This window comes from Streptomyces sp. MUM 203J (assembly GCF_022414595.1).
Taxonomy (GTDB): domain Bacteria; phylum Actinomycetota; class Actinomycetes; order Streptomycetales; family Streptomycetaceae; genus Streptomyces.
In genome coordinates this window covers 1-111370 of the sequence record NZ_JADWYO010000012.1, presented here as the reverse complement: position 1 = coordinate 111370, position 111370 = coordinate 1, and the positions used below count along the sequence as shown (strand labels likewise).

At 72.9% G+C, this 111370-nt stretch carries 112 protein-coding genes, 1 tRNA gene and 1 pseudogene (1 of these 114 cut by a window edge); 59 read left to right on the top strand and 55 right to left on the bottom strand.

The window, feature by feature from the left end; genetic code table 11:
- The 3 genes from I3F58_RS09910 to I3F58_RS09900 form a co-directional block, all read right to left on the bottom strand.
- Window positions 1-225 carry the 5' end (the start) of a deoxyribodipyrimidine photo-lyase gene (locus I3F58_RS09910; protein ID WP_240107912.1) on the bottom strand. It extends 1149 nt beyond the left edge of the window, so the window shows 225 of its 1374 coding nt (coding positions 1-225); it begins with the start codon at window positions 223-225; its stop codon lies off the left edge, out of view.
- A 283-nt stretch (window positions 226-508) separates the two neighbouring features.
- Entirely contained in the window at window positions 509-1222 is a 714-nt protein-coding gene (locus I3F58_RS29610; protein WP_240107911.1) for a class F sortase, read from the bottom strand.
- Window positions 1215-2036 (bottom strand): DUF4397 domain-containing protein, encoded by an 822-nt coding sequence (locus tag I3F58_RS09900; protein WP_240107910.1) that lies wholly within the window; start codon window positions 2034-2036, stop codon window positions 1215-1217. Before I3F58_RS09900 ends, I3F58_RS29610 begins: the two co-directional genes overlap by 8 nt.
- 226 nt (window positions 2037-2262) lie before the next feature.
- On the opposite strand from I3F58_RS09900, the gene I3F58_RS09895 reads away from it, so the two are divergent.
- Together I3F58_RS09895 and I3F58_RS09890 are read left to right on the top strand one after the other, a co-directional pair.
- Window positions 2263-2916, top strand: coding sequence for a sigma-70 family RNA polymerase sigma factor (locus I3F58_RS09895; protein WP_240107909.1), 654 nt, complete (start codon window positions 2263-2265; stop codon window positions 2914-2916).
- Window positions 2917-3333: 417 nt separating this feature from the next.
- Entirely contained in the window at window positions 3334-4119 is a 786-nt protein-coding gene (locus tag I3F58_RS09890) for an aminotransferase class IV family protein (RefSeq protein WP_374207936.1), read from the top strand.
- A gap of 39 nt (window positions 4120-4158) precedes the next feature.
- Here the strand turns inward: I3F58_RS09890 and I3F58_RS09885 are convergent, their stop codons facing one another.
- Complete coding sequence (locus I3F58_RS09885) at window positions 4159-5079, bottom strand: hypothetical protein (protein ID WP_240107908.1); 921 nt, start codon at window positions 5077-5079, stop codon at window positions 4159-4161.
- 189 nt (window positions 5080-5268) lie between these two features.
- On the opposite strand from I3F58_RS09885, the gene I3F58_RS09880 reads away from it, so the two are divergent.
- On the top strand, window positions 5269-5640 hold the full coding sequence (locus I3F58_RS09880; protein WP_374207935.1) for a multidrug efflux SMR transporter: 372 nt from the start codon (window positions 5269-5271) through the stop codon (window positions 5638-5640).
- On the top strand, window positions 5637-6215 hold the full coding sequence (locus tag I3F58_RS09875) for a TetR/AcrR family transcriptional regulator (RefSeq protein WP_240107907.1): 579 nt from the start codon (window positions 5637-5639) through the stop codon (window positions 6213-6215). Before I3F58_RS09880 ends, I3F58_RS09875 begins: the two co-directional genes overlap by 4 nt.
- A 184-nt stretch (window positions 6216-6399) precedes the next feature.
- On the opposite strand, the gene I3F58_RS09870 is transcribed toward I3F58_RS09875, so the two are convergent.
- From I3F58_RS09870 to I3F58_RS09850, 5 genes are read right to left on the bottom strand one after another with little or no spacing between them, the layout of a single operon-like run.
- Window positions 6400-7935: an HAD-IA family hydrolase gene (locus I3F58_RS09870; RefSeq protein ID WP_308354973.1), complete on the bottom strand. Its 1536-nt coding sequence runs from the start codon at window positions 7933-7935 to the stop codon at window positions 6400-6402.
- Between the two features lie 44 nt (window positions 7936-7979).
- The gene (locus tag I3F58_RS09865) at window positions 7980-9068 is read right to left on the bottom strand and encodes an ABC transporter ATP-binding protein (RefSeq protein WP_240107925.1); all 1089 of its coding nucleotides are present in this window, start codon (window positions 9066-9068) and stop codon (window positions 7980-7982) included.
- Window positions 9069-9082: 14 nt separating this feature from the next.
- A complete protein-coding gene (locus tag I3F58_RS09860; protein ID WP_240107906.1) occupies window positions 9083-9925 on the bottom strand; it encodes an ABC transporter permease in 843 nt (280 codons plus the stop codon).
- On the bottom strand, window positions 9913-10911 hold the full coding sequence (locus tag I3F58_RS09855; RefSeq protein ID WP_240107905.1) for an ABC transporter permease subunit: 999 nt from the start codon (window positions 10909-10911) through the stop codon (window positions 9913-9915). Before I3F58_RS09855 ends, I3F58_RS09860 begins: the two co-directional genes overlap by 13 nt.
- A gap of 7 nt (window positions 10912-10918) precedes the next feature.
- Complete coding sequence (locus tag I3F58_RS09850; RefSeq protein ID WP_374207934.1) at window positions 10919-12100, bottom strand: ABC transporter substrate-binding protein; 1182 nt, start codon at window positions 12098-12100, stop codon at window positions 10919-10921.
- A 227-nt stretch (window positions 12101-12327) separates the two neighbouring features.
- On the opposite strand from I3F58_RS09850, the gene I3F58_RS09845 reads away from it, so the two are divergent.
- The gene (locus I3F58_RS09845) at window positions 12328-13113 is read left to right on the top strand and encodes a GntR family transcriptional regulator (RefSeq protein ID WP_240107904.1); all 786 of its coding nucleotides are present in this window, start codon (window positions 12328-12330) and stop codon (window positions 13111-13113) included.
- A gap of 19 nt (window positions 13114-13132) precedes the next feature.
- The gene (locus tag I3F58_RS09840) at window positions 13133-13501 is read left to right on the top strand and encodes a hypothetical protein (protein ID WP_240107903.1); all 369 of its coding nucleotides are present in this window, start codon (window positions 13133-13135) and stop codon (window positions 13499-13501) included.
- 358 nt (window positions 13502-13859) lie between these two features.
- On the opposite strand, the gene I3F58_RS09835 is transcribed toward I3F58_RS09840, so the two are convergent.
- The gene (locus I3F58_RS09835; protein WP_240107902.1) at window positions 13860-14273 is read right to left on the bottom strand and encodes a TIGR03618 family F420-dependent PPOX class oxidoreductase; all 414 of its coding nucleotides are present in this window, start codon (window positions 14271-14273) and stop codon (window positions 13860-13862) included.
- A gap of 95 nt (window positions 14274-14368) precedes the next feature.
- On the opposite strand from I3F58_RS09835, the gene clpB reads away from it, so the two are divergent.
- Window positions 14369-16957, top strand: a complete 2589-nt coding sequence (gene clpB / locus I3F58_RS09830) for an ATP-dependent chaperone ClpB (protein ID WP_240107901.1) — start codon at window positions 14369-14371, stop codon at window positions 16955-16957.
- A gap of 285 nt (window positions 16958-17242) precedes the next feature.
- Here the strand turns inward: clpB and I3F58_RS09825 are convergent, their stop codons facing one another.
- A complete protein-coding gene (locus I3F58_RS09825; RefSeq protein WP_240107900.1) occupies window positions 17243-17449 on the bottom strand; it encodes a hypothetical protein in 207 nt (68 codons plus the stop codon).
- A 125-nt stretch (window positions 17450-17574) separates the two neighbouring features.
- On the opposite strand from I3F58_RS09825, the gene I3F58_RS09820 reads away from it, so the two are divergent.
- The gene (locus I3F58_RS09820; protein ID WP_240107899.1) at window positions 17575-18120 is read left to right on the top strand and encodes a YbjN domain-containing protein; all 546 of its coding nucleotides are present in this window, start codon (window positions 17575-17577) and stop codon (window positions 18118-18120) included.
- Between the two features lie 82 nt (window positions 18121-18202).
- On the opposite strand, the pseudogene I3F58_RS09815 reads toward I3F58_RS09820, so the two are convergent.
- Window positions 18203-18634 (bottom strand): annotated as a pseudogene (locus I3F58_RS09815) (aminotransferase class I/II-fold pyridoxal phosphate-dependent enzyme); the annotation flags it as partial.
- 133 nt (window positions 18635-18767) lie between these two features.
- Between I3F58_RS09815 and I3F58_RS09810 the strand changes: the two are divergent.
- The 3 genes from I3F58_RS09810 (at window position 18768) to I3F58_RS09800 (ending at window position 21818) form a co-directional block, all read left to right on the top strand.
- A complete protein-coding gene (locus tag I3F58_RS09810; RefSeq protein WP_240107898.1) occupies window positions 18768-19253 on the top strand; it encodes a prevent-host-death family protein in 486 nt (161 codons plus the stop codon).
- 101 nt (window positions 19254-19354) lie between these two features.
- Window positions 19355-19600: a hypothetical protein gene (locus tag I3F58_RS09805; protein ID WP_240107897.1), complete on the top strand. Its 246-nt coding sequence runs from the start codon at window positions 19355-19357 to the stop codon at window positions 19598-19600.
- Between the two features lie 130 nt (window positions 19601-19730).
- The gene (locus I3F58_RS09800; RefSeq protein WP_240107896.1) at window positions 19731-21818 is read left to right on the top strand and encodes a hypothetical protein; all 2088 of its coding nucleotides are present in this window, start codon (window positions 19731-19733) and stop codon (window positions 21816-21818) included.
- Between the two features lie 116 nt (window positions 21819-21934).
- Here I3F58_RS09800 and I3F58_RS09795 read toward each other — a convergent pair whose 3' ends face one another.
- Window positions 21935-23122 carry a pyridoxal phosphate-dependent aminotransferase gene (locus tag I3F58_RS09795; protein ID WP_240107895.1) on the bottom strand — a complete coding sequence of 396 codons (1188 nt, stop codon included), beginning with the start codon at window positions 23120-23122 and terminating at the stop codon, window positions 21935-21937.
- Between the two features lie 121 nt (window positions 23123-23243).
- Here I3F58_RS09795 and I3F58_RS09790 point away from each other — a divergent pair, with 121 nt between their 5' ends.
- The 17 genes from I3F58_RS09790 (at window position 23244) to I3F58_RS09710 (ending at window position 39619) form a co-directional block, all read left to right on the top strand.
- The gene (locus I3F58_RS09790) at window positions 23244-23687 is read left to right on the top strand and encodes a hypothetical protein (RefSeq protein ID WP_240107894.1); all 444 of its coding nucleotides are present in this window, start codon (window positions 23244-23246) and stop codon (window positions 23685-23687) included.
- A 76-nt stretch (window positions 23688-23763) separates the two neighbouring features.
- Window positions 23764-23973, top strand: coding sequence for a hypothetical protein (locus I3F58_RS09785; RefSeq protein ID WP_240107893.1), 210 nt, complete (start codon window positions 23764-23766; stop codon window positions 23971-23973).
- A gap of 323 nt (window positions 23974-24296) precedes the next feature.
- Window positions 24297-24899: a DUF2617 family protein gene (locus I3F58_RS09780; RefSeq protein WP_240107892.1), complete on the top strand. Its 603-nt coding sequence runs from the start codon at window positions 24297-24299 to the stop codon at window positions 24897-24899.
- A 25-nt stretch (window positions 24900-24924) separates the two neighbouring features.
- Window positions 24925-26700 carry a spermidine synthase gene (locus tag I3F58_RS09775; protein WP_240107891.1) on the top strand — a complete coding sequence of 592 codons (1776 nt, stop codon included), beginning with the start codon at window positions 24925-24927 and terminating at the stop codon, window positions 26698-26700.
- Between the two features lie 86 nt (window positions 26701-26786).
- Complete coding sequence (locus I3F58_RS09770; RefSeq protein ID WP_240107890.1) at window positions 26787-27608, top strand: SRPBCC domain-containing protein; 822 nt, start codon at window positions 26787-26789, stop codon at window positions 27606-27608.
- Between the two features lie 79 nt (window positions 27609-27687).
- A complete protein-coding gene (locus I3F58_RS09765) occupies window positions 27688-28485 on the top strand; it encodes an aldose 1-epimerase (protein WP_240107923.1) in 798 nt (265 codons plus the stop codon).
- 67 nt (window positions 28486-28552) lie between these two features.
- On the top strand, window positions 28553-29110 hold the full coding sequence (pyrE, locus tag I3F58_RS09760; protein WP_240107889.1) for an orotate phosphoribosyltransferase: 558 nt from the start codon (window positions 28553-28555) through the stop codon (window positions 29108-29110).
- Between the two features lie 194 nt (window positions 29111-29304).
- The gene (fbaA, locus tag I3F58_RS09755) at window positions 29305-30327 is read left to right on the top strand and encodes a class II fructose-bisphosphate aldolase (RefSeq protein WP_240107888.1); all 1023 of its coding nucleotides are present in this window, start codon (window positions 29305-29307) and stop codon (window positions 30325-30327) included.
- A gap of 98 nt (window positions 30328-30425) precedes the next feature.
- Complete coding sequence (locus I3F58_RS09750) at window positions 30426-31583, top strand: MalY/PatB family protein (RefSeq protein WP_240107887.1); 1158 nt, start codon at window positions 30426-30428, stop codon at window positions 31581-31583.
- 26 nt (window positions 31584-31609) lie between these two features.
- Window positions 31610-32023, top strand: coding sequence for a DUF3151 domain-containing protein (locus I3F58_RS09745; RefSeq protein ID WP_240107886.1), 414 nt, complete (start codon window positions 31610-31612; stop codon window positions 32021-32023).
- Between the two features lie 163 nt (window positions 32024-32186).
- Window positions 32187-33113: a DUF3152 domain-containing protein gene (locus tag I3F58_RS09740; RefSeq protein WP_240107885.1), complete on the top strand. Its 927-nt coding sequence runs from the start codon at window positions 32187-32189 to the stop codon at window positions 33111-33113.
- Between the two features lie 128 nt (window positions 33114-33241).
- Window positions 33242-34090 (top strand): tryptophan 2,3-dioxygenase family protein, encoded by an 849-nt coding sequence (locus tag I3F58_RS09735; protein WP_240107884.1) that lies wholly within the window; start codon window positions 33242-33244, stop codon window positions 34088-34090.
- Window positions 34083-35312 (top strand): kynureninase, encoded by a 1230-nt coding sequence (gene kynU / locus I3F58_RS09730; RefSeq protein ID WP_374207933.1) that lies wholly within the window; start codon window positions 34083-34085, stop codon window positions 35310-35312. The genes I3F58_RS09735 and kynU overlap by 8 nt, the downstream gene beginning before the upstream one ends.
- Window positions 35313-35423: 111 nt before the next feature.
- Window positions 35424-36302, top strand: a complete 879-nt coding sequence (locus I3F58_RS09725) for an alpha/beta hydrolase (protein WP_240107883.1) — start codon at window positions 35424-35426, stop codon at window positions 36300-36302.
- Between the two features lie 184 nt (window positions 36303-36486).
- Window positions 36487-37725 carry a sensor histidine kinase gene (locus I3F58_RS09720; RefSeq protein WP_240107921.1) on the top strand — a complete coding sequence of 413 codons (1239 nt, stop codon included), beginning with the start codon at window positions 36487-36489 and terminating at the stop codon, window positions 37723-37725.
- The gene (locus I3F58_RS09715; protein ID WP_308354972.1) at window positions 37722-38387 is read left to right on the top strand and encodes a response regulator transcription factor; all 666 of its coding nucleotides are present in this window, start codon (window positions 37722-37724) and stop codon (window positions 38385-38387) included. Before I3F58_RS09720 ends, I3F58_RS09715 begins: the two co-directional genes overlap by 4 nt.
- Window positions 38388-38413: 26 nt before the next feature.
- Window positions 38414-39619: a cytochrome P450 gene (locus I3F58_RS09710; protein ID WP_240107882.1), complete on the top strand. Its 1206-nt coding sequence runs from the start codon at window positions 38414-38416 to the stop codon at window positions 39617-39619.
- On the opposite strand, the gene I3F58_RS09705 is transcribed toward I3F58_RS09710, so the two are convergent.
- Both I3F58_RS09705 and I3F58_RS09700 read right to left on the bottom strand, forming a co-directional pair.
- Window positions 39609-41216, bottom strand: a complete 1608-nt coding sequence (locus I3F58_RS09705; RefSeq protein WP_240107881.1) for an ABC transporter permease — start codon at window positions 41214-41216, stop codon at window positions 39609-39611. The two genes, I3F58_RS09710 and I3F58_RS09705, sit on opposite strands and share 11 nt — an antisense overlap.
- On the bottom strand, window positions 41213-42112 hold the full coding sequence (locus I3F58_RS09700; protein WP_240107880.1) for an ABC transporter ATP-binding protein: 900 nt from the start codon (window positions 42110-42112) through the stop codon (window positions 41213-41215). Before I3F58_RS09700 ends, I3F58_RS09705 begins: the two co-directional genes overlap by 4 nt.
- A gap of 103 nt (window positions 42113-42215) precedes the next feature.
- Between I3F58_RS09700 and I3F58_RS09695 the strand changes: the two genes are divergently transcribed.
- Both I3F58_RS09695 and I3F58_RS09690 read left to right on the top strand, forming a co-directional pair.
- The gene (locus I3F58_RS09695; protein WP_240107879.1) at window positions 42216-42710 is read left to right on the top strand and encodes a GbsR/MarR family transcriptional regulator; all 495 of its coding nucleotides are present in this window, start codon (window positions 42216-42218) and stop codon (window positions 42708-42710) included.
- Between the two features lie 22 nt (window positions 42711-42732).
- On the top strand, window positions 42733-42924 hold the full coding sequence (locus tag I3F58_RS09690) for a hypothetical protein (protein WP_240107878.1): 192 nt from the start codon (window positions 42733-42735) through the stop codon (window positions 42922-42924).
- 273 nt (window positions 42925-43197) lie between these two features.
- On the opposite strand, the gene I3F58_RS09685 is transcribed toward I3F58_RS09690, so the two are convergent.
- On the bottom strand, window positions 43198-44013 hold the full coding sequence (locus tag I3F58_RS09685) for a diacylglycerol kinase (protein WP_240107877.1): 816 nt from the start codon (window positions 44011-44013) through the stop codon (window positions 43198-43200).
- 174 nt (window positions 44014-44187) lie between these two features.
- Between I3F58_RS09685 and I3F58_RS09680 the strand changes: the two genes are divergently transcribed.
- A complete protein-coding gene (locus I3F58_RS09680; protein WP_240107876.1) occupies window positions 44188-45471 on the top strand; it encodes an adenylosuccinate synthase in 1284 nt (427 codons plus the stop codon).
- Between the two features lie 150 nt (window positions 45472-45621).
- On the opposite strand, the gene I3F58_RS09675 is transcribed toward I3F58_RS09680, so the two are convergent.
- Complete coding sequence (locus I3F58_RS09675) at window positions 45622-45822, bottom strand: hypothetical protein (RefSeq protein WP_240107875.1); 201 nt, start codon at window positions 45820-45822, stop codon at window positions 45622-45624.
- Between the two features lie 116 nt (window positions 45823-45938).
- Here I3F58_RS09675 and I3F58_RS09670 point away from each other — a divergent pair, with 116 nt between their 5' ends.
- Both I3F58_RS09670 and I3F58_RS09665 read left to right on the top strand, forming a co-directional pair.
- Window positions 45939-46826 (top strand): glycoside hydrolase family 19 protein, encoded by an 888-nt coding sequence (locus tag I3F58_RS09670; protein ID WP_240107874.1) that lies wholly within the window; start codon window positions 45939-45941, stop codon window positions 46824-46826.
- Between the two features lie 288 nt (window positions 46827-47114).
- Window positions 47115-48047 (top strand): hypothetical protein, encoded by a 933-nt coding sequence (locus I3F58_RS09665; protein WP_240107873.1) that lies wholly within the window; start codon window positions 47115-47117, stop codon window positions 48045-48047.
- 112 nt (window positions 48048-48159) lie between these two features.
- Here I3F58_RS09665 and I3F58_RS09660 read toward each other — a convergent pair whose 3' ends face one another.
- Window positions 48160-49044 carry an alpha/beta fold hydrolase gene (locus I3F58_RS09660; RefSeq protein WP_240107872.1) on the bottom strand — a complete coding sequence of 295 codons (885 nt, stop codon included), beginning with the start codon at window positions 49042-49044 and terminating at the stop codon, window positions 48160-48162.
- Window positions 49045-49199: 155 nt separating this feature from the next.
- Window positions 49200-49496, bottom strand: coding sequence for a hypothetical protein (locus I3F58_RS09655; protein ID WP_240107871.1), 297 nt, complete (start codon window positions 49494-49496; stop codon window positions 49200-49202).
- Between the two features lie 342 nt (window positions 49497-49838).
- On the opposite strand from I3F58_RS09655, the gene I3F58_RS09650 reads away from it, so the two are divergent.
- A complete protein-coding gene (locus I3F58_RS09650) occupies window positions 49839-50900 on the top strand; it encodes a hypothetical protein (protein WP_240107870.1) in 1062 nt (353 codons plus the stop codon).
- A 2-nt stretch (window positions 50901-50902) separates the two neighbouring features.
- Here the strand turns inward: I3F58_RS09650 and I3F58_RS09645 are convergent, their stop codons facing one another.
- From I3F58_RS09645 to I3F58_RS09610, 7 genes are all read right to left on the bottom strand, one after another.
- Entirely contained in the window at window positions 50903-51097 is a 195-nt protein-coding gene (locus I3F58_RS09645; RefSeq protein WP_240107919.1) for a hypothetical protein, read from the bottom strand.
- 50 nt (window positions 51098-51147) lie between these two features.
- Window positions 51148-51378, bottom strand: a complete 231-nt coding sequence (locus I3F58_RS09640) for a hypothetical protein (RefSeq protein ID WP_240107869.1) — start codon at window positions 51376-51378, stop codon at window positions 51148-51150.
- Entirely contained in the window at window positions 51375-51617 is a 243-nt protein-coding gene (locus I3F58_RS09635) for a DUF397 domain-containing protein (RefSeq protein ID WP_240107868.1), read from the bottom strand. The genes I3F58_RS09640 and I3F58_RS09635 overlap by 4 nt, the downstream gene beginning before the upstream one ends.
- Window positions 51618-51830: 213 nt before the next feature.
- Window positions 51831-52265 (bottom strand): hypothetical protein, encoded by a 435-nt coding sequence (locus I3F58_RS09625; RefSeq protein WP_240107867.1) that lies wholly within the window; start codon window positions 52263-52265, stop codon window positions 51831-51833.
- Window positions 52262-52645 (bottom strand): roadblock/LC7 domain-containing protein, encoded by a 384-nt coding sequence (locus I3F58_RS09620; protein WP_240107866.1) that lies wholly within the window; start codon window positions 52643-52645, stop codon window positions 52262-52264. The genes I3F58_RS09625 and I3F58_RS09620 overlap by 4 nt, the downstream gene beginning before the upstream one ends.
- Entirely contained in the window at window positions 52646-53608 is a 963-nt protein-coding gene (locus tag I3F58_RS09615; protein WP_240107865.1) for a MarR family transcriptional regulator, read from the bottom strand.
- 298 nt (window positions 53609-53906) lie between these two features.
- Entirely contained in the window at window positions 53907-54725 is an 819-nt protein-coding gene (locus I3F58_RS09610) for a putative protein N(5)-glutamine methyltransferase (RefSeq protein WP_240107864.1), read from the bottom strand.
- 346 nt (window positions 54726-55071) lie between these two features.
- On the opposite strand from I3F58_RS09610, the gene I3F58_RS09605 reads away from it, so the two are divergent.
- From I3F58_RS09605 to I3F58_RS09595, 3 genes are all read left to right on the top strand, one after another.
- Window positions 55072-56439 (top strand): aspartate aminotransferase family protein, encoded by a 1368-nt coding sequence (locus I3F58_RS09605; RefSeq protein ID WP_240107863.1) that lies wholly within the window; start codon window positions 55072-55074, stop codon window positions 56437-56439.
- A gap of 148 nt (window positions 56440-56587) precedes the next feature.
- Window positions 56588-57334 (top strand): GntR family transcriptional regulator, encoded by a 747-nt coding sequence (locus tag I3F58_RS09600; protein WP_240107862.1) that lies wholly within the window; start codon window positions 56588-56590, stop codon window positions 57332-57334.
- A gap of 32 nt (window positions 57335-57366) precedes the next feature.
- Window positions 57367-57849: a hypothetical protein gene (locus I3F58_RS09595; protein ID WP_240107861.1), complete on the top strand. Its 483-nt coding sequence runs from the start codon at window positions 57367-57369 to the stop codon at window positions 57847-57849.
- 243 nt (window positions 57850-58092) lie between these two features.
- Here the strand turns inward: I3F58_RS09595 and I3F58_RS09590 are convergent, their stop codons facing one another.
- The 6 genes from I3F58_RS09590 to I3F58_RS09565 all read right to left on the bottom strand — a co-directional run bounded on the left by I3F58_RS09590 (window position 58093) and on the right by I3F58_RS09565 (window position 63428).
- Window positions 58093-58914, bottom strand: coding sequence for a methyltransferase domain-containing protein (locus tag I3F58_RS09590; protein ID WP_240107918.1), 822 nt, complete (start codon window positions 58912-58914; stop codon window positions 58093-58095).
- A gap of 221 nt (window positions 58915-59135) precedes the next feature.
- Window positions 59136-59789, bottom strand: coding sequence for a DUF2064 domain-containing protein (locus I3F58_RS09585; protein WP_240107860.1), 654 nt, complete (start codon window positions 59787-59789; stop codon window positions 59136-59138).
- Window positions 59789-60484, bottom strand: a complete 696-nt coding sequence (locus tag I3F58_RS09580) for a glycosyltransferase family 2 protein (protein WP_374207932.1) — start codon at window positions 60482-60484, stop codon at window positions 59789-59791. The genes I3F58_RS09585 and I3F58_RS09580 overlap by 1 nt, the downstream gene beginning before the upstream one ends.
- Window positions 60485-60531: 47 nt before the next feature.
- Complete coding sequence (locus I3F58_RS09575) at window positions 60532-61596, bottom strand: NAD(P)-dependent oxidoreductase (protein ID WP_240107858.1); 1065 nt, start codon at window positions 61594-61596, stop codon at window positions 60532-60534.
- Between the two features lie 129 nt (window positions 61597-61725).
- The gene (locus I3F58_RS09570) at window positions 61726-62253 is read right to left on the bottom strand and encodes a hypothetical protein (RefSeq protein WP_240107857.1); all 528 of its coding nucleotides are present in this window, start codon (window positions 62251-62253) and stop codon (window positions 61726-61728) included.
- Window positions 62250-63428 carry a molybdopterin-dependent oxidoreductase gene (locus tag I3F58_RS09565; protein ID WP_240107856.1) on the bottom strand — a complete coding sequence of 393 codons (1179 nt, stop codon included), beginning with the start codon at window positions 63426-63428 and terminating at the stop codon, window positions 62250-62252. Before I3F58_RS09565 ends, I3F58_RS09570 begins: the two co-directional genes overlap by 4 nt.
- 113 nt (window positions 63429-63541) lie before the next feature.
- Between I3F58_RS09565 and I3F58_RS09560 the strand changes: the two genes are divergently transcribed.
- The gene (locus tag I3F58_RS09560) at window positions 63542-64969 is read left to right on the top strand and encodes a glycosyltransferase 87 family protein (RefSeq protein ID WP_240107855.1); all 1428 of its coding nucleotides are present in this window, start codon (window positions 63542-63544) and stop codon (window positions 64967-64969) included.
- A gap of 70 nt (window positions 64970-65039) precedes the next feature.
- Here I3F58_RS09560 and I3F58_RS09555 read toward each other — a convergent pair whose 3' ends face one another.
- Window positions 65040-65624, bottom strand: coding sequence for a 1,4-alpha-glucan branching protein (locus I3F58_RS09555; protein WP_240107854.1), 585 nt, complete (start codon window positions 65622-65624; stop codon window positions 65040-65042).
- A gap of 205 nt (window positions 65625-65829) precedes the next feature.
- Between I3F58_RS09555 and I3F58_RS09550 the strand changes: the two genes are divergently transcribed.
- Window positions 65830-66480, top strand: a complete 651-nt coding sequence (locus tag I3F58_RS09550) for a hypothetical protein (protein WP_240107853.1) — start codon at window positions 65830-65832, stop codon at window positions 66478-66480.
- A 60-nt stretch (window positions 66481-66540) separates the two neighbouring features.
- Here the strand turns inward: I3F58_RS09550 and I3F58_RS09545 are convergent, their stop codons facing one another.
- A complete protein-coding gene (locus I3F58_RS09545) occupies window positions 66541-67263 on the bottom strand; it encodes an SLATT domain-containing protein (RefSeq protein WP_374207931.1) in 723 nt (240 codons plus the stop codon).
- Window positions 67264-67594: 331 nt separating this feature from the next.
- On the opposite strand from I3F58_RS09545, the gene I3F58_RS09540 reads away from it, so the two are divergent.
- From I3F58_RS09540 to I3F58_RS09510, 7 genes are all read left to right on the top strand, one after another.
- Entirely contained in the window at window positions 67595-67936 is a 342-nt protein-coding gene (locus I3F58_RS09540) for a YbaB/EbfC family nucleoid-associated protein (protein ID WP_240107852.1), read from the top strand.
- A 111-nt stretch (window positions 67937-68047) separates the two neighbouring features.
- Window positions 68048-68647: a recombination mediator RecR gene (gene recR, locus I3F58_RS09535; RefSeq protein ID WP_240107851.1), complete on the top strand. Its 600-nt coding sequence runs from the start codon at window positions 68048-68050 to the stop codon at window positions 68645-68647.
- The gene (locus tag I3F58_RS09530) at window positions 68640-69305 is read left to right on the top strand and encodes a DUF5063 domain-containing protein (protein WP_240107850.1); all 666 of its coding nucleotides are present in this window, start codon (window positions 68640-68642) and stop codon (window positions 69303-69305) included. The genes recR and I3F58_RS09530 overlap by 8 nt, the downstream gene beginning before the upstream one ends.
- A 248-nt stretch (window positions 69306-69553) precedes the next feature.
- Entirely contained in the window at window positions 69554-70825 is a 1272-nt protein-coding gene (locus tag I3F58_RS09525) for an aspartate kinase (protein ID WP_240107849.1), read from the top strand.
- 30 nt (window positions 70826-70855) lie between these two features.
- Window positions 70856-72100, top strand: coding sequence for an aspartate-semialdehyde dehydrogenase (locus I3F58_RS09520; RefSeq protein WP_240107916.1), 1245 nt, complete (start codon window positions 70856-70858; stop codon window positions 72098-72100).
- 197 nt (window positions 72101-72297) lie between these two features.
- Window positions 72298-72981 (top strand): SigE family RNA polymerase sigma factor, encoded by a 684-nt coding sequence (locus I3F58_RS09515; RefSeq protein WP_240107848.1) that lies wholly within the window; start codon window positions 72298-72300, stop codon window positions 72979-72981.
- 56 nt (window positions 72982-73037) lie between these two features.
- Window positions 73038-74192, top strand: coding sequence for a hypothetical protein (locus I3F58_RS09510; RefSeq protein WP_240107847.1), 1155 nt, complete (start codon window positions 73038-73040; stop codon window positions 74190-74192).
- A 273-nt stretch (window positions 74193-74465) separates the two neighbouring features.
- Here I3F58_RS09510 and I3F58_RS09505 read toward each other — a convergent pair whose 3' ends face one another.
- The 7 genes from I3F58_RS09505 to I3F58_RS09475 all read right to left on the bottom strand — a co-directional run bounded on the left by I3F58_RS09505 (window position 74466) and on the right by I3F58_RS09475 (window position 86610).
- A complete protein-coding gene (locus I3F58_RS09505; protein WP_240107846.1) occupies window positions 74466-75224 on the bottom strand; it encodes an SURF1 family protein in 759 nt (252 codons plus the stop codon).
- Between the two features lie 22 nt (window positions 75225-75246).
- A complete protein-coding gene (locus I3F58_RS09500; RefSeq protein ID WP_240107845.1) occupies window positions 75247-77169 on the bottom strand; it encodes a prolyl oligopeptidase family serine peptidase in 1923 nt (640 codons plus the stop codon).
- Between the two features lie 72 nt (window positions 77170-77241).
- Window positions 77242-77862 carry a LysE family translocator gene (locus I3F58_RS09495; RefSeq protein ID WP_240107844.1) on the bottom strand — a complete coding sequence of 207 codons (621 nt, stop codon included), beginning with the start codon at window positions 77860-77862 and terminating at the stop codon, window positions 77242-77244.
- Between the two features lie 239 nt (window positions 77863-78101).
- A complete protein-coding gene (locus I3F58_RS09490) occupies window positions 78102-83000 on the bottom strand; it encodes a DNA repair ATPase (RefSeq protein ID WP_240107843.1) in 4899 nt (1632 codons plus the stop codon).
- A gap of 88 nt (window positions 83001-83088) precedes the next feature.
- Window positions 83089-85176, bottom strand: coding sequence for a flotillin family protein (locus tag I3F58_RS09485; protein ID WP_240107842.1), 2088 nt, complete (start codon window positions 85174-85176; stop codon window positions 83089-83091).
- 96 nt (window positions 85177-85272) lie between these two features.
- A complete protein-coding gene (locus I3F58_RS09480) occupies window positions 85273-85872 on the bottom strand; it encodes a hypothetical protein (RefSeq protein WP_240107841.1) in 600 nt (199 codons plus the stop codon).
- Between the two features lie 267 nt (window positions 85873-86139).
- A complete protein-coding gene (locus I3F58_RS09475; RefSeq protein ID WP_374207930.1) occupies window positions 86140-86610 on the bottom strand; it encodes a hypothetical protein in 471 nt (156 codons plus the stop codon).
- A gap of 374 nt (window positions 86611-86984) precedes the next feature.
- Between I3F58_RS09475 and I3F58_RS29325 the strand changes: the two genes are divergently transcribed.
- Window positions 86985-87119 (top strand): hypothetical protein, encoded by a 135-nt coding sequence (locus tag I3F58_RS29325; protein WP_275678341.1) that lies wholly within the window; start codon window positions 86985-86987, stop codon window positions 87117-87119.
- On the opposite strand, the gene I3F58_RS09470 is transcribed toward I3F58_RS29325, so the two are convergent.
- A complete protein-coding gene (locus I3F58_RS09470; RefSeq protein ID WP_240107840.1) occupies window positions 87116-87487 on the bottom strand; it encodes a hypothetical protein in 372 nt (123 codons plus the stop codon). The two genes, I3F58_RS29325 and I3F58_RS09470, sit on opposite strands and share 4 nt — an antisense overlap.
- A gap of 32 nt (window positions 87488-87519) precedes the next feature.
- Window positions 87520-88032 carry a hypothetical protein gene (locus tag I3F58_RS09465; protein ID WP_240107839.1) on the bottom strand — a complete coding sequence of 171 codons (513 nt, stop codon included), beginning with the start codon at window positions 88030-88032 and terminating at the stop codon, window positions 87520-87522.
- A gap of 151 nt (window positions 88033-88183) precedes the next feature.
- Between I3F58_RS09465 and I3F58_RS09460 the strand changes: the two genes are divergently transcribed.
- Window positions 88184-88987: a hypothetical protein gene (locus I3F58_RS09460; RefSeq protein WP_240107838.1), complete on the top strand. Its 804-nt coding sequence runs from the start codon at window positions 88184-88186 to the stop codon at window positions 88985-88987.
- A 106-nt stretch (window positions 88988-89093) separates the two neighbouring features.
- Here the strand turns inward: I3F58_RS09460 and I3F58_RS29320 are convergent, their stop codons facing one another.
- Window positions 89094-89288: an SDR family oxidoreductase gene (locus tag I3F58_RS29320; RefSeq protein WP_275678349.1), complete on the bottom strand. Its 195-nt coding sequence runs from the start codon at window positions 89286-89288 to the stop codon at window positions 89094-89096.
- Between the two features lie 330 nt (window positions 89289-89618).
- Here I3F58_RS29320 and I3F58_RS09450 point away from each other — a divergent pair, with 330 nt between their 5' ends.
- Window positions 89619-89849 (top strand): hypothetical protein, encoded by a 231-nt coding sequence (locus tag I3F58_RS09450; RefSeq protein ID WP_240107837.1) that lies wholly within the window; start codon window positions 89619-89621, stop codon window positions 89847-89849.
- Between the two features lie 101 nt (window positions 89850-89950).
- Here the strand turns inward: I3F58_RS09450 and I3F58_RS09445 are convergent, their stop codons facing one another.
- The 3 genes from I3F58_RS09445 to I3F58_RS09435 all read right to left on the bottom strand — a co-directional run bounded on the left by I3F58_RS09445 (window position 89951) and on the right by I3F58_RS09435 (window position 92670).
- Entirely contained in the window at window positions 89951-91279 is a 1329-nt protein-coding gene (locus tag I3F58_RS09445; RefSeq protein ID WP_240107836.1) for an MGMT family protein, read from the bottom strand.
- A 308-nt stretch (window positions 91280-91587) separates the two neighbouring features.
- Window positions 91588-91661: transfer RNA gene (locus tag I3F58_RS09440), tRNA-Pro, on the bottom strand.
- Window positions 91662-91740: 79 nt separating this feature from the next.
- A complete protein-coding gene (locus I3F58_RS09435; protein WP_240107835.1) occupies window positions 91741-92670 on the bottom strand; it encodes a metallophosphoesterase in 930 nt (309 codons plus the stop codon).
- Window positions 92671-92816: 146 nt separating this feature from the next.
- Here I3F58_RS09435 and I3F58_RS09430 point away from each other — a divergent pair, with 146 nt between their 5' ends.
- Window positions 92817-93284, top strand: a complete 468-nt coding sequence (locus I3F58_RS09430; protein ID WP_240107834.1) for a GatB/YqeY domain-containing protein — start codon at window positions 92817-92819, stop codon at window positions 93282-93284.
- A gap of 65 nt (window positions 93285-93349) precedes the next feature.
- Here the strand turns inward: I3F58_RS09430 and I3F58_RS09425 are convergent, their stop codons facing one another.
- Window positions 93350-95671, bottom strand: a complete 2322-nt coding sequence (locus tag I3F58_RS09425; protein WP_240107833.1) for a transglycosylase domain-containing protein — start codon at window positions 95669-95671, stop codon at window positions 93350-93352.
- 470 nt (window positions 95672-96141) lie between these two features.
- Between I3F58_RS09425 and I3F58_RS09420 the strand changes: the two genes are divergently transcribed.
- Window positions 96142-96486, top strand: a complete 345-nt coding sequence (locus I3F58_RS09420; RefSeq protein ID WP_240107832.1) for a WhiB family transcriptional regulator — start codon at window positions 96142-96144, stop codon at window positions 96484-96486.
- Window positions 96487-96658: 172 nt separating this feature from the next.
- On the opposite strand, the gene I3F58_RS09415 is transcribed toward I3F58_RS09420, so the two are convergent.
- Entirely contained in the window at window positions 96659-97996 is a 1338-nt protein-coding gene (locus I3F58_RS09415; protein ID WP_240107831.1) for an ArsA family ATPase, read from the bottom strand.
- Window positions 97993-98958 (bottom strand): ArsA-related P-loop ATPase, encoded by a 966-nt coding sequence (locus I3F58_RS09410; protein WP_240107830.1) that lies wholly within the window; start codon window positions 98956-98958, stop codon window positions 97993-97995. The genes I3F58_RS09415 and I3F58_RS09410 overlap by 4 nt, the downstream gene beginning before the upstream one ends.
- 120 nt (window positions 98959-99078) lie before the next feature.
- Between I3F58_RS09410 and I3F58_RS09405 the strand changes: the two genes are divergently transcribed.
- The 5 genes from I3F58_RS09405 to I3F58_RS09385 all read left to right on the top strand — a co-directional run bounded on the left by I3F58_RS09405 (window position 99079) and on the right by I3F58_RS09385 (window position 102755).
- Window positions 99079-99237 (top strand): DUF4177 domain-containing protein, encoded by a 159-nt coding sequence (locus I3F58_RS09405; protein WP_003991873.1) that lies wholly within the window; start codon window positions 99079-99081, stop codon window positions 99235-99237.
- A complete protein-coding gene (locus I3F58_RS09400) occupies window positions 99234-99707 on the top strand; it encodes a RidA family protein (protein WP_240107829.1) in 474 nt (157 codons plus the stop codon). Before I3F58_RS09405 ends, I3F58_RS09400 begins: the two co-directional genes overlap by 4 nt.
- A gap of 88 nt (window positions 99708-99795) precedes the next feature.
- Window positions 99796-100755 (top strand): NUDIX hydrolase, encoded by a 960-nt coding sequence (locus I3F58_RS09395; protein ID WP_240107828.1) that lies wholly within the window; start codon window positions 99796-99798, stop codon window positions 100753-100755.
- The gene (locus tag I3F58_RS09390) at window positions 100752-101582 is read left to right on the top strand and encodes an MBL fold metallo-hydrolase (protein WP_240107827.1); all 831 of its coding nucleotides are present in this window, start codon (window positions 100752-100754) and stop codon (window positions 101580-101582) included. Before I3F58_RS09395 ends, I3F58_RS09390 begins: the two co-directional genes overlap by 4 nt.
- Before the next feature lie 288 nt (window positions 101583-101870).
- Entirely contained in the window at window positions 101871-102755 is an 885-nt protein-coding gene (locus I3F58_RS09385) for a prohibitin family protein (RefSeq protein ID WP_240107826.1), read from the top strand.
- Between the two features lie 101 nt (window positions 102756-102856).
- Here the strand turns inward: I3F58_RS09385 and I3F58_RS09380 are convergent, their stop codons facing one another.
- Window positions 102857-103531 (bottom strand): Crp/Fnr family transcriptional regulator, encoded by a 675-nt coding sequence (locus I3F58_RS09380; RefSeq protein ID WP_240107825.1) that lies wholly within the window; start codon window positions 103529-103531, stop codon window positions 102857-102859.
- A 503-nt stretch (window positions 103532-104034) separates the two neighbouring features.
- Between I3F58_RS09380 and nth the strand changes: the two genes are divergently transcribed.
- From nth to I3F58_RS09365, 3 genes are all read left to right on the top strand, one after another.
- Window positions 104035-105072, top strand: a complete 1038-nt coding sequence (gene nth, locus I3F58_RS09375) for an endonuclease III (protein WP_240107824.1) — start codon at window positions 104035-104037, stop codon at window positions 105070-105072.
- Window positions 105073-105376: 304 nt separating this feature from the next.
- Window positions 105377-106081: a CoA pyrophosphatase gene (locus I3F58_RS09370; RefSeq protein ID WP_240107823.1), complete on the top strand. Its 705-nt coding sequence runs from the start codon at window positions 105377-105379 to the stop codon at window positions 106079-106081.
- 131 nt (window positions 106082-106212) lie between these two features.
- Window positions 106213-107412, top strand: a complete 1200-nt coding sequence (locus tag I3F58_RS09365; protein ID WP_240107822.1) for a MarP family serine protease — start codon at window positions 106213-106215, stop codon at window positions 107410-107412.
- 74 nt (window positions 107413-107486) lie between these two features.
- On the opposite strand, the gene I3F58_RS09360 is transcribed toward I3F58_RS09365, so the two are convergent.
- From I3F58_RS09360 to nhaA, 4 genes are all read right to left on the bottom strand, one after another.
- Window positions 107487-107669, bottom strand: a complete 183-nt coding sequence (locus I3F58_RS09360; RefSeq protein ID WP_240107821.1) for a hypothetical protein — start codon at window positions 107667-107669, stop codon at window positions 107487-107489.
- 166 nt (window positions 107670-107835) lie between these two features.
- On the bottom strand, window positions 107836-108783 hold the full coding sequence (locus I3F58_RS09355) for an alpha/beta fold hydrolase (protein WP_240107820.1): 948 nt from the start codon (window positions 108781-108783) through the stop codon (window positions 107836-107838).
- Window positions 108780-109328 carry a phage holin family protein gene (locus tag I3F58_RS09350; protein ID WP_240107819.1) on the bottom strand — a complete coding sequence of 183 codons (549 nt, stop codon included), beginning with the start codon at window positions 109326-109328 and terminating at the stop codon, window positions 108780-108782. The genes I3F58_RS09355 and I3F58_RS09350 overlap by 4 nt, the downstream gene beginning before the upstream one ends.
- 278 nt (window positions 109329-109606) lie before the next feature.
- The gene (gene nhaA, locus I3F58_RS09345) at window positions 109607-111061 is read right to left on the bottom strand and encodes a Na+/H+ antiporter NhaA (RefSeq protein ID WP_240107818.1); all 1455 of its coding nucleotides are present in this window, start codon (window positions 111059-111061) and stop codon (window positions 109607-109609) included.
- Window positions 111062-111370 lie beyond the last annotated feature (309 nt).

Here is a 111370-nt window from a genome sequence, read left to right as displayed (position 1 = left end):
GCGCAGGACGAGCCTGCCCCCGCGATCACGCAGCGCCTTGTCGAGGTCGGCGAGGCAGTCGGCGAGGAAGGCCAGCCTGTTGGGCGCCGCGAAACCGGCCCGGTCCACCGCGGGATCGCGGACGAACAGCGGCACCACCTCGTGGGCGCCCTGCAGCGCGGCCCGCAGGGGCGGATGGTCGTGCACGCGGAGGTCGGCGGTGAACAGGACGACGGACACGCTCATGGTGACACTCCCGGTGAACCGGCCGTCGGATCCGCCACGGGCCCCGACGGCGGACGACTGCGCTGCTACGCCGGACTCTTCCGCGCCGACCCGTCCGGTGGATGCGGCGTACCGATGTGCGGCCGTCCCCGCCGCCGGAGCCGACACGACCGCCGCGCACGGGCTCCGCGCGGGGCCGCGCCGCCGGCTCGTGCGGCCGGACCCTCCGACGTGCGTCCGGGGCGGGCCCTCCGACACCGGAGGGAGCGCCGGCCGGCCGGCACGGACGACGAACGCGCACCGATCACTCGGCGGGCCGCGCGGGCTCCGCCGTCACGACGAGGTTGCGCTGGTAGCCCCCGACGGCGTCGTATGGCGGCGCGCAGGTGACCAAGGTGAGAACCGGATCGCCGGTCCGGGCGAAGACGGAGCCGGGGAGCCGGTCCTTGTCGACGGTGACGCGCGCGGTGATCCGGTAGGACAGCGGCGGGGCATCGGCTCGTTCGACGACCACCGTGTCCCCGGGGCGAGCCCCGAACAGCGCCGCGAACTCGCCAAGTTCCCCGCTGCGGGAATCGACGTGCCCCATGAGGACGGCGGATCCCGAGGGGTCCCCCGGGACCGGGCCGAAGCGATACCAGCCGGCCTGCGCGGGGTCCTCGGGGACCTCCGCGGTGCCGTCCTCACGCACCCCGACCGGCACGACCGCGGCGTCGAGTCCGAGGCGTTCGATCTCGACACGGACGGGGAGCAGGCCGGCCTCCTCGTCGGACGCCGGCAGGCGGCTCCCGGCGTCCCGGGCCGGGTGGACCGTCACCCCGCCGTCCGCCGCGGGCGGCGACGGTCCGGGCGTCACGATCGACGTCGGGCGCGCGAGATCCGGGGCCTCGGGGTGCCGTTGATCGAGGGAGACGCCGAAGGCGAACGACGCGATCCCGGCGGCCGCCACCGCGGAGACCGCGGTGGCGTCGCGGAGGAACCTCCCGGACCGGCCGGTGCTCCTACCTCCCTCAGGCACGATCGCGTGCCCTCAGGTGCCTGACGGTGAGCGCTCCCGCGAGAGCGAGCAGACCGAAGCCGGCGGAGTAGGCGATCCACGCGTCGGAGTCGTTCGTGCCCGCCCCGAATCCGGCGTTCACCGCGGAGGGCGTCCCGTGCGAGGCGGCCAGTGTCTGCACCTTCAGGGCGAGGTTGTCGTCGGTGGCGCTGCCCCAGGCGTAGACGACGGTGCTGGTGCCCTCCTTCAGGTCGAGGTCGGCGGGACCGAGGACGACGTCGTCGGTCCCGGCGAGGACGACGTCGGCCGAGATCGTTCCGGCCGACACCTCGGTGGTGTCCTCGTCAGGGTTCTCCAGTCCCTTGAAGACGGGCTGGTCGCCTGCCCGGACGTCCACCGCCGGCGCCGCGGCGACGTGACGTACCGTCAGGCGGGCTTCTCCGGCGGGCACCTGGGACACATCGTTCACATAGGCGTCCAACCGGGGTGTTCCGTCGGCCGACAGGTGGGCGACGACGGTCGCGTCGGCTCCCGCGGGCGCCTCGACCGTCTTCTGGATCGCTGGGGTGCCGCTCGGATCGGCACCGGCCGGGAAGATCTCGATGTCGTAGGAGCCGGCCGGAAGCGCCTGCGGCTCGGTGAGAGTGCCCGGCTCGAAGCCCGCGAGCAGCTCGTCCCCGTTGGCGTACACGTCGACGGTCAGGCCGGGAACGGCATGGAAGACGGAGACCATGGCCTCGTCGTCCTGCGCGGCGGAGGCGGGCCCCGCGGCTCCGACCGCGAGTGCGCACATCCCGATAGAGGCGGCTACTGCGACGCTGGTGCGGAGTTTCATCGTTCCGTGTCCTTTCGGGGGACGCGCTCTGGGTGAGAGCGCGTACCTGTTCTTCACCGCCGGACGGCCGAAGGGATGCAGTCCTTTCGGGAAGCGGGTTCGCGACGCTCTCCGGGCCTCGGGGCAGGGTGCGCCGGACCAATGCACAATCGATGCGAATTGAATGCCGTGCCGCATCGGCGGATCTTCGCCAGGGACGAGGTCGCGTCGGACTGAGGAGCGCGCCATGACGGCCCTTCGCACGACATCTCCGAGCATCGGTCGAGGAGAGCGCCTCGGGCTGCCCGACCGGTCGCCGGCCGACGAGGGGACACGCGTCCCCCGCCGGGCCGATCCCCGGCTCGACGCCGCCCTCGCGGCACGATTCACCGCGGGCGACGAGGACGCCCTGGCCCTCGCCTACCAGCGCTGGTCGCCCCTGGTCTACACCATGGCCCGGCGCTCCCTGGGAAACCCGCAGGACGCGGAGGACGTCACCCAGCAGGTGTTCCTGGCCGCCTGGCGGGGACGGGCGGGCTTCCGCCCGGAGCGGGGCGCCCTGGCCGGCTGGATCGTCGGCATCACTCGCCATGCCATAGTCGACGCCCTCGCCGCTCGCACCCGCAGAGCGGACACGGTGCGCGCCGTCGCCGAACGGAACGGCGAAGCCGTGCGGCAGCACAGTGGTGACGAGAGCGACGTGGCCCTCGACCGGGTGCTCGTCGCCCAGAACCTCCGGTGCCTCTCCCCCGTGCAACGGCGGCTGCTGGCCATGGCCGTCTACGGTGACATGACGCAGAGACAGATCGCGGAGCGAACCGGCCTTCCGCTCGGCACCGTGAAGAGTCACATCCGCAGGGCCATGATCGTCCTGCGTCGGCTGATGGGGCCGTCTCGCTGACCCGCTCGCACGCCCCCGCCCGGTCGGCCGAAGCCCCGTCCGCCACGGAAGGCCCGTCGGGACAGCGTGCGGCCCCGCTCCTCCCGGACCGCCCCGCTCTGCCCGCCCGTCGGCGCCCCGAACAGGGCGGCCCCGGCGACGGCGGCGACGAGACCGGCGAGGACGGCGGACAGGGACGCGTCCGCCCGGAGCCCGCGGTGGGTCCGGCGGGGCGTGCGGCGGGGCGTGCGGCGGGAGCGGCCGGTTCGGCGGTCGCCTCTCCGGGGGTGTCCGTCCCGCCGGTGCCGGTGCTCGACGGTTCTTCCCTCGGCGGCTCGGCCCCGCAGGGAGGCCTGACCGCGCCTCCCGGTCCGGCGTCACCCCTATGGGGCGACCGGTGCCGTCGGGCTCGCCTCGTGCCGCTGCCACACTGTCCCCGTGATGGAACTGAACGGGCGGCCTGTGGAGAGGGAGGCGCTCAGGGCCATGGCCCTGACCAACTACGGGCACTTCACGACCCTGCGCGTCGACGACGGGCGGGTACGGGGCCTCGGGCTGCACCTCGCGCGGCTCGCGCGGGACTGCCGGGCGGTGTTCGGCGCCGAACTCGACACGGACCGCGTCCGCGCGTACGCCAGGCGGGCCGTGGCCGGGCCGGGCGGCGGCTCCCGCGCGGTCGTCCGGGTCAGCGTCTTCGACCCGGACCTGGACATCGGACGCCCGGCCGCGCCCGCCACGCCGCACGTCCTGGTGACCCGCAGGCCCGTGGGCGCGCTGCCGCTGCCGCCGCTGCGGGTGAAGACGGTCCCGTACGTACGTGACCTGCCCGCAGTCAAGCACCTGGGCCTGTTCGGCGCCCTGCACGCCCGGCGGGCCGCGCAGCTCGACGGCTACGACGACGCGCTGTTCCACGGCCCGGACGGGCACGTCTCGGAGGGCGGTACGTGGAACGTGGGTTTCGTACGGGCGGACGGCACCGTCGTCTGGCCCCGGGCCGACGTGCTGCCCGGCGTCACGATGGCCCTGCTGCAGCAGGCGCACGCCCACACCACGGAGCCGGTCACCCTGGCCGAGGCGCCCGGCATGCGGGCCGCCTTCGCCACGAACGCGAACGTCGGTGTCCGCGCGATCGCGGCGCTCGACGACACGGCCCTGGACCCCGGCCATCCCGTGACGGCCGCCCTGCGGGCCCGCTACCTCGCCCTGCCGGGGGATGAGCTGTGAGGGGCCCGGCTCTCTGCTGAGGGCCGGGCGGTGCCGTGGCTACCGGTCGGTGAAGATCTCTTCGGCGGTGGCGGCGGTGAGGGCGCGGGCGAGCCAGGTGCGCGTGATCTCCGGGTCGGCGCTGCGGGTGATGCGTTCGCGGATGCCGTCGGGGACCGTGATGCCCCGCTGTTCGAGAACGAACAGGACGTCCTCGGCGGCGCGTTTGGCTTCACCCTGTTCAAGGCCCTGCTCCAGGCCCTGCTCCAGGCCCTGCTCGCGTCCCTGTTCGCGGATCTCTTCGGAGATGTCCGAGGTGTAGAAGGAAAGGTCCACGGCCACCAGGTTCCTCCAGATGTGCTTGGCCGGGTGCTTGCCCAGGCCCTGTGCGACGAATTCGACAACGGGGTTGACGACGTTCTGCGGCTGGTTCCGCAGCGCGGTGGACAGTGCCTTCAGTATCACACCGACCTCCGGGTCGGACACGTGCGTGATCGCGGAAAGCGTGGCCAGGGCCAGGTCGTCGGCGGCTTCGACGGGGTCGGTGATCACGGGCATGTTGTGCGGCCCGGCCACCAGCGGGTACAGGCTGTACGTCGTCCAGGCGCCGTGCCCGAAGTGAAAGGGCTCCGCCGCCCACTCCGCCGTGGCCCGGTCCTGGCAGACGACCAGCAGGAGCGGGAACAGCCCGTACTTCTCGTGCACGTGCGTGCAGTAGTAGGCCCAGCTTCCGGGCTTCGCCGGGTCCTTCCTGCCCTGGGCCTCGATCGCGACGAGAAAGGCTTCGCCCTTCCCGGTCTCGAAGCGCAGCAGGGTGTCCACGCGGCGTTCGACGGGCCGGGTCTCGGTCAGGTCGGTGGGCATGACCGAGACGGAGGTGGGCTGAGGAAGATCGACGCCGAGCACCTTGGAGACCTTGGAGAAGAGCCCCGGGTGCTCCTGGAAGATGCGGTGCATGGCTTCATGAGGTGAGTTGACCATGTGGCTCCTGTCCGGTCACATGCCCTCGGAATATGTCCCGGCAACCATAGGATGCCCAACCGGCCCCATTGCCAGTCCAATTGGGTGTATTCACCCGAGCGAGTGAGCCGGCCCTGCGGAGGCCGTGTGCGGGGTGCGGCCGGCCCCGTCTTGACCCGTGCCCGGCGCTCGGAGGAGAATCCTGAACTGATGTTCCAGTTTCTGGTCTCGTCGTTCGGGTGCCGTCGGGAGCGTGGCATGGTGTGGGTGCTGTTGGCGGGGGCGATCACCGCGGAGGTGAGCGCGACGCTGGCGCTGCGCTGGGCGGACGGCTTCAGCCGGATCGGCCCGTCGCTGCTGGTCGTGGCCGGGTACGCGCTGTCCTTCTACCTGTTGTCGAAGGTGCTGGGGCGGGGGCTGCCGCTGGGCGTGGCGTACGGGATCTGGTCGGGGGTCGGGGTGACGCTGGTGGCCGTGCTGGGGGCGGCGCTGTTCGGTGACCGGCTGTCGTGGGCGCAGGTCGGGGGGATCGCGCTGGTCGCCGCCGGGGTGTTCGTACTGGAGACGGGGAGCGCCCATTGACCCCCGGATCACCCCCCGTCGTGACGGACGGGCGGCTGCGCAAGGGTGAGGCCCGGCGGCGGGCGCTGCTGGAGGCCGCGCTGCGGGTCGTCGCGCGGGACGGGGTGGCCGGGGTGACGCACCGGTCGGTCGCCAAGGAGGCGGGGCTGCCCGCCTCCTCGGCCGCGTACTACTTCGGCAGCGTCGACGACCTGCTCGTCGCCGCGCTCGTGTGGGCGGCCGACGCGTACTCGGCGCTGCTGCGCGAGGCCGCCGCCGCGCCGGACCCGGTCGCCGCCCTGGCGGCTGCCCTGGCAGATGAACTGGCCGAGGAGCGGAGGCCGTTGGTCGCAGCCGAGTACGAGCTGTACCTGCTCGCCGCCCGCCGCCCGGCCCTGCGGCCCGTGGCGGCGCGCTGCGTGGACGACCTCGCGGCGCTGGCCCGGGGGTGCGTCGGCGACGCACCGGGGGTGGTGACGGCGTTCTGCGCCGGGGTGGACGGCCTGATGGTGCAGGCGCTCGTCACGGGGGCGACGCCGGGCGGGCCGGAGATCGAGGCGGTGCTGCGGCGGCTGCTGGCGCGAACCGCGGGGTGAGCGCCGCGACGCCCGGCGCGCCTGTGCCGGTGGCCGCACGGGCGGGAGTGCCGGACGGCGAACGGGCCCGGGGAGCGGAACCCGGCCGGGTGCGAGCCGTGCCCGCCCCGCACCCGGCGGCCCGTCGGTGCGGGCCTCGTCACCGGGGCCGGTCCCGCGACGGGCCGCGCGGCCCGTCCGCCGCCTACCGCAGGGTGAACGTCGTGATCACCGCCGCGTGGTCCGACGGCCAGTCGTTCGTCTTCACCCGCGGCCACGGCCGGACGTCTCCGGCCGCGTACGTCTCCGAGCCGAGGACCCGCAGCCGCGCGCCCGCGTACAGCACGTAGTCGATGCGGTCCTGGGGCTCGGGGCGGCCCGAACCGTCCTCGTGCTCGTCGTGCACCGGCGACCAGGTGAAGCCCGGCGCCCGGCGCGGGTCCGGGTGGGCCACCCGGTACGAGTCGAGCAGCCCCGCCTCCTCCGCCAGCCGCGTGACCGGCCAGGGCACCGGGCCGTGACCACCGTGCAGCGGCGCCGTGTCGGGCGTCCAGTCCAGGTGCGACGGCACGTTGAGGTCGCCCGTCAGGACGACCGGCGCCCCGTCCTGCGCCGCCGCCAGGTCCTCGCCCATCGCCGCCAGGACGCCCCGCATCCGGCCGAGCCGCCCCGAAGCCTCCTCGTGGTCCAGCAGTTCCGGCACGGGCAACCGGTCGAAGCACGCCTCGTACGGGCCGTACGGCGTGTGGTCGAGGTGCGCGGTCCACACCGACACCTCCCGCCCCTCCTCCAGCCGCACCCGCACGCCGAGCCCGCCGTAGAACCCGAGCCCCGGCGCCTCCGCCCGCGCGACGACCGGGTGACGGCTGAGCACCGCGAGACCCGTACCGGCCTGGTGGTGCTCCCAGCCCAGCGCCTCCGCCAGCTCGCGCGCCGCGACCGCGTCGGTCTCCTGGAGGCCCACCACGTCGACGTCCGCCGCCAGCAGGGCCTTGACCTGCTTGGCGCGCGCGTCGTCGACGTACCTCCCGCCGTGCCACAGGTTCCAGCTCATCACCCGCAGCCTGCGTGACCCACCGGCCAGCGACCGCAGGAACGGCACGTCCACCCCCTCCAGGCTGTCCCGCACCGTCCGCCCCGCCGCCGGGCCGATCGGCGCCATGGACGGAACGGCCAGCACCCTGCAGCCCGCCGCCTCGGCGGAGGCGACACCCGTGGGCGTGTCCTCCACCGCCACGCACGCCCCGGGCGTCACGCCCAGCGCACGCGCGGCGGCGAGGTACGGGTCCGGCGCGGGCTTGGTGCGCTCGGTGTCGTCGGCCGTGACCGTGACGGCGAAGCCGACCGCCTCGCCCAGCGCGGCCAGCACAGCGTCCACGACCGACCGCGGCGAGGCCGTGACCAGTGCCGTCGGCACCCCGGCCGCCGCCAGCGAGGCCAGCAGCTCCAGCGCCCCCGGCCGGGGCACGACCCGGTCCCGCACCCGGTCCGTGAACTCCCTTTCCAGGGCCGCCGCGACCTCGTCCCGCCGCACGCCCTCCCCGTCCCCGCCGGTCATCCGCCACAGGTGCGCCGCGGTGTGCTCGACCGGGCGGCCCAGCACCTCCGGCAGGTCGGCGTCACCGATCTCGTACGCGAGCGTCGACGCGACGTACTCGACGGCCTGCCACCACAGGGTCTCGGTGTCGACGAGCGTGCCGTCCATGTCGAACAGGACGGCCTGCAAGGTGGGTTCGGGCACGTTGCCTCCTCTTGGCGGGTCCACAGGACCCGTCGGCCTGCGGGTTACGGAACGCGGGGTGCGACCAGGACCGGGCGGTCGGGCAGCGACACCGTCACCGCCGCCCCCGGGCCGAGCGCGGCGGCCTCGTGTGTGGGGACGTCCGCCTTCACGACCGTGCCGCCGTCCGCGCACTTCAGGGTCACCCGGGTCACGGCGCCCAGGAAGGCGGTGGCCAGGACCCGCGCCTCACCGGAAGGGTCGGCCTCCACCTGCACGGCTTCGGGGCGCACCAGTGCGTCGACCTCGGGCCCGGCGGGCGCGTCCCCGTCGACGTGCAGCCGGCGGCCCAGCACCTCCACCGTCCCCGGCCGGTCTGTCGTGAGCCGCCCCGGGATGCGGCTCATCGTGCCGACGAACTCCGCCACGAAGGCGGTCGCCGGGCGTCCGTACAGTTCGGCGGGCGCGGCGCACTGCTCCAGCCGGCCCTTGTTCATGACCGCCACACGGTCGGCCATGGACAGCGCCTCCTCCTGGTCGTGCGTGACGAACAGGGTGGTGATGCCCAGCTCCTGCTGGAGCCGCCGGATCTCCTCGCGCAGGCTGAGCCGGACCTTCGCGTCCAGCGCCGACAACGGCTCGTCCAGCAGCAGCACCCGGGGCCGCAGGGCCAGCGCGCGGGCGAGCGCGACGCGCTGCTGCTGGCCGCCGGAGAGCTGGTGCGGGTAGCGGGTGCCCTGCCGCGGCAGGCCGACCAGCTCCAGCAGTTCGGCGGCGCGGGCCCGGCGCGGTCCGGGGCGCTCGCCGCGCATCCGCAGCCCGAAGGCGACGTTGTCGAGGGCGTTCAGGTGCGGGAAGAGGCTGTACGACTGGAAGACCATCCCCGCGTCCCGGCGGTGCGCGGGGACGCGGGTGATGTCCTCGCCGTCGACGAGGACTTCGCCGGAGTCGGGGTGCTCGAACCCGGCCAGCATGCGCAACGCGGTGGTCTTGCCGCAGCCGGACGGGCCGAGCAGAGCGAGCAGCTCGCCGGGCTCCACGGCCAGGTCGAGTCCGTCGAGCGCGACCGTGCCGCCGAAGTCCCGGCGCAGGGAGCGGAACTCGACGGAGGCGGGGCCTGAGGGGCCTGCCGTCACGGGGGTGGTGTTCACCATGGTGTCTGCCACGGTCAGTCACTCCTGGGGGTGGTACGGGACGCGGGGCGGCGCCCGCCGAGGAAGGCCAGCGTCAGCAGCAGAGCCCAGGTGACGAGCAGGCTCATGACGGACACGGCGACGGACATCTGGGCCTGCGAGCCGGAGATGTTGACGATCCACACGGCGAACGGCCGGAAGCCCAGCAGCTGGGCGACGGTGAACTCGCCGAGCACCAGAGCCAGTGTCAGGAAGGAGGCGTTGAGCACAGCCGTCCGAAGGTTCGGCAGCAGCACGCCGACCAGCGCCCGGGGCCAGGAGGCGCCGCAACTGCGTGCCGCCTCCGTCAGAGTCCGCACGTCGACCGCCCGGAGCCCCGCGTCCAGCGCCCGGTACACGAACGGCAGCGCCATCACGGTGTAGGCGAGGACCAGCACGAACGGGAACTCGGGGTTCTGGATCGCGACGAACGTCTGGAAGAAGGGGGTGGCGGCCAGGTGGTCGGGCCCCCAGCGGAGCACCGTGCCGAGCCCGGCGACGAACGCGATCGGCGGCAGGACCAGCGGCATCGAGCACACCACCTCCACCACCGGGCGCAGCCGGGGCGCGCCGAGCCGCAGCGCGACCATGGCGGGCACCATCAGCAGCAGCACGACGGTGATGGTGGCGGCGGCCAGCTCCAGGGACAGCAGGAGGCTGGAGACGAATCCCTCCGTGGTCAGGATCCTCGCGTACGCGTCCAGGGTGAGGCCCCGGCCCGGCACATCGACGGTGAAGACCACCGAAGAGGCCATCGGCACCAGGAAGTACACGGAGGCGAGAGCGAGGACGAGCACCCGCCAGAGAGCCGTGCGGCGGGTCGTCGTCAGTCCAGCCATCGGGCGCTCCGTCGTTGCAGGGGGATGTACACGGCCATCACCAGGCCCGCGATCACCACCATGTCCAGGCTGAGCGCCAGGGCCACGTTCTCCTGGCCGACGAGGACGTTGCCGGAGATGGCGTCCGCGATCTGGAGGGTCACCAGGGGGACGGAGCTGCCGACGATGGCGGCGGCGGTGGCGTGCGCGGCGAAGGAGCTGCCGAAGAGCAGGACCAGCCCGCCGAGCAGCGACGGCGCGAGGACGGGAAGGGCGACGTGCCGCCAGTACTGGTACCCGGTCGCCCCGTTGTTCCGGGCCGCCTCGCGCCACTGCGTCCGCAGGCCGTCGAGTGCGGGGGTGATGGTGAGCACCATCAGCGGGATGAGGAAGTACAGATACGTGAGGGTCAGCCCCCAGAAGCTGTACAGGCTCCAGCCGTGCTCGGTGAGGCTCAGTCGGCGGGTGAGGACACCGGCGTTGCCGAGGGTGGCGACGAACGCGAAAGCGAGCGGTACACCACCGAAGTTGGCGAGGACACCGGACGCGGTGAACACCGCGTTCCGCAGGGTCCGGCTCCCGCTGGACACCACGGCCTGGGCGAGGACGAGCCCGAGGGCGGCGGCGATCACCGCGGCGGTGGCCGACAGCTCGACGCTGCCGGCGAGGGCGGTGAAGTAGGCGCCTTCCAGGGAGGCCGTGAGGTTGGCCGTGGTGTACGTGGTGGCCCCGGTGACCGGGTCCTTCACGGTGAACGCGCCGTTCAGGATGGCGATCGCGGGCACTCCGAAGCTGACGGCGACGAAGACGAGCAGCGGCAGGACGGCGAGTCCCCCGCGCCCCGTACGGCGTCGGCGTTTTCTCGGAGGCTCCGGCCTCCCCGCGGCCTGGACCGGCACGTGGACGTGGGCCGGAGCCGGGGCCGGGGCGGGCGCGCCCGGGCCCGCCGGGCACACGGGCCCGGGGGCCGGGGCGGCGCCCTTCGCTGTGGTGGTCGGGTCGGTCATGGCGTCGTCAGCCGGCGACCGCCGCGCCCCAGCCCTGGGCGAGGACCTTTTTCGCCTCGGCCTGCTGGGCCTCGGTCGGGAAGGACGGGGTGCCGTCCACCTTCGGCAGCTTGGCGGCCGCCTCCTTGTCGGCGGTGCCGTCCTGCACCATGGCAGGGAGCAGCGCGGGCCGCGCATACCCCTTCAGCCACAGGTTCTGGCCCTCGGCGCTGTACAGGTACTCCTGCCAGAGCCGGGCGGCGGCCGGGTGCGGGGCGTCCTTGTTGATCGCCTGGGAGTAGTACTGCGAGAACGTCCCGTCCTCGGGGACGCTGACCTGCCAGTCGACGCCCTTGCTCCGGAACTCGTCGGCGTAGCCGGCGTTCAGGTAGTCCCAGTCGATGGTGATGGGCGTCTCGCCCTTCTCGACGGTGGCCGGAGTGGCCTCGACCGGCGTGTAGTTGCCGTTCTTCTTCAGCTCCTCGAAGAAGTCCAGGCCGGGCTGGATGTCGTCGAAGGAGCCGCCGTTGGCGAGGGCCGCCGCGTACACCCCGGCGAAGGCCGAACCGGACTTGGTGGGGTTGCCGTTGAGCGAGACCTGCCCCTTGTAGACCGGCTTCAGCAGGTCCTTGAAGGTCTTGGGGCATTCCTTGACCCGCTTGGCGTCGCAGCCGATGGAGACGTAGCCGCCGTAGTCGTTGTACCAGCGGGCCTCCGTGTCCTTCTGCCCCTCCGGGATCCTGTCGTACGCCTCGACCCTGTACGGGGCCAGCAGGCCCTGCTGTGCGGCGCTGATCGCGAAGGACTGGCCGAGATCGAGCACGTCGGGGGCGCGGTCCTGGCCCTTGCGGGAGGTGACGGCGTTGATCTCGTCCTGGCTGCTGCCGTCCGGGTTCTCGACCTCGACCTTGATCCCGTACTTCTTGCTGAACCCGTCGATGACGGCGCCGTAGTTGGCCCAGTCACGGGGCAGGGCGATCGCGTTGAGCGTGCCCTCCTTCTTGGCGGCGGCGACCAGGGCGTCCATGCCGCCGAACTCCTTGGCGGAGGCGGCGGTGGCCGCGCTCCTGCCGTCGGCGCCGTCGGCGCCCGGGGTCTTCGCCTCGGGGGCGCTGCCGCAGGCGGTGAGGCCGAGGGCGGCGGCGGTGAGGCCGCTGAGGAGGAGGGCGGCTCTGGGGAGCGGCTTCTTGCGGGACGGGGACACGCTCACGATCTCTCCTGGGGGAAGGAAGACGGGAACTTGTTTGAACAAGTCGGCCCCAGTAGGCCCGCCGGGAATGGCGTGAAAGTGAACACGGGGAGAAGGCCTGAGCGCCATCTGCCAACGCTCGGACACCCGTGTGCCCGACAACAAAGGGTCCGGAGCCGACCCGTTTACGCTGCTGCCTCAGGCGCACATGCGCGCACAGCGGCAGGCTGGCGACAGAGGAGGGCCCAGTGGCGGGGGCGGCACGGCACGAACAGATCGCGGACGAGCTGCGGCGCGCGATCGACGCCCAGGAGTACCCGGTCGGCGCGCGGCTGCCGTCCGAGGCGGAACTGGCGTCCCGGTACGGGGTGTCGCGCGGCACCGTACGGCAGGCGGTGTCCGCGCTGACCGCCGAGGGGCTGATCGGCTCCCGCCAGGGAGCCCGCCGGGTGGTGCTCGCCAGCCGCCGCAGCCAGAGCTTCGCGGAGCTGCGCAGCTTCGCCCAGTGGGCCGGGGCGATGGGCCGGGCGGCGACCGGCGAGGTCGTCGCGGCCGAGCGCCGCCCGGCGACCGCCGAGGAGGCCGCCCGCCTCCACCTCCGCACGGGCGCGGACGTTCTGCACGTGCTGCGGGTGCGGGGGCTGGACGGGGAACGGGTGCTGGTGGAGCGGACGGTGTACGCGGACTGGATCGCGGACGCGGTGGAGCGCATAGCCCCCGACTGCCCCTCCGTCACCCGGCAGCTCTACCAGGACACCGGACTGGTCTTCGCCTACGGAGAGCACATCATCGACGCGGTCGCGGCGGGAACCCGGGACGCGGACCTCCTCGGGGTCCGCCGCGGCAGCCCGCTGCTCCGGGTCCGCCGGGTGACCACCACCCACGAGGGGCGCCCTGTCGAGTGCTCGGACGACCGCTACCGCGCGGACGCGGTGAGCTTCGCGATCCACAACTCGATCGGCTCGAACCCCCTGACCCGCCGCCATCGACCGGGCCGGACGGGCCCCGTATCGTGGCAGGCGACCGAGGCGTGACGGGGCAGGGGGGACAGTGATGCCGGGCTGGATCTGGGTGATCCTCATCCTCTTCTGGACGGGCGGCTTCGCCTGGGCGGCCGAAACCGGCCGCACGGCGCTGCGCAACCGCCACAAGCGGAAGCTGGAGCGGCTGGAGGCGGACAAGCAGCACCGCCTGGCCCTGGAGGCGGCGACCAGGCCCCCGGAGCCGATCTGCGGCTGCACCCACCACCTCGCCAAGCACGACAGGCAAGGCCGCTGCCACGAACGCGTGGAGATCCCCACGGCCTGGGACGAGAACAAGAAACCCCTGCGCTACGAGCCGGGCCAGTGCAACTGCCAGCAGTACGTAGGCCCCCAGCCCCTCTCCCAGGTCTACGCGGACGAACTCACGGACCTGGACTGAGCCCGCCCGCACGGTGCGCGGGCCCTGCCCGGCGCCGACGCCGGTGAGAGCGTCTCCCGTCCGAGAGGGAGGCGCTGGAGGGCCGCCCGCCGTCCCGTCGTACAGCCGGTCCGGCGAGTGCACGCGGGCCCAGGCTCCGTCATGGCGTTCGGGGGCCGGTTCCCCGCCCGGGGGCGGTCCCGCGCGTTCACCGAATTCACGGCCTGGAACCCGTCTCGGGTCCGTCAGGGGCCGTGCCCGCGGCCTGGTCGGCCTGCGCCCGGGCTGCGGTCCGTGCTCCGGAACCGTGCGAACGGGCACGGCGCCGGGTGCGGCGAGCGGCCCGCCCGGCCGGCCGGGAGGGAGCGCCCTCGCTCGGCTACGCCCGCCCCATGCCCCGCGTCAGCGTGATCTCGATGACCACCCGGTCCGGGTTGGGGGAGGGCGTCCGCCCGTACCGTTCCGCGTACCGCGCCACCGCGTCGGCCACGGCGTCGGCCTCCGCGCGGATCACCGCGCGGCCCTCCAGCGTCGCCCAGCGGCCGCCGTCGGCCTGGCAGACCGCGACCGGGGCGCCCCCGGGGCCCGCCGCCAGGACGTTCGCGACCTTGCGGCTGTGCTTGTTGGTGATGACCCGCGCGATCCCCTTCTCGCCGCCCTCGGGGTCGTACGTCACCCCCACCGCGACGACGTGCGGTGTGCCGTTCGGGCGAATCGTCGTCAGTGTGCACATGTGGCGCTCGCGCCAGAAGCTGACATAGGCGGCGTCGGGATGCCGGAGGTCTATGGCCATGGGCCGGAACCTACCCATAGTCACTGGCACCCACCACCTTGAGTGTCATAGACTCAAGTTTGTGGACGTTGGATGAGTCATAGGAAGGGATCCACGTGGACGCCGAGCTGACCAACAAGAGCCGGGAGGCGCTCAGCGCCGCCTCCAGCCGTGCCGTGTCCGCCGGACACGCGGACCTGACCCCGGCGCACCTCCTCCTGGCCCTGCTGTCCGGCCAGGACAACGAGAACCTGACCGACCTGCTCGCCGCCGTCGAGGCCGACCAGGCAGCCGTGCGGTCCGGGGCGGAGCGCCTGCTCGCCGCGCTGCCCAGCGTCACCGGCTCCACCGTCGCCCCGCCGCAGCCCAACCGCGAGCTGCTCGCGGTGATCGCGGACGCCCAGGCCCGGGCCCGCGAGCTGGGCGACGAGTACCTGTCGACCGAGCACCTCCTCATCGGCATCGCCGCCAAGGGCGGCCAGGCGGGCGAGCTGCTCACCCGGCAGGGCGCGAGCGCGAAGAAGCTGATGGAGGCCTTCGAGAAGTCCCGTGGCTCACGCCGGGTGACGACCCCGGACCCGGAGGGCCGGTACAAGGCGCTGGAGAAGTTCGGCACGGACCTCACCGCCGCCGCCCGCGAGGGACGCCTGGACCCGGTCATCGGCCGTGACCAGGAGATCCGGCGGGTCGTGCAGGTGCTGTCCCGGCGTACGAAGAACAACCCCGTGCTCATCGGCGAGCCCGGCGTCGGCAAGACCGCCGTCGTCGAGGGGCTCGCCCAGCGCGTGGTGAAGGGCGACGTCCCGGAGTCGCTGCGCGACAAGCGGCTCGTGTCGCTCGACCTCGGCGCCATGGTGGCCGGGGCGAAGTACCGGGGCGAGTTCGAGGAGCGGCTGAAGACCGTCCTGTCCGAGATCAAGGAGAGCGACGGCCAGGTCATCACCTTCATCGACGAGCTGCACACCGTCGTCGGTGCGGGCGCCGGCGGCGACTCCGCCATGGACGCGGGCAACATGCTCAAGCCGATGCTGGCCCGCGGCGAGCTGCGCATGGTCGGTGCCACGACGCTCGACGAGTACCGCGAGCGCATCGAGAAGGACCCCGCCCTGGAGCGCCGCTTCCAGCAGGTGCTGGTCGCGGAGCCGAGCGTCGAGGACACCATCGCGATCCTGCGCGGACTGAAGGGCCGGTACGAGGCCCACCACAAGGTCCAGATCGCGGACTCCGCGCTGGTCGCCGCCGCGACCCTCTCGGACCGGTACATCACGTCCCGCTTCCTCCCCGACAAGGCGATCGACCTCGTCGACGAGGCGGCGTCCCGCCTCCGGATGGAGATCGACTCCTCCCCGGTTGAGATCGACGAACTCCAGCGCGCCGTCGACCGGCTCCGCATGGAGGAGCTGGCCCTGAAGAACGAGACGGACCCCGGGTCCGTCCAGCGGCTGGAGAAGCTGCGCCGCGACCTCGCGGACCGGGAGGAGGAGCTGCGCGGGCTGACCGCCCGCTGGGAGAAGGAGAAGCAGGGCCTCAACCGGGTCGGTGAGCTGAAGGAGCAGCTCGACGACCTGCGCGGCCAGGCCGAACGGGCCCAGCGGGACGGCGACTTCGACACCGCGTCCAAGCTGTTGTACGGGGAGATCCCGGCGGTCGAGCGGGAGCTGGAGGCCGCGACGGAGGCCGAGCAGGAGGCCGCCGCGCGGGACACCATGGTCAAGGAGGAGGTCGGTCCGGACGACATCGCGGACGTGGTCGGCTCCTGGACAGGCATCCCGGCGGGACGCCTGATGGAGGGCGAGACGCAGAAGCTGCTCCGTATGGAGGAGGAGCTGGGGCGGCGGCTCATCGGCCAGCAGGAGGCCGTACGGGCGGTGTCGGACGCGGTGCGCCGCACCCGCGCGGGCATCTCCGACCCCGACCGGCCGACCGGCTCGTTCCTCTTCCTGGGGCCGACGGGTGTCGGCAAGACGGAGCTGGCGAAGGCGCTCGCGGACTTCCTCTTCGACGACGAGCGCGCGATGGTCCGCATCGACATGAGCGAGTACGGCGAGAAGCACAGCGTCGCCCGGCTGGTGGGCGCGCCCCCCGGGTACGTCGGCTACGAGGAGGGCGGCCAGCTGACGGAGGCGGTGCGCCGCCGCCCGTACAGCGTGATCCTCCTCGACGAGGTCGAGAAGGCCCACCCGGAGGTCTTCGACGTCCTGCTCCAGGTGCTGGACGACGGGCGGCTGACGGACGGCCAGGGCCGGACGGTCGACTTCCGCAACACCATCCTGGTGCTGACCTCGAACCTCGGCAGCCAGTTCCTGATGGAGCCGACGTCGACCGAGGCGCAGAAGCGGGAGCAGGTGCTGGAGGTGGTCCGGGCCTCCTTCAAGCCGGAGTTCCTGAACCGCCTGGACGACATCGTGGTCTTCTCCGCCCTGACGCGGGACGAGCTGGCGCGGATCGCCCGCCTGCAGATCGACCGGCTGTCCCGCCGCCTCGCGGAGCGCCGCCTGGCCCTGGACGTCACCCCGGAGGCCCTCGACTGGCTGGCCGAGGAGGGCAACGACCCCGCGTACGGCGCCCGGCCCCTGCGCCGCCTGGTCCAGACGGCCATCGGGGACCAGCTCGCCAGGGAGATCCTGGCGGGCGGGATCAAGGACGGCGACGTGGTCCGCGTGAGCCGTGTGGACGGGGGGCTCGCGGTGGGCACGGCCGAGTAGCGGGCCGGACACGTCCGGCGGCCGGGCCGGGCCGCGGTTGTCCCGGCCGGCCGCCGGTCCGCCCCGGCCCGGTTCAGGTCTCGTCCGGGTGGAGGCCGACGAGGGCCGTGTCCCCGCCCCCGTACGCCGCCGTCACCTCCGAGGCGACGGCCCCGCCCCTCGTGCCGGCCGCCGTACCGGACGTCCGCGCACAGGTCCTGTCCGCGGGATCCCGGTGGGCCGGCCTCGGGTGCCGGAACGAGGACTCCGGCCGTCCGGCGGCCTCGGAGCACGGCCTCCGGAACGTCACGTCGAAGGACGCGGCGTCTCCCGGGCGAAGGCCGCCTCCGCGCAGTCGTCGCCGGTGTTGTTCTCGGCCACGGTCATGGCCGCGTACCACCCGGAGCCGACGGCCGACCCGAACGCCCCGAAGAGCACCGGCACGCCCGGTACGGACCCGGGCACGGCCCACGACCAGGCCCGCCGTCCGGTTCCCGGCCGGACGGCGTTCACACCCGCGTGTCGTCCCCCATGGCGGGAGATCATGTCAGCCGGGAGCGGATCGCCGTCATGTGGGCTTGCCAGCCCCGGTCCGGCATGGGAGAGGATGGCGGCATCCGTATGAAGGGAAACACCCGGTGAGCATCGACCCGTCCTCGATTCCGAACTTCGGGGCCCAGCCGCAGCAGAACCAGCCCGCGGGGCCGCCTCCGGGCCCCGTCGTGCCCGACCAGGACCTGGTGAAGCAGCTCCTCGAGCAGATGGAGCTGAAGTACGTCGTCGACGACGAGGGTGACCTCGCGGCGCCGTGGGAGGACTTCCGCACCTACTTCATGTTCCGCGGCGAGGCGGAGCAGCAGGTGTTCTCCGTGCGCACCTTCTACGACCGGCCGCACCCGGTCGAGGACCGCACGAAGATCCTGGAGACCATCGACGACTGGAACCGCCGCACCCTGTGGCCGAAGGTCTACACCCACCTCCACGAGGACGAGCAGGGCGGCGCCACCGTCCGGCTCATCGGCGAGGCGCAGATGCTCATCGGTACGGGTGTCAGCCTGGAGCACTTCGTGTCGTCGACGGTGAGCTGGGTCCGCGCGTCGATCGAGTTCGACAAGTGGCTGCTGGAGCAGCTCGGCCTGTCGGAGTCCGAGAACGGCGAGGACAAGCCGGGCGACGAGGCCTGAGCCCCCGGAACACCGCCGGGGCGGTGACCCGATCGGGTCACCGCCCCGGCGGTGTCGTATCGCGGCCGGGCTGGCCCGCCGTTCAGAGCCGGGCCAGCCTGTCCGCTGCCTCGCGGAGCACGGCCTCCTTCTTGCAGAACGCGAATCGAACGAGCGTGCGGGCCATGTCGGCGTGGTCGTAGAAGACCTGGTTCGGCACGGCCACCACCCCGCACCGCTCGGGCAGCGCGCGGCAGAAGGCGACTCCGTCCTTCTCGCCGAGTCCGCCGATGTCCGCCGTGATGAAGTACGTGCCCCGCGGGTCGTAGACCTCGAATCCGGCCGTGCGGAGCCCCTCCGCCAGGATGTCCCGCTTGCCGCGCAGATCCGCGCGGAGCGTCTCGAAGTAGTCCCCGGGCAGCCGCAGCGCCTCCGCGATGGCGTACTGGAAGGGGCCCGACGCCACATAGGTCAGGAACTGCTTGGTCGTGCGCACGGCGGCCGTCAGTTCGGGCGTGGCCGTCAGCCAGGCCACTCCGCGTTCACGCACCTATTGGTCCCGGCTTCGTACCGGGCCGGGCCTGGCCGGGCCGAAAGGGTGGGGGCCTTCAGCTTCCATTCCACCTTGCGCGATAGAAATCAGAGCACAATCAGAGTACGGTCTGAGTATGAGCATCGCGCACCTGGCGTTCGAATCGGAATCTGTCTCGTTCACCGATCTGTCGCGGAACCCGAAGGCCGTCGCCGCCAGGGCCGCCGCTCTGGGATGCCTGCGTGTCACGCACCGGGACGCGCCCGACATGGTGCTGACCACGGCCATACACGCCGAGCGCACCGAGGAGAACCTGACCACCGCGTCCCGGCTGTTCCTTGCCCTGATGAAGCAGGACGACGGCGCCAAGTCGCTTCTGCTCGCGCTGCCCGAGGTGTTCCCGTGGGTGCGCCACCTGGACACCGAAGAAGTCCGGGAATTCACCGTCGAGCTCCTGGACGCGCTGTCCGACGCCGCCGAGTTGGGCGCCAGGGAGGCTGTGCACCGAGCGATCGTCTCGTGGCGGGCGACCGCCCGCATCAACGCCGACCCCGACCAGCTCGGGGAAGCACTCCGCCCGCTTGGTGACGTCGACCTCGGCCCCGTAGAGGTGCACGAGTGAGCCCGAAGAAAGGCGATCGGGTCAGTGTGCCTCCGCTGAGTGGCTGGAACGTCATTTTCGGGACAACAGAGGCTGCGAACGGGTGGGAGGAGCTTTGCCGGGTGGCGCTGCCGAACGCGCATCGCTGTCTGGAGACACTTCGTGCGGACCCGCTGTCGCGATCCAACTGGAACCGCCGGCACCAGCTCCGAGGCAGGCACGCCACCCGGGAATGGAAGGGCTCCGAGCTGGAGCAGTGGGAGTACGAGATCACCAGCGGCGGCCGGGTCCGCTACCTGGTCAGCACGGACACCTCGACCGTGATCCTGGTGTACGCCTCCCCGCGACACCCGAAGGACACGGAGTAGCGTCAGCGGCCAGGGAACCGGCCCCCTGAGGCCCCCGGGCCGTTCATCCTCGGCCGATCCGACGACAGGGTCAGGCGGTAGCGTGCCACCGTGAGGAGTGCTGCGGACAGGCGGGACGAGTGACGTGCGGATGAGGTTCGAGCCCGAGGCCGAGGAGGAGTTCGAGGCCGCGAGTGGGCTGCTGGTCGATCGGCTGTTCCGGTGGGCCGGGGACCAGGGGCTGCCGATGGACGGGTTCACGGCCGAGGCGGTACTGGGCTACCGGCACCGGGAGACGGCCGATGGCCGACTGGGGCTGTGGGAGCAGCGCCACGTGGAGGAGGTACTGCTCTCCTGGATCCCCCGGAACGTCACCGAGATCCCCGAGGAGGAACGCGTCGACGCCCCGGGCACCCTGCGCACGCTGCTGCGTTATCTGCACACCGAGCGGTTGGCGGACCCGCGTGGCCCTTCGCTTCAGGAGTCCCTCGCCGCGGTCGACAAGGTCGCGGAGCAGTACCCGGCGGCGATGGCTGATCGCACTCGTTGGGGTCTGGCGAAGTTCTGGACGATGACGGCCGCCGAGCAGGGAGTGGACATCCGGGACGGGGCTGCGCTGCAGCGCTTCGCGGACCGGGCGCGGCGTGGAGAGGCCGCTTATGACGAGCAGGTACTCGGCGCAATCATGGAACAGCGGCTGACCGGCCGCGCGGCCTCCGGCTCGGAGCGCGCTGAGCCGCAGCTGCCCGTCGCACTGCCCGCGGACGACGAGCTGCGCCGGCGGGCAGAGGCGTCGAAGACGGTGGAGCAGTTGCGCGGACTCACCGCGTGGGCGGGACAGGACGGCCGCCCCGTGACGGCGACGGGACGGCTGCGGATGGCCGATGCCCGAGAGCTGGTGGACGCACTCGGCACCGGGGACAGGACCGACGGGGTGCGCTCCTCGGCCGACCTGCCGCGGCTGGGGCTGCTGGTGGAGTGGGCGAAGAAGGCGCGGCTGGTCCGGGTGGTCAAAGGACGGCTGTACGCGGTGGCCAAGGCCCGGCCGGTACTGGCCGACCCACTCCAGTTGTGGCTGTGCGCCTTCGACGCGTGCTTCGAACTGAGGCAGCCCCTGCTCGGGGCGCGTAGCGGCTGGCACGTCGAGTCGATGCTCTTCGACGTCTACGAGGACGTGCTGGGAGACGTGCTGAACACGCTCTACAGCCTTCCGTACCCGATGCCCTGGCCACGGCTGCGCGACACGGTGCGTCTGGTCTATCGGACCTCCTTCCAGCTCGACGGCGGGTCGGATCTCCGGCACCGGACGTGGTTCGAGCACGCCGACCGGGACCTGCGCACGGTGTTCGACCTGCTGGACGGCATGGGCGCGATCGAGCGTAAGCGTGGGATGGCCGACCCGGTGTTCCTCGATGTCGACCTTGCCGACGCCGGACCTGAGCTGCCCGCTGGCATGCCGCCGGAGCTTGCGGAACTGCTGGGCGTCGCAGGGGCGACACCGGACCCGATGGCGCGGGAGCGGGCCGACCGGCGGCGGGAGGAGCTGACCGGCGGGCCGGTCGAGCTCATCCGGCTCACCGAACTCGGCACCCGGGCGGTACGGCAGCGGCTGCTGGCCGTCGGCCGCGACGCACCCCTGATCGGTGAACTGGCCCAGGCGTCGGCGGCCGGGCTGCTGGGCGTGCTGGCCGAGGAATACCCGCCGGACGCCGCCCAGGCGGAGTTGGCCGGCTGGATCGCGGCGCGCGGCGAGCGAGAGGCGGCACTGCGGCAACTGACCGACGCGGTAAGAGTCATGGCTTTCCGCACGCGTGCGCAGGCGATGCTCGGCGTACTGTCGGCGGCGCTGCCGGACGGCGAGGGTGAGCGGCTGCTGCGCATGCTGCGCCGCGATCCCCAGCTCGCGCCGCTGGCACTGAACACGCTGGCACAGCACGAGCTGCTGTCTCCGGAAGACATGACCGACACCGAGCATCTTCTGGTGCTCGCCGAGAACCTGCTCCAGCTCGTGGAGCTGGCGGGCGGCTCGGGCGGCGCCGAGGAGGCGCTGCGCGCCCAGGGCCCGGAGATCAGGGACGCGATCGCCGCCGTGCTGGACTCCGAGCACCCCGACCGGGCCGGTATGGAGGAGCTCGGGCGGTTGGCCGCCGAAGTGCTGCGCGCACCCGCCGCCCGTCCCGGCCGCGCCCACAAGCGGTCGCGTCCCGCCGGCAGAAGCGGCCGCAAACGGCGCCGCTGACCGACGACGGCATCGCCCGGAGCCGCCGGCGCCGGGGAGACCGGCACCGGCGAGGAGCCCGGACAACGGGTGAGCTCCGGCGTCGTATGTCCTTGGCCGGTCACGCCGCCCGGCGTTCAGGGCGCGAGGCGGCGAAGGCGGGTGGCGGCTTCGGTGAGGATGTCGTCCTTCTTGCAGAAGGCGAAGCGGACCTGGGTCCGGCCGGTGTCGGGGTCGTCGTAGAAGACGGAGTTGGGGATGGCGACGACGCCGCAGCGTTCGGGGAGGGTGCGGCAGAAGGCGTGGGCGTCCTTCTCGCCGAGGGGGGTGATGTCGGTGGTGATGAAGTAGGTGCCCTGGGGCTGGTAGACCTCGAATCCGGCGGCGCGCAGGCCGTCGCCGAGCAGGTCGCGTTTGCGTCGCAGGTCGGCGCGGAGGTCGTCGTAGTACGTGTCGGGGAGGCGGAGCGCCTCGGCGATGGCGTACTGGAAGGGGCCGGAGCTGACGTAGGTCAGGTACTGCTTGGTGGTCCGGACCGCGGAGACGAGATCCCGGGAGCCGGTAGCCCAGCCGACCTTCCAGCCGGTGAAGGAGAAGGTCTTCCCCGCGGAGGAGATGGTGATCGTGCGCTCCCGCATGCCCGGGAACGTCGCGACCGGGATGTGGGCGGCGCCGTCGAAGACCAGATGCTCGTACACCTCGTCGGTCACCACCAGCAGGTCCCGTTCGACCGCGAGCGCCGCCACGGCGGCCAGTTCGTCGCGGGTGAGCACCGTGCCGGTGGGGTTGTGCGGTGTGTTGAGGAGGATGAGGCGGGTGCGGTCGGTGACGGCGGCCCGCAGCTCGTCGAGGTCCAGGACGAAGCGTGCCTCCGCCGGGTCCGGGCGCAGGGTCACCGGGACGCGGGTGCCGCCCGCCATGGCGATGCAGGCCGCGTACGAGTCGTAGTACGGCTCCAGGGCGATCACCTCGTCGCCCGGCTCCACCAGGGCCAGCAGGGACGCGGCGATGGCCTCTGTCGCCCCGGCCGTGACGAGCACCTCCGTGTCCGGGTCGTACGCCAGTCCGTACCGCTGCCGCTGGTGCTCCGCGATCGCGGTGCGCAGCTCGGGGACGCCGGGGCCGGGCGGGTACTGGTTGCCGCGGCCCTCCCGCAGGGCCCGCACGGCCGCCTCCCTGATCTCCTCGGGGCCGTCGGTGTCGGGGAAGCCCTGGCCCAGGTTGATGGAGCCGGTGGCGGCGGCGAGGGCCGACATCTCCGCGAAGATCGTGGTGCCGAAACCGGCGAGGCGGCGGTTGAGCGGTGCTGGGGTCATGGGCGCCATCCTGGGGCGAACGGGGCGGTACCTCAAGGGTGCCGGGCGGGGGCGTGTCAGGGCCTCCCGGCGCGGCGGGGCGAACCTCTGGAGTTGCTCAAGTGCGCTTTGGCCGGGGCGGGGTGGGGGGATGCCCTTCGCAGGCACGTACGAGAGAGGGGTGGGGGACATGGGGTGGGAGCTGCGCGACGGCACGTGGGTCGACGAGAACGGCGAGGTGGTCGCGGAGAGCGGCGGGGGTGTGGACGGGGTCCCGTGGCTGGTCGACACGCTGTTCGTCGTGTTCCCTGTGGTGTTCCTCCTGGTGTTCGTCCTCGTGGTGGGCACGATCGTCTGGGCGGTCGTACGGGGAGGACGGCGGGCCCCGGTCCGCGCACCGGGCATCCGGGGACGGAGCCGCCGGACGGCGTCCGGCGGCTGGTGGGCGGGTTCGCCGCACCACGGCGGCGGGAGCGGCTGCGGCGGGGCGGGCGCGGGCTGCGGGGCGTCGTCCTGTTCCTCGTCCTCGTCCTCCTGCTCCTCCTCGTCGTCCAGCTCCTGCGGGGGCGGGTCGTCGTGCGGCTCGTCGAGCTGAAGCCCGCTGTACGGCTTGGCAGGCTCGAACGGGGGCATGCGCCTCCACAACGCACCTTCGGGGGAAGGAGATCGCCATGGAACCGTTGCTGTTCGTCGCCGGTGTGGTGGTGCTGGCGGTGATTGTGGGCCTTGTCGCCATGGGATCCGGTGGCGGTGGGGGAAGCGGCTCGTCCGGAGGGCGGCCCGGCGGGGGCGGCGGCTGCGGGGGCGGCGGCTCGTCCTGCGGCGGGGGTGGCGGCGGCTGCGGGGGCGGAGGCGGGGGCGGAGGCGGGGGCGGGGGCTGAGCTGCTCTGCCGGTCCGGGGCGCCCGGTGGGAGGAAACTCCCGCCGGGCGTGCCTCTGTTGACCGTTTGTGCGCTCTTTCATGTGGAATACGGTGAACAGTTGAACCGCCGTGCCCCCGTAGGTAGGTAAACCGCGCAAAGTTGGGTAAAGACGCTTTGAGCCTCCCGCGGTTCGTGATTCCCTCGCTGTCGAGAACGTCGAGCCCCGGCCTCGTGTGGACCCCGAGCCGGCACCCCGAGTTCCCCGGAACATCTCCCGGCGCACCGCCCGGGACGACGCCCGGTCCACCTGCCTTCTCTCACCGTGCTTGCGGAGCTGACTCATGCTCACGACTATCGAGACCGAGTACACCGACACGCGCGCTGCCGACCTGGCCTGGGCGCTGGGGCGCGAGCCACTGCCCGCGCTCGCCGTGCTCGACCTGGAACTGTGCGGCGCTCGCCTGCAGTTGAGACTGCTCGGCGCGTCCCATCAGGTCCTCCTGGACGAGGACCGGGGAAGCTGCTCGGAAACCGTGGCCTGTATGCCCGGCAGCAGCACGCCGCTCCCGCTGGGGGTGGCGAAGCGGATCGGCGGATGGGAATACGAGTTCGCCGCCCGTGTCGAGAACCTCTCGCAGGGCTCCTTCGCGGGCCGCGCGCAGGAGCTGCTGGCCCTGGTCGCGGACCATCCGCACGGGCTGGCAGGGACGTTCCCCGGGTCGCCGCACGCCTTCACGGCGATGCTGGCGCAGCGCCACGAGGGGCGGGTGCGATGGCGCACCTGGCACGCGTACCCGCAGGAGGGCCAGCTCGTCGTCACCCGGACCAGCGTCGGCTTCCTCGCCCAGCAGCAGGCCTCGCCCCAGGCGCAGGCCCGCCTCCAGGCCCGGCCGCACCCCCGGCGTGCCCACCGCAGCAGCACTCGTGTGGGTGACAAGGGGTGAGTGGAGCGGGCCGTAGCGTTAGCGCATGCTGGACGCGCCCGCCACCGCCGACCCCGGGCCCGCCGCGGCACCGCCCCCGCGGAAGGAACCGCGGGGACCTTTCCCGGGACCCTGGGCAGGCCCCCGTGTGGGACCCCGGGCGGGCCGCTTCCTGGTGCTCGCGACCGTCTTCGTCTGTGCCGCCTGCGGGCTGGTCTACGAGCTGGAACTGGTCGCCCTCGCCTCGTATCTGATCGGGGACTCGGTCACCCAGGCGTCCGTCGTGCTGTCCGTGATGGTCTTCGCGATGGGTGTCGGGTCGCTGCTCGCCAAACGGCTGCGCTGCCGGGCCGCTGTCGGCTTCGGCCTGCTGGAGGCCCTGCTGGCGCTCCTCGGCGGCTGCTCGGCCCTCGCCCTGTACGCCTGCTTCGCCTGGCTGGGTGGCGCGCGCTACGCGCTGGTCGCGTTCTCCCTGGGCGTGGGGGTGCTGATCGGCGCGGAGATACCGCTGCTGATGACCCTGATCCAGCGGGTGTCGAGCGGCGCGGTGGAGGAGCCGGAGGCGGCTCGGGCCCCGGGCCGGGCAGCTTCCGACCGGGCGGCCATGGACGGGTGCGCCGAGCACAGCGCGGAGCAGGATGCGGGAGGCACGGTCGCGGATCTGTTCGCCGCCGACTATGTGGGCGCGCTCGTCGGCGGGCTCGCGTTTCCGTTCCTGCTGCTGCCCTGGCTGGGGCAGCTCACCAGCGCGCTGCTCACCGGCGCCGTGAACGTGGCGGCGGGGGCCACACTGGTTCTGTGGTTGTTCGGGCGCGATCTGTCGGGCCGGCAGCGGCTGCTGGTCCTTGTCGTGAACGCGGCCGTGCTGGGGGTGCTGGCCACCGCCACCGCCCTCGTCGACGACTTCGAGCGCGCCGCCCGCCGGGCCGTGTACGGAGACGATGTGCGGGTCGCCGTACAGACGTCCTTCCAGGAGATCGTCCTCACCGGCCCCGCCGAAGGCCCTCCCGACCTGTTCCTCGACGGGCGGCTGCGCATCAGCGGCCATGACGAGCACCGCTACCACCAGGCGCTCGTCCACCCCGCGATGCGCGGTCCGCACGCACGTGTGCTCATCCTGGGCGGCGGCGACGGGCTCGCGGCGCGCGAGGTGCTGCGGTACGCGGACGTGGAGTCGGTGACCGTCGTGGAGGTCGACCCCGGAGTCGTGCGGCTCGCCCGTGCCGACCCCGCTCTGGCCCGGCTCAACGGGCACGCGTACAGGGACCCGCGCGTCCACGTCGTCCATGCCGACGCGTTCCGGTGGCTGCGGAGCGCGTTCCCGCGCGGCGCCTCGGCGCCGTACGACGTGGTGATCTCCGATCTGCCGAACCCCGGGATCACCGCCAGCACCAAGCTGTACTCGGAGGAGTTCTACGGCCTGGCCGCGCGGGGCCTCGCCCCCGGCGGGCGGCTCGCCGTCCACGCGGGCCCGCTGCGGGCGAGCCCGCGCACGTACTGGACCGTCGAGGCGACCCTGCGGGCGGCGGGGTACACGGCGCGCCCGTACGGGGTGACCGGATCGCCCACCGGTTTCGCGGGCGGCCCCGACCGCTCGGCGGGCGGCCCGGCGGGACCCGCCGGGCGCGCCCCGCACGACTGGGGCCTGATCCTGGCGGCCCGGGCCTCCGGTGCGCCGCCGGTGCTGGGGCTGTCCGTCGACGCGCCGGGTCAGGGGGTACCGACGGCCGCCGCGCTGCGGGCGGGCGCCCGGCGCGCCGAACGGTCGCGGCTCGCCGGGCTGCCGCCGTCCACACTGGTCCACCCGCGGTACGGGGGGTGAGGCGCGGCCTGCCCTTCGGGGACGGATCGGGGCGGGCCCGCGCGGAACGGGGACGGGAGGGCCGTAGGTGAGTAGGCTCGACTTCCATGGAGCATGAGGTGTTCGTTCCGGTGCCCGTCCAGACCCTCCGCGATCTGCTCGCCGACCCCGCCCGCGTCGCCCCCTGCGTCCCCGGGCTCCAGCAGGACGCCGAGGCGTCGGCCGAGCCGCTGTCGGGCCGCCTCAAGGTGCGGGTCGGGGGGCACACCATCACGTACCGCGGCGCGCTGCGGGTGGAGGCCCGGGGCGACGGGGCGTACGCGGTGGAGGGCGAGGGCACGGAGGCCCGGGGCACGGGCGGGGCCAAGCTCGCGCTCACCGTGCGGCTCGAACCCGCCGAGGGCGGTACGACCCTCGCGTTCAGCGGCGCGGTGACCGCGGACGGGCGGCTCGCGGACATCCCGGACGACGCGGCCGCCGCGGCGGCGCACCGCCTGCTGGACCGTTTCAGCGAGTCCCTCGCGGAGGAGGCGACGGCGGCCCCCCGGCCGGAGCCCGAGGAGCAGCCGGACGAGGTCGACGAAGGCGCCGTCACGCGGACCGAGGCGGAGGACGCCGTGGGCGAGCCCGCCGCGGGCGAAATCGGCACCCCCGCCCCGCCCGGCTCCCCCGACCCGTTCGCTGTCGACGGCTTCCCCCCGGACGACACCCTCTCCGCCGAGCCTCCCGCCGAGGCCGCCCACGCCCGCCGCACCATGATCGGCCGCAGCGCCGAGGAGGTCGACCACGCCCCGCCCCGGGGGCGTTACGCCCCCGTCCCGGGCCCCGCGGCAGCCGGCTCCGCCAACCCCCTCCGCTGGCTCGCCCCGGCGGCCCTGGCCATCGCCTCGGCGGTGGTCGTGGGGCGAGCCCTGCGCCGCCGCAGGTAGTCCCCCCACCCCGTAGGCCCATGGGCCCCGAGTCGTCTCCCTCCTGCCCCGGCGGCAAGTAGGGTCGGGCGTTGTGAAGATGCGTGCGGAGGAGATCCGGCTGGCCGCCGGGGACGTGGAGTTGGCCGTCACACCGGGGAACGGGTGCCGGATCGGCAGTCTTCGGATCGGCGGCACCGAGCTGCTGAGGCAGGGGGAGCCGTACGGGTGCTTCCCGATGGTTCCCTGGTGCGGGCGCACCGGGGGCGGCACGTTTCTGGACGGGGCCGTCCGGCACCGGCTGCCGCTCAATGCGCCGCCCCACGCGATGCACGGCACCGGGCGGGACACCGCATGGCGCGTCGCGCGCGCCGACAAGGCGGACGCGGCGTTCACCTACGAGCTGGGCGAGCCCTGGCCGTACCCCGGCAGGGTCACGCAGCTCGTCGAACTGACCGAGGACTCGCTGACGCTGCGGATGGGCGTCGAGACCTACGGGGACTCCTTCCCGGCGCAGGCGGGATGGCACCCCTGGTTCAACCGGACGCTCGACGGCGACCCCGCCACCTCGGCCCTGCTCGACTTCTCCCCCGCCTGGCAGGAGGAGCGCGGCGACGACCACCTGCCCACCGGACGGCGTATCGACCCGGAGCCGGGCCCCTGGGACGACTGCTTCGGCATGCCCGACGGCGTCGATGTCACCCTCACCTGGCCCGGACGTCTGGCGCTGAAGGTCGCCAGCCCCGAGCGCTGGGTCGTGGTGTACGACGAACAGGAGGCCGCCGTCTGCGTCGAGCCCCAGTCGGGCCCGCCCGACGGACTCAACACCGCCCCCCGCCTGGTCACCCCCATCGAGCCGCTGGAGACCGCGACGACCTGGACCTGGCGCCGCCTCTGAGTGTCCCGGCGCGTCTCCGCTGAGCCTGCGCCCTGCGCCGTTCCCCGCTCCGCTTAAGCTCGTCGGCATGACTGGCAAGACTGACTCCCGCGCCGATCTGCTCCAGCAGATCAAGGACAAGGCCGTGGTGCACGGCAAGGTGACCCTCTCCTCGGGTCTGGAGGCCGACTACTACGTCGACCTCCGCCGGATCACGCTGGACGGCGCCGCCGCGCCGCTCGTCGGCCAGGTCATGCTCGATCTGACCGACGGCCTCGACTTCGACGCGGTGGGCGGTCTGACCCTCGGCGCCGACCCGGTCGCCACCTCGATGCTGCACGCCGCCGCCGGACGCGGCCGTACCCTCGACGCCTTCGTCGTCCGCAAGGCCGCCAAGGCCCACGGCATGCAGCGCCGTGTCGAGGGTCCGGACATCAAGGGCCGCCGCGTCCTGGTGGTCGAGGACACCTCCACCACGGGTGGCTCCCCCCTCACCGCGGTCGAGGCCGCCCGTGAGGCCGGCGCCGAGGTCGTCGCCGTCGCGACCATCGTGGACCGGGCCACCGGCGCCGGCGAGAAGATCAGCGAGACCGCCGGAGTGCCCTACCTCTACGCCTTCGCGCTGGACGAGCTGGGCCTGGCCTGACCTGCGGACCGGCCGTTGGGCGGGGTCGGTGTTTCACGTGAAACAGTTTCACGTCAAACACCGACCCCTTCGGCCGTTCCCGTACGGGGGGTGGTGGCCTGGGGCCCGTCTGGAAAGATAGGGCGCGACGATGACGTCGCCCCCAGGTCAGGGATCAGAGACGCAACGCAACCGCAGATCACAAGGAGCGGACCATGCCCATCGCAACCCCCGAGGTCTACAACGAGATGCTGGACCGGGCGAAGGCAGGGAAGTTCGCCTACCCGGCCATCAACGTGACGTCGTCCCAGACGCTGCACGCCGCCCTGCGCGGCTTCGCGGAGGCCGAGAGCGACGGCATCATCCAGATCTCGACCGGTGGCGCTGAGTTCCTGGGCGGCCAGCACAGCAAGGACATGGTGACCGGCGCCGTCGCGCTCGCGGAGTTCGCGCACATCGTCGCCAAGAAGTACGACGTCAACATCGCCCTGCACACCGACCACTGCCCGAAGGACAAGCTGGACGGCTACGTCCGGCCGCTGCTCGCCGTCTCCGAGGAGCGCGTCGCCAAGGGCGGGAACCCGCTCTTCCAGTCCCACATGTGGGACGGTTCCGCCGAGACCCTGGCCGACAACCTCGCCATCGCGCAGGAGCTGCTGCCCCGCGCCGCCGCCGCCAAGATCATCCTTGAGGTGGAGATCACCCCGACCGGCGGTGAGGAGGACGGCGTCACCCACGAGATCAACGACGAGCTGTACACCACCGTCGAGGACGCCCTCCGCACCGCCGAGGCCCTCGGCCTGGGCGAGCAGGGCCGCTACCTGCTGGCCGCCTCCTTCGGCAACGTCCACGGCGTCTACAAGCCGGGCAACGTCGTGCTCCGCCCCGAGCTGCTGAAGGACCTCCAGGAGGGCGTCGGCGCCAAGTACGGCAGGACCAGCCCGTTCGACTTCGTCTTCCACGGCGGCTCCGGCTCCACCCGGGAGGAGATCGCCACCGCCCTGGAGAACGGCGTCGTCAAGATGAACCTCGACACCGACACCCAGTACGCCTTCACCCGCCCCGTCGCGGACCACATGTTCAAGAACTACGACGGTGTGCTGAAGGTCGACGGCGAGGTCGGCTCCAAGAAGACCTACGACCCGCGCACCTGGGGCAAGCTGGCCGAGGCGGGCATGGCCGAGCGCATCGTCGAGGCCTGCCAGGCGCTGCGCTCGGCGGGCACGAAGCTGAAGTAAGCGGCTGGGACAGGCGCACGGATGACCTGGGACGGGCCCGGTATCGCGGAAGCGATGCCGGGCCCGTTCCGTATGCGGACAGACGAGGAGGGCTCAGCGTGACGTACGACTTCGACACTCCGGTCCCGATAGGCGGCACCGGCTCCGTCCAGTGGGACGTGCTGCCCCAGCGGTACGGGGTGCCGGACCTGGTGCCGTTCACCATCTCCGACATGGATTTCCGGGCCGCGCCCGAGATTTTGGACGCCCTCCGGGAGCGGGTCGCCCACGGAGTCTTCGGCTACACCGACTGGCGCCACACCGGCCTCCCGGAGGCCGTACGGGACTGGTACGGGCAGCGGTACGGGGTCGAGGTCGACCCGGAGGCGCTGGTCTTCGCCCCGTCCGTGCTGAACCAGCTCTCCCGGCTGCTGCTCATGTGGACCGAGCCCGGGGACGGAGTGGTCGTCCACACCCCCACGTACGACGGGTTCACCAAGGCGCTGGACGGCCTCGGGCGCTCCCTGCGCGGCGTGCCCGTCGGGGACGCCGCGGCGCTGGAGCGGGAGCTGGCCCGCCCCGACGCGCGCGTGCTGCTGCTCTGCTCCCCGCACAATCCGACCGGCCGGGTGTGGACGGAGGGCGAACTGAGGGGCTTCGTACGGCTGGCGGAGACCCACGGAGTGGCGGTCATCAGCGACGAGATCCACGCGGACCTCACCCACGACGGGCACCGGCACATCCCCTGGCCCGCGGTGGCGCCGCCCGGCAGCCGCTGGGCGCTCATCACGTCCGCGTCCAAGGCGTTCAACTTCCCGTCCCTGAACGGGGCGTACGGGATCGTCGGAGAGCCGGAGCAGCGCGCCGAGTTCGTGCGTCGCACCGAGAACGGCGACGGACTGGCCTCCCCCGGGGCGCTGGGCCTGACCGCGCACGTCGCCGCGTACCGGCGGGGCGCGCCCTGGCTGGACGCGCTGCGCGGGTACGTGGCAGGCAACCTGCGGCTGCTCGCGGAGCGGCTGGAGGAGGCGTTCCCGGGCGCCGCGCTGTTCGCCCCGCCGCAGGCCGGATACCTGGCGTGGCTCGACCTGCGGCCCCTCGGCGTGGACGACGAGGTGCTGCACGACGAACTGGTCGCCAAGGAACGGATCGCGGTACGGGCGGGCGCGGTGTACGGCACGAAGGGCTTCGTCCGCGTCAACCTCGGCTGCCCGCGCGCCAAGGCCGGGCTGGGGGCGGACGCCCTCGCCAGGACGCTGGCCCGGCTGGCGGGGTAGTGGGGCACTCGTAGCAGACTGGGGGCATGGCCATCCACGAGAACCTTCTGGGGGGACCGCCCCCCACCCACCTGCCCGACGACCCCGAGCCCCGCGAACTGCTGGCGAGCGGGGCCGCGCCCGAGGAGGTCGCCGCGAAGTACCCGGCGTCCTCCCTGGCGTGGGCCCAGCTCGCGGACGCGGCGTACGAGGGCGGCCGGGTCGTCGAGTCGTACGCCTACGCCCGCACCGGTTACCACCGGGGCCTGGACTCCCTGCGCCGCAACGGCTGGAAGGGCCACGGCCCGGTGCCGTGGGACCACGAGCCGAACCGGGGCTTCCTGCGGGCGCTGCACGCGCTGGCGCGGGCGGCACGGGAGATCGGGGAACAGGAGGAGTACGAGCGCTGCGCGACGTTCCTGCGGGACTCTTCGCCGATGGCGGCGGACACGCTCGGCTGATCCCGGACCGAGTGGTGGGCGAGCGGCGGGTGCTCCCGGGAGGGGGCGCCCGCCGCTCGTGTACGGGCAACCCGGTGGGCCGCCGAGGGCGGGACGGGCGGTCGGTACGATTCGTACGGATCATCGAATCCGGGGCCGGGGGGCCAGGGGGAGGGGGAACGTCGTGGGGAAGCGTGCTGCCGCGCCGCAAAGGCGCCGCCGTGGCGGGAACAGCCGAGGCGGCGGTGGGGGACTGCTGGGGCCCCGCAACATGCTGGGCGGTGTCGCCCTGGGGGTCCTGTCGCTCGGTGGAGGCGCGGCCCTCGCGCACTTCCAGACCGCCGACGCACCGGTGAACGCGGCAGCCCAGGGCCGGCCGGGCCCCGAGGCGCAGCCGTCGCCGTCCGAGGAAGCGGCGCCGGGCGGTGAGGCGGCCCCCGGTGCTCCGAGGGCGGAGACGTCCCCGTCGCCCTCCCCGTCCAGGAAGGCGAGCCCCAGGACGAGCCCCGGCCCGTCGGGCACCCCCTCCTCCGTGCCGCATGCGGGCAAGGGCACCTTCACCGGAGCCGGGACGGCGGGTGAGAAGGTCGGCACAGGCCCGCTGCGCCGCTACCGCGTGCAGGTGGAGGACGGCGTCAGCGGTCTGTCCGCCACCGGGGCGGCCCGCGAGGTCGAGGAGATCCTCGCCCACCCGCAGGGCTGGGCCGCCCATGGCCGGGGCTCCTTCCAGCTGGTCCCCGAGACCGACGACACCGCCGACTTCACCGTCTTCATCGCCACCCCCAGGACCGCCGACAAGCTGTGCCTCGCGGAGGGACTCGACACCGGGGGCGAGCTGAACTGCGAGACCCGGCAGGGCGTCGTCGTGAACCTCAAGCGGTGGATGCTCGGCTCCCCGACCTTCTCCGGCACTCCCGCCGAGTACCGGCACCTGATCATCAACCACGAGGTCGGCCACGAGATCGGCATCCGCACACACATGGCCTGCCCGGGCCGCGGGCAGCTCGCGCCGGTGATGATGCAGCAGATCAAGGGACTGAAGGGGTGCGTCTCCAACGCCTGGCCGTACGACGAGGACGGCCGTTACATCACCGGGCCGATCGTGCCATGATGCGTCCGGGACCGCCCGTGCGGCGGCCCGAGGGGACCGGGGCTCCACGACCGTCGCGGAAGGAGCGGACCGCTACCCGGTAGCACGCACTGTTGGAGACAGCAATGTCGACACCGTCTACTTCCCCCATGCCTCCCGCGGCGGAGGCCACACCTCCCGCCGTGGAGGACTCCCCGAACCTGGACTTCGGGGGCACGACACCGTACGAGGACTATGTCCAGGCGGACGTCCTCACCCACCTCCAGCACCCTCTCTCGGACGACCCGGGCGAGATGGTCTTCCTGGTCACGACCCAGGTCATGGAGCTGTGGTTCACCGTCATCGTCCACGAGTGGGAGACCGCGTCCCGCGCCCTGCGCGGCGACGACCTGACCGTCGCGATGGACGCCCTCCAGCGGTCGGTGTACGAGCTGGAGTCGCTCAACGCCTCCTGGACGCCCCTGGCGCGGCTCACCCCCGCCCAGTTCAACGCGTACCGCGCCGCCCTCGGTGAGGGCTCCGGCTTCCAGTCTGCGATGTACCGGCGCATGGAGTTCCTGCTGGGCGAGAAGTCCGCGTCCATGCTCGTCCCGCACCGGGGCGCGCCCCGCGTGCACGCCGAGCTGGAGAAGGCGCTGCACGAGCCGAGCCTGTACGACGAGGTGCTGCGGCTGCTCGCGCGGCGCGGGCTGCCGGTGCCGGGCCAGGCGCTGGAGCGGGACCTGTCGCAGCGGTACGAGCCGTCGCCCGAGATCGAGGCGGTGTGGGCGGGCGTCTACGCCGACCGGGATCAGCACGGCGAGCTGGTGCGGCTCGCCGAGCTGCTGACCGACGTGGCGGAGCTGGTGTGGCGCTGGCGCAACGACCACCTGGTGGCGACCCGCCGCGCGATGGGCTCCAAGACCGGCACGGGCGGCTCCGCCGGAGTGGCCTGGCTGGAGAAGCGCGCCCGCAAGAACGTGTTCCCCGAGCTCTGGACGGCCCGCAGCCATGTCTGACGACCTGAACATGACGGACGCCCTTCGTACGAGGGCCGAGGAGCTGGACGCGGCAGACCCGCTGGCCAAGCGCCGCGAACTGTTCGCCCTGGACGACGGGGTCGTCTACCTGGACGGCAACTCGCTCGGCGCGCTGGCACGCCACGTACCCGCCCGGATGGCGGATGTCATCGCCCGGGAGTGGGGCGAGCTGCGCATCCGCTCCTGGGACGAGAGCGGCTGGTGGACCGCGCCCGAGCGGATCGGCGACCGGATAGCCCCGCTGGTCGGGGCGGCGCCCGGGCAGGTCGTGGTCGGCGACTCGACCAGCGTGAACGTCTTCAAGGCGCTGGTCGGAGCCGTACGGCTGGTCGACGACGCGGCGCGGGACGAGATCCTCGTCGACGCGACCACGTTCCCGACGGACGGCTATATCGCGGAGTCGGCCGCGCGGATGACGGGCCGCCGGATCGTGCCCGTCGAGCCCGGCGACGTGCCGTCGGCAGTGGGCCCGCGCACGGCTGCCGCGCTCGTCAACCACGTCGACTACCGGACCGGCCGCCTCCACGACCTGCCCGGCATCACCGCGGCCGTCCAGGGCGCGGGCGCCCTCGCGGTGTGGGACCTGTGCCACAGTGCGGGGGCCCTGCCCGTGGGCCTGGACGCCCACGGGGTGGACCTGGCGGTCGGCTGCACGTACAAGTACCTGAACGGCGGGCCCGGTTCGCCCGCGTACCTGTACGTCGCGGAGCGCCACCAGGCGCGCTTCGACTCGCCGCTCCCGGGCTGGAACTCGCACGCCGACCCGTTCGCGATGACCTCCGGGTACGCGGCGGCGGACGGGGTGCTGCGGGGCAGGGTCGGGACGCCCGACATCCTGTCCATGCTGGCCCTGGAGTCGGCGCTGGACGTCTGGGACGGGGTGGACCTCGCGGACGTGCGGGCCAAGAGCCTGGCGCTGACGGACTTCTTCCTGGAGTGCGTGGCGGCGTATGTGCCGTCCGGTGCGCTGCGCTCGCTGACCCCTGCGGCTCATGCCGAGCGCGGCAGCCAGGCCGCCCTGGCCTGCACGGAGGCACCGGCGGTGATGCGGGAGCTGATCGCGCGGGGCGTGGTGGGCGACCTGCGGCGGCCGGATGTGCTGCGGTTCGGCTTCACCCCGCTGTATGTGGGCTTCGCGGACGCGGAGCGGGCGGCGCGTGAGCTGTCCCGGGTGTACGGGGAGGTGACGCGGGCGGCGTAACGGGGCTGAAACGGGCCGAGCGCCCGGCCGTACGCGGCCGGGCGCTCCGTCAGTCCTGGTACCGTCCCCGCAGGTCAGGCCAATTGGGCCCCGTTACCGAAAGGTTGCAGCATGCCCGACCCCGCCGCACGCGACGCCGCCGAGGAGGCGTCGGCCCTGTCGCATCCGGCTGTCACCCCCGACGTCACCGCCTCATACGGCGACCACCCCGACCAGCTCGTCGACTTCTACGCGCCCCGGGACCGCGTGGGCCGCGTCCCGCTGGTCGTCCTCTTCCACGGCGGGGCCTGGCGGGCGCCGTACGACCGGCGGCATGTGTCGCCGCTCGCGGACTACCTGGCACGGCGCGGCTTCGCCGTGGCGAGCGTCGAGTACCGGCGGGGTACGGAGATCCCGGGCCCCCGTGGCGGCGGCAACGGCGGCCCCGTGGCGGGACGCTGGCCGGAGACGTTCGACGACGTGGCGGCGGCCATGGACGCGCTGCCCGGGCTGGTCGCGCGGCACCTCCCGCAGGGCGACGCGCGCCGCACCGTCCTGACGGGCCATTCGGCGGGCGGGCATCTGGCGCTGTGGGCGGCGGCCCGGCACGTCCTGCCGGCCGGTTCCCCCTGGCGGCTGCCCGCGCCGCCGGAGCTGCGCGGGGTCGTGGCGCTGGCGCCGATCGCGCATTTCGCACGGTCGGTGGAGCTGGACGTGTGCGGCGGTGCGGTGCTCCAGCTTCTCGGCGGTGGCGGCGAGTCGGAAGCTCGCTCCGCGCACGCCGACCCGGCGGTCCTGCTCCCCACCGGGATCGCCACGACCCTCGTGCAGGGCCGCGCGGACTCCGTCGTCCCGCTCCCGGTCGCGGAGGCGTACGCCGACGCGGCGGCGGCCGCGGGTGAGCCGGTCGGCCTGACGGTCCTGGACGGTGTCGGCCACTTCCCGCTCATCGACCCGGCGGCGGACGCGTGCGCGGTCGTGGCGGAGGAGGTCGCCCAGCTCGCGTGGTGATCACCCTTCTGATCCCCCTGGTGAGGCACGTGTAGTCCTCAGGACGGACCCCGCGGAACCCGTCTCCAGCCCGACGCCGCGCCCGCCCCGCCCCCGTACCGTTTGCGGCGTGGACAAGACGACGACGCGGCACACCGCGACCGACCCGGGGTCGGGCGACCAGAGCCCCGAGATACGCCTGGTGATGCGGGCGCTGGACGGGCTGCGCGAGGACCTGTTCCGGGATCCTTTCGCGTACCGGCCTCTGGGCCCCCTGGCGGCGGACGGCGCGGTGATGCGCCGGACACCGGGGTTCGTCCGCCGGCCGGTGCGGTGGCTGCCGCACGCTGCGGTCGCCCTGGCGGCCCTGGCCGTGCTGGCGTCCGGGTTCGTCGGGGGCCTGCACTTCCTCGTCAGCGGGGTCCTTCCGGCGGCGGCGATGCTGCTGACGCTGATCCGGCCGGTGGCGGCGTTCTGGCTGTCGCTGCTCAGCGTGCCGGCCGGTGCGTTCGTCCTCGCGGCCGGGCCGCCGTGGACACCGCCGTCGTTCTTCTCGCACGTGGTGGTCATGACGATGGTCGCGGCCCGCACCCGCCCTCGTACGGCGGCGTGGATGTGGGTGCTGACGGGCGTGCTCAGCCTGATGACGGAGTCGCTCCTCGGGGCCTACGGCGACCCCATGACCCCGCAGCTGCTGTTCGCGGCGGCGATGCCGCTGCTCGTCGTCACGGCGGTGCGGACCCGCAGCGAAGCGAAGAAGGAGGTCACCCAGCAGCAGACGGTGACCGCGCAGGAGCGGTCGATGCGGACGCTGCTGGAGGAGCGCACGACCATCGCGCGGGAGCTGCACGACGTGGTGGCCCACCACATGTCGGTGGTCGCGATCCAGGCGGAGGCGGCGCCCTACCGGGTGGAGAACCCGCCGCCGGAGCTGGAGCAGGCGTTCGCGACGATCCGGGAGAACGCGGTGGCCGCGCTGACGGAGCTGCGCCGGGTGCTGGGCGTGGTCCGCGCCGAGGACTACCAGGCGCCGGACGCTCCGCAGCCGACCCTCGCGGACCTGGACGGCCTGCTGCGCAATGTGCGGGACGCAGGCCTGGAGGCGGAGAAGACGGTGACCGGCGCGGTGCGGGAACTCCCGCAGGGCGTGGAGCTGTCGGCGTACCGGATCGTGCAGGAGGCCCTGAGCAACGTCCTGCGGCACGCGCCGGGTGCCTCCGCCCGGGTGGAGCTGAGCTACGTCCTGGGCGGCCTGGGCCTGCGCGTCGTGAACGGCCCGCCGCGCGGCCTGGTCAAGGCGGCGTCACCGGGCGCCGGGCACGGCATCACGGGCATGCGGGAGCGTGTGACGATGCTCAACGGCGAGCTGACGGCGGAGACGACGGAGGACGGCGGATACGAGGTCGCGGCGTTCATCCCGGTGGCGAGGGAGGAGGTCCAGTGACGATCAGGGTCCTGGTGGTCGACGACCAGATGATGGTCAGGGAGGGCTTCTCGGTCCTGCTGAACGCGATGCCGGGCATCGAGGTGATCGGTGAGGCGGTCGACGGCCGTCAGGCGATCGCCCAGGTCGCGGCGCTGCGTCCGGACGTGATCCTGATGGACATCCGCATGCCGGAGATGAACGGCATCGAGGCCACGCGGGAGATCGTCGCGTCCGACGCGGACGCGAGGGTCCTGGTCCTGACCACCTTCGACCTCGACGAGTACGTGTACGAGGCGCTCCGCGCCGGCGCGTCCGGCTTCCTCCTCAAGGACGCCTCGGCCCGCCAGCTCGCCGAAGGCGTACGCGTCGTGGCGGCGGGCGAGGCCCTGCTGGCCCCCTCGGTGACCAGGCGCCTGATCACCGAGTTCGCCACCCGCGCGGAGCCGCAGCGGGCGACCGCCTCCCTGTCGCGGGTGGGCGACCTGACCGAGCGCGAGACGGAGGTCCTGGTCCTGATCGCCCAGGGCCTCTCCAACGCCGAGATCGCCGCGCATCTGGTGGTCGCCGAGTCCACCATCAAGACCCACGTCAGCCGCATCCTGGTCAAACTGGGCCTGCGGGACCGCACACAGGCAGCGGTCTTCGCGTACGAGACGAGACTGGTCCACCCGGGCGGGTGACCGCGGCGGAGTAGTAACGTCCCGGCATGGACGCCGCATTCGACCCCTGGTCGCCCGCATTCGTCGCGAACCCCTACCCCGTGTACGCGGACCTGCGCGCTCAGGGGCGGACGCACTGGTTCGAGGGAAGCCGCCAGTACCTCGTCCCGCACCACGCGGACGTGTCCGCCCTGCTCCGCGACCGCCGCCTCGGGCGGACGTACCTGCACAGGTTCACGCACGAGGAGTTCGGGCGCACCCCGCCGCCCCCGGAGCACGAGCCGTTCCACGTGCTGAACGGCAACGGGCTGCTGGACCTGGAGGCCCCGGATCACACCAGGATCCGGCGGCTGGTGTCGAAGGCGTTCACGCCCAGGACCGTCGAGCGGCTGAAGCCCACAGTGGAGCGGCTGGCCGCCGAACTGGTCGACGGGCTCCTCGCCCGGGGCGGCGGGGACCTGCTCGGCGAGGTCGCGGAGCCGTTGCCCGTCGCCGTCATCGCGGAGATGCTCGGCATCCCCGCCGCCGACCGGCACCTTCTGCGCCCCTGGTCGGCGGCCATCTGCGGGATGTTCGAGCTGAACCCGGACGACGGGACCGCGCGCCGCGCCGTCACCGCGTCCGAGGAGTTCTCCGCGTACCTGAGGCAGCTCATCGGCGTCCGCCGCCGGCAGCCGGGCGAGGACATGATCTCCGCGCTCATCGCCGCGTACGACGAAGGGGACCGGCTCACCGAGCAGGAGATGGTCTCCACCTGCGTCCTGCTGCTCAACGCCGGGCACGAGGCGACCGTCAACACCACGGTCAACGGCTGGTGGACCCTCTTCCGCCACCCCGAGCAGCTCGCCGCCCTCCGGCGCGGGGACATCGGGCTGTCCACAGCCGTGGAGGAGCTGCTCCGCTACGACACCCCGCTCCAGATGTTCGAGCGGTGGGTGCTGGACGACATCGAGATCGGTGGCACGACCATCCCGCGCGGCTCCGAGGTCGCCCTGCTGTTCGGGTCCGCCAACCGGGACCCCGCACGGTTCCCCGAGCCGGACCGGCTGGACCTGGCCCGGGCCGACAACCCGCACATCACCTTCGGCGCGGGTATCCATTACTGCCTGGGTGCGCCGCTGGCCCGCCTGGAGCTGACCGCCTCGTTCGGCGAGCTGCTCAGGCGGGCCCCCGGCCTGCGGCTCGCGAAGGAGCCGGAGTGGACGGGCGGCTATGTGATCCGAGGCCTCAGGGAGTTGCTCGTCACGACGTGATCACGTCCCGCCGCCGCAGCCCCGCCAGCCCGGCCGCCACCAGCACCACCGCCAGGCCCAGCAGCGTCACCACCGGCGTCCAGGCAGGGTCCGCGCCGGGCAGCTTCGGCAGGTGACCGAAGGGCGACAGGTTCATCACCGACTGCGGCAGGTTCAGCGCCGGACCGATCCAGCCGATCGCCAGCGACAGCCCGGCCACTCCCCACGCCGCGACCGCGGCCCTCGGGAACGCCCCGTGCAGCAGCACGGCGATCGCGCCCAGCAGCCACACCGCGGGCAGTTGCACGGCCGCCGCGCCCATCACGGGCCCGAAGTCCTTCCCGTACGAGAGGTACATCCCGAGCCCGCCCGCGGCCAGCACCAGCACCGACCCGGCGAACGCGACCACCAGGTGCCCGGCCGCCCACCGCAGCCGCCCGACCGCGTTGGCCAGCACCGGCTCGGCCCGCTGCGAGGTCTCCTCGCTGTGCAGCCGCAGGACCGCGCCGACCGCGAACAGGGACGCGACCATCCCGAACATGCCCATCATCGCCGCGAGGAACGCCTCCTCCAGGGCCTGCGCCCCGCCCAGCCGCTCGAAGATCTCGCGGGCCCGCTCGTTGTCCCCGACCAGGTCGGCCGCGCCCTCGACGATGCCGCCGAAGACCAGCCCCGCCACCAGGAACCCCAGGGTCCAGCCGAGCAGCCCGCCCCGCTGGAGCCGCCAGGCCAGGCCGCCGGCCGTCGCCAGCCGCCCCTCGGCCGGGCCGGGCCGGGCGGGCACGAAGCTCATGCCCACATCGCGCCGGCCCGTCAGCTCGTACGCGGCGAAGCCCTGCGCCAGGACCGCCGCCGCGAGCAGCAGCAGCACCCACCAGCGCTCCCCGGCGAAGGCCCGCACGTGCTCGGCCCAGCCCAGCGGGGACAGCCAGGTCAGCACCGAGCCGCCGTCCGCGCTCCCCGCGTCACCCGCCGCGCGCAGGACGAAGGCCAGGCCCAGCACCGCCGACGTCGTGCCCTTCGCCAGCCGTGCGCTCTCCGTGGCCTGCGCCACGATCGCCGCCAGGGTCGCGAAGACCATGCCGGTCAGACCCACCGACAGGCCCAGGGCCAGGGCGCCTTCCGTGCCCCGGCCCGCGAGGCCCGCCGTGATGATGAGCGTCAGGGCGGCGTCGGCGATCAGCGCCGCCAGCAGGGCCGCGGTCAGCGGGGCGCGGCGGCCCACCATGGCCGAGGACAGCAGCTCCTGCCGCCCGGTCTCCTCTTCCTCCCGCGTGTGCCGTACGACGATGATCAGGCTCATGATCGCCGCGAGGGTCGCGGCGAACACCCCGAACCGCCACGCCACCAGCGCGCCCACGGACTCCCCGAACACGGGCCCGTACAGCGAGCGCAGCGAACTGTTCGCGGACATCGACTGGGCGAGCTGCGCCCGCGCCTCCGGGGTGTCGTACAGGGTCTCGATGGAGCCGCTGCCGCTGACCACCATGAGGCCGACCACGCCCACCCACAGGGGCAGCATCAGCCGGTCCCGGCGCAGCGCGAGCCGCAGCAGCGCGCCCGTACCGGCGAGGTGCCGGGCGCCGCTCACCGGCAACGGGGCGGTGACGGCGGTCATCGCGTGGCCTCCACGTCCTCGTAGTGGCGGAGGAACAGCTCCTCCAGCGTCGGCGGCGCGCTCACCAGGGACCGTACGCCCGACTCGGTGAGGGACCGCAGCACCGCGTCCAGCCGGTCCGAGTCGACCTGGAGCTTCACGCGGTGGCCGTCCACCTGGAGGTCGTGGACGCCCGGCAGGTGCGCGAGCCCGTTGGGCGGCCCGGCCAGCTCGGCCTCGACGCTCGTCCGGGTCAGGTGGCGCAGCTCCGTCAGCGAGCCGGACTCGACGGTCACTCCCTTCCGGATGATGCTCACCCGGTCGCAGAGGCTCTCCACCTCGCTCAGGATGTGCGAGGACAGCAGGACGGTCCGCCCACGGGACTGGGCCTCCCTGACGCACTCCCGGAAGACGCCCTCCATCAGCGGGTCGAGCCCGCTCGTCGGCTCGTCCAGGATGAGCACGTCCGCGTCGGAGGCGAGGGCTGCGACCAGGGCGACCTTCTGACGGTTCCCCTTGGAGTACGTACGGCCCTTCTTCGTCGGGTCCAGCTCGAAGCGCTCGATCAGCTCGGCGCGGCGGGCCGTGTCCAGGCCGCCGCGGAGCCTGCCGTACAGGTCGATGACCTCTCCGCCGGAGAGGTTGCGCCACAGGGTGACGTCACCGGGGACGTACGCCACCCGCCGGTGCAGCTCGACGGCGTCCCGCCAGGGATCACGGCCGAGGAGCCGGGCGCTGCCCGAGTCGGCGCGCAGCAGGCCCAGCAGGACCCGGATGGTGGTCGACTTCCCCGACCCGTTGGGCCCGAGGAAGCCGTGGACCTCGCCGGCCGCGACGGTCAGGTCGAGACCGGCCAGGGCGTGCGTGCGCCCGAAGGACTTGTGGAGTCCGGCGACGGTGATGGCGTCGTTCGTCATGCTTCGAAACTAAGCTACTTTCACAAATTTGCGAAGTTAAGGAAGTGTATAAAATCGATCGTCGTACGGCAGGGGGTCGGGAATGACGGGAGACGATGAGCGCATGGGGACCGGCACGGAGGAGCAGCGGGCCGAACGGGACGACGAGGCGGTGGCCCGCTTTCTGGAGCGTTTCGCGGGCGAGCTGACGGCGGCGGGCATGCAGCGGATGCCGTCCCGGGTCTTCGCCGCCCTGCTGGTCTCCGAGACCGGCTCGCTCACCTCGGCCGAGCTGGCCGAACGTCTTCAGATCAGCCCGGCGGCGGTGTCCGGCGCGGTGCGGTACCTGACGCAGGTCAACATGATCGGCCGCGAGCGGGACCCGGGGTCGCGGCGCGAGCGGTACGTCCTGCACGAGGCGATGTGGTACGAGGTCTTCACCCGGCGTGACCAGGTGCTGCAGCGCTGGGAGAAGACCCTGGCCGAGGGCGCGGACATGCTGGGCCGGGAGACGGTGGCGGGGGCGCGGGTCGCGGAGACGGCGGAGTTCTTCAGCTTCCTGCACCGCGAGATGGGCCAGATCATGGAGCGGTGGCGGCGGCACAAGTCGGGCGCGTGAGCCGGTAAGGGACCATGGGGGCATGTCTCTCGCCTTACGCCGCGTGTCCGGCGTCTCCGTGGTCCTCGTGGGCATCGCCCTCGCGCTCTGGCTCACCTTCGGCCCGCCCCAGCACTGGAACGACACGACCCGCCTCTGGCGCCTGCCGCTGGGCCTCACGGTCATGGGCGCGATATACGGCGGCACCCGCCTGCTGTACCCGCCACGGGACTGACCCCGCCGACGGGGTGCCGGCCGGCCCTTCGTGCGGATGCGGCGCACATGGGGTGCGGGCCCGGTGGAGGGGACGCCCCCGCAGCGGCGGGGGCGTCCCCTGGTCCGAGCGAGGCCGGGAGCCCGGGGAGGTGATGTGACCCGCCGTGAAGACGGGCCCCGGGCGGACCCTCGTGAGGAGGCGAGCCCCCGGAGTGCTCCCGACCCGCCCACCGGATGCGGGCGCAGCGGCCCCCGCGTCGGGAGCGCCGCGCCCGGCGAGGCCCCGCAGGCCCTAGGCCCCCGGCGGCAGGACCAGCGACCAGGACGACGGCCGGACCGTCCATGTGCGGCTCGCCACCGGGCCCCCCACCAGCGTGTCCGCGCGGTAGTGGAAGCCCGGTCCCGCCGTGCAGGAGATCGTGACCGTGCGGCGGGCCGCGTACCGGACGGGGCGGGACGCCCGGGGCCGCAGCTCCACGCGAGCCGTTCCGTCGTGCGCCGCGACGGTCACGCCGTCCACCAGGTCGTCGCCCAGCAGCCGCCCGTCCACCTCGACGCGCAGGCGGTGCCCCCGCATCTGCGGTACCCGCGCCGCACCCGGCGGCGGCCCCACCAGGGTCCGCACCAGCGACCGTGCCGTGCCCCACCCCCGCACGGTGGAAGGCGCGGGCACCGCCGCCCGGCCGCCCTCCGGCACCCGCAGCTCGCCCACCACGACCCCGCCGTCCTCGTCCACCAGCAGGTCCATCCGCCGCCGCACCCCGCCCAGCGCGGTCCGCGCGGCCGACACCGGCCCCAGCGGCGCTCCCAGCGCGGACGCGAGCCGGACCGTTTCCTCGGGTCCCACCGGCACCAGCGACAGTTCCGCCCGGTCAGAGCCGTGCAGCAGCCCCACGGCCCGCACCAGTGCCCGGTCGTCGCCGACGACCACGGGCCGCCGCCCCCCGCGCCGGGCCAGCGCCCGCGCGAACTCCTCCGGGGTGTCCGGCAGGCACACCTTCGCGGCGGCACCGCCGCACAACACGTCCTTGGCGATCCGTACGGACTCGCCGTCACTGCGGCGGGCGACCGGGTCGATGACCACCAGGAGCTGGTCGGGAGCCGACACCTCGGTCCTTCCTCGGGTAGCATCTTTGTGCAAGAGCCCCTTGCGCCATAGAGCCAGGGGCTTCGTCTATTCCGGGGCACCGGTTCACACGGTCCAGGCTGCTGACGTACAGAGACGTACGACATTTTGCGCCCCTGGCCTTGGACATGCCCCGCCCGGAAGGGGTGTACGCCTGTGCCCGCACTTGTGCTGCTCGGTGCTCAGTGGGGTGACGAGGGCAAGGGAAAGGCCACCGACCTCCTCGGTGGATCCGTCGATTACGTGGTGCGCTACCAGGGCGGTAACAACGCCGGCCACACGGTCGTCGTAGGCGATCAGAAGTACGCGCTCCACCTCCTCCCCTCCGGGATCCTCTCACCGGGGTGTACCCCGGTGATCGGCAACGGTGTCGTTGTCGACCCCGCGGTCCTGCTCTCCGAGCTGAGCGGGCTGAACGAGCGCGGCGTCGACACCTCGAAGCTCCTGATCAGCGGAAACGCGCATCTGATCACGCCGTACAACGTCACTCTCGACAAGGTGACGGAACGCTTCCTCGGCAAGCGCAAGATCGGCACGACCGGCCGCGGCATCGGCCCGACCTACGCGGACAAGATCAACCGCGTGGGCATCCGGGTCCAGGACCTCTACGACGAGTCGATCCTCGCCCAGAAGGTGGAGGCGGCGCTGGAGGTCAAGAACCAGCTCCTCGCCAAGCTCTACAACCGCCGCGCGATCGAGTCCGCCAAGATCGTGGAAGAGATGCTCCAGTACGCGGAGCAGATCAAGCCGTACGTCGCGGACACGACCCTGATCCTCAACAACGCCATCGACGAGGGCAAGGTCGTCCTCTTCGAGGGCGGCCAGGGCACGCTCCTGGACGTGGACCACGGCACGTACCCCTTCGTCACCTCCTCGAACCCGACCTCCGGCGGCGCCTGCACCGGCGCCGGCGTCGGCCCGACGAAGATCAGCCGCGTGATCGGCATCCTGAAGGCGTACACGACCCGTGTCGGCGCGGGTCCGTTCCCGACGGAGCTGTTCGACGAGGACGGCGAGAAGCTGCGCACCATCGGCCACGAGCGCGGTGTCACCACCGGCCGTGACCGCCGCTGCGGCTGGTTCGACGCGGTCATCGCCCGCTACGCGACCCGCGTGAACGGTCTGACGGACTTCTTCCTCACCAAGCTGGACGTCCTGACCGGCTGGGAGCGGATCCCCGTCTGCGTCGCGTACGAGATCGACGGCAAGCGCGTCGAGGAGCTGCCGTACTCGCAGACCGACTTCCACCACGCGAAGCCGGTGTACGAGTACCTGCCGGGCTGGTCCGAGGACATCAGCAAGGCGAAGAGCTTCTCCGACCTGCCGAAGAACGCGCAGGCGTACGTGAAGGCGCTGGAGGAGATGTCCGGCGCGCCGATCTCCGCGATCGGCGTGGGCCCGGGCCGCGACGAGACGATCGAGATCAACTCGTTCCTGTAGGTCTCACCTGCGAGGCCGGTGGCCGGCGTCCGAAAGGGCGCCCGCCACCGGCCTCGCGTATGCCGCGCCGGGCCGCCGGGCGCTCCGGCAACGACCTCGACGGCGAGCCCCACGGTCGCGTCGTGCGGAGTTCGTCGTACGTCGGGGTGGTCACGCGGTGCTCCGTTCCAGGCCGCTCGGGATGAGCCTGCGCAGGTAGTCGGCGCGGGAGCGCCCGCGCCATGAGGCCTGCTCGTCGACGAGGGCGATCTTGTCGGCGGGGAGACAGACTTCCGCTTTCGGGCCGACGAGGGCCGGCCGCGCGGTGTCTTCGTCTTGCGCACGCGCTCGTCGTGACTCGAACAGGCGCATGCGCCAGGCAGTGGAGGCGACTTGGGGGTGACGAGTCCGGCATGCGGTCCAGGCATTGACAGGTCCATACCAATGCCGGGAGGGTGTCCGGCACCCCCACCCGAAGGGCTGATGTCATGTCACAACGCTTCGGTGCGGTCCTCGCCGCGTTCGCGCTCGCGCTCGGCCTGACCGCCTTCCTTCCCGCCGCCACCGCGTACGCCGCCGAGTGCGCCGCGCCGTGGAGCGCGTCCGCCGTCTACTGGGGCGGTCACACCGCCTCGCACAACGGGCGCAACTACCAGGCGAAGTGGTGGACGCAGGGCGAGACGCCCGGCGCCGCCGACGTCTGGTCCGACCAGGGAGGCTGCGGCGGCTCCACGCCGCCGCCGGACCCGGACCCGTCGGGCTTCGTCGTCTCGGAGTCGCAGTTCCACCAGATGTTCCCGAACAGGAACTCCTTCTACACGTACAGCGGTCTCAAGGCGGCGCTCGGCGCGTACCCGGCGTTCGCGAACACCGGCAGCGACACGGTCCGCAGGCAGGAGGCGGCGGCCTTCCTGGCGAACGTCGGCCACGAGACGGGCGGACTCGTCCACATCGTGGAGCAGAACACCGCCAACTACCCCCACTACTGCGACCGGAACCAGCCCTACGGCTGCCCGGCCGGCCAGGCCGCGTACTACGGGCGCGGCCCGATCCAGCTCTCCTGGAACTTCAACTACAAGGCCGCCGGGGACGCGTTGGGGATCGATCTGCTCAACAACCCCTGGCGGGTGGAGCGTGAGGCGCCGGTCGCGTGGAAGACGGCCCTCTGGTACTGGAACACCCAGTCCGGTCCGGGCACGATGAGCGGCCACCACGCGATGACCACGGGCGCGGGCTTCGGCCAGACGATCCGCTCCATCAACGGCGCGCTGGAGTGCGACGGCGGCAACCCGGCGCAGGTGCAGAGCCGGGTCACCAAGTACCAGCAGTTCACACAGTTGTTGGGCGTTCCGCCGGGCGGCGGTCTGTACTGCTGAGGTCACCCCCAGGAGTGAGTTCTGCATATGCGGAAGGGGCGGTCACGGTCTCCGTGGCCGCCCTCTTCCTTTCCCTGAGGTGGAAAAGCGCAGGTGGGGCCGGAAGCCAGGTTCCTGTCGACCGATGGTTGAAGTCTTGTATGACTAAAAGGAGTTGATTTGCGCCGCTAAAGGCCCGCGGGGATACAGTCGCGCCAGACAGGGCGACGAGACGACTCGTGGCATGAAGAAGCCCCCGCGGTGCTATCACCACCCGAGGGCAAGGCACCGGAGAAAAGAGCTCCCCAAATGCAGATTCACCGTACCCGCTGCACCCGCGACTTCACCACTTTTCCGAACGAACTCCTGCGCGATCCGAACCTCTCCTTCACCGCGCTGGGTGTGATCGTCTACCTCCTGAGTCTCCCGGAGGAGGCCCGCCGGGACATCCGCAAGCTGGCCAACCGCCGTGATGAGGGCCGCATTCGGGTCGGCAAGGCGCTGCGGCAGCTCGAAGGCGAGGGCTACCTGAGGAGGGACCCCTACCAGGACTCACGAACGGGTTACTGGAAGACGGACTACGAGGTTTACGACACCCCGTCCGAACCTGCGGCATCCGTACGACGCGAGGCGGCGGCCCCGGCCCCGGTGCGGGCGGTGCCGTCCCCTCTCCGCAACCTGGCCGCCGGTGATCCGGAGGCCGGGCCCTCGGGCGCTCTTCCCCCGGAAGAAAGAACGGAGTTGCAAGAACCCCCCTCCCCGCCCGACCCGGCGCCCCCGGCCCCGCGACCGGCCACTTTGCCCAGCGGGCGGGCCGCCGCGCTGCTCGCCGGGCTGGGACGGCGGGAGCGGCGCCTCGCGCTCGGCGCGGCGGAGACGACGCGGCTCGGCTCCCTGGTGGAGGAGTGGTTCGCGGTCGGCGCGACGGAGTCGGACATCCGGGACGCCCTGACCTCGGGCCTGCCGCAGCAGATCCACTCGCCCGCCGCCCTGCTGGCCGACCGGCTCACCCGCAAGAAGCCCGCCCCACCGCCTCCGGCGCCCGAGGCGCGCCCCCCGCACCCCGAGTGTGAGCACTGCCGCGCGCCCGTCCCGCCCGGGGCCTCCTGCCGCGCCTGCACGCCCCCGCCGCCCACGCTGACGGCACGTGTGGCGTCCTACATGACCGCCGCCCAGCGCGGGGCCTTCGCGGCCCGTGAGGCGATGAGACGAGCCCCGGAGACTCAGCCGGGCCCCTGCTGACCGCTCACGGCCGCGCGGGGCGGCCGGGCCACCGGCGGAGGGAGGCACTGTGACCTTCGCACACGAACGCACGAAGACGTGCGCCGCCTTCCGGGGTGCGGTCCCCCGGGGCTCAGGTCCCGGCCGTCCGGCTCAGGACCGCGTCGGCCAGCGGGCCCAGGACGGGGGACGGGAGGGCGTGGCCCATGCCCGGGATCTCGACCAGCCGGGCACCCCCGATGGCCTGCGCCGTACGCTGCGGATGCGGCGGCGGGAAGAGCGGGTCCTCCGGCGCGCCCACCACCAGCGTCGGCACCTTGTTGGCGGCGAGCTCCTCCGTACGCTCCATCCCCGACTGGTCGGCCAGCGCGTGCGCCAGGCTGACCCGGTGGTGCCCGGTGTGCTCGATGACGCGCAGCTCCAGCTCCCGCGCCTCCTCCGCGTCGAACGGGATCACCTCCCCGCCCAGCAGCCGCCAGTGCTCCACGCGCCAGTCCAGCTCCGCCGCGAGATCCCAGCCGTCCTCCCGCCGCTCCCAGGCGGCGACCCAACGCGGGTCGAACGGCGGCAGTTCGTCGACGGCGGTCACGGTCCCGTCCGGGTGCGTGTACGGCGCCGAGCTGAGCACCCCGGTGGCGATCAGCGTGGCGGAAAGCAGCCGCTCCGGCCGGTCGGCCATGACAAGCTGCGTCAGCATCCCGCCCAGCGACATCCCCACCACATGCGCCCGCTCGATCCCGAGCGCGTCCAGCACCGCGAGGGCGTCCTTCGCCAGATCGGTCAGCGGATACGGCTCCGAGGCGAAGGACCAGGTCGACCTGCCGGTGTCCCGGTGGTCGTACCGCACGACCCGGTGCCGCTCGGCCAGCGCGTCCACCAGCTCCTCGGGCCAGGTGATCCCCGACGCGAGCGACCCCATGATCAGCAACAACGGCGGAGCGTCGGCATCGCCCCGCTCCTCCACCCAGAGCCGCACCCCCGGTGCGACCTCGACGACGTGCTCGCGCGGCTGCTGCATCGTTCCCCCTGGAGCGTGGTGGTGATCAAGACGGTCAGAGTCCGAGGCTACGGGTGTTCACAACCACCGGGTCCATGCTTTTCGCCGTCGGTACGCCGACGGGGCCGCGCGCGGTGACACATGCGCGCGGCCCCGGGCCGGTACGTCCGGCCGGCTCAGATCGTGTACGCGGTCCAGCCGATGGTCTCCTCGACGTGCTTGCCGTCGCTGGTGCCCGTACCGGAGCTGTGGAGTTCGTTCAGGCGGATCAGGAACCCGGTCCTGTCCACGTCGTGCAGCCGCACGCCCGGCGACTCGGGGCCGTTGAAGGTCTGCACGGTGGTCTGCACGATGACCTCCGCGTCCGCCGGGAACGGCGTCGGGAAGCTCACCCGCGTGAACGTGCCGGTCTGCCCGCCCCTGGTCTCGGTCGCGTGGTCGGAGCGGAGGTTCACCCTGCCGGACTGGATCATGCTCATACTGTGGTCTCTCCGATCGGTGACGGGAGAGCGCCGTTACGGCACCCGGGAACAGCCTGGCCGTTGCAGGGCCCCCGCTCGCGCGGCCCCGCACGTATGGCGTTAACCCGGCGGTCCCGGCAGCCGGTTCGCGCCAGCGGGCCGGGCCCCGGGAGAACGGTTCTGCGCCGGGTCCACCGCACACGGGGCTCTCGCACAGCGCCCGCACGATGGCGGGTTCGGTGTCACCCACAAGGCCGCGGCGTGGCCGGGAGACGCACGTGGACGAGCTGCTCGTCGGGATGCTCCCGCCAGAGGAGTTGGCCAACGGATTTCGTGATCGGATCATTCATGCCGATGGCAGACATGTTCGCGTGCGCGGCGTGCGGCGCCGCATTGACCGTTCCGGTGTCGCGGGTCGCGGTTCCCGCGCACGCACGGCAGAGGTACGGGCACGGCCTGCTCCCCGGGCTCATGGAGGCCGGGACCTACGCGGTGGAGACGGAGCCGTACGGGCCGCCCTGGCGGCGGTGGGACGAGGTCGGGGCGGAAGAAGCCGCCGCACAAGGGGTGTTCGCTCCGGTGCCCGCGCTGTCGTACGGGCCGTCCGGCTCGATCGTCCTCGCTCCCGGGGACACCCGGGACACCGTCGTGATCCCCGACCGCACCGACGGGCTGTGCTGCGGGACGGACGGCCGGGACGGTCCGAACCTCGCGTGTGAGGGGTGCGGGGAACCGGTGGCGACCCTCGTCGACGACTGCGGCCACTGGCAGGCCGTACGGTTCGTGCCGCACGCCGTACACCGCCTGCCGGGCGGTGCCCGGGCCGCTCGGCTCGCCTGGGAGGACCTGGCCGAGCAGTGGCCCGCCACACCCCCGGTCGAGCAGCAGGGTTACTGGAGCCCCCAGTGGGAGGCGGCTGTGGGCGCCGCGCTGGCCCACGTCCTGGCGGCTTCGGCCGGGGTCCCCGTCGCCGTCCCGGACGGCCTCCTCACGGACACGTTCGGCCGGGCGCTGCGCCGACTGCTGCCGTCCGGGCCGCAGGAGCGCCGGCTGGGCCTGTCCGGGCCCGGTCTGCCCCTCCCGGACCCCGCGCCCGACATCGCCCTGGTGCCGCGCCACCCGCAGACGGGTGAGGTCTGGCAGCCGCCCGCCGGCGACCTGGTCGCCGTGCCGCTGTACGCCGAGGTGTGGCTGCATCTGGCTTTCGCCCGGGAACGCTCACTGCTTCCCGTGACCGGCGGAATGCCCGCGGGCGAGCTGCGGGACGACCCGCTGCCGCCGCGCCCGTGGGAGCTGTTCCGGCCTGACCGGCAGGTGTTCGCCGACACCCTGGTGCGGCTGCCCGCCGTGCGCCTGCCCTGGCTCCGGGAGATCTACGACCGGTTCCGGGACCGCGGGTACACCGCCCCGTTCTGACGTCAGACGAAGACGAGGCGGACGACCGTCACCGTCAGCACGCTGCGGCTCACGTAGTAGCGGATGACCACGCCCGACACGGTTGCCTCGCGGCGGTCGGGGTCGCGGTCTATGGGGGCGGAGCCGCGGCCGTACGGGTCCGGGGCCAGCAGCGCACGCATGCCGGAGTCGAACCGGGCCCTGAGTGCCCCGTCCATGGAATCCAGCGCCAGGTCCGCCGGGGGTGCGTACTGGAGGCGATACCCGCTCACCCCCGGGTGTCCTCGCCGCGTGCCAGGCGCTCGAACAGTGCCGCGTCCTCCGCGTCCGCGTCTGTCGTGGCCAGTGCCCAGCGGGCGAGGGCGAGGGGGAGCTCGGCCACGGGCACGTGCGGGATCTCCGCGTCGAACTCCTCGGCCCGTGACTCGTCCAGTGCGGCACGGATCGCGGCGATGGTGCCGGGCAGCTCGACCAACTGCCCGGCGATGACGGTTCTCAAGACCGGACGGCTCCCGTCGGGAACGCCGCCCAGGCGGACGAACCGACGGCGAAGGTGCCGTGGCCGGGGTCCTTGGAGTCACGGACGGGGACGACGGTGGGGCAGGCGGCGCCCTCGACGCACTGACCACCGCCGGAGTCGCTGTACGACGACTTCCGCCGGTTGAAGGCGACTTCGATGCGCTCGCCGCCGGTGGGGCTGTTGTAGATCGACTTGAACCACTGGAGGGTGTCGCTCATGGCTGATCTCCTGCCAACCGCTCGATGAGGCCCAGCGATCCACGGGGGTGCAGGGCCTGTGCTCGAATCCTTGCATACCGCCGCGCGAACGTAACGACCTTTGCGGGGTCGCTGATCAGCAGGCTTTCGCCCGGTACCTCCAGAGTCGCTCCACACCGCGCTGCTCGCGGCCGGTGCGGGGTCCCCGCCCGGGACCCCGCACCGCGACCACGATCAGATCCCGCTGTGTTCCTTCACCACGCGCCGGGCCTGGGCGAAGAGCATGCCGACGTTCACCGACTTGCGGCAGACGGCGACCGCGACGACGTCCTGGGAGTGGTTCATACGGATGAACAGATGCGTCAGGTTGTCGCTGTTGACCAGGATCTCCTGGAAGAAGTGCTGGTCGTTGGCGACGCCGCGGCGTTCCTTGAAGACGTCCTCGATGAGGATGACCGTGCGGCCCTGGAAGAGGTCGAGTGTCGCGCCCGCCAGCAGGTCCAGGACCTCCGGAGGGTGGGTGTCGACGGTCTCGTACGAGAGGAGCATCCCGGTGGACATGTCCACCACTCCCGCCGCCACACAGTCCGGTGTCTCCGCTCGCAGTGCCTTCACCAGGGCCGAGACCTGGTCCGAGAAGCCCTGTGCCGCCATGCGCTGTGTCGTCATGCCGACACCGCTCCTTCCGTGAGAATGGCCCCGATGCGCTTGAGCGCGGGCTGGGATTCCATGTGCAGCCGTTCCACGTCGAGGCCCTCGTCTCCCAGGACCACCATCAGCGCGGTGTCGCCCACCGCGTACATCGCCGCGCAGCCCGCGCTGCCGTAGGCGACGGTGCGGCGCAGGGTCCCGCGGCCGGTGGCTCCCGTCGTGCGGCGGGCGAGGCCAAGTCCGGCCGCGGCGAGGGCGGCGAGACCGTTCGGCTCGATGCCGTCCTCCGTGTCGGCCGCGATCAGCAGTCCGTCCACGGCCACGACGGCGGTGTCCGTTACCCCCGGTATCTGATCGCGCAACCCCCGCATCTCGCCGGCCAATGCCTCGTGGTCCATTCACGGTTCCTTTCGCATCTGCATCCGGAAGGGTCCTTTCCGGCTCGTCGCGGGTTCGTCCGCAGCGAGAGTCCTGGTGGAGGCGCGGCCGCTGCCGTCGTCCTCGCGGCCGCCGGTGATGCCGCTGGCCCCCGGGATCCGCCGGGGGAGCTCCACATGGGGGTAGGGAGCCGTGCCGTACGGGGTGGGGGAGCGGCCGACGGCGGGTGTCCGGCGCGGCGCGGGGACCCGGTCGGTCCACACCCGGGGCGAGCTGCCGGGCTCGTGTTCGCGGCGTACCCGTCGGAGCATGCCCTCGCCGAGCATCCGGGAGGCCTCCACGGTCACGTGGTAGACGCCCCTGCCGACGGCGAAGGCGATGTCGCGGGGCGTCCGGCGGCCGTCGGCGAGGAAGAGGATCTCCCGCCGGTGCGGCGGGAGATCCTCGGCCGCCGCGGCGGACGGGGCCGTGCCGTGGTGGCTGACGGAGGTCACGCGGTCGCGGTCCGGGAGCACGGCGTGGGGCATGGCCACGAGCGCCGCGAACCTCCGGCTCGCCGCCTCCAGGAGCCGCTCGGGGTCCTCGCCCGTGGCCACCGGCACGACCGCCCCGCTGTCCGGTACGGCGGCGCACTCCCCGGTCTCGCCCGCGACGACGGCGAACACCGCGTCCTGCAGTGCCATTTCGGACAGGACCCGCAGTTCGGCGGCCCCGACGACCCCGCGGGCGACGAGCTCGGCGGCGGGCATACCGGATGCGGTCCCGGCCCAGTCGTCGGCGCCGACCCGCCCGCTCCGCAGGAGCAGCGCCTCGATGCCGGGCGCCCCGGGGGTCTCGACGGCGACGACGGCGCCCCGCCGGAGGTGGAACGTCCCGCCGGGTCTGCCGTCGACGTGCAGGGCCAGGGTGGCCCTGTCGGTCCGGCACTGGGCCAGCGCGCGGTGCAGTACGCCGTGCCCGGCGCGCTGCATGGACGCGTGCATGTCCGGCAACGCCCCTCCTCACCCCTTGGTGTCGTTCGCACTGGTGCCTGAGCTGTGACACCGAGGAGGTAGGTGTATCAGCCGTGACGACGGCCCCGTCGTCGCTGACGCAATGTGACCGAAGCTGCAAGTGTCAGTCGTTCGCGGGCGGTTGGCGACCGCTGAGGGAGGCCACTTCTTTCGGCTACTTCCGCTAAGGGGGCGGTGGGGTCAGCGGCGGCGGATCGGTTACCCCGTACGGGCGCGTGACCGCACACGCTGCCGATCCCGGCGCCTCCGCGCGTGTGGAGCCTTCGTCTCACCGCCGGATGACGACGCGGGGGAGCGCCAGGGTCGCGAGGACGACGGTCGCCTCTCTCTCCTCACAGGCGGCCACCCGGGCGGTGAACCCGCCGGGGGCCGCCTCCACGGCCCGTACGGCGTCCGGGATCTGGCGGGTGCTCGTCTCGAAGAGGAGGCTGCCGCCCGGCGCCAGCCACTCCGCCGCCTCCGCGGTCACCCGGCGCAGCACGGCCAGCCCGTCGGGCCCGCCGTCCAGGGCGAGAGCGGCTTCGTGGAGCCGGGCCTCCGGGGGGAGCAGCGGGATGTCGCCGGTCGGGACGTACGGGACGTTCGCGAGGAGCACGTCCACTCGTCCCCGCAGCTGCTCCGGCAGCGCCGCGTAGAGGTCGCCCTCCCACGCCCGGCCGCCCAGCGGCGCCACGTTCCGGCGGGCGCACCGCACGGCCGCCGGGTCCAGGTCGGCGGCGTGCAGTTCGGCGCCCCCCGCCGCGCGGGCCAGCGCGACGCCCAGCGCGCCCGTACCGCAGCACAGGTCGACCACCACCGCCCCGTGCGGGGCGAGCGCGGCGGCCTGTTCGACCAGGAACTCGGTGCGGCGGCGCGGCACGAACACGCCCTCGTCCACCGCGACCCGCAGTCCGGCGAACTCGGCCCAGCCCAGGACGTGTTCCAGGGGGTGGCCGGCGGCGCGCCGCGAGACCATGGCGGCCAGCTCGGCAGGCGTGCGGGCGGTGGAGGTGAGGAGCGAGGCCTCGTCTTCCGCGAAGACGCAGCCGGCGGCGCGAAGGACCGACACGATGCCGGGAAAGGAAGTGGTGGAAGTGAGGGTGGGCACGGTACGAGCCTTTCGGGAGCCGCGTTGCAGCGCGGGCGCTCCCGGCGGTCCGTGTACGAACCGGAATCGCGGCTACGGCGCGGCGACCGTACCGCCCGGGGAGGGAAGCGCCCTGCCTGACCTGGCGTTGATGGGGCTCACCTCCTCGGGGCGGGGACGCGGGTCCGTAGACCGGGTCCCTCAGCAGATCGGTCCCGTCACCCTACCCGAGGAGCCCTCGTCGGTTCGCGCCCCCGTCCGCCCGGCCCGCCGCCCTGCGGGCCCCGACACCCTGCCGATCCGTACGCCCTCCGCCGTACACGTTGGCCATGGTCCCGGCCCGTCCCCGGCTTCTAGCCTCGCCCGCATGACCCCTCATCTTCCCGATGCCGCAGACCCGCAGGCCGGTGCCGCCGTCAAGGCCGACGACCGTGCCCACGTGTTCCACTCCTGGTCCGCCCAGGGGCTGATCGACCCGCTCGCCGTCGCCGGTGCCGACGGTTCGTACTTCTGGGACTACGACGGGAACCGCTACCTGGACTTCGCGAGCGGGCTCGTCTTCACGAACATCGGCTACCAGCACCCCAAGGTGGTCGCCGCCATCCAGGAGCAGGCCGCGAGGCTCGCGACCTTCGCGCCCGCGTTCGCCGTGGACGTGCGGTCGGAGGCGGCGCGGCTGATCGCGGAGCGGACGCCCGGCGATCTCGACCGGATCTTCTTCACGAACGGCGGCGCCGAGGCCGTCGAGAACGCGGTACGGATGGCCCGGCTGCACACGGGCCGCCCCAAGGTGCTCAGCGCGTACCGCTCGTACCACGGCGCCACGTCCACCGCGATCAACCTGACCGGCGACCCGCGCCGCTGGCCGTCCGACACGGCCTCCGCCGGAGTGGTCCACTTCTGGGGCCCGTACCTCTACCGCTCCGCCTTCTACGCACAGGACGAGGCGCAGGAGTGCGCCCGGGCGCTCGCGCACCTGGAGGACACGGTCGCGTACGAGGGGCCGGGCACGGTCGCGGCGATCGTGCTGGAGACGGTCCCCGGGACGGCCGGGATCATGCCGCCGCCGCCCGGATACCTGGAGGGGGTCAGGGAGCTGTGCGACCGGCACGGGATCCTGCTGGTCCTCGACGAGGTGATGGCGGGGTTCGGGCGGACCGGCGCGTGGTTCGCCGCGGACCACTACGGGGTGGTGCCCGACCTGCTGACCTTCGCGAAGGGCGTGACGTCCGGGTACGTGCCGCTGGGCGGCGTGGCGATCTCGGACAGGGTCGCCGCCTCCTTCGAGCGGCGCCCGTACCCCGGCGGGCTCACCTACTCCGGCCACCCGCTGGCCTGCGCCGCCGCCGTGGCCACGCTGCGGGTGATGGAGGAGGAGCGGATCGTCGAGCGGGCCGCCCGGCTCGGGGAGCGGGTGCTCGGTCCCGGGCTGAGGGAGCTGGCCGAGCGGCACCCGTCGGTGGGCGAGGTGCGCGGCCTCGGCGCCTTCTGGGCGCTGGAGCTGGTACGGGACCGGGCGACGCGCGAGCCCCTCGTGCCGTACAACGCGAGCGGCGAGGCGAACGCGCCGATGGCGGCGTTCGGGGCGGCCTGCAAGAAGGGCGGGCTGTGGCCGTTCGTCGCGATGAACCGCACGCATGTCGTGCCGCCCTGCACGCTCACGGAGGCCGAGGCGAAGGAGGGCCTCGCGGTGCTGGACGCGGCGCTGACGGTGGCGGACGCGCACACGGTCTGACCTCCCCGGGCGTCCTCCGGGGGGTCGTCGGGAGCTCGGGGGCGGTCCCCGGGCGGGACGGTGTGACATTCACCCCTGCAGGTGACCCCCTCCGACTGGCGTAGGGCTGGCTTAAGGTGTCCCGAAACCGGACGGAGGGGCCTCACAGATGGTCGCGAGCGGACCAGTCACCCGCAGCACTCTGCGCCAGCAGATCGCGGACGCGCTGCGTGACGAGGTGCTCGCGGGGCGTCTCCAGCCGGGGCAGGAGTTCACGGTCAAGCAGATAGCCGACCAGTACGGAGTGTCCGCGACGCCCGTACGGGAGGCGCTGGTCGATCTGTCGGCGCAGGGGCTGCTGGACTCGGACCAGCACAAAGGTTTCCGCGTCCACCAGTTCACGGTGGCGGACTACCGGGGCATGGTCGAGGCACGGGCACTGATCGTGGACGGGCTGTACCGGCGGCTGACGGAGCGGGGCATGGCCTGCGGGATCCACGCCCCGGAGGGCGTGGGCGGAGGGCCCGGCGCGGGTGCCCCGGCCGGACCGCGGTGTCCGCGGGACGGCGCGCTGACGTCGGTACTGCGCCGGGCGGAGGCGGCGGCGCGGGCGGCGCGGGCCGGGGACCTGGACATCCTGATCGGCTACGACCTGCGCTTCTGGCGCGAGATGTGCGGGCTGGTCGCCAACCGGTACGTCGCGGACTTCCTGCACCGCCTGCGCGTGCAGGCCTGGGTGTTCGCGGTCCCTTACCTGCGGGGCGACCGGCGGCTGTGCGACTGGCTGTGGAGCGGGCACGTGGAACTGGTCGACGCGGTGTCGGAGGGCGTGCCCGAGCGGGTCATGGCGGTGATCGACGCGTACAACGCGCACGCGCTGCGCTGGGCGGACCACCTGGACGGGGCGGGGCGCTGACCCCGTACTCCCTCGCGTTCTACCTGGACGCCGTGAGGTCCGGGACGGTCCTGGGGGTGCCGCCCTCGCACGGCCCCGAGGAGGTCACGGCCGTCCTGGGGCCCGGCTACGCCGAGAACGTCTCCGGTGCGCACCACATGTGGCGGGACTACGGCCTGGCGGAGTTCTTCTGGGGCCGCGAGGCAGCGGGGCAGCCGTGGCAGGGCCACCACTTCACCCTCCAGGTCCATCGCCTGGCCTACGGGGACCGAGGGACCGTGAACCCGGAACTGCGGTCCCGGTACGGCCGGTTCGCCCGGCGACTGCGCTTCGCCCGGCTGCGGGCGTTGTCGGCACGCCGCGGCGTCCCGCTCCTGGAGGTCCCGTCCCCGATGGGCGCCCCCTCCTACCGGCTCTTCCGGCAGCCCGCCTCCGGGGTGACCGTGACGGTCGTCGCCGAGCGCGGGCCGTACATGAGACCGCGGGGCCTGCGGCCGGGCGACGTGTACGCGATCAGCGGGACGGCGCGTCACTGACCGGCGCCCGTGCGCGCGGCGCCTGCCCCCGCCCGGGGAGGCGGGGCCGCTCCGGGGTCTCCGACGACGGCTCGTGTGGAGCCCCGTCCCGCGGTGGCAGAGGGGACCCCGTGAAAAGGACCCCTCCAGCCCGGTCCGCCCGGGCCGCTGTACGAAGCGCTTGAGGGGGGAACGGGCGGGCGCGGCGGAACCGGCCCTGCGGCCCGCACACCCCGGCCCCGCACGGCATGGGCACCGCACCCGTCAGTCGCGCCGCGGCCCCGCCGGGCCCGGGGCGCGGACGAGCTGCGTGAAGGGGCGGCCCTCCGAACGCCACTGGGTGACCGGCCGCCAGCCCGCCGCCGCCGCGTGCGGCAGCAGGGCGCGGGGCCCCACCCGGGCCCAGGGGAACCGTGCGCTCTCGCCGCCTCGCCCGTCGTCGACCCGGACGTCCACCCGCTCGTCCACCTCGTGCGGGGCCGTCTCGACGATCACGCGCCCGTCGGGCCGGGCCAGTTCCGCGACACGGCGCAGCAGCGCCACGGGGTCGCCGCCGATGCCGATGTTGCCGTCCATCAGCAGGACCGTGCCCCAGCCGCCCTCGTCCGGCAACGGATCGAACACCGAACGGCACAGCGCGGTGCCACCGGCCCGTATCGTCCGGTCCACCGCCTCCCGGCTGACGTCCACGCCCAGCGCGGGCCGCCGCAGCGCTGCCAGCGCGGCGACCAGCCGCCCCGGGCCGCAGCCCACGTCCAGCACGGAGCCCCGGCACCGCTCCAGGACCGTGGCGTCGGCCCGGTCGGGCGCCGCGCACCAGCGCTCGACGTCCAACGGCAACAGCCACCCGTCGCCCCGTCGCAGGAACAAGGGGCCGCGCCCCGCCCGCAGGGCCTCCGCGTACGGATCGGCGTCCCGCCATGCCCGTACCGCACCGGCCGGGTCGGCGGTGACCGCGCCCGCCCGCGGGGCGGTGTCCCCCGGCGCCCCGCCGCGCACGCGCACCGCACCGGCCGGTTCGACGGCTCCCGACCCCGCCCGCACCGCCCCGGCCAGGTCAGCGGCAGTGACCGTTTCCGCCGGCACCGCCCCGGCCGGTTCAGCGACGGCCGTCCCGGGCCGCGCCCGCGAGTCCCGCGACGGCCTCCCGCCCCCGCTCGGCTCGGGCGGCCCGAACGCCCCGGCCGGATCAACGGCACCGACCACTCCCGCCGGTACCGCGTCGGCCGGGTCGGCGGCAGGGGCTGCCCCCGCCCGTACGGCTCGCGCGGGGCGCGCTGCCCTTTCCACGTCCACCCGCACCGCGCTCACCGCACCGCCCCCGTCCCCGTCAGTTCCGCGTGCAGCGCGGCGAACCGGCCGTCCGGCGGTGCGAGCACGGACACCTCCAGGGCGTCCTCCGCCCGGTCCACGTCCCGCAGGGCCGGCAGGTCGTGCACCCGCAGGCCCGCCTCCACGAGGCGGCGTCGCTGTTCGCGGCCGGTCTCCGGCACGGACATGGGGACGCCGCGCAGCAGTGACGGGTCAGGGGCGGCCAGGCCCAGGGACCAGAAGCCGCCGTCCTCCGCGGGACCGAACGTCGCGTCGCACGCGCCGAAGTTCAGTCCTCTGGCCAGCAGTTCGGGCGTGACCTGCGGGGTGTCCATGCCGACGACCAGAGCGGGCCCCTCCGCGCAGCCCGCGAACGCCGCCGCCAGCCGCTCGTCCAGCCCGCCCGAGGCCTGCGGGAGCACCTCGAATCCCGGCGGGACCCACGGCCCCGGCTCTCCGTCCAGGACGAGGACCCGGCGCCGCACCGGCGTCGCCGCGACCGCCGCGAGCGTGTCCACCAGCGCCGCCTCGGCCAGCCGGGCCGCCTCCTGCGGCGTGAACGGCGGCGTCAGCCGCGTCTTCACCCGCCCCGGTACCGGCGCCTTCGCGATCACGAGCAACGAGCCCGCCGTCTCCGTACCGCCGCTCATCACGCCACCCTCTCCTTCTCCCGTACGGGCTCCGCCAGCACCGCGCGCATGTCGCGGACCGCGTGCCAGGTCCCCCGCCACGTCCCCGTGACCTTCGACCGCCCCGCGCGCGGCAGATACGGCACATCCCGCTCCCGTACCCGCCAGCCCGCGTCCGCCGCGCGGACCACCATCTGGAGCGGGTAGCCGCTGCGGCGGTCCGTCAGCTCCAGGCCCAGCAGCTCCTCCCGCCGCGCCGCCCGCATCGGGCCCAGGTCGTGCAGCCGCAGCCCGGTGCGGCGGCGCAGCATGCGGGACAGCGCGAGGTTCCCGGCGCGGGCGTGCGGCGGCCAGGCCCCCCGGGTGGCCGGCCGGCGCCGTCCCAGCACCAGGTCGGCGCGGCCCGCCGCCACCTCGGCCACGAACGGCACGAGCAGGCCCGGGTCCAGCGACGCGTCGCAGTCGCAGAAGCAGACGACGTCCGCGTCCGAGGCCAGCAGCCCCGCATGACAGGCGGCGCCGAAGCCGCGCCGGGGCTCCGCGACCACGGTCGCGCCGAGCGCCCGGGCGATGTCCGGAGAGCCGTCGGCGGAGCCGTTGTCGACGACGAGGGCCCGCCAGCCGGGCGGGATCCGCTCCAGCACCCAGGGCAGGGCCTCCGCCTCGTCGAGGCAGGGGAGGACGACGTCCACAGTGAGATCGTGGTGTTCGGTCACACTCCTCACCGTATGAACCGACGGCCCCTCAGAGGCGGCCCCGGAGCTTACGAAACGCGGACGTCCACCGTCCCGCGTAGCCCACTCGCCGCGAACTCGGCCATGCCCTGCGCGAAGCCGACCTCCGGCCGCCAGCCCAGCGCGGCGCGCAGCCGCGCCGAGTCGGCGGTGATGTGCCGCACGTCCCCGAGCCGGTACTCGCCCGTGACGACCGGAGCGGGCCCGCCCGCCGCGTCCGCGAGCACCGTCGCCATCTCCCCGACGGTGTGCGGCTCCCCGCTGCCCGTGTTGTACGGGGTCAGCGCGCCGCGCGGCTGCTGCCCGAGCGCTTCCAGCGCGGCCAGGTTCGCGGCGGCGACGTCCCGTACATGGACGAAGTCCCGCCGCTGGCCGCCGTCCTCGAACACGCGCGGGGCCTCGCCGCGGGCGAGCGCAGAGCGGAAGAGGGAGGCCACGCCCGCGTAGGGGGTGTCACGGGGCATCCGGGGGCCGTACACGTTGTGGTAGCGCAGCGCCACGGCCCGGCCGCCGGTGGCCCGGGCCCAGGAGGCGGCGAGGTGTTCCTGGGTCAGTTTGGTGGCGGCGTAGACGTTGCGGGGGTCGACGGGGGCGTCCTCGCCGACGAGGCCGGGGGCCAGGGGGGCGCCGCAGCGGGGGCAGCCGGGCTCGAACCGGCCGTCCCGGAGGTCAGGCTCCGCGCGCGGGCCGGGGCGCACGCGGCCGTGCGCCGGGCAGTCGTAGCGGCCCTCCCCGTACACCACCATCGACCCGGCCAGGACGAGCCGCCCGACCCCGGTCTCCGCCATGGCGGCGAGCAGGACGGCGGTGCCGAGATCGTTGCAGGAGACGTAGTCGGGGGCGTCCGCGAAGTCCTTGCCGAGACCCACCATGGCGGCCTGGTGGCACACCGCGTCCACGCCGCGCAGCAGGGCGCGCACGGCGTCCGGGTCCCGCACGTCCGCCCGGACGCTTCCCGGGGGCGGCTCGGCCTCCTCCCCGTGCGCGCCGGCCAGCAGCGCGTCCATGACGACGGGTTCGTGCCCCTGGGCGACGAGCGCGTCCACGATGTGCGACCCGATGAAACCGGCCCCGCCGGTGACAAGTACACGCATGCCGTCGACGCTAGGCCCGCGGGCGCGCCGCGCACGGCTCCCGCGCCCGCACGTCACGCTTCCGTAAGACCTGCGGCGCGGGGCGCCCGCACGACGAGTGCGCTCCGCGCCGGGGTACGGGGGCGGGGCTCAGCCCCGCCCCGCCCGGTCGCGGTGAGCGCGCGCCCGGGCCTCGCGGGCCGCCCGGACCCGGGCCGCTCCCGCGCGGGCCCAGCGGGGCGCCGCGCGGGACACGGCCAGGAGCAGCGCGCCCACCGCCACCGCGCCCATCAGGAGCAGCCAGTTGCGGGGATAGTCCAGCGGCAGGACCGTCGGCCGGGCCGCCCGCCGCGGCGCCAGCAGCACCGGCAGGGCCACCAGGGTCAATCCGCCGGCCACCACCAGCGCCCCCCGGACCAGCCGGGGCGCCGCGACGCGCACCACCACCACCAGCCCCACCAGCAGCACGAACGGCGCCGCCACCAGGTCGTGCAGCAGCACCGCCCCCGCCAGCCACAGGATCACGTCCATGACGCTGCCCGTGTCCACCACCAGTGAGGCCCCCAGCCCCATGGCGGCCACCCCCGCGGCCCCCAGCACCAGCCGCCCGCCCCCCACGCGCGCGACCGCCGCGCGCGCATCCTCGAACCACGCGGTCACCTGTGCGCGCCCGTTCACAGGACCTCCAGCCGCTCGACCCACTTCGTCTGCCAGACGCCGGGACGGTTCGGGGCGATGATGCGGGCCGGGAAGCCGTGGTCGGGGGACAGGACCTGGCCGTTCAGCCGCAGGGCCAGCAGGGTCAGCGGGTCCTCCGCGTAGCGCGCGCCCATTTCCATGACGCGGTACGCGCCCCGCCGTTCCAGCGACACCACCCGCACCCGCGAGCCGGGCGGGGCACCCGCCCGTACCAGCAGGTCACCGATCCGAACCCCGCTCCAGTGCGCGTTCTTGGACCAGCCCTCGACGCAGGCGATCGGCAGCTCCGAGGCCACCTGCGGCAGCGCCCGCAGCTCCGCCAGCGTCAGTTCGAACGGGCGCGGCCCCACGACCTTCAGCCGCCAGCTCTCCTCCGGCACGGACGCCATGCCCGCCTCCGACGCCGTGCGCGTCACCGGCAGCCCCTGCGAGCCGTGGTCCGGATGCCGGGGCGCCAGCAGGTCCAGTGCCTTCAGCGGGGTCAGCGACTGGCCGACCGTCGTCACCGTCACCGCCCCCACCGCCAGCCCGGTGCCCACCAGCAGCGACCGCCGGTTCGGGCCGTCCTCCGCCGGCAGCTCCAGCGTGCCCGCCGACCGTGCCCGCCAGTGGTCCCGGATGTCCGGCCACTTGACCGCCACGTGCAGCAGCAGCGCCCCCAGGAACACCCACGCCATCCCGAAGTGCACCGGCACGAACGAGAACGGCCACGGATACCACTCGGCCGTGTTGATCAGCCCGGTGAACAGCTGGAACAGCGACGCCCCGACCAGCACCGCCACCGACAGCCGCTCCAGCCCGTGCCGTACGGAACGGATCGCCGGCTTCACGAACAGCCTCGGGTACACCGTCCACAGCTTCGCGAACAGCAGCGGGATCGCCGCGATGCCGCTCGCCACATGCAGGCCCTGGCTGAGCCGGTAGCCCCAGGTGGGGCGGCTCGGCAGCACGTCCGCCAGCCAGTCCGGCGGGCGCTGCACGTAATGGCTGGTCAGTCCGGTCAGGAAGCACACCAGCACCGCCAGCCCCAGCCACCGTCCGATGGCCGTCGCGGTACGGGGATCGTGCAGACGCCCCCGGAAGCGCGGGCGCGGAAGGGAGGGCGGGCGGGGGAGGCGAGGGACTCGGGGTACTCGGCGGGCGCGCTGGGTCATGGCTCCATGAGAAACCCGCCGCACCCCCCGCGGACCGTAACGACCCCTTACGAAACGCGGACGTCCCCGCCGATGGCCGTCCCCGTGCCCGTACGGCTGGCAGGCTGGCGGCCGTGACGAAGTTCCGTACCGTCCTCGCCGCCCTTCTGCTCTCCGCGCTCGTCGCCGTCCTGGTCCTGACGGTCCGGTACGACGGGTACTACACCGATCCCGTCGGACTGTCGTGGTGGTACGGCGTGGCCTGGGCGCTGTTCGGCGCCGCCGTGTGGACCCTGCGCAAGGTGCCCGCACGGCAGGTGACGGCCCTCGTGCTGGCCGGAGCCGCCGCCGTCGCGGCGACCGGGCTGGTGGCACCGCCCCGCACCAGCACGGATGCCTACCGGTACGCCTGGGACGGCCGGGTCCAGGCCTCGGGCGTCGCCCCGTACGACCACGCCCCCGCCGACCCGGCCCTGGCGCACCTCCGCGACCCCTGGCTGTTCCCGGAAGGCGAGGCCGCCTGCGCCGGGCGTGCCAGGATCGCGCCCGCCGAGGACGGGACGGTCCGGTGCGCCCGCCTCAACAGGCCCACCGTGCACACCATTTACCCGCCCGTGGCGGAGGTGTACTTCCTGGGCGTCCACGCCGTGTCACCGGAGGGGGCGAGGCTGAAGCCGTTCCAGGCGGGCGGCGCGGTGCTGGCCCTCGGGGTGACGGGCGTGCTGGTGCTGATCCTCCGTCGCCGGGGGGCACCGGTGGCCCGGGCGGCGCTGTGGGCGTGGTGCCCGGCCGTGCCGGTCGAGGCCGTGAACAACGCCCATGTGGACGTGCTCGGGGTGCTGCTCGCCGTGGGCGGGCTGGGCCTGGTCGCGGTGCGGCGCCGGGCGGCCGGAGGCGCGCTGCTGGGCGCCGCCGTCGCCGCCAAGCTGATGCCCGCCGTCGTCCTGCCGGGCGCGCTGTCCGGGGTGCGGCGGGTGCGGGACGCCGCCGCGGTCCTCGGACCGGCCGCCGCCGTCACGGTGCTCGCCTATGTGCCGTACGTCCTGCTGTCCCGGGACTCCGTCTTCGGCTACCTGAGCGGTTACGTGGAGGAGGAGGGGTACGGCGACGCCGCCGCCCGTGACCGGTACGCGCTGCTGCGGGTCGTGCTGCCCGACGACTGGGCGCTGCCCGCGCTGCTCGTGCTGATGGCCGCGGTCTGCGCGTACGTGCTGTGGCGCGGGGACCCCGAGCGGCCCTGGTCCGGCGCGCTCCTCGTCACCGGCACCGCGTTCCTGCTGCTGACGCCCGGCTACTCCTGGTACGCCCTGCTGCTCGTCGCGCTGGTCGCGCTGGACGGGCGCTGGGAGTGGCTGGGCGTGGCGGTCGCGGGCGCGGCCCGCTATGTGACGGCCCAGGCCTTCGAGGAACGGGACGTGGTCGGCACGACGGTGTACGCGGCGGCGGCGGTCGCGGTGCTGGTGGGCTGGCTGGTGCGGCGGGGACGGGTGACCCGCTCGCCCTCGCAGCCCCACCCCCGCCCGCAGCCGGAGGGGCTGGAACCCAGCCCCTCCGGCGTCTGAGGACCGGCGCCGCTCCGGGGGACTCTCCCTCCGGGCGGAGCCGCAGGTTCGGACGGGGCGTGACCGGCGGCTACACCGTCTCACGCAGGACGAAGAACGCCCCACGCCCCACGCCCCCGCCCGGCAGCGTCCATTCCGCGGTGACCCGCCCGAGCGCGTCCGGGGCACCCGCGTCACCGTCCCGCAGCACCCGCACCGCCTCGGGTGCCCGTCCGGCCGGTTCGCCGTCGAGGTGCCGCTCGACGGTCCGGTCCGGGGTGTCGCTCACGCTCTGGGCCTGCGGCTCGGCCCGCCCCCGGAGCAGTTGCCGGACCTGGGCGACGAGCACGGGGTCGTGGACCCCGTCGTACACCCAGCGCTTTCCGAGCACGCCGTGCTCGCTCGTCCCGATCAGCGCGTCCTCCCCGGCCCCCTCCAGCGGCGCGCCCCGGTAGGTGAGAGGGAGGTGGTACGAGACGGGGCCGGGGCCCGAGGTGTCGGTGACGACCATGAACTCGATGCCCACCTCGCCCTCCGGGTCGTCCAGCCGGAAGCCGCCGGCCTGCTCCAGCACGGGTGCCGTCCCGCCGCCCAGGTACCAGGGCTGACGGGGGAGCCAGTCGCTGACCAGCTCCAGTTTCGTCGGGTTCATCGTGGTCTTGTGGATCACAGCCATGCCGGGAGAACTCCCCTGCCCCGCCGCCGTGTTCCCGCCGGGGCCGGGGCGGCCGGTGTTCCCGGCTTTTCCGATGGGTATCGGGGCACAAGGATCCCGTTAACCTGTGCCGGTGCCGCCGTCGTCGCCCCGACGCGATGTCTGACCCGATGCGATGCCCGATGCGATGCCCGATGTGATGCCCGATGTGAGAGCGAGTCCAGCGTTGGCCTGTGATCTGTGGCTGGTTCCCCTTGTCGACGTGCTGTGCCACAGCCCCGACAACCCCTTCGCCGACGAGATCGCCACCTATGACCGGGCGTTGACGGACGCCGGGCTTCCGGCTGTGCCCGTCTTCGCTTACATGCCGGGGCTGTCCGGTGACGTGGCGCCGGTCGCCGGGTTCGACTACGACGCCCTGCACTTCCTGCGCCGGGCCTATCTGCTGCAGCTCTGCGGGCTCGCCGTGACGCCGGTGGACGAACTGGGCGGGGACTACGAGCAGTTGCTGGAGATGTTCGAGGCGAACGCCCAGCAGTCGCACCTGGTCTGGCACTACGACCACGCGGGCGCGTACGTGCCGGTCGATTTCACGGCTCCGCTGTCCAACGAGGAACTGCTCGCGGGTGGCGGTCCGTTGGGCTCCGCGCAGGGGCTGCTGCGGGAGCTGGAGTACGTCGGGCCCGCCATCGGCATCGACCCGGCGAACCCGCCGGCCGCGCCGGAGCCGCCCCGGCACCCGACGGCCCTTGAGGAGCCCGCCGCCCCGATCCCGTACGACGACAGCCCCTTCGCCCGGGAGCGGCACGTCTGGCTCGGGCTGCACGCGGCGGCCACCCGGAGCCTGGGCCAGGGCTCGATGATCATCTTCAGCTGACCGGCTTGGGCGGAACGCGCCGCGCGGGGCTCGGCCGGGCCTCGGGTGCCGGGGCGGGGCTCAGCGCGGCTCCGGCGGCCTCTGCCGAGGCATGTTCGGCCGGGTCGCGGGCGGCAGCGGAAATCGGCCGTTCTGCTGCCGCTCCCCGCCCTGTTGCTCCTGCCGCGCCCCCGGGCCGTTGAAGAACTGGGTCATGAGCGGCGCCGGGCCGGAGCGGAACTCCACCATCCAGTCGGCCGTCTCCGCCCGGACCAGCTCCGTCACGTCCTCCGTGAACCGCCGCAGGATGCCCAGGCAGCGCTCCGCCGCCTCGCCCGCCGTGCCCTCGGTGGGGCCCAGCACCTCCCGCACGTTCTCCGACGCCCAGTCGAACTGGAGGGTCTGGAGCCGCCGGTGCACCGCCTGCGCGGTCGCCACGTCCCGCATCCAGCCGGAGGTCAGCCCGAAGTACCGGTCGCAGGCCAGGCACGCCGCCGCGAGCAGCAGCGACAGATAACCCCAGCCCGCCGCCCCCTCCAGGGCGCCCGTCAGGTCCAGCAGCGGCAGGGTGGCCCCCAGCACCGCGCCCAGCGCCGTACCGGCCCGCAGGACGCGGGCGCCGCGGCGCTTCCACACCCGGTCCGCCAGATACCAGTCGGCCGTGCGGAGGGCCCCCGTCTCCACCCATCGGTACAGCTCGTGCAGCCGCTCGGCCGGTTCGCCCCAGTCGCCTAGCGGGAACGGCCGTCCGGTCAGATCCTCCCCCCGGGCGGGCCCCCCGGGCTGCATCTCCGGCTGGCTCACCGGGGCACTCCTCTGCTCTGCGTGACACTGCGTGACGTGCGGTGATCTTTGAACGTTGTGCCGGGTTGGACGGGTGCGGTGTGCGGTGTCGCACCGGCGCTCGCGCAGGGCCCTTCCTACCTCCGAATGGCGGTCTGCGGGAGCGAAATCACGGGATTTCCGCCCGCAAGAGGGGTGTGATCAGGTAGAGGGCGCGCCAGTGATTCACTCCAAAGAGTGGATCGGCGTGCGTCGGGCACGCTGCCCCGGGACCACGTAGGCTCGGCGGTAAGTCCCCAAGGGACTGTGCAGAAGACATTGAGACGTGTCGTCGATCCCGTCAGGAGTGACCGTGATCCCCGGTGGTGGCCAGCCCAACATGCAGCAGCTTCTCCAGCAGGCCCAGAAGATGCAGCAGGACCTCGCCCGGGCGCAGGAGGAGCTGGCCCGTACCGAGGTGGACGGCCAGGCGGGCGGTGGGCTCGTGAAGGCCACCGTCACGGGCGCCGGTGAGCTGCGGGCCCTCGTGATCGACCCGAAGGCCGTCGACCCCGAGGACACGGAGACGCTCGCGGACCTCGTGGTGGCCGCCGTGCAGGCCGCTAACGAGAACGCGCAGCAGCTCCAGCAGCAGAAGCTCGGCCCGCTGGCCCAGGGGCTGGGCGGCGGCGGCATGCCGGGCCTGCCCTTCTGAGGATCGGCCTGCTGTTCCGAGGCTCGTTCGTTCGATGCCCCGAGGACTTCTGCGGTGCGGCCGCAGCTACTAACGTAAGCACCAAGACCGGATTCCCCGAGAGGCGTTCCGTTGTACGAAGGCGTGGTCCAGGACCTCATCGACGAGCTGGGCAGGCTGCCAGGCGTCGGTCCCAAGAGCGCGCAGCGGATCGCCTTCCACATCCTGCAGGCCGAGCCCGCCGACGTACGTCGGCTGGCGCACGCTCTGCTGGAGGTGAAGGAGAAGGTCCGGTTCTGCGCGGTGTGCGGCAACGTCGCCCAGGAGGAGCGGTGCGGCATCTGCCGCGACGCCCGCCGGGACGAGGCCGTCATCTGCGTGGTCGAGGAGCCGAAGGACGTCGTCGCGATCGAGCGGACCCGGGAGTTCCGGGGCCGTTACCACGTGCTCGGCGGCGCGATCAGCCCCATCGAGGGCGTCGGCCCCGACGATCTGCGGATCCGTGAGCTGCTGGCCCGCCTCGCGGACGGCACGGTCACCGAGCTGATCCTGGCGACCGACCCCAACCTGGAGGGGGAGGCCACCGCGACGTATCTGGCGCGGATGACCAAGCCCATGGGCCTGAAGGTCACGCGCCTCGCCAGCGGGCTGCCCGTTGGCGGCGACCTGGAATACGCCGACGAGGTCACACTCGGACGCGCGTTCGAAGGGAGACGACTCCTCGATGTCTGACGCCACACTCCACGCCCACTCGCTCGACCCGGACAGCTTCGCGGTCCAGGTCGCCGACTCCATCGAGTCCTTCATCGTGGCCGTCACGGAAGTGGCCAGAGGGGACGAGCCCGACAGTGCGGTGCCGTTCCTGCTGCTGGAGGTCTCCCAGCTGCTGCTCTCCGGCGGCAGGCTCGGCGCACACGAGGACATCGTCCCCGACGAGCGGTACGAGCCGGACACGGGCCCGGACCTCGACGTGGACGAGCTGCGCGAGCGGTTCGCCGTGCTGCTGGACCCGGTCGACGTCTTCTCGGAGGTCTTCGACCCGTACGAGCCCCGCAAGGCGCCTGTGCCGTGCCGGATCTCCGACAATCTGGCCGACATCGTGATGGATCTGCGGCACGGGCTGGCCCACTACCAGGCGGGGCGGACCGCCGAGGCCCTGTGGTGGTGGCAGTTCTCGTACTTCTCCAACTGGGGGCCGACCGCCTCCGCGACCCTGCGGGCCCTTCAGTCCCTGGTGTCGCATGTGCGGCTGGACCAGCCGCTCGCGGCGCTGGACGGGCTGGACACGGACGAGGACATCACGGACGAGGCCCTGGCGGAGGAGGCGGGGCGGGTGATGGCCGAGGAGATCGCGGGGCCGCTGGGGCTCGGCGGGCCCGGTGTGAGATAGCCGTCGGCCGCTCGACCCGGCCGTCGTGTGACGCCGCCCACGTTGTGCGTAGCGGTGGCGTTCCCGGGCAGGGGCGCGGTTGAGCGGCTGGGGCGACCAGGGGGCTCGGGCGACTGGGTGTCCCGATCCCGGAAGACCTGAAGCGATCACGGAGTGAGCGGGACATCTCACGATGTGACACTTCGGGGTCGTTTCCTGGCCGCTCGTTAAACTGAGCCGACCGCAAACGGACTGAGCGAGGAGCGCACGTGGGCCTTGTCGTGCAGAAGTACGGAGGCTCCTCCGTTGCCGATGCCGAGGGCATCAAGCGCGTCGCCAAGCGAATCGTCGAAGCCAAGAAGAACGGCCACCAGGTGGTCGTCGTGGTTTCCGCGATGGGCGACACGACGGACGAGCTGATCGATCTCGCCGGAGAGGTGTCACCGATGCCCTCCGGTCGCGAGTTCGACATGCTGCTGACCGCCGGAGAGCGGATCTCCATGGCCCTGCTGGCGATGGCGATCAAAAACCTGGGCCACGAGGCCCAGTCCTTCACCGGCAGCCAGGCAGGCGTCATCACCGACTCGGTCCACAACAAGGCGCGCATCATCGATGTCACGCCGGGCCGGATCCGCACGGCGCTGGACGAGGGCAACATCGCCATCGTCGCCGGATTCCAGGGCGTGTCCCAGGACAAGAAGGACATCACGACCCTCGGCCGGGGTGGCTCCGACACCACCGCCGTGGCCCTCGCCGCGGCGCTGGACGCCGAGGTCTGCGAGATCTACACGGACGTCGACGGGGTCTTCACCGCCGACCCGCGTGTGGTGAAGAAGGCGAAGAAGATCGACTGGATCTCCTTCGAGGACATGCTGGAGCTCGCCGCCTCCGGCTCCAAGGTGCTGCTGCACCGGTGCGTCGAGTACGCACGCCGTTACAACATCCCGATCCACGTCCGGTCCTCCTTCTCCGGGCTCCAGGGCACATGGGTCAGCAACGAACCGCGAGGGGGCTCCAAGGTGGAGCAGGCCATCATCTCCGGTGTCGCCCACGACACCTCCGAGGCGAAGATCACCGTCGTCGGCGTGCCCGACAAGCCGGGCGAGGCCGCCGCGATCTTCCGGACCATCGCGGACGCCGAGATCAACATCGACATGGTGGTGCAGAACGTGTCCGCCGCCACCACGGCGCTCACGGACATCTCCTTCACCCTTCCCAAGTCCGACGGCCGCAAGGCCATCGAGGCGCTGGAGAAGCAGAAGGCCGCCATCGGCTTCGACTCGCTCCGTTACGACGACCAGATCGGCAAGATCTCGCTGGTCGGCGCGGGGATGAAGACCAACCCGGGCGTCACCGCCACGTTCTTCGAGGCGCTGTCCGACGCCGGCGTGAACATCGAGTTGATCTCGACCTCCGAGATCCGCATCTCGGTCGTCACCCGCGCCGACGACGTCAACGAGGCCGTGCGCGCCGTCCACACCGCCTTCGGGCTGGACAGCGACTCGGCCGAGGCCGTCGTCTACGGCGGAACCGGCCGGTAGCCCCCCGCCTCCCCTGTACGGGCTGACGTGCTGAGCCGTAAGCCGGCGCTCGCGGTCGTGGGAGCGACCGGGGCCGCCGGCGCGGTGATGCTCCAGATCCTGTCGCAGCACGCCGACGTCTGGGGCGAGATCCGCCTGCTCTCCCTTCCGAACTCCCACCCCGGCACGGCCGGTCTCCCTCAAGCTCTCGGATCCGTTGGGGCCGGGGAGACCTCCGTGCTGGCCGTGCGCGGGGAGGAGACCGAGGTCCGGGTTCTGAGCGAGGACGCCCTGGCCGGGATCGACGTCGCCGTGTTCCTGGCGCCGGAGGAGGCCGCCGCGCACTGGGTGCCGGTCGCCGCGGCGCGGGGCGCGGTCGTCGTGGACGCCTCGGCCGCGTTCCGGGCGGACCCGGACGTGCCGCTCGTGGTGCCCGAGCTGAACCCGGACGCGGTGCGGGCCCCGTACCGGCCCCGCGGGATCGTGGCGAGCCCCGGGTGCACGACGCTCGCGCTGATCGTCGCGGTGGGTGCGCTGCACGCCGAGTTCGGGCTGACGGAGCTGGTCGTGTCCGCCTACCAGGCGGCGAGCGCCGCAGGTCAGGACGGGGTCGCCGCCTTGCGCGGGCAGCTCGCGGCGGTCGCCGGTACGGAACTGGGCGCGGCCCCCGGAGACGTACGACGGGCTCTCGGGGACGAGCGGAACGGGCCGTTCCCGGCGCCGCTCGCGCTGAACGTCGTGCCGTGGTGCGGCACGCTCCAGGAGGACGGCTGGTCCTCGGAGGAGCTGCGGATACGGGCCGAGACCCGGAAGGTGCTGGAGCTGCCGGGGCTGCCGGTGACGGCCACGTGTGTGCGGGTGCCGGTCGTCACGGGGCACTCCGTCGCGGTGCACGCGCGCTTCGAGCGCCCGGTCACCGTGGAGCGGGCGCACCAGGTGCTGGCCACCGCGCCGGGTGTGGTGCTGTTCGACGACCCCGGGGCGGGGGACTTCCCGACGCCGTCGGACGTCGTGGGCACGGACCCGACGTGGGTCGGGCGGGTGCGGCGGGCGCTGGACGACGAACGGGCGCTCACGTTCTTCGTGTGCGGGGACAACCTGCGCAAGGGCGCGGCGCTGAACACGGCGCAGATCGCGGAGCTGGTGGCGGCGGAGCTGAAGCGGGAATGGCAGGCGCGCTGCCATCCGCCCGGCTCCGGGCTCGTGCCGCCCGCGCGGGAACAGGGGAAGCACGACCGGGCCGGTGGGCCGGGGAGGGCCGCGTCACAGGGGCGGGCAGAGGAGTTGTCACCGTAGCTTTGTAGGATCTGTGAACGCCCTGTGTGAAAGTCTTCGGTTCGTATCGTGTGACCGCTTGAACAGGGGCGACGGCATGATCGACGATGCCGACGGGGCAAGGGGAAGAGCGGATACGCGATGAGGGCGAACGACGCACCGTCAAAAACCGGGGCGTGCGCGTACAACCCTGACGGGGGGCGACGTGTCCAACAGGTGTGGCAGAGGTACTCGACATCAGAACAGCGGGCCCGTTCAAGGGCGGGGCGGGCGTTCTCCCGCTCCTGCGGCCCCAGCGGAGTCCGCGTCCCGGCGGCATGCCGGTGATCGCTCCCGTGCCCGCCGCCAGACGCGGCCGTTCCCGCTCCCTCGTACCGTCGTCGCGTGACGGCGCGGACGAGACGATGACGTCCGGGACCACCGTCGACCACCTCACCGAGACCTACCGGGCGCACTACAGGTCGCTGCTCGGGCTCGCCGCGCTGCTCCTCGACGACACCGCGTCCTGTGAGGACGTCGTCCAGGAGGCGTTCATCCGCGTCCACTCCGCGCGCAAGCGGGTGCGGGACCCCGAGAAGACCCTCGCCTACCTGCGGCAGACCGTGGTCAACCTGTCCCGGTCGACGCTGCGCCGCCGCATCCTCGGGCTGAAGCTGCTGTCCAAGCCGATGCCGGACATGGCCAGTGCGGAGGAGGGCGCGTACGTCAGGCTGGAGCGCGAGGACCTCATCAAGGCGATGCGCGGGCTGCAGCGCCGCCAGCGCGAGGTGCTGGTGCTGCGGTACTTCGCGGACATGACCGAGGCGCAGGTCGCGGAGACCTTGGGGATATCGCTCGGCTCGGTGAAGGCGTACGGCTCCCGGGGCATGGCGGCTCTGCGTGTCGCCATGGGGGCGAAGTGACGAGCGGCGGCGAACGTGCGGATGGCTTCGAGCACGACGACCGGACTGGAAACGGCATGGTGAACAACGGGTACGGCGCCCCGGGCGAGGGCCCGCGCGACGGCTCCGGAGACCTGGGCGAGGGTGACCTGGGCGGAGGCCTCGGCGCCGACGAGCTGGAGCTGCGCAGGATGCTCCAGGGCACGGTCGGTGGCCTCCAGCCGTCCGACGGCGCGCTGGACCACCTGCGCCTGGCGGTGCCCCGACGGCGGGCCCGCAAGCGGCAGGCCCTGGTGGGCGCGGCAGCCGCGGTCGTCCTGCTCGGCACCGGTGTCCCGGCGGCCCTGCACGTCGCGGGCTCCGGCGGCGCGGCTGACGCGAGCGCGGCGAACGCCGGGCACGGTCGGCCCGTGCCGGGCGACACCGGCGGCAGCGGCGCCACGGCCGGCGAGGAGGTCACGGGCAACCCGTCCGGCGAGCTCGGTGGCGGCAGCGGCGGTACCGGCAGCGGCGGCGGCAAGGGCGGTACCAAGCACCCGGACAAGCCGCAGACACCGACCACCGGCGCCGCCGACGGCCAGGTCACCGAAGGGGTTTCCGACCCGACGGCTTCCGAGCCCGTGAACCTGCCCGCGTGCACGGCCGATCAGCTCGCCGCCACCGCCGGAGCCGTCGGCAAGCCGACCGCGAACGGCACGGTGTACGGCACGTTCCGTGTCGCCAACGTCTCCAGCGCCGACTGCGCGGTCGATACCCCGGTCACCCTCGGCTTCCGGGCGAACGGCGCCGCCGACAGCGCGCGGATCGGCATCGCCCCGCACGGAGCGGACGGCCCGGCGACCCAGCTTCCCGTCCCCTCGGCGGCCGTCGACAGCGTGGCGCTGAAGCCCTCTGCGGCCTACGAGGTGAAGTTCGCGTGGGTGCCGAAGGACACCTGCCCCGTCGACGGCGGCACCGACCCGGAGCCCAGCACCAGCCCCACGGAACCCGAGACCACCACGGGCGGCAGCGGCTCCACGGGTGAGGAGACCGGCGGCACCGCAACGGGCGCGGACGCGGACACGGCGACAGGCACCGAGCCCCAGCTCGTCATCGCAGACACGCCCACCGAGGCGGCAGGCAGCGTCACGGTCACCCACACCCCGGTTCCGGGCGCCCCCACCGCCGAGGCCACCGTTCCCGAGGCCTGCGCGGGCACGGTCTACCACACGGGCATCCTGCCCGTGGAGTAACCACCCACCGGCCGAGCCCCGAAGCGGGCCACGGGCCGCACCCAGGCCCGCCCGCTGCCCTGCCCGGGGCGGCGGGCTCCTGGCGGGCCTCCCGGTTCCCCCGGTTTCCGGGCGAGGTCCGGGCCGCCGGGCCGCAGCCGGGTCCGGTTCGGTTCAGGGTTCCCCGGCCCGGGGCGGTCCCTCTCAGGGGAGTTGGCCGGCCCGGGGGCTGCCTCACCCCGCGGCTCACGCGTCGGCTGCGGGGGGCGGACCACCCAGGGCCTGGCCGGACCGTCAGGCTCCCGTCTCAGAGAGGCCCAGCGCCTGGTCCCGCGCCGCCTCCGCCTCCCGGCGGAACAGGCGGAACCACATGAAGAGGACGAACCCGGCGAAGACGAACCACTCGCCCGTGTAGCCGAGGTTCTGGAACGCCTTCAGGTCCAGGCCCGTACCCGCCGGGGCGGATGCCGGGACCGGGGTCAGGCCGGTGGGGGAGTCCGTGAGGGTCACCCACGCGTCGTACACGTCGTCCGGCACCAGGTTCACCAGCGACGCCGCGCTGATGATCCCGACCTGGCCCTCGGGCAGCCCGCCCGTCCTGTGCACGCCCTTGCCGGAGGGGGACTCCGACGCCTGGAGCGCACCCGTGACGGTGACCTCGCCGGCCGGCGGGGCCGGGGCGGCGGCGCCGTCGGGGAGCCAGCCCCGGACCACCGGAAGGGCCTTGCCGTCCGCCGTGCGCAGCAGCGTCAGCACATAGGCACCGGTCTCGCCGTCCAGTTCCCGGCCCGGGACCAGGAACTGCTCGCCGTACGTCCCGGTGGCCCGCGCCTGGCGGCCCGAGGTCTCCTTGTCGACCGGGAGCAGCTCGGCCAGAGGTGCCGCCTGCTCCCGGGCCGCTGCCTCGGGTCGCTGCTCCGCCGCCTGGTGTGCGTCCACGCGGTCCTCGAACCTGCCGAGCTGCCACGTCCCCATGTACAGACAGAACGGGATCGCCAGCAGGACGAAGACGTTGATCCCCCACCAGCGGGGTGTCGTCAGGAAGCGGTACACCCCTCCACGGTACGGAACACGCTCACCTCCCCTCCGCCCGGGTCCCCGCGCCCGCGCTCAGATGCCTGGCCGCGAAGTCGAGCTCAAGCCGGAGTTGCTTGATCCGCTCCTCCACCACCAGGGACCCGTGCCCCGCGTCGTACCGGTACACCTCGTGCACCGCCCCGCGCGCCGCCAGCCGGTCCACGTAGTTGTCGATCTGCCGGATCGGGCAGCGCGGGTCGTTGACACCGGCCGAGATGTAGACCGGCGCCCGCACCGCGTCCACGTACGTGAGCGGCGACGACGCCTCGTACCGCTCCGGCACCTCCTCCGGTGCCCCGCCGAACAGCGTCCGGTCCAGCGCCTTCAGCGCCTCCATCTCGTCCTGGTACGCGGTCACGTAGTCCGCGACCGGTACGGCGGCGATGCCGACGGCCCACGCGTCCGGCTGGGTGCCCAGACCCAGCAGGGTCAGGAAGCCGCCCCACGAGCCGCCGGTCAGGACCAGCCTCGACGGATCGGCCAGCCCCGAGGACACCGCCCACTCCCGGACCGCCGCGATGTCCTCCAGCTCGATCAGACCGACCCGGTGCTTCAGCGCGTCCGTCCACTCCCGGCCGTACCCGGTCGAGCCCCGGTAGTTCACCCGCACCACCGCGTACCCGTGGTCGACCCAGGCCGCCGGGCCCGCGGCGAACGCGTCGCTGTCGTGCCAGGTCGGCCCGCCGTGGATCTCGAACACCGTCGGCAGCGGGCCCGTGACGCCGGCCGGCTTCTGGACGAGCGCGTGGATCCTGCCGCCCGGGCCCTCCACCCACACGTCCTCCACCGGCACCGATGCCGGAGCCCTCGGCCCGGGCGGGTCCAGCACGACCCCGCCCGCCGTGGACCGCACCGACGACGGCAGCGCCGCCGACGACCACAGGTACTCGACCGCTCCGTCCGGCCGTGCCGTCGCACCGGACACCGAACCGGCCGGCGTCTCCACCCGCGTCCGCTCCCCGGTCGACACGTCGTACCGCCACAGCTCGCTGCGCGCCTCGAAGCTGTGCACGATCAGCAGCGCCGACCCGTCCGGATACCACTCGGCGCTCACATCGCCGGGCAGGCCGAGCCGCAGCCCCGTCTCCTCACCCGAGGCCACGTCCCACACCAGCGGCTCCCATCGGCCCTGCCGCTGGTGCCCGACGAGCAGCCGGGTGTCCCCGTCCACCGGCGCGAAGCCCAGCACCGCCAGGCCCAGCTCCTCCGTACCCCCCTTCGTGTCGTCCAGCTCCGCCACCACCGAGCCGTCGAGCCGCACCACCCGCAGCGCCGCGTGCATCGCGTCCCCGTGCTCGGTGTGCTCGATCGCCAGCAGCGCCCCGTCGTGCGACAGGTCCCCGACTCCCGCCGACTCACGGTGCCGGTAGATCTCCACCGGCTGATGCCCGGGCCGCACCACATGGACCGTCGACCCGTCCTCGTCCGTGGACCGGCCCACCACCGACGTCCCGTCCCGCCCGATCGCCAGGCCCGCCGGATACGACGGCTCCAGCCCCGGCGCCGCGGGCTCGTCCGGCCCGCCGCCGAACGGCTGGCGCATCCACACGCCGAACTCGTCGCCGTCGTGATCCGCGAACCACCAGATCCACTCGCCGTCGGGTGACAGCGTGCCGTCCGTCGTCCCGTTCGGCCGGTCCGTGGCCTGCCGCTGCGTCCCGGTCACCCGGTCCCAGGCGTACAGCTCATACGTGCCGGTCGCGTTCGACACGAACAGCGCGCGGTCCGGCGCGTCCTGCGCCCAGTCGGGCAGCGAGACCCGCGGCGCCCGGAACCGCTTCTCCCACTCGGGCACGCCCGGCGCGGGCACGGACGCCGACGCGGTCTGCGGATCGGGAGAGGCCGTCGAATCGGGTGAGGCCGACGGGACGGGCGAGGTCTTCGGGTCCGGCGAGGTCTTCGGGTCGGCTTGCTGAGTCATGCCGTCCATCATGCTCCGACCCACCCACGTCCCGCCGAGCCTGTGGACAACTTGTCCCCAGGCCGGGTCCCGTCAGGACTGCACGGCCGGAGTCAGTGCCAGAGTCACCCCCAGACCGACGAGCACGGTGCCGATCACGCGGTTCAGCACGGCCTGCCGCCGCAGCAGCCGGGCCCGCAGGCTCTCGGTCGAGAAGAACAGCGCCGCCAGGCCGAACCACACGAGGTGGGCGACCGACATGAACGCGCCGTATCCGGCCTGCTGGACGACCGGGGTGTCCGTGCTCACCACCTGGGTGTAGGTGCTGAGCACGAACAGCATGGTCTTCGGATTGAGCGCGTTCGTCAGAAACCCGACGCGCAGGGCGCCCGCTCTGGACAGCCCCTTGTCGGCGGACAGATCGATGTCCACTTCCGTGCGCGCCACGAACGTCTTGTAGCCGATATAGACGAGATAGGCGGCGCCGACGATCTTCATCACGGTGAACAGCGTGGGTGTCCTGGAGACCAGCAGGCCCACGCCGAGCATCGTGTAGGCGACATGCACCAGCACACCGAGCGATATCCCGAGGGCGCACAGCAGACCTGCGGTCCGGCCGTACAGACAGCTGTTCCGCACGGTCATGGCGAAGTCCGCGCCGGGGCTGATGACGGCCAGGACGGTGATGACGGCGACGGCGATGATCTGACCCATGGCTCCGGAACCTCCATAGCGGCACAGGTCTGCCCGGAAGGCGGGCAGACCTGGAAGGGAAAGGGCGCGTCGAGCCTATGACGCACCGTTCATGCTGCTCCCCGGCTGCCCGCTCGCAGTCGGTGCTGTCTCCCTTGCCGCTGGTCCGGGCCCCGCAGCCGGCGCTGTTCCGCCACCGGAGCGGTCCGGGCCCCGCGGACCGCTCCCCTTCCCGGTGATGCCGCCCGCAGCCGCCGCGCCTACCCTCCGGCCTCCCCCGCGGGCCGGGACGCGTGCCGGGCGTGCGGGTTCGCGAGGGTCATGCGGGGGTCGGCCGCGCGGGTGATGGCCGACTCGATCGCCGCGATCCGGTCGGCCAGCAGCCCCAGCGCCGCCACCGCCCGTACCACCGGGTCCTCCTCCGGGTCGCCCAGCGCCCGCGCCCTGCCGTGCGCGGCCTTCAGTTCGGCCCAGCGGGCGGACTGCTCCGGCGTCAGGGCGCCCTGAAGCTCCGCCAGCTTCAGCAGGTTCGCCTCGGCGCCGGACGTCAGTGTCTGCGCCTCGGCCGTGTAGTGGTCCTGGACGACCGCGGCCAGCTCCGCCTCGTTCATGACCGGTGAGATCCGCGCCGCGATCTTGTTCATGTCCCGGTACGAGCCCTGCAGCTGGAAGCGCGGCTCGGTGCGGGTCTCGTCGGACTGGGCGGCCGACGCGATGTACGCGGCGTTCACCGCGAGCACGGTCCGGCGGGCCGTCAGCAGGTGCCGCAGCACCGCGAGGACCTCGTTCAGCTCGGATGCCGCGTACGGGTGGCTCAGCCGGTCGGGCCCGGGCGCCCCCGGGTCGCCCGCCGCCATCCGCACCAGCGCGTCCAGGTCCGACAGGTCCCGCCCGGCCAGCGGCGCCAGCACCGGGTTCGCGGTCAGCGCGTTCTCGACGAAACTCAGCGCGAAGGCATCCTCCTTGCCGCCCAGCACATCGCCCAGGTTCCACACGTCGGCCCGGTTCGCCAGCATGTCCGGGATCCGGAAACGGCTGCCGGACTCCGTGTACGGGTTCGCCGTCATGCACACCGCGAACCGCTTGCCCCGCAGGTCGTACCCGTCCAGCGCCCGGGTCGCGTCGCACAGCGGGATGAACTTCTGGAGCAGTTCCGGCGAGGTGTGCTGGACGTCGTCGATGTGCAGCAGCACGTTGTTCCCGGCCGACAGCGCGAACCGGACCTTCTCCAGTTCGCGGCGCGCCGCCGAGTGCGGGGCCTCCGCCGGGTCCAGGGACGTGACGTCGTGGCCGAGGGCGGGTCCGTCCACCTTCACCAGCAGCATGCCGAGCCGCTCCGCGACGTACTCCATCAGCGTCGTCTTGCCGTATCCGGGCGGGGAGACGAGCAGGAGCAGGCCGTGGCTGCCCGGGCCCATCTGCTTGTTCAGGCTGTCCCCGACGAGCGGCAGGTACACCTCGTCCACCAGCCGCCCCCGTACGAACGAGGCCATCGCGCGCGGCCGGTACGCGTCCAGGCCGAGTCGTTCGCGCTCGGCCGCCACCAGCGCGGCCCGCCGCTTCTGGTACGCGCGGAACGCGGGCACCGCGTCCCGCCGGAATCCCTCCACGCGTGCGAGAAGCTCGTCCAGACGGATCGTCAGTGCCCGTCCTTCGACGCGCGGGTGCGTGCCCAGCAGGCCCTCGGCCCTCGCCGTCAGCTCCGCCTCCCGGTCGTAACGGGGAAGTTCCGGGCACAGCTCCAGGACCACCGCCTCCGCCAGGTCCCCGTCGGCCACCGGCTCCCCGGTCGCCGCCGCGTACGCCGACAGCCACGACTCGACCAGCATCCGCCGGGCACCCAGGTCCGCGATCCCCGCCAGGTCCTGCTCGTACGCCTCCAGATCCACCGCACCCCGGAACTTCCCCACCAGGGTGCGGGCCGCCGCCCCCGCGACAAAGCCCTCGGGCCCCGCAGCCAGCTCCTCCACCAGGTACGCCGCCCCCACCGCCGCGTCCATCGGGGACCCGGCCCCCGCCATCGCCGCGGCCAGCTCCCCCCGCAGCCCGTCCAGCCCCGGCGCCGCCCCGAACGCCTCCCGCGCACGGGCCAGCGACCGGGCCCGCACCGTCCAGGCGGCCCGCACCGCGTCCTCCGCCACGCCGTACGCCCAGAACTCCTGCGCCGCGCCGCGCGCGCGTGCGGGGTACCGCAGCAGCCCCGCGCCCGCGTGCAGCCGCAGCACAGCGGCCAGGATCAGCGCCGCGTCCCGGTCGTGGACGCCCAGCTCGTAGCCCTCGTCGTAGGCCTCCCGCGCCGCCTCCCGCACCAGGCCGTCCAGTTCGCCGGCCTCGCCGGCCGCCGCCAGCGCCTCCGCCCCGTGTTCGCCCAGCAGCCGCACCGCCAGGAACTCCGCCCGGTACACGTCCGCGTTCTCCGACGGCAGGCTCTGCCCCCAGAACGCGCGCGTCCCGGCGAAGCCCTCGTCCGTGACCGGCGCCCGGTAGTCCGTGCCCGGCACGGCGAACACGAGCGTGTCGTCCCCGGAGGGGACCAGCGTCAGGTCCACCGGCTGGGTGTTCACCGCGAACCGGTGCCGTCCCAGCCGGATCGCCGCCCCGCCGTCGGCGTACAGGTCCGTGCGGTCCCGCAGTGCCCGCGCGGCCTCCTGCCGGGCCGCCGTGATCCGGCCCTCCAGCTCCTCCGCGCGCGCCGACTCGCCCAGCCCGCGCAGCTCCTCCGCCGACCGGCGCACCTTCGCGACCAGCGGGTCCGACGCGAAGAACGTGTTGATCTCGTCCTGGTCCGCGAGCGACGCCAGCCGACGCGCCACCGTCTCCAGCACCCGCCCCGCCGACGAGGCCAGCCGCTCGGCGTGCCGTGCCCGCTCGTCCTGCAGCGCCTGCTTGCGCGCCGCGAACGCCTCGTACACCTCGTCGCGCTTCGCGGCGACGACGGCCGACGCCTCGTCGGACGCGCCGAACCGGGCTTCCAGGTTCTCCAGCCGCAGCAGCAGCCCGGCGAGTTGCCCGTCACACGCCTCCGGCGTGTCCGCGGCGGCCAGCGCCCCCGTCACCGCCTGGCCCAGCAGGGCGGTCTCGGCCGCGAACTCCGCGCGCGACTCGCCCGCCGCCAGCTCCCGGCGGCGTGCGTCCAGCGTGGCCCGCGCCCGGTTCACCCCGCCCAGCACGGCGGAGATCCGCTCCAGGATCGCGGTCCGCAGCGTCGCGTCACCGATGTCGAGCCCCGTCACCACCTCCGTGACCGTGCGCAGTCCCTCCGCCTGCGTGTCGATCAGCGCGGCAAGCGGCTCCGCCTCGGCGGCCGTCCCGATGCCCTCGGCCCGCGCCGTGAGCTGTTCCACCTCCTCGTCGTACGACACGAACGCGTCGTCCCGGGACAGGAACTCCACCGCCCGCCCGCCGAAGACCTCCAGGTCGCCGCCCACGTCGGCGGCCAGTTCGTCGATGCGCTCGGCATCCGCGTACCGCATCTCCTTCAGCGTCACCAGCCGGCCCTGGGCGCGGCGCAGCCCGGTGAGCCGCTCGACCCATTCGGGCGCGGTGCGCGGCGCCTCGCCCCGCATGCGCCGCACCAGCGTCGCGACCCGGGAGGCGGCCTCCGCCAGTGCCTCCGCCGCCTGCCGCTTCAGCTCCCGTACCGCCGCGAACTCCGCGAGCACCTGCTCCGCGGTCTCCCGCAGCCCGGCCAGCGGCTCCAGAACACCGCCCCCGGCCTCCGGGTCGGCGAGCCAGTGGTAGGCGTCCAGAGCACGCGCGCAGCGACCCGCCAGGTCCTCGTACGCCTCCGTCGTCGGCTCCGCGTCCGGGGCGGACGCCGCCGACGCGGTGCGCGCCACCGCGAGGCAGTCCGACACCGCCCGTACGAGGTCGGGGTTGCCGATCCGCTCCAGCGGCCCCTCGCCCACCGGCTGCGCGGCGGCGAAGGTGTCGGAGACGTACGGGCTGCGCCACACCTGGACCGGGTGCACGCGTGCGGGCTCCCCGTCCGCCGGGGCGCGCAGCACGTGCAGCGTGCCGTCCTCGAACAGCGCGTAGCCCTGGCAGGCGACCGGCGCTGCCACGGACCGCCGGATCAGGTTGTACGGCAGGAGCAGCGTCCGCCCGTCCCCGCGCGCCTGGAACACGTACAGGACGTCCTCGCCGTTGGGGGAGTGGACGGCCCGCTCGAACTCCATGCCCTCGGCGTCGGTGCCGAAGGTCCTGTGGGTGCCGTCGGCCAGGCAGTAGCCGCCGGGGAAGACGACGCCCTGGCCGCCGGGCAGGCGGCGGCACGCCTGTCCGATGCCGTCCAGCCGGGCGACGGTCCGCGTGGTGACCGACACGGCCAGGTACCGGTCGGTGTCCTCCTTGTAGGGGCGCACCCGCAGCAGGAGAAGAGCCCCCACGCGCGCGTGGGCGATGTCCGCGTCCGCCAGGGACTGAAGCGGCTCGGTGACCGGCTCCTCGTACAGGACGCCCTCGGCGTCCCGCACGGTCAGCGTCCCGCCGGTCGTGCCCGCGTACAGCTCCACATCACCCGGCACGCGTGCGTAGGCGGTGCCGTCGACCGTTCCGTGGTCCTCGCGTGTGGCCGCCGTCCACGTCACGTCGTGCGCGGGCGGCAGCACATGGTCCCGCTCACCGCGCGCGTCGAGGAACTGCGCCGAGCCGTCCCGGCGCAGCCGCCAGCGCAGCACCCGGATGTCCTCGGCCCGCTCTCCGGTCCGGAACACCGCGAGCAGCTTCCCGTCGGCCAGCCGCAGCCGCAGCAGCCGCGACCCCCGGTAGTACCGGTGCAGCCCCTGGAACTCCCGTACGAAGGAGGGGTCGTCGAGCAGCCCCGGCACCGCGTCCCGGGCGAGCGCCTCCAGCCCCTCGCGCGCGTGCAGCGCGAACACGTCACCGACCCGGACCTCCTCGGGCCCGGCCACCCCGCTGTAGCCCACGAGCAGCGTGTTCCCGACCGCGACCACGTCCCGGGCCAGCGCGGACGCCTCGGTGCGCAGCCGCTCGGTGCCGTCGAGCCGCAGCTCCGCGGCGCCGAACACCTCCGCGCGGCGGGCGTTCAGCTCCTGAGCACGCGCCGCCAGTCCGGCGCCCTGCGCGGCCAGCCGCTCCCGCAGCACGTCGTAGGCGGAGGCGTCCATGACGGCGCCGGAGGTCTCGTTGGTGCTCATCCTCGCGGGTTCCCCTCTTCGAAGAAGCGGCCCGGAGCTGCTGCCCCCCGTGACGGCAGCTCCGGGCCTCGTACGCCTGGTCCAGGTCTCAGACCTGGGCCGGCGTACCGTTCAGTGCGGCCAGCGGCGTCTCCGACAGCCCCAGCCGTTCGGCGGCGTCCAGCAGCTTCCGCAGCTCGGGGCTGCTCTCCACACCGCCGCCCTGTCCCATCAGCTTCATCAGCAGCGCGGACACGGTCATGTTCTGCACATCACCGGTGGACAGCGAGCTGAGCACCCGGGTCACGTCCTGCGTGAAGTCCGCCGACCCGTCCAGCCACGGCCCGGCCAGCGCCTGCGCGGTCTGGGACTGCTTCATGAACCCGTCCACGCTCTTGCCGAGCGACATCGCGCCGACGATCTTGTCGAAGAACGCGGACTCCCCGCCGACGATGCTGATGTCGGCCTTCTCCAGACCGGAGGCGAGCACCGAGGCCTGGGCCTCCGCGATCTGCCGCTGGGCGTCCAGACCGGCCAGCCGGATGTCCTTCTCGGCCTCCAGCCGCAGCCGGAACTCCTCGTGTCCGCGGGACGCCTCGTCCAGCGCCGCCATGGCCGCGGCCTTCTCGTTGATGCCGTGTGCCTCCGCCTTCAGCCGCTCCGCGACGGCCTCGGCCTCCGCGAGCGCCTTGGCCCGCCGGCCCTCGGCCTCGGCCAGCGCCTGCTTGCGGGCGCCCTCTGCCTCCGCCTTGAGCCGCGCCTCGGTGGCCTGTGCCTCCGCGAGGCCGGACTTCTCGATGACCTCCGCCTCGGCGTCCCGCACCTGCACGGCGGCCAGGCCCTCGGCGGCCTGCTCGGCCTGCACACCCTCCGCGAGCCGCAGCTTGGCCTGCGCGTCCAGGTCGGCGGCCTTCAGCCGGGCCTCCGCCAGCGTCAGCTCCTCGGCGGCGCGGTGTACGGCGGCCTGCTCGGCGGCCTCGGCGGCCTTGATGTCCTTGACCAGCCGCTCCTGCGCCTCCGCCTCGGCCGCGATGACGACCGCCTGGCGCTCACGCTCGGCCTCCTCCACGGCCCGCAGCCGCTTGATGGACTCCTCCTGCTCCGCGACCGTGCGGTCCACGGCGACCCGCTCCCGGATGACCTCCGCGATGTCCCGGCGCTCGGCCTCGACCTCCCTCTCGGCGGCGATCCTGGTCAGCATCGTCTCCCGCTCGCGGGCGATGGCCTCCAGCTGGCGGTCCTTCTCGATCCGCTCGTTCTCCACGGCGATGACCCGCTCGCGGTTCTTCTCCGCGACGGCCACCTCGCGGGCCTGGTTCTCCCGCTGGATGCCGAGCTGCTCCTCGGTCCGCAGGAAGGCGCCCTGTGCCCGCAGCCGCTCCTCCTCCGCGACCCGCGTGGTCTCCGCCTCCTCCCGGGCCCGGACGGTCTCGATCTCCCGCTTCTGCTTGATCTCGGCGTCCGCCTGACGGCGCTCCAGCTCCAGGATGGCCTCGCGGGCGTCGACGTTCTGGCGGGTGATCTCCTTCTGCTCGTTCTGCCGGAACTCGTTGGTGCGGATGTGCTCGACAGCGGTCAGCTCGGTGATCTTGCGGATGCCCTGGGCGTCCAGGATGTTGTCGGCGTCGAGCTGGCTGAGCGGCGTCTGCTCCAGGTAGTCGATCGCCGCGTCCTCCAGGTGGTAGCCGTTGAGGTCGACGCCGATGACCTCGATGATCCGGTACCGCAGTTCGTCGCGCTTGGTGTAGAGGTCGGTGAAGTCCATCTGCTTGCCGACGGTCTTCAGCGCCTCGGAGAACTTGGCGTTGAACAGGTCCTGCAGGGTGGCCTTGTCGCTGGCGCGGGCCGTGCCGATCGCCTGGGCGACCCGGATGACGTCCTCTGCTGTCTTGCTGACCCGGACGAAGAACGAGATCCGTATGTCGGCGCGGATGTTGTCCTTGCAGATCAGGCCGTCGCGGCCGGTGCGGGAGATCTCGATGGTCTTCACCGAGATGTCCATGACCTCGGCGCGGTGCAGCACCGGCAGGACGACCTGACCGGTGAAGGTCACATCGATCTTGCGCATCTTCGACACGATGAGGGCCTTGCCCTGGTCGACCTTGCGGAACAGCTTGGTGACGGTCAGGACCAGCGCGACCAGGATCAGCAGGACAGCGGCGATGAGCACACCGATGCCCCAGGGGAAGGCGTCCATGGGAAATCCTTGCGGGTGAGTCGCGGGCACGCACGCGTCCGCGGGCAGGGCAGAGCAGAAGCAGAGCTGGTGGGGTGGTGGGGTGGCGAGCGGGGCTCAGGCGGCGGCCAGCGGCTGCGGGGTGACCCAGAAGAACTCGCCGGTGTCGTCGTACGCGTAGAGCAGGGCGGTGGAGCCTCTGGTGAGCGGTGGCTCGCCGCCGAGCTGCCGTACCGGTACGACGGCGGTGGGCCCGCCCCGTACCGCGACCTCGGCCCGCCCGAACCCGCCGTCGACCCGTCCGGTGCGGATCGTGCAGGTCCGGCCGACGAAGTCGCCGTGGCGCGGGGCCGGTTCATGCGGGTGGTGACGGCACCAGAGCCGTACGAGCAGCCGTGTCACCCGCTGGCCCGCCGACAGGGCCGCGCCGAGCAGGACGAGCGACAGCAGGATGCGGATCACCCCGGGGCCGGTCAGCCGGTGCAGGGCGTAGGACCCGGCGAGGCTGGTGAACCAGCCGGTGAGGACCACCCCGGACACCGCAGCCGCGGCCGGGACACCGCCCAGGCCGAGCGGGCCGAGCGGCAGGTCCCCGTCGAAGGCGTGCCGGTCCGTGACGCGGCAGAGCGCCAGCATCCAGAAGCCCAGGACGATGACCAGGGCGGCGGTGAAGGGCAGTGTGGGGAAGCCGATCGCCGCGGTGAGCAGGTCGCGCATTCCGGTGCCCCCTTCGCCAGCCTCGCCGGTTCGGTACGTGTGTGACGGACGGGCGGTGCGAAAACCGAGCCGGTGCCGGGCGGGCATGATCTGCCGCAGTCCGGCACCGGCTCGGTGCCCCCGTTTCCGTAGTACTGATACTGGCAGCGGATGACCGGCTCGTGCATTGCCGGAATCCGGCAGTCTTGACGGCGTCTTGATGCCGGTCTGGGAACCCGGTTACTGACGGATCATCAGTACGGTCCGCCGGACGGCTCCGCTCGCTCCTCAGTCCGTCGTGGTGCAGAGCGCCCAGATGACGAGGATGCCGAGGGCGATGGAGATGAAGCCCCATACCGGCTGGTAAGGCAGCCAGATGAAGTTCCCGATCACGGCCAGCGAGGCGATCGCCACACCACCCGCCTTGGCCCAGACCGCGCCGCGCAGGATGCCCCAGCCGATCCCGACGAGGACCAGGCCGAGCACCAGGTGGATCCAGCCCCAGGAGGTGACGCTGAACTCGAAGACGTAGTCGCCGATGACGCCGTAGACGTCGTCCTCGGCGATCCCGACGATGCCCTGGAGCATGCCCAGGACACCCACGACCATCAGCAGGACCCCGGCGAACATCGTGCCCGCCGTCGCCCAGCCCGCGCCGCCGGTCGTCGGCGGGGGAGGCCCGCCCTCGTGGTGGGCGTGGGCGTGCCCCGGCGCCATGTCGTGGGGTCCGTCTCCCGGCTCGTGTCCCTGCTGGCTCATGGCCGTCACCACGCCCTTCTCTGCGGAAGCGGATCTCTCCGTGCGGCCGTACGTGTACGAGCCAGCCTCCGCCGGGAGTTCGCGCGCGGCGACCGGTACTGGACCGTACGGGTGAGCCCGCGGGCCGTGGTCTCCGGCTCGCGGCGGGCCCGGCCGGGTGCTGCGCCGAGAGGTGACCGCTCATACCGGACGGTCCGGGCGCGCCGGACGCGGCGCCCCCGCCGCGAGCGTCGCGGCGCCGTCACCGGTCTGGCAGCGGCGCCGCGAGCCGGCGCCGGCCCGGGTGCTGATGACCCCGTCGGCCGTACCGGCCCGGCTGCTCACCGTCGCGCAGGCGGGCGGCATGCGGCACGGGCCAGACACTGCCGCCGTTCGTGGCGCTCCGGACCGTGCTGACGGCCGCGATGATGCCGCTGCCGCCGGTCGCGCCGGCCGCGATCATCTGGGGCCGGGCCATCGGGCGGCAGCCCGGCGGGGCGGCCCGGGCGGACGACGGCGGGAGACGCTAGGGCTCGAACAACCGGAAGAAGAGAGGAAAGGTTCCGAGCACCCCGACGCCGATGAGCACCAGGCAGACGACCAGCGCCCAGACCGTCTCCACGGCCTTCTTTCGCAGGGCGACGTGCAACACGGCCCAGGCGACCAGCCAGACGGCGAGCGCGAGCAGGGTCTTGCCCGACAGCGAACCCACCGGCTCGCTCCACGCCAGCCAGTCCTTCACCGAGGTGCTGGCCTCGGCGAGCGTGGTCAGCACGCCCAGGGCGGCAGCTCCCAGACCCGCGGCGAGGATCGCGGCGGAGACGGCACCCTCGGGCCGGTCGCGCCGGTGTCCGTCGCGCCGGTGTTCCGCGGCGGCTCCCTCGGGGGCGGAACCCATGGCACCCACTTCCTCTCGCTCCAGGGGGCGGCTCAGTCCACAGGGGCGGCCTTGGTGATCAGCGCTCCGAGGGCCCCCGCGACGGCGGCGAACAGGAACGCCAGCACGAACAGCAGCATGGCAGTGCGGCGTACCCGCTGATGGCGGATGAGCAGATCGCCGTAGAACAGCACGATGAAGGCGACGGTGGTCGCCAGGATCGGGCTGAGCCAGGCGATGTGCTCCTTCCACTCCATGCCGAAGGTGTGCCACTCGGCTGTGTCGGGGTCGGCGAGCAGCCGGGACCGGGCGCTGTCGGGCCCCGGATCCCGGTACCAGGGATAGACGACCCATGTGCCCGTGACCACGGTCCCCCAGGCCGCCAGAGCCATGGCCGAGGTGCCGATCTTCAGCCGCCGCATCCGTTCGTGGACTCCGGTGCCGGTGAGCAGCGCGGCCCGCAGTCCGTACAGGTCCGCCAGCCCTCCGGCGAAGGCCAGCAGGAACACGGCGCCCAGCACCATGCCGTGGACCAGCGTCCACACCTCGCGTTCCGTGAAGCTCACGGCGGCCTCCCGGGGTGCTGCTCTTTCACCCGCCCCGGCTCCACCGGGGCTTCTCCCTCTCACCTTGCCCCAGCCGGGGCTTCACGTCCTGTTGTCCCCCCGACGGCGGCGAGCGCTGGCACGGCCCGGCAACCGCCGCCCACCATGGACCATGAGCAAGGCGGCGGCGTCCCGCGGAGCCCGGGCCGAGGACGAACGGGGAGGGCCGGACCACACGGTGATCCTGGCCGTCGCCCTGGCCGTACCTGCTGTGAAGCTCGCGTACACGGTCGGCGGGCACGAGGCGGCCTGGGAGGTCCTGATCGTGATGGAGCCGACGAACTGGCCGGACATCCTGATCGGCATGGTTCTCGCGAGCCCCGCCCTGGCGGCCGTCCTCGCGGTCGTCTCCTCCCGCATGGTCTTCGCCCACTTCGCGGCGAGGAGTGTGGCGACGGGCGCGGTCACGACGGCCACCGGACCGGCGGCCGTCGCGCGCGGGGTGGCGCTCGCAGCCGTGAACCCCCTGGCGGTCGGCATCCTGATGGCGGTCTTCTTCGGCCCCTGGTGGGGGACGGCCACCGGCCTCGTGGCATTCGCCCTGCGCCAGGGCGTGGTGGCGGAGTACCGCCTGGGACGCCGCACTCCGGACGGCGCGCTCCGGCGTACGCCACCGGGCGCCCCCCGGACCTGGCGTCACCGCGTCACGGCCACCCAGCAGTGGGCGGCGCTGTTCCTGGCCGTCCTCGCCCTGCCGTTCACCGCCTTCGCCTCCGCCCTGGACGGCACGTCGTGGGCGCCGGTCGTCGACTGCACCGTCGACACCGAGGACGGCTCCCACCCCGACCGCCTCATCGAACTCACCCGCAGAGGCAACGGTGTCGTCGGCTGGTCTCCCGCCCACCACGAGGCCGTCAACGGCACTGCCTGCACCTCCGCCGGGACCCGCGTGATCCGCGACCCCTGGTACGGCTGACCGTCGGCACCTCCGAACGGCTCCCAGGCTGCCGGGGAGCCGTTCGGTGCGGAGGCATCCGGCCGCCGGTGGTCACCGCGTTCCCGATCCGCAAGGCCGAAGGCCGTCAGGTCGGTTCCAGACCGCCGTCGATGGTGAGGATCTGCCCGGTGAGCCAGGCGGCGGCCGGATCGGCCGGGCGCAGCATCCAGGCGGCCACCTCGCCGGGACCGCCGCGGCGCCCGAGGGGAATGCGGGCGGCAGGACGTAGCCGCCCTCCACGGGTACCTGGCGGTCCTGAGGCCGCTGGGAGGCTGTTCAGGAACTGGTGGGGTCTGGCCGCTCGCAGAGGTCCCTCTCATAGGTGGATGGGCTCATCAGGAGTCCGCTGACCTGCATGACCGCACAGGCAGCGCGGATGCCCGAGGGTTGGCCCCGGACCACTCGGATGCGCCGACAGCACCGACGACAGCAACGGCGCCGGCGGTGGAGGTGCCGCTTGGAAGGACCGCTGTGGTCGCACCACCTTCCGGAGGCGACCACCAGCGCTGCTCCTCCGGTCCATCGGCGAAACGGATGTGGAACAAAGCCAGCGCCTGCACCCGTTCGGCCCTTACCTTGGGGCGGGTTGACACGCCGCATCGGAGGCCATGTGAACAGCACGCCGACACACGCCGACTCCCTCACCGAGGCCATCCGGGCCCTCGGTGGCACCTGGGGCGCCGAGCGCGCTCTGGCAGCGCTGTTCGGAGCGGGATACCGTCCCGTTGACGCGGCGGCAGGGGAGAAGCGGGCGCGCCAGGTGCTCCGAGACCTTGCCGAAGCCGGGGTCGTCGTGAAGACCAATGAGCGGCCCGTGGAGTATCGACGCGCTGACAGCTGAAACGACCTGCCGCAGGGGTGGCCGTGCCGCGTCCTGACGAGGCGGTACGGGAGCCGGTGCGCATGCCGCAGCAGGACTCGCCGCACACGTCCGGCAGGACGTCAGCCACCCAGGAGGCGCCGGACCTCGTCCGGCGACAGGCGTGCTTCCCGGGCGGCGGTGTCCCCGTCGAAGCGGACGCCCTCGGCGGCCAGGACGCCCGCCGGGGTGTCCGTGCGCGTCGGGTCGGCCCAGCGGAAGCCGGGGCTGACGCGTCCGGCGGCGTTGAGGACCCGCCAGGGGTTGGGGCATGCGTGGCAGGTGGCGAGGTGGGTGCCGACGGGGACGGCGTGGCTGCCGATGACGGTCGCCACGTCGCCGTACGTGGTCCAGCGTCCGGGCGGGACGGCTTCCAGCAGGGTGTGCAGGCTCGTCCAGTCCTTTCCCGCGCCGCGTAGCCGCTTGGCCAGCGACGCGAGGTGGGCCCCCGCCAGCGTCGCCCACTCGTCGGGGTCGACGCCGTCCGGGAGGTGGTCGGTGTCGACGTCCCACCAGGTCGTGCCCTGGATGCTGTCGGCCTTCCGGGCGGTCACGGCTGTGAAGACGTGCTCGGCCAGCCCGGTCGGCGAGTATGACTTGCCGTCGGCGCCCCAGATCAGGGGCTTGGCGGTGCTGTTGCTCCAGGTCGCTGTCGCGCGGCCGGCGTCCTCACTCACCCATTCGACGATGGCCTCACGGATGGATTCGGTCGCGCCGTGCCGCGGCGTCAGCCGCAGCCTGGTCCCGTCAGGCAGCAGCCCGGCGTCGACGAGTACATGGACGGCGTCGCGAGCCCGCGAGCGTTCCTCCAGCTTCCGGGCGGCGGCTTTGGCCTCGACCCGGGCCGGCGCCAGGGTGAACTCCTCCACCTCCGGTGTCGGATAGACCTTGGTGAAGCCGGCGACGAGGTTCCCTTCGACCCTCCACATCCCGACCTGGACGAGGTCGATGTCGAGGTTCATCTCCGACAGCCACACCACGGTGTGGGTGACCTGCTTGGGGAAGCCGGCGGCGATGATCACCTGCCGGGGCCGCTGGAGCAGTTCCGGGCTCCACTCCCCGTCGACGTGGTCGAGGAGGCGCTGCCTGCACGCGTCGAGGTCGAGGGCCTGCCCTCTGCCGGCGAGGAAGTCGCGGTGGGCTTGGGCCAGGGTGTCGAGGTCGAAGCGGGACACGAGTGCGGCGTACGTGATCGCCTGGAGGTGGACGTCCCGGTCGGCCGTCCCCCGCTTCAGCTCGACCACCACGAGGCGGCCCGTGGCGTCCAGCCCCAGGACGTCCAGCCGGTCCCGTGCCGGAACCCCGTCCGCGTCGGCCCACCGGTCGAACTCCGCGGTGATGACCAGCACCGACTCGCCGAGGATCCGCGGGTTGTCGATCACCCACTCCTGGAGGTGCTGCCGTTCGAGCAACCCCTCCGCGGCCAGCCCGGTCGGTGAGACCGGTGTCGCTGACGGCCCCGAAACCCTGAAGAGATGATCCACCCCTGCCCCCTCGTCCGCCCGGCGGCGTCGGGCCGGGCGCTCAGAGCCTATGGCGCGGACGGCCCCCCGGCGCAGTCCATCGCGGCCCGCTCCCGGAACCCGCGCCCGTTTCCGGGAGCCGACCGGGAGCCGTCCTCGGCACTCGGCTCCCCAACGGCTCCCAGAATGCCCCCACAAACCACTCAGGGGCCCGACCCGCTCTCGCGGATCAGGCCCCTGACCTGGTATTTCGGCTGTCGGGGTGGCGGGATTTGAACCCACGACCTCTTCGTCCCGAACGAAGCGCGCTGCCAAGCTGCGCTACACCCCGGTGTCGCCCGTTTGTCCCGGCGACGACGTTTACTTTAGCCCACCGGCGGCCTGAGACGAAATCCGGTTTCTTGCGGGGGTCAGGCGCGCGGGGTGAGGGTCAGCAGGGTGGCCTCCGGGGGGCAGGCGAAGCGGACCGGGGTGTAGCGGTTGGTGCCGCAGCCTGCGGAGACGTGGAGGTACGCCGTGTGGTCGCCCGCCTGGTGGGTGGACAGGCCCTTCACTCGGCCCGTGTCCAGGTCGCAGTTGGTGACCAGCGCCCCGTAGAAGGGGACGCACAGCTGGCCGCCGTGGGTGTGGCCCGCCAGGACCAGGGGGTAGCCGTCGGCCGTGAAGGCGTCGAGGGAGCGCAGGTACGGGGCGTGGACCACGCCCACCGACAGGTCGGCGTCCTGCTCCGGGCCCCCCGCCACCAGCTCGTACCGGTCCCGCTTGATGTGCGGGTCGTCCAGTCCGGTGAAGGCCAGTTCCAGGCCGCCCTCCAGCTTCAGGCGGCCCCGGGTGTTGGTCAGGTTCAGCCAGCCCGCCTCGTCGAAGGCCTCCCGGATCAGCTCCCAGGGGTTGTGTACGGCGCCCACCACCGGTGCGTTGCCGTTCAGGCCGTGCCTGCCCTGGACCTTCTCCAGCAGGTAGCGGGCCGGGTTCCGGAGCTTCGGGCCGTAGTAGTCGTTGGAGCCGAACACGTACACGCCGGGGAACTCGAGGAGCGGGCCCAGGGCGTCCAGCAGTTCGGGGACACCTTCCGTGTCCGACAGGTTGTCGCCGGTGTTGACGACGAAGTCGGGGCGCAGCCCGGCCAGCGAGCGCAGCCAGCGCTGCTTCTTGCGCTGCCCGCACACCATGTGGATGTCCGAGACCTGGAGGACTCGCAGCGGGCGGGTGCCCTGCGGCAGCACGGGGACCGTGATCCGTCGGAGCCGGAACGAGCGGGCCTCGAAGCCGGCGGCGTAGGCCACTCCGGCCGCGCCCAGTGCAGTGATGCCGAGGGGGACTCCGTATCGCGCGCGCATGGGGTCCATGGTCGCAGACCGGGGGAGCGGGGACCTGACGGGTGGGCAGGTACCGCCGTGTGCGCGGGCCCCACCGCCGGGAAGGCAGGCCCCCACCGCCGGGAAATGGGAGCGCGGGCGCGGGGGCCACCTGTCAGACTTGCCCCATGACCACGCTCAAGTCCCAGCTGCAGGAAGACCTCACCGAAGCGATCAGGGCGCGCGACGAGCTGCGCTCCTCGACGCTCCGGCTCACCCTCACCGCCGTGTCCAAGGAGGAGGTCGCGGGCGAGCAGGCCCGTGCGCTGTCCGACGACGAGGTGCAGAAGGTGATTGCTCGCGAGGCGAAGAAGCGCCGTGAGGCGGCCGAGGCCTTCGCGCAGGCCGGGCGGGACGAGCAGGCCCAGCGGGAGCGGGCGGAGGGCGAGGTCCTCGCCGCGTACCTGCCGCAGCCGCTGACCGAAGAGGAGCTGCGGGAGCTCGTCGCCCAGGCGATCGCGGAGGCGAGGACCGCCGGGGCCGAGGGGCCGCGTGCCATGGGTGCCGTCATGAAGATCGTCAACCCGCGGGTCGCGGGGCGTGCGGAGGGCGGGCGCGTCGCTGCCGTCGTGAAGCAGCTGCTCGCTGCGGGCTGAGCCGTACGGCGACAGACGGAGAGGGCGTCCACCGGAGCGGGTGGACGCCCTCTTCGCGTGCTCGCTCAGCGGTTCCAGCCGCCGCCGGGGCCGCCGTTGCCGTTGCCGCCGGTGTCGCCGCCGGTCGTGGTGGTGCCGCCGGTGATCAGGTCCGGCGGGATCGGGATGTCGGGGAAGGGGCTGTCGCCGCCGTCGCCGGTGCCCGCGACCAGGCCCCCGGTGTCGGCGCCGCCGGTCGTGGTGCTGTTGCCGCCGGTGCCGCTGCCGTTGCCCGGCTTGTTGTCGCCGCGGCCGGGCCGCCGGTCCGGCTGCTGCGGCTTCTGGTACTCGGGAATGTGCACGCGGGTGAAGGGCGGTGCCGGCTTGCCCTCCAGGGCGCCCGACACCGCGTCGCGCCAGATCGGGCCGGGCACGGCGCCGCCGAACACCTTGTAGTGGTACGTGCCGCCGATCGTGATGTTCTCCATCTCGACCTGCTGGGTGGCGCTGCCGACCCAGACGGCACCCGAGAGGTTCGGGGTGTAGCCGACGAACCAGGCGTTCTTACGGCTGTCGGTGGTACCGGTCTTGCCCGCGCTGTCCCGGGACTGTAGTCCCGCCTGGCGGCCCGTACCGGACTCGGTCACTCCGCGCAGGAGCGTGTTGACCGTGTCCGCGGTCTGCTGGGCCATGGCCCGGCTGCACTTGCTCTTCGGCACCTTCATGCTCTCGCCGTCCGCCGTCTTGATCGATTCGATCGCGACGGGGGAGCAGTAGGTGCCCCGGTTGGCGAAGGTCGCGTACGCGTTGGCCATGACCAGCGGCGAGACGCCCTGCGAGCCGAGGGTCATCGCGGACGGGCTCTCGGGCAGCTTCTTGCCGTCGCCCATGGTCACGTGCAGCTTGTCGAGGGTCTTCACGACCGGGCACATGCCGGTGTCCTCGAGCATCTGCACGAAGTACGTGTTGACCGACAGGGCCATCGCCTTCTTGAGGTCGTACGGGCCGACCTCGGACGTGTTCTCGTTCTGCGCCGTGTCCTTGCCGACGTTCACCCACGGGTTTCCGCTGCACGTCTGGACCCGGTCCGGGTACGGCATCTTGTACGGCGAGGCGTAGACCTGCGTCGCCGGCTTGCCGTCCTCCAGGGCCGCTGCCGCCAGGAAGGGCTTGAAGGTCGAACCCGTCGGGAAGCCGAAGTTCGAGCCGCCCATCTTCCGGTCGACCGAGTAGTTGATCTGCGTCTCGTTCTTGCCGAAGCCGTACGGCTTGGACTGGCCCATCGCGAGGATCTTGCCCGTGCCGGGCTCGACCATCGTGACCGCCCCGGCCACCTTGTCGGTCTGGTAGACGTGCTTCTTCAGCGACTTCTGCGCCGACTTCTGGGCCTGCGGGTCCAGGGTCGTGCGGATGGTCAGACCGCCGCGGTTCCAGATCTTGGCGCGCTCCTCGCGGGTCTTGCCGAAGACCGGGTCGGAGTGGAAGACGTTGCGCACGTAGTCGCAGAAGAAGCCCGCGCCGTCGCGCGCGGTGATGCAGCCGTTCTTCGGCTGCGTGATCTTCAGCTTGATCGGCTCGGCCTTGGCCTGGTCGGCTTCCGCCTGGCTGATGTCGCCCACCTCGACCATGCGCTGGAGCACGATGTTGCGGCGGTCGGTCGCCTTCTCGATGTTGCGGATCGGGCTGTAGTAGCTCGGGGACTGGACGAGGCCGGCGATCATGGCGGCCTCGGGCAGGGTCAGGTCCTTGGCCTTCTTGGAGAAGTACCGCTGGGACGCGGACTCGACGCCGTACGCCTGCTGGCCGAAGAAGGTGATGTTGAGGTAGTTCTCCAGGATCTTCTTCTTGCCCAGCTCCTTCTCCAGCTGGATCGCGTACTTCAGCTCCTGGATCTTCCGGCCGATGGTCTGCTGGGTGGCCTGGTGGAACTTGTCGCGGTCGTCGCCCGCCTCCTCCACGAAGACGTTCTTCACATACTGCTGCGTCAGCGTGGACGCGCCCTCGGAGACCGCACCCGACTGGGCGTTCTTGTTGAGCGCGCGCAGGACGCCCTTGACGTCGATCGCGCCGTGCTCGTAGAAGCGTGAGTCCTCGATCGCGACGATCGCCTTCTGCAGGTGCGGGGAGATCTGCTCCAGCGGGACGACCGTGCGGTCGCGGGAGTAGACCGTCGCGATGAGCCCGCCCTCGGCGTCGAGGATCGTGGTGCGCTGGCTGAGCGGCGGGCGCTTGAGGTCGGCGGGGATCTCGTCGAACTCCTCCACGGTGCCCTTGGCCGCCAGGCCGAGTGCCCCCGCGGCCGGCATCGCGAGGCCGGCGAGGACGACTCCGGAGAGCACGCTGACACCGAGGAACTTGGCGGCCTGCTCGGTCCGGGTCAGACCGCCGCCGGAGCGCTTCTTTGGCATGGATGAAGCCTACGTTCTCATTCGCCGGACACGTGTATATGCCTTGGCCTAAGCTGTTCGTCACAGCCGCAGCACCTGTCGCTGTGGATGCTGTGGTCCCACTGGTTTCCGCAGACGCGGTAGTTCTGCCCCGGCTCCTAGGTCCCCCGGCACCACCCCTCTGTACTACGTCCTGCAGTGCCGTCACGGTTCCCGCGACCCGAGAATCCTGTCCGTTTTCGTGTTGTGTGTCTGAATGTGTCCCGTGTGACGTCAGTAAATTGTCCTGGTTCGAGCAATTCATCTTGTATGTCTTTCGCTCACTCCCCTGGGTGATCTGCCGCGTACGCATAGTCCGTTCGGGCCATTCAAGATTGGGCCCGAAGGGGGTGTTGCCGTGTGCCCACCTTCCGTAACGTCCTCAACTGGCAGCGGTGAATATGCCGCTGCCGCCGTGGGGGAGCCTCGATTCGGGAGAGGACGGCGCCGGCATGGGCTGGGTAGCTGACTGGAGTGCGCAGGCGGCCTGCCGCACTACCGATCCGGATGAACTGTTCGTACAGGGAGCCGCGCAGAACAGGGCGAAGGCGGTGTGCACGGGATGCCCGGTGCGCACCGAGTGCCTCGCGGACGCGCTGGACAACCGCGTCGAGTTCGGCGTGTGGGGCGGGATGACGGAACGCGAGCGCCGTGCGCTGCTGCGCCGCCGTCCGACCGTCACCTCGTGGCGCCGGCTCCTGGAGACCGCACGCACCGAGTACGAGCGCGGCACAGGCGTCCTGCCCGTCGCGCTCAACGACGACGAGACCTATGAGACGTACGCCGCGGTCGGCTGACCGGGCGGGGCGGTTCGGCGGCCGCGACCGACTGCGGCCAGGCCTGGAACGGCGGGTGACGGCGAGCCGATCGCCGGTCGGCCCGGTCGGGTTGTGGCGCGTGCGTGGGGTCGGGTAGTGCAGCCGACCCCGGGTGCGGCCACGGGCGCACCGCCGCAGCTGACGCTCCGGCTCAGCCCGTGGCCAGGCGGGTGGCGATGTCGCGGAGGCCCGCGAGATCGTGCACGTCGCCGGGCAGCGCCGCCACCTCGGCCACGGCCACATCGGGGTGGAGCGCCGTGAAACGGTCCCGTGTCCGCCGCTCGCGCGCGAGCACACGCATCCGCTCCGCGTGCAGCCGCAGCAGCCCCGTCGTCAACCGGGCGACGGCAGGCGAGGTTTCAGCCGAGGCGCCGGACGCCGGCGTTTCGGCGGCCGCCGGGGCTTCGGGGGAGACGGCGTCCGGGCGGCCTCCACCAGTCTGCCCGCCCCCCTGATCCACAATGCCGCCCCCGGCAAGATTCTCCGAGCCCGCCGCCGCGCCCCCGGCGGCCTCCCCGGCCTCCGCGAGATTCTCGGCAGCCGCAAGTGCCCGCTCCGCCGACAGCCACGCGGCACGGCTCCCGTGTACCCGGTTCAGGACCAGACCCGCCAGCGGCATCTGCTCCGCCGCCAGCCGCTCCACGAAGTACGCCGCCTCCCGGAGCGCGTCCCGCTCCGGGGCCGCCACGACCAGGAACGCCGTCCCCGGCGCCTGGAGCAGCCGGTACGTGGCGTCCGCTCGGGTACGGAAGCCCCCGAACATCGTGTCCATGGCCGAGACGAACGTCTGTACGTCCCGCAGCAGCTGACCACCCAGCAGCTTGCCCAGCGTCCCCGTCATCATCGACATGCCGACGTTCAGGAACTTCATCCCGGCCCGTCCGCCCACCTTCGCGGGCGCCATCAGCACCTTGATGAGCCGCCCGTCCAGGAACGACCCGAGTCGCTTCGGCGCGTCCAGGAAGTCCAGCGCCGACCGCGACGGCGGCGTGTCCACGATGATGAGGTCCCACGCCTCCCGCGCGCGTAGCTGCCCCAGCTTCTCCATCGCCATGTACTCCTGCGTGCCCGCGAAACCGGCCGACAGAGACTGGTAGAAGGGGTTCGCCAGGATCGCCCGGGCCCGCTCCGGGTCGGCGTGCGCCTCGACGATCTCGTCGAAAGTGCGCTTCATGTCCAGCATCATGGCGTGCAGTTCGCCGTCGCCCCGGACCCCCGGAACCCGGCGCGGGGTGTTGTCCAGCTCGTCGATGCCCATGGACTGGGCCAGCCGCCGCGCCGGGTCGATGGTCAGCACGACCACTCTGCGGCCCCGCTCCGCCGCCCGCACCCCCAGGGCCGCCGCCGTCGTCGTCTTGCCGACCCCGCCCGCCCCGCAGCACACGACGATCCGCGTCTCCGGGTCGTCGAGCAGCGGATCGACCTCCAGCCGCGCTGGTCCGGGCACGGACGTTCCGTCGGCTTCGGCCGCCGCAGCCACGCTCGTCATGCGCCCACCCCGAGTAGCCTCCGTAGTTCCTTCGCCAGCCGGTACAGCCCCGCCAGGTCCACGCCCTCGCCCAGGAAGGGCAGTTCGTACGCCGGGACCTCGAGCTTCGCGAGTACCTCGCGCTGCTCCCGCTCCAGCCCCACCCTGCGCGCGTGGTCGGCGGCCTCGTCCAGCAGCGGGCCCACCAGCTCCTCCGGGCGGGGCGCCCCGGCCGCCGCCAAGGCCCGGGCGATGCCCGCGCGCTGATCACCGGCGGCGGCCCGTACCGCGTCCTCGTCCAGCACATGGGGGCGGACCATGTTCACCAGGACGTTGCCCACCGGAAGATCCGCGGCGCGCAGCTCCGCGACGCCGTCAGCGGTCTCCTGGACCGGCATCTCCTCCAGCAGCGTCACCAGATGGACCGCCGTCTCCGGTGACTTCAGCACCCGCATCACGGCCTGCGCCTGGTGGTGTATCGGGCCCATCTTCGCCAAGCCCGCCACCTCGTCGTTGACGTTCAGGAAGCGCGTGACCCGGCCCGTCGGAGGGGCGTCCATCACCACGTGGTCGTAGACGAAGCCCCCGGCCTTCTCCTTGCGGCGCACCGCCTCGCACGCCTTGCCGGTCAGCAGCACGTCCCGCACCCCGGGCGCGATCGTCGTCGCGAAGTCGATCGCGCCGAGTTTCTTCAGCGCCCGGCCCGCCGCGCCCAGCTTGTAGAACATGTGGAGGTAGTCGAGCAGTGCCCGCTCCGCGTCGATGGCGAGCGCGTACACCTCCCCGCCGCCCGGAGCGACGGCGATCTTGCGCTCCTCATAGGGAAGAGCCTCCGTCTCGAAGAGCTGTGCGATGCCCTGTCTGCCTTCGACCTCCACGAGGAGGGTCCGCTTGCCCTCTGTCGCGAGGGCGAGCGCGAGGGCGGCGGCGACCGTCGTCTTACCGGTACCGCCCTTGCCGCTGACGACCTGGAGCCTGCTCACACAGGCGAGCGTAACCAGTCCGACTGTCACACATGCAGGAGGCCGCGCTGTGTGCCCGGCCACGGAGACGGCCCCGGGCCTGCCCGTGGCACCGGCGGGGGAGCCGATACAGTCGGGCCCATGACCAAGTGGGAATACGCGACCGTGCCCCTCCTCGTGCACGCGACCAAGCAGATTCTGGACACCTGGGGCGAGGACGGCTGGGAGCTTGTCCAGGTCGTCCCGGGCCCGAACAACCCCGAGCAGCTCGTGGCGTACCTCAAGCGGGAGAAGCAGTGAGCGGGCGTGTCGAGGCGGCCCTGGCCGAGCGTGGCCTGACGCTCCCGCAGGTCGTCCCGCCGCTCGCCGCGTACCAGCCCGCGGTCCGCTCGGGCGCGTACGTGTACACGGCCGGCCAGCTGCCGATGGTGGACGGCCGGCTTCCGGTCACCGGCAAGGTGGGCGCCGAGGTCACCCCGGAGGAGGCCAAGGACCTGGCGCGGACCTGCGCGCTCAACGCCCTCGCCGCGGTGAAGTCGGTCGTGGGTGACCTGGACCGTATCGCGCGAGTAGTCAAAGTTGTCGGGTTCGTCGCGTCGGCGGCGGACTTCACCGGCCAGCCCGCGGTGCTGAACGGCGCCAGCGAGCTGCTCGGCGAGATCCTCGGCGACAAGGGTGTGCACGCGCGCAGCGCCGTCGGTGTGGCCGTGCTGCCGCTGGACGCGCCCGTGGAGGTCGAACTCCAGGTGGAGATCCTTCCTGAGGACTGAGGACTCTGGCGTGCGAATGAGAGGCGGCGGGGCCCATGCGGCTCTGCCGCCTCTCGAACATTCCGGCGGATCGGCATAGCATCCGGCCATGTCCAACCCATCGCCCGGCACCTCCAACGGCCAGTGGTACCCGCCCGAGTGGCCCCGGCTCATCCGGGCGCACGCCGCCGGTGAGCTGACCCCCGTCACGCCCCGGCGGGCGGCGACCGTGCTCCTCCTCAGGGACGGCGCCCCGGCGGGCGGCCCCGAGGTGCACATGCTGCGACGCAGGGCCTCCATGGCGTTCGCCGGAGGCGCGTACGCCTACCCGGGCGGCGGTGTGGACCCGCGCGACGAGCAGCCGGTGCGGTGGGCGGGCCCGCCGCCCGCGGACTGGGCGTCCCGGCTCGGGGTGACCAAGGCGGCGGAGGCCCAGGCCATCGTGTGCGCCGCGGTCCGGGAGACGTACGAGGAGGCCGGTGTCCTGCTGGCTGGGCCGGACCCTGAGACGGTCGTCAGCGACACGACGGGGGACGACTGGGAGGCCGACCGCGCGGCCCTGGTCGCGCGCGAGCTGTCCTTCGCGGAGTTCCTGGACCGGCGGAATCTGGTCCTCCGGTCTGATCTGCTGGGTGCCTGGGCCCGCTGGATCACCCCGGGGTTCGAGCCCCGCCGCTACGACACCTGGTTCTTCGTGGCCGCCCTCCCCGGCGGTCAGCGCACCAGGAACGCCTCCTCCGAGGCCGACCGGACGGTCTGGATCCGCCCGTCGGACGCGGCGGCCGGGTACGACCGGGGCGAGCTGCTCATGATGCCGCCGACCATCGCCACCCTGCGTTCCCTCACCGCGCACGGCTCCGGCCGCGCCGCCCTGGCCGCGGCGGCCGACCGGGACCTGGCGCCCGTGCTGGCGGAGGCCCGGCTGGTGGGCGACGAGGTGGTGCTGAGCTGGCCCGGGCACGACGAGTTCACGAAACACGTGCCGACGGCGCCGGGCGCGTCCGAAGCCGTACCGGACGCGCACGTGCCGGACGGAGCCGTACCGGGCGAGGGGAGGCGGGCCGGATGACGGACGCAGCCGCGCTGCCGGGCCAGCCTCGCGGGGCAGTGGTGTCCGGGCCCGCCACCGAGCGGGCCGTCAACGTGCTGGCGCCCAACGCGTCCGCCATGACCCTGGACGGCACCAACACCTGGATCCTGTCGGAGCCGGGCTCCGGTCTGGCCGTCGCCGTGGACCCGGGCCCGCTGGACGAGGCCCACCTGCTGAACGTGCGGGACACGGCCGAGCGGCTGGGCAAGCGGGTCGCCCTGACCCTGCTCACCCACGGGCACGCCGACCACGCGGAGGGCGCGGGGCGGTTCGCGGAGCTGACCGGCTCGCCCGTGCGGGCCCTGGACCCGGCGCTGCGGCTGGGAGACGAGGGGCTGTCGGCGGGGCAGGCCGTCGAGATCGGAGGCCTGGAGCTGCGGGTCGTGCCGACCCCGGGGCACACCCATGACTCGCTGAGCTTCCACCTGCCGGCGGACCGGGCGGTGCTCACCGGGGACACGGTGCTGGGACGCGGCACGACGATGGTGGCGCACCCGGACGGGCGGCTGGGGGACTACCTGGACTCGCTGCGGCGGCTGCGTTCACTGACCGTCGACGACGGGGTGAGCAGGGTGCTGCCGGGGCACGGGCCGGTGCTGGAGGACGCACAGGGCGCCGTGGAGTTCTATCTGGCGCACCGGGCCCACCGGCTGGCGCAGGTGGAGACCGCGGTGGAGGACGGGTACACGACGGCGCCCGAGGTGGTGGCGCATGTGTACGCGGACGTCGACCGGTCGCTGTGGCCCGCGGCCGAGCTGTCGGTGCGGGCGCAGCTGGAGTACCTGTCGGAGCACGGCCTGATCTGAGCGGCGCTGTGCCTGTGTCCGCGAGGCCGTGTCCGTGAGCGCGACTCCATGAGGCCGCGCTCATGAAGCCGTGTTCATGATCCGGCAGAGAAACCGTGAGTCGGGCGGCCGTGGGCCGGGCAGTGCGTGCGGATCCGGCAATGTGCGGCGCCGCATATCTGCGGGGACCCGGCATGTTCCGGCCGACACTCGGTGCTTTACGCTCCCTTTACGTCGGCGGTCACCCGACCGGCGTCATCGTCTTGTCGGCACCTCACTCTGCCGGGTCGCTCAATCGGGGGGATCTCTGTGCTTTTCCTTGCCATCCTGCTGCTCATCGGGGCGGTGGTGCTGTACTTCGTCGCCAAGGCCAACGGCAACTCGGGGTTCCGGCTCGGCGCCGTGGGTGCGCTGCTGGCGGGCATCCTCTCCGCCGTGGTGAGCTGTGTGCACGTCGTCAGCGCGTACGAGGTCGGTGTGCCGGTCACCTTCGGCAAGGTCGGATCGCCCATGAAGCCGGGCGTCAACCTGATCTCCCCGTTCACCACGGTCACCAGCTTCTCCACCCGGCCCGTCGACCTGAACCTCTCCGACAAGGACGTGGTCGAGGTCCGTTCCTCGCAGGGCGGCGTGATGTACGTCGAGGTCACGGTCAAGTGGGCGGTCGCGCCCGAGAAGGCCGTGGAGCTGTACCGGCTCGCGGGCGGCGAGTCGGCCATCCAGCAGCGGCTGGTGTTCCCGGACAGCCGGGAGATCGTCCGTAACGTCTTCGCCCGCTACACCAGCGAGGAGGGATACGCCTCCGCCCGCGAGAAGATCAACGCGGAGATCGGCAGGCTGGTCAAGGAGCGGCTCGCCCCGCGCGGCATCGACGTGACCACGGTCAACCTGCGGAACGTGCGGCCGTCCGACAAGCTCCAGGACCAGATCGACCGCAAGATCCAGCAGGAGCAGTCCACCGAGCGGGCCCAGGAGGCCGCCCGCACCGCCAAGGCGGAGGCCGAGCGCCGCCGGATCGAGGCCGAGGGCATCGCGAAGGCCAACAAGATCCTGAACGAATCGCTCACCGACAAGGTCCTGTTCAACCAGTGCATCGAGGCCTACAAGGAGGCCGCCGCGAAGAACCCGGTCTACGCGGTGCCCTGTGGTGAGGGCGGCGGGACCCCGGTGATCGTGGACGGCAAGCGGAACTGAGCGCGGACCCTCCCGTGCGCGAAGGGCCGCCCCGCGGATGCGGGGCGGCCCTTTCCCGTACGCGGGACCTGCGAGGTCCGGGGACCCGGCGGACCCGGAGGTCAGCGGGAGCGCTTCGCCAGGCGCTCGACGTCCAGCAGGATCACGGCCCGCGCCTCCAGGCGCAGCCAGCCGCGGCCGGCGAAGTCGGCCAGTGCCTTGTTGACCGTCTCGCGGGAGGCGCCCACCAGCTGGGCCAGCTCCTCCTGGGTGAGGTCGTGCACCACGTGGATGCCCTCCTCCGACTGCACGCCGAAGCGTCGCGAGAGGTCGAGGAGCGCACGGGCGACCCGGCCGGGGACATCGGAGAAGACCAGGTCGGACATCTGGTCGTTGGTCTTGCGCAGTCGGCGCGCCACGGCACGCAGCAGGGCCGCCGCGACCTCGGGGCGGGCGTTCAGCCAGGGCTGGAGGTCGCCGTGGCCGAGGCCGAGCAGCTTGACCTCGGTCAGCGCGGTCGCGGTGGCCGTACGCGGGCCCGGGTCGAAGAGGCTCAGCTCACCGATCAGCTCACCGGGGCCGAGGACGGCCAGCATGTTCTCGCGGCCGTCGGGGGACGTGCGGTGGAGCTTGACCTTGCCTTCCATCACCACATACAGGCGGTCACCGGGGTCGCCCTCGTGGAAGAGCGAGTCGCCACGGGCGAGCGTCGCCTCACTCATCGAGGCGCGGAGCTCCGCGGCCTGCTCGTCATCGAGCGCCGCGAAGAGCGGGGCGCGCCGCAGAACGTCGTCCACGAGTTCTCTCCTATGTCGACCTGCTCAGGGACGTTTGGTCCCCATGATGCCGGACACCGCGGCGCGCGTCCGGGGGACGCTTGCGCGCGGCGGCTGTGGGCGACCCGGCGTCCGGCAGGGTAATCATCGTGCGATCAATCACAACAAGTTTGACGTACTGGTACGCGTGTCCGTGCGGCAGGGGCCCGATTGGGTCCTCATCGCCGGTGCCCGGGGCGGATGTCAGTGCGGGCGCTTAGGCTGGCCGGGTGTCCAAGTCGCCGGTGAGAGTGCGGGCCAAGGGGGCCGGAAGAGTGTCCGGGGAACAGAATTCCGCCGTGGGCGAACAAGGGTCGGAAGCAGCCCCGAACGCCACGGACAATCGGGCGGACCGGGCAAAAAGGGCGATGGATGTGGGGTCCGTCGGCCCCGGCCCCGGGACCCCCGGCCCTGGCGGCTCCGCCCCGGCGACCGGCGCGGCCGAGTCCACGGCCGCGGCACGATCGGAGAGCGAGGACCCCCCAGTGGCCAAGGCGAAGCCCGAGGGCACCGCGAAGACCGCGGCGACGAGCAGGAGGACGGGGACGAAGGCGCGGGCCGAGCCCGCTACCGGGGCGCAGGCCTCGGCGTCGGGCAGGACGGAGGCCGGGTCCCGGGCCCGGCGCGCGCCCGAAACCGCCTCCGGGACCGAGCCTGCACCGGTGAAGCCCGCGGCCAGGCAACAGGCCAAGGGCAAGGCACAGGCCAAGGGCCGGCCCAGGGCCGGGGGGAAGCCCGAATCGCGGTTGGCCATGGTGCGGCGGGCGCGCCGCATCAACCGGGAGCTGGCCGAGGTCTACCCGTACGCGCATCCGGAGCTTGACTTCCGCAACCCGTTCGAGCTGCTGGTGGCCACGGTCCTGTCCGCCCAGACCACCGACCTGCGGGTCAACCAGACCACCCCCGCCCTCTTCGCGAAGTACCCGACGCCGGAGGACATGGCCGCGGCCGTCCCGGAGGAGCTGGAGGAGATCATCCGGCCGACCGGCTTCTTCCGGGCCAAGGCCCGGTCCCTCATCGGCCTCTCCACGGCTCTGCGCGACCGCTTCGAGGGCGAGGTCCCCGGCCGCCTGGACGATCTCGTCACCCTTCCCGGTGTGGGCCGCAAGACCGCGAACGTCGTCCTCGGCAACGCCTTCGGCGTCCCCGGCATCACCGTCGACACCCATTTCGGGCGTCTCGTCCGGCGCTGGAAGTGGACCGAGCAGGAGGACCCGGAGAAGGTCGAGGAGGAGATCTGCGCCATCTTTCCCAAGTCCGACTGGACCATGCTCTCGCACCGCGTGATCTTCCACGGCCGCCGTATCTGCCATTCCCGGAAGCCCGCCTGCGGAGCCTGCCCGATCGCCCACCTCTGCCCCGCGTACGGCGAGGGCGAGACCGACCCGGAGAAGGCGAAGAAGCTGCTCAAGTACGAGATGGGCGGCTTCCCCGGCCAGCGGCTCGCCCCGCCGCCGGACTACCCGGGCCACCCGGCCGCGCCCAGCGCGGGCTCCGAAGCCGACGCGGGCCCGGCCGCGTGACCGCCGGGTCCCCCGGAGCCTGGAACGAAACGGTGGCGGCGACACGTTGTGAGAGCCGGGGGTGCCTATGACGCGAGCGCGAGAAGAGAACCCCGGCGCCGACGGAGCCGGACGGGAACGCCCCGGCCGCGGCTCCGCGACCCGGGCCGCGCGGGGTGCGGACACCGCACCGGGGCCGGACGCCGGGGCCGCACAGGAGCACCGGCACGGCCCTGACCCCGTACGACCGCCGGGGGCGGACCGTGTCCCCGTACGGGATCAGGAGGCCGTGCGGGGACACGAACCTGTACAAGGGCGCGAACCCGTGCGGGATCAGCGGCCCAGGTTCACGGCGGGCCCCGCGCGGCCCGTCGCTGTCACGGCCGACGGCCTGCCTCCCTGGCTGGAGCCGGTCGCCAGCTCGGCCCGCACGATCGCGCCCGAGCAGCTCAGCCGCTTTCTTCCACCGGAGACGGGCGGGCGCCAGGCGGCCGTGCTGGTCCTGTTCGGTGAGGGTGAGCGCGGACCGGAGCTGCTGCTCATGGAGCGTTCCGGCAGCCTCCGCTCGCACGCCGGCCAGCCCTCGTTCCCCGGCGGCGCCCTCGACCCCGAGGACGGGGACCCGTCCACGCTCGGACCGCTGCGCGCCGCGCTGCGGGAGGCCCAGGAAGAGACGGGCCTCGACCCCGCCGGCGTACAGGTCTTCGGTGTGCTGCCGCGCCTCTACATCCCGGTGAGCGAATTCGTCGTGACGCCCGTACTGGGTTGGTGGCGGGCGCCCAGCCCGGTCGGCGCAGTCGACCCGGGAGAGACCGCACGTGTCTTCACCGTCCCCGTGGCGGATCTCACGGACCCGGCCAACCGGACCACGGCGATCCACCCCAGCGGGTACCGGGGACCGGCCTTCCTGGTCGAGTCGGCGCTCGTATGGGGATTCACTGCGGGAGTGATCGACAGGATCCTGCACTTCGCGGGCTGGGAGCGACCCTGGGACCGCGGGAAGCAGGTCCCGCTCGACGCGCGTGCATGACAGGGTGGCACCACGAGTGACATGCGCGGCGGGAGCGGGATGAACACCATCCGCGGCACGCGCGGGCATGGACGTCGCCACGTCAGGCGGCACACGAGGCGACAGGCGACGAAACTGCGAGGCTAATGACGGTGAACGTGCTGGACATCCTGCTGCTGGTCGCCGCCGTGTGGTTCGCGATCGTCGGATACCGCCAGGGGTTCGTGGTCGGCATCCTGTCCGTGATCGGCTTCCTGGGGGGCGGGCTCGCCGCCATCTCCCTGCTGCCGCTGGTGTGGGAACCCCTGACCGGAGGCGCCCAGGTGTCGACGACGGTCGCGATCATCGCCGTCGCCCTCGTACTGATCGCCGCGTCGGTCGGCCAGGCCGTCACCACCCACCTCGGCAACAAGCTCCGGCACCGCATCACCTGGTCGCCGGCGCGTGCCCTGGACGCCACCGGGGGCGCCCTGGTGAACGTGGTGGCGATGCTGGTGGTCGCCTGGCTCATCGGCTCGGCACTGGCCCGGTCGCCCCAACTGCCGTTCGGCAAGGAGATACGTACCTCGAAGGTCCTTCTCGGGGTGGAGCAGGTGATGCCCAGCCAGGCGTCCACGCTCTTCAGCGACTTCACCGCGGTGCTCGCCCAGAACGGCTTCCCGCAGGTCTTCAGCCCCTTCGCGAACGAGCCCATCACCGAGGTCCGGCCGCCCGACCCGGCGCTCGTCGACAGCCCGGTCGCGGCACGCGCCAAGGAGTCGATCGTGAAGGTCGTCGGCACGGCACGGGGCTGCGGCAAGGTCCTGGAGGGCACGGGCTTCGTGTTCGGTGAGCGCCGGGTGATGACGAACGCCCATGTGGTGGGCGGGGTCACGGAGCCGACCGTGCAGATCGGAGGCGAGGGGCGGCTGCACGACGCGAAGGTCGTCCTCTACGACTGGCAGCGGGACATCGCCGTACTGGACGTGCCGACGCTGAAGGCGCCGGTGCTGGAGTTCACCGAGACCGACGCCCGCAGCGGGGACGGCGCGATCGTCGCGGGCTTCCCGGAGAACGGCGGCTACGACGTGCGCTCGGCGCGCGTCCGGGGCCGCATCAACGCCACGGGCCCGGACATCTACCACCGGGGCGAGGTGCGGCGCGACGTGTACTCGCTCTTCACGACCGTCCGGCAGGGCAACTCCGGCGGGCCGCTGCTCGACGAGACCGGGAAGGTGTACGGGGTCATCTTCGCCCGCTCCCTCGATGACGCCGACACGGGCTACGCGCTGACGGTCGACGAGATCCGCGAGGACATCACGCTCGGCCTGAGCGCCGGCCGGCAGGTCGACAGCCAGGGCTGTGCGCTCTGAGGCGGCCTGACAGGGGGTCGGGGGCGGGGCGGCGGGCCCGGCTTCCTGACGTGGCGCCGGGCCGCCGGCCGCGGTCAGCCGCGGGGATGGTGCCGGAGCCGGGCCGAAACCCAGCGGGCCCGGCGGCGGAGGATGCGCGGGATCCCCAGGCGGCCGTCCAGCTCGGCCTCCCGCGCGCCGCTCCTCTCCGGAGTCGGCGCGGCGGCTGCCGAGCGACGGGTGCGTGCGGCGTCAACATGGTCGTGCGTCCAGCCCATACCCCGACGTGTGCCCGGGCCCCATGGTCGGTAACCGCCTGAGGGACAGCCAATTGGCCTATGCGCCAGGCATTTGGCTGTTCGTAGGACAACCATCGGCCCGTGCTTCCCCCCTCCGTTCCGCCGAACTCGCGCCCGCGGCACGGACAGCCGCCCGGTTCGTGGGTCAGCGGTCCGGCTCAGGGTCCTTCAGCCAGTTGACCAGCTCCGCCGTGAACGCCAACGGGTCCTCTTCGTGCGGGAAGTGGCCCAGGCCGTCGAACAGGCGCCAGCGGTACGGGGCCTCCACGTACTCGCCCGAGCCCGCCGCGCTGCGGGTCCGCATCACGGGGTCCTGCGAGCCGTGCAGGTGCAGGGTCGGCACCCGTACGGGACGCCTCATGCGGCGGTTGAACTGGAAGCCGTCGGGACGGGCCATCGACCGCACCATCCACCGGTACGGCTCGATCGAGCAGTGTGCCGTCGAGGGGATCGTCATCGCCCTCCGGTACACCTCGATCGCCGCCTCGTCCGGTTCGCACGCGCCCGACCAGTCCCGGATCAGCTCCCCGACCAGCGCCGCGTCGTCCGCGACCAGCCGCCGCTCGGGCAGCCACGGTCGCTGGAAGCCCCACACGTACGAGCCCGCGCGGGACTGCGCGAAGTCGGACAGCATCGCCGAACGCCACCGCCGCGGGTGCGGCATCGACGACACGACCAGGCGTCGCACCAGCTTGGGCCGCATCACCGCGGCCGTCCACGCCAGGTAGCCGCCCAGGTCGTGGCCGACCAGCGCGGCGTCCGGCTCGCCCAGGGACCGCACGACCCCGGTGATGTCGAGCGCCAGGTTCGCCGGGTCGTAGCCCCGCGGCGTACGGTCGCTGCCCCCGACCCCGCGCAGGTCCATCGCCACTGCCCGGAATCCGGCGTCGGCCAGCGCGGTCAGCTGGTGCCGCCAGGTCCACCAGAACTGTGGGAAGCCGTGCAGCAGCAGCACGAGCGGGCCCTCGCCCAGCTCCGCGATATGGAAGCGCGCCCCGTTGGCGGCCACGTCACGGTGGGTCCAGGGGCCCTCGATCCGTACGGGGTGGCCGGGGGCGCCGGTACTGCCGCTGTTGCTCTCTGGGACGGTCATGCGGACGAGCGTGCCACAGACCCGGCCTGCTCCAGGGCCGGATGGCCGTCGGGTCGCGGGTGCGGCTTCGCGTTCTGGAGCACGGCGGCGGTCTCCTTGACCGACGCGGCGGTCTTCTGCGGGCCCTTGCCCTGCTTGGCCTTCTTCATGATCGCGAAGCCGGCCAGCCCGAGCAGGGCGGCGACGATCACGTTGACCCCGAACGACAGCACGAAGCAGACGGACAGGTGCAAGCCGGTCCACGCCTCGAACCCGTACGCGAGCGCGAAGCTCAGCATGGGCAGCGAGAAGATCAGCACCACGGCCGCCAGGATCAGCAGGCCGCTGCTGATCACTCCCCGCCGGACGTCCTGCCGTAGCTGTGCCTTCGCCAGCGCGATCTCGTCGTGCACGAGTGCGGACAGCTCGGCGGTCGCGTGGGCGACCAGTCCGCCGAGCGTGCCCTGCTCGCCGTCCGGGCCCGGCGTCCGGCTCGCGCCGCGCCCGGCTTGGTGGGCGAACGCGGTGCTGCCGGGCCTCGCGGTCTTGTCGGCGGGGTCGCTCATCGTCTAGCTCCCTCTCTCCTGGTACGGCCTCTGGGGTCCGGCTCCGAGGTACGGCTCCGGTGACCGGGTCCCGGGACAGCCCGGGGCCGGATCCGGCCCACCGGTGCCGGAACGAATCGTCTCCACGGCCCCGGGGTCCGACCTCAGATCATGCCGGACCGTGGCCGTCGGTGCGCGGTGCCCCCCGCGGGACGGGCACATGAGGCCGGGCCGCCGCCGGGTGCGGCGCGGCCCGCGAGCGGACCGGCCGACTTTCCCGCCGCCCTCGCACCGGCCTGCTACCGGCCGTCCCCCTGGCCGTTCTTCTCCGCCGCCTTCTGCTCGGCCAGGCGGCGGCGCTCCTCCGCCTGGCGGCGGTGCTCCGCGGCCTTGCGCTCGTAGATCTCCGCCATCCTGCGGTGGTGCTCCGGGTCGTCGACCTCGTAGATGTCGGGGATCCCGCTCATGTCCTCGTCGCGCTCCTCGACCTCGACGAGTGCCTGGTACTTGCGGACCCGCAGCTTGAGCAGGACGGTCGCGAGCAGCGCGGCGATCAGCGAGCCCATGAGGACCGCCGCCTTCACCTCGTCCATGAGCGTCTCGTCGTCCTTGAACGCCAGCTCACCGATGAGCAGCGACACCGTGAAGCCGATGCCGGCCAGGGTGGCGACGGCGAACAGGTCGGCCCAGGCCAGGTCCGGGTTGAGCTTCGCCCTGGTGAAGCGGGCCGTCAGCCAGGTGCCGCCGAAGATGCCGAACGCCTTGCCGACCACCAGGCCGAGGACCACGCCGAGCGTCTCGGGCTTGGTGAACACATCGGCGAGGGCTTCGCCGGAGACCGACACGCCCGCCGAGAACAGCGCGAACATCGGAACGGCGAAGCCCGCCGAAAGCGGCCGGACCTGGTGCTCGATGTGCTCGCCGGGGGACTGCTCCTCGTCCTCGTGGCGGTGGCAGCGCAGCATCAGGCCCATCGCGACACCGGCGATGGTGGCGTGGACGCCGCTGTTGTACATCAGGCCCCAGATGACCAGGGCGAGCGGCACGTACACGTACCAGCCGCGGACGTTCTTGCGCAGGAGCAGCCAGAAGACGGCCAGACCGGCCACGGCGCCGCCGAGGGCCCAGAAGTTCAGGTCGCTGGTGAAGAAGACCGCGATGATCAGGATCGCGAACAGGTCGTCGACGACGGCGAGCGTCAGCAGGAACGCGCGGATCGCGGAGGGCAGCGAGGTGCCGATGACCGCGAGCACGGCCAGGGCGAACGCGATGTCGGTCGCGGTCGGTACGGCCCATCCGGCCAGGGAGCCGCCGCCGGCCGTGTTGACCGCCGTGTAGACGAGGGCGGGCGCGACCATTCCGCAGAGCGCGGCGACCACCGGGAGTGCGGCGGCCTTGGGGTCGCGTAGCTCGCCCGCCACCAGCTCGCGCTTCAGCTCGATACCGGCGACGAAGAAGAAGATCGCGAGCAGGCCGTCGGCAGCCCAGTGCTGGAGCGACAGGTTGAGCCCGAGCGCGCTCGGGCCTATGTGGAAGTCGCGTACGGTCGCGTAGCTTCCGCTCAGCGGGGTGTTGGCCCAGATGAGCGCCGCGACGGCGGCGACCAGCAGCAGTACACCACCGACGGTCTCGGTGCGGAGCGCGTCGGCCAGGAACGTCCGCTCGGGGAGCGAGGGACGGCCGAGGAACTTCTGCTCGGTGCTGCTGTCGGCGTTGTTGCCGGAGTTGTTGTCGGTCGTCTTGAGGGCGGCCACGGTGCGGGGACCTCCGGTGGGTGTGAGCGGGCATGGCGAAGCACATGCCGACCAGACTTCCCGGCACCCCTTGGACTTTTTATCGCTTTGTTGATGCGACCCATACCCTACCGGGCGAGCGCAAGGGAAAACCCGGCGAACGTCACTCTATGGGCAAAAAGGACACCCGGCGCGTTGGCGCCGGGTGTCCTTCAGCACCCGGAGTCAGGGTGCCCCGAAGGGGTGAGAACTGAGGGAGGGGCCCTCAGTCCTCGCTGGGGGTTGTGGGGAGTTTGGTCTGGATCAGGTCCATGACGGAGGAGTCGGTGA

Excerpts from the sequence above, each read along its gene's own strand:
- I3F58_RS09900 (WP_240107910.1), bottom strand. The coding sequence starts at position 2,036 with ATGAAACTCCGCACCAGCGTCGCAGTAGCCGCCTCTATCGGGATGTGC.
- I3F58_RS09895 (WP_240107909.1), top strand. The coding sequence starts at position 2,263 with ATGACGGCCCTTCGCACGACATCTCCGAGCATCGGTCGAGGAGAGCGC.
- I3F58_RS09885 (WP_240107908.1), bottom strand. The coding sequence starts at position 5,079 with ATGGTCAACTCACCTCATGAAGCCATGCACCGCATCTTCCAGGAGCAC.
- I3F58_RS09880 (WP_374207935.1), top strand. The coding sequence starts at position 5,269 with ATGTTCCAGTTTCTGGTCTCGTCGTTCGGGTGCCGTCGGGAGCGTGGC.
- I3F58_RS09865 (WP_240107925.1), bottom strand. The coding sequence starts at position 9,068 with ATGGTGAACACCACCCCCGTGACGGCAGGCCCCTCAGGCCCCGCCTCC.
- I3F58_RS09860 (WP_240107906.1), bottom strand. The coding sequence starts at position 9,925 with ATGGCTGGACTGACGACGACCCGCCGCACGGCTCTCTGGCGGGTGCTC.
- I3F58_RS09855 (WP_240107905.1), bottom strand. The coding sequence starts at position 10,911 with ATGACCGACCCGACCACCACAGCGAAGGGCGCCGCCCCGGCCCCCGGG.
- I3F58_RS09840 (WP_240107903.1), top strand. The coding sequence starts at position 13,133 with ATGCCGGGCTGGATCTGGGTGATCCTCATCCTCTTCTGGACGGGCGGC.
- I3F58_RS09835 (WP_240107902.1), bottom strand. The coding sequence starts at position 14,273 with ATGGCCATAGACCTCCGGCATCCCGACGCCGCCTATGTCAGCTTCTGG.
- I3F58_RS09810 (WP_240107898.1), top strand. The coding sequence starts at position 18,768 with ATGAGCATCGCGCACCTGGCGTTCGAATCGGAATCTGTCTCGTTCACC.
- I3F58_RS09800 (WP_240107896.1), top strand. The coding sequence starts at position 19,731 with ATGAGGTTCGAGCCCGAGGCCGAGGAGGAGTTCGAGGCCGCGAGTGGG.
- I3F58_RS09795 (WP_240107895.1), bottom strand. The coding sequence starts at position 23,122 with ATGGCGCCCATGACCCCAGCACCGCTCAACCGCCGCCTCGCCGGTTTC.
- I3F58_RS09790 (WP_240107894.1), top strand. The coding sequence starts at position 23,244 with ATGCCCTTCGCAGGCACGTACGAGAGAGGGGTGGGGGACATGGGGTGG.
- I3F58_RS09785 (WP_240107893.1), top strand. The coding sequence starts at position 23,764 with ATGGAACCGTTGCTGTTCGTCGCCGGTGTGGTGGTGCTGGCGGTGATT.
- I3F58_RS09780 (WP_240107892.1), top strand. The coding sequence starts at position 24,297 with ATGCTCACGACTATCGAGACCGAGTACACCGACACGCGCGCTGCCGAC.
- I3F58_RS09775 (WP_240107891.1), top strand. The coding sequence starts at position 24,925 with ATGCTGGACGCGCCCGCCACCGCCGACCCCGGGCCCGCCGCGGCACCG.
- I3F58_RS09770 (WP_240107890.1), top strand. The coding sequence starts at position 26,787 with ATGGAGCATGAGGTGTTCGTTCCGGTGCCCGTCCAGACCCTCCGCGAT.
- I3F58_RS09765 (WP_240107923.1), top strand. The coding sequence starts at position 27,688 with ATGCGTGCGGAGGAGATCCGGCTGGCCGCCGGGGACGTGGAGTTGGCC.
- pyrE (WP_240107889.1), top strand. The coding sequence starts at position 28,553 with ATGACTGGCAAGACTGACTCCCGCGCCGATCTGCTCCAGCAGATCAAG.
- fbaA (WP_240107888.1), top strand. The coding sequence starts at position 29,305 with ATGCCCATCGCAACCCCCGAGGTCTACAACGAGATGCTGGACCGGGCG.
- I3F58_RS09745 (WP_240107886.1), top strand. The coding sequence starts at position 31,610 with ATGGCCATCCACGAGAACCTTCTGGGGGGACCGCCCCCCACCCACCTG.
- I3F58_RS09735 (WP_240107884.1), top strand. The coding sequence starts at position 33,242 with ATGCCTCCCGCGGCGGAGGCCACACCTCCCGCCGTGGAGGACTCCCCG.
- kynU (WP_374207933.1), top strand. The coding sequence starts at position 34,083 with ATGTCTGACGACCTGAACATGACGGACGCCCTTCGTACGAGGGCCGAG.
- I3F58_RS09725 (WP_240107883.1), top strand. The coding sequence starts at position 35,424 with ATGCCCGACCCCGCCGCACGCGACGCCGCCGAGGAGGCGTCGGCCCTG.
- I3F58_RS09720 (WP_240107921.1), top strand. The coding sequence starts at position 36,487 with ATGCGGGCGCTGGACGGGCTGCGCGAGGACCTGTTCCGGGATCCTTTC.
- I3F58_RS09710 (WP_240107882.1), top strand. The coding sequence starts at position 38,414 with ATGGACGCCGCATTCGACCCCTGGTCGCCCGCATTCGTCGCGAACCCC.
- I3F58_RS09705 (WP_240107881.1), bottom strand. The coding sequence starts at position 41,216 with ATGACCGCCGTCACCGCCCCGTTGCCGGTGAGCGGCGCCCGGCACCTC.
- I3F58_RS09700 (WP_240107880.1), bottom strand. The coding sequence starts at position 42,112 with ATGACGAACGACGCCATCACCGTCGCCGGACTCCACAAGTCCTTCGGG.
- I3F58_RS09695 (WP_240107879.1), top strand. The coding sequence starts at position 42,216 with ATGGGGACCGGCACGGAGGAGCAGCGGGCCGAACGGGACGACGAGGCG.
- I3F58_RS09690 (WP_240107878.1), top strand. The coding sequence starts at position 42,733 with ATGTCTCTCGCCTTACGCCGCGTGTCCGGCGTCTCCGTGGTCCTCGTG.
- I3F58_RS09675 (WP_240107875.1), bottom strand. The coding sequence starts at position 45,822 with ATGCGCCTGTTCGAGTCACGACGAGCGCGTGCGCAAGACGAAGACACC.
- I3F58_RS09670 (WP_240107874.1), top strand. The coding sequence starts at position 45,939 with ATGTCACAACGCTTCGGTGCGGTCCTCGCCGCGTTCGCGCTCGCGCTC.
- I3F58_RS09665 (WP_240107873.1), top strand. The coding sequence starts at position 47,115 with ATGCAGATTCACCGTACCCGCTGCACCCGCGACTTCACCACTTTTCCG.
- I3F58_RS09660 (WP_240107872.1), bottom strand. The coding sequence starts at position 49,044 with ATGCAGCAGCCGCGCGAGCACGTCGTCGAGGTCGCACCGGGGGTGCGG.
- I3F58_RS09655 (WP_240107871.1), bottom strand. The coding sequence starts at position 49,496 with ATGATCCAGTCCGGCAGGGTGAACCTCCGCTCCGACCACGCGACCGAG.
- I3F58_RS09650 (WP_240107870.1), top strand. The coding sequence starts at position 49,839 with ATGGCAGACATGTTCGCGTGCGCGGCGTGCGGCGCCGCATTGACCGTT.
- I3F58_RS09645 (WP_240107919.1), bottom strand. The coding sequence starts at position 51,097 with ATGGACGGGGCACTCAGGGCCCGGTTCGACTCCGGCATGCGTGCGCTG.
- I3F58_RS09635 (WP_240107868.1), bottom strand. The coding sequence starts at position 51,617 with ATGAGCGACACCCTCCAGTGGTTCAAGTCGATCTACAACAGCCCCACC.
- I3F58_RS09625 (WP_240107867.1), bottom strand. The coding sequence starts at position 52,265 with ATGACGACACAGCGCATGGCGGCACAGGGCTTCTCGGACCAGGTCTCG.
- I3F58_RS09620 (WP_240107866.1), bottom strand. The coding sequence starts at position 52,645 with ATGGACCACGAGGCATTGGCCGGCGAGATGCGGGGGTTGCGCGATCAG.
- I3F58_RS09615 (WP_240107865.1), bottom strand. The coding sequence starts at position 53,608 with ATGCACGCGTCCATGCAGCGCGCCGGGCACGGCGTACTGCACCGCGCG.
- I3F58_RS09605 (WP_240107863.1), top strand. The coding sequence starts at position 55,072 with ATGACCCCTCATCTTCCCGATGCCGCAGACCCGCAGGCCGGTGCCGCC.
- I3F58_RS09600 (WP_240107862.1), top strand. The coding sequence starts at position 56,588 with ATGGTCGCGAGCGGACCAGTCACCCGCAGCACTCTGCGCCAGCAGATC.
- I3F58_RS09585 (WP_240107860.1), bottom strand. The coding sequence starts at position 59,789 with ATGAGCGGCGGTACGGAGACGGCGGGCTCGTTGCTCGTGATCGCGAAG.
- I3F58_RS09575 (WP_240107858.1), bottom strand. The coding sequence starts at position 61,596 with ATGCGTGTACTTGTCACCGGCGGGGCCGGTTTCATCGGGTCGCACATC.
- I3F58_RS09565 (WP_240107856.1), bottom strand. The coding sequence starts at position 63,428 with ATGACCCAGCGCGCCCGCCGAGTACCCCGAGTCCCTCGCCTCCCCCGC.
- I3F58_RS09555 (WP_240107854.1), bottom strand. The coding sequence starts at position 65,624 with ATGGCTGTGATCCACAAGACCACGATGAACCCGACGAAACTGGAGCTG.
- I3F58_RS09530 (WP_240107850.1), top strand. The coding sequence starts at position 68,640 with ATGTCTGACGCCACACTCCACGCCCACTCGCTCGACCCGGACAGCTTC.
- I3F58_RS09510 (WP_240107847.1), top strand. The coding sequence starts at position 73,038 with ATGGTGAACAACGGGTACGGCGCCCCGGGCGAGGGCCCGCGCGACGGC.
- I3F58_RS09500 (WP_240107845.1), bottom strand. The coding sequence starts at position 77,169 with ATGACTCAGCAAGCCGACCCGAAGACCTCGCCGGACCCGAAGACCTCG.
- I3F58_RS09495 (WP_240107844.1), bottom strand. The coding sequence starts at position 77,862 with ATGGGTCAGATCATCGCCGTCGCCGTCATCACCGTCCTGGCCGTCATC.
- I3F58_RS09490 (WP_240107843.1), bottom strand. The coding sequence starts at position 83,000 with ATGAGCACCAACGAGACCTCCGGCGCCGTCATGGACGCCTCCGCCTAC.
- I3F58_RS09485 (WP_240107842.1), bottom strand. The coding sequence starts at position 85,176 with ATGGACGCCTTCCCCTGGGGCATCGGTGTGCTCATCGCCGCTGTCCTG.
- I3F58_RS09480 (WP_240107841.1), bottom strand. The coding sequence starts at position 85,872 with ATGCGCGACCTGCTCACCGCGGCGATCGGCTTCCCCACACTGCCCTTC.
- I3F58_RS09475 (WP_374207930.1), bottom strand. The coding sequence starts at position 86,610 with ATGAGCCAGCAGGGACACGAGCCGGGAGACGGACCCCACGACATGGCG.
- I3F58_RS09470 (WP_240107840.1), bottom strand. The coding sequence starts at position 87,487 with ATGGGTTCCGCCCCCGAGGGAGCCGCCGCGGAACACCGGCGCGACGGA.
- I3F58_RS09460 (WP_240107838.1), top strand. The coding sequence starts at position 88,184 with ATGAGCAAGGCGGCGGCGTCCCGCGGAGCCCGGGCCGAGGACGAACGG.
- I3F58_RS09435 (WP_240107835.1), bottom strand. The coding sequence starts at position 92,670 with ATGCGCGCGCGATACGGAGTCCCCCTCGGCATCACTGCACTGGGCGCG.
- I3F58_RS09430 (WP_240107834.1), top strand. The coding sequence starts at position 92,817 with ATGACCACGCTCAAGTCCCAGCTGCAGGAAGACCTCACCGAAGCGATC.
- I3F58_RS09425 (WP_240107833.1), bottom strand. The coding sequence starts at position 95,671 with ATGCCAAAGAAGCGCTCCGGCGGCGGTCTGACCCGGACCGAGCAGGCC.
- I3F58_RS09420 (WP_240107832.1), top strand. The coding sequence starts at position 96,142 with ATGGGCTGGGTAGCTGACTGGAGTGCGCAGGCGGCCTGCCGCACTACC.
- I3F58_RS09415 (WP_240107831.1), bottom strand. The coding sequence starts at position 97,996 with ATGACGAGCGTGGCTGCGGCGGCCGAAGCCGACGGAACGTCCGTGCCC.
- I3F58_RS09405 (WP_003991873.1), top strand. The coding sequence starts at position 99,079 with ATGACCAAGTGGGAATACGCGACCGTGCCCCTCCTCGTGCACGCGACC.
- I3F58_RS09395 (WP_240107828.1), top strand. The coding sequence starts at position 99,796 with ATGTCCAACCCATCGCCCGGCACCTCCAACGGCCAGTGGTACCCGCCC.
- I3F58_RS09390 (WP_240107827.1), top strand. The coding sequence starts at position 100,752 with ATGACGGACGCAGCCGCGCTGCCGGGCCAGCCTCGCGGGGCAGTGGTG.
- I3F58_RS09360 (WP_240107821.1), bottom strand. The coding sequence starts at position 107,669 with ATGGGCTGGACGCACGACCATGTTGACGCCGCACGCACCCGTCGCTCG.
- I3F58_RS09355 (WP_240107820.1), bottom strand. The coding sequence starts at position 108,783 with ATGACCGTCCCAGAGAGCAACAGCGGCAGTACCGGCGCCCCCGGCCAC.
- I3F58_RS09350 (WP_240107819.1), bottom strand. The coding sequence starts at position 109,328 with ATGAGCGACCCCGCCGACAAGACCGCGAGGCCCGGCAGCACCGCGTTC.